This window comes from Megasphaera stantonii, from assembly GCF_025567065.1.
Lineage (GTDB): Bacteria > Bacillota > Negativicutes > Veillonellales > Megasphaeraceae > Megasphaera > Megasphaera stantonii.
This window is the reverse complement of the sequence record NZ_JAOQKD010000008.1, coordinates 1-98,872: the sequence shown is the minus strand read 5'-3', so window position 1 is coordinate 98,872 and position 98,872 is coordinate 1. Positions and strand designations below refer to the sequence as shown.

The following is a 98,872-nucleotide window of genomic DNA, read 5'->3' as shown; positions in this document are numbered from 1 at the left end:
CAAACGGTAACCGGTGGACAAACCGTTACTGGCGGCCAGGATGTGACCGGCGACCAGACGGTTACGGGCGACTCTACGATTAACGGCGACCAGCATGTCACCGGCACCACCACGACCGACGGTGACCAGAACGTCGGTGGCAGCCAGGATGTAACAGGTGACAGCCATGTCGGCGGCAATCAGACAGTCGACGGCTCGCAAACGGTAACCGGTGGACAAACCGTTACTGGCGGCCAGGATGTGACCGGCGACCAGACGGTTACGGGCGACTCCACGGTAAACGGTGACCAGCATGTCACCGGCTCCACCACGACCGACGGTGATCAAAATGTTGGCGGCAGCCAGGACGTTACAGGTGACAGCCATGTCGGCGGCGATCAGACCGTTGACGGTAATCAAGATATTGGTGGCAATTTGACTGTAGAAGGAAATAGCACTACTAATGGCAACTCCACTATCCATGGAAATGAAACGATTGACGGGAATTTAACAACGAATGGGAATTCTACCACGCATGGAAATTCTACTGTCGATGGTAACGAAAATATCATGGGAGATAGTCATATTTGGGGTTCCCAAACCATTGATAAAGACCAGACGGTCGGTGGAGATCAAGATGTCGAAGGTGATTCGTCTATTCAAGGAAATCAAGAAGTCGGCGGCAACCAGGATGTCGTCGGAGACTCCCATATCCAAGGCAACCAGACTGTTGATAAGAACCAGACGGTCGGCGGTAATCAGGATGTCGTCGGAGACTCCCATATCCAGGGCAGCCAGACCGTAGACCAGAATCAGACCATCGGCGGTAATCAGGATGTTGTCGGTGATTCCCACATCCAGGGCAGCCAGACGGTCGATCAGAATCAGACCATCGGCGGTAATCAGGATGTCGTTGGTGATTCCCACGTTCAGGGCAGCCAGACAGTCGATCAGAATCAGACCATCGGCGGCAACCAGGACGTCGTTGGAGATTCTCACATCCAAGGCAGCCAGACTGTAGACCAAAACCAGACGGTTGGCGGTAATCAGGATGTCGTCGGTGATTCCCACATCCAAGGGAACCAGACCGTAGACCAGAATCAGACGGTTGGCGGTAACCAGGATGTCGTCGGTGACTCCCATATCCAGGGCAGCCAGACCGTAGACCAGAATCAGACCATCGGCGGTAACCAGGACGTCGTCGGTGATTCCCACGTTCAGGGCAGCCAGACCGTAGACCAGAACCAGACCATCGGCGGCAATCAGGATGTTGTCGGTGATTCCCACATCCAGGGCAGCCAGACGGTCGATCAGAATCAGACCATCGGCGGTAATCAGGATGTCGTTGGTGATTCCCACGTTCAGGGCAGCCAGACAGTCGATCAGAATCAGACCATCGGCGGCAACCAGGACGTCGTTGGAGATTCTCACATCCAAGGCAGCCAGACTGTAGACCAAAACCAGACGGTTGGCGGTAATCAGGATGTCGTCGGTGATTCCCACATCCAAGGGAACCAGACCGTAGACCAGAATCAGACGGTTGGCGGTAACCAGGATGTCGTCGGTGACTCCCATATCCAGGGCAGCCAGACCGTAGACCAGAATCAGACCATCGGCGGTAACCAGGACGTCGTCGGTGATTCCCACGTTCAGGGCAGCCAGACCGTAGACCAGAACCAGACCATCGGCGGCAATCAGGATGTTGTCGGTGACTCCCACATCCAAGGCAGTCAGACGGTCGATCAGAACCAGACCATCGGCGGCAATCAGGATGTTGTCGGTGACTCCCACATCCAAGGCAGTCAGACGGTCGATCAGAACCAGACCATCGGCGGCAATCAGGACATTATTGGTGATTCCCACATTCAGGGCAGTCAGACGGTCGATCAGAACCAGACCATCGGCGGCAATCAGGATGTCGTCGGAGATTCCCACATCCAAGGGAACCAGACCGTAGACCAGAATCAGACGGTTGGCGGTAACCAGGATGTCGTCGGTGACTCCCATATCCAGGGCAGCCAGACCGTAGACCAGAATCAGACCATCGGCGGTAATCAGGATGTTGTCGGTGATTCCCACATCCAGGGCAGCCAGACGGTCGATCAGAATCAGACCATCGGCGGCAATCAGGATGTCATCGGAGATTCTCACATCCAGGGCAGCCAGACCGTAGACCAGAATCAGACCATCGGCGGTAATCAGGATGTTGTCGGTGATTCCCACATCCAGGGCAGCCAGACGGTCGATCAGAATCAGACGATTGGTGGTAATCAGGATGTCGTCGGAGATTCCCACATCCAAGGCAGCCAGACAGTTGATAAAGATCTTTCGGTAGGCGGCAACAGCCACATTAACGGAAATCAGGAAATTGATGGATGGCAGACGGTTCATGGTAATCAGGTAGTCAATGGGGATCAGGCCGTTGATGGACACTTGACAGTCAATGGCGGCGCGACTATCAGCGGCGACACCGTAATGAACGGCAACCAAGTTGTCAATGGAGACAGCACCATTACTGGCAATAGTTACGTAACCGGCAATCAGTCTGTCACGGGTAACAGCCATATCAGCGGCAGCCAGACCGTGGACGGGCAGCTGACCGTAAACGGCGGTGAAGTTATTAATGGAGATTCCACAATCAACGGAAATCAGACCGTCACCGGCGATTTCCAAGCATCCGGAAACGCTACAATCGGCGGTAATCTGGTAACCAGCGGTAACGCGGACATTTACGGCAACCAAACGGTATCCGGCAATTCTACTATTGGCGGAAATCAAACGGTAAACGGCCACTTCACTGCGAATAACGGAGAAACGATTTATGGCAGTTCGGAAATCATCGGCGATTCCCATATCGCTGGAAGCCAGACCATCGACGGCAACCAAACTGTCGCAGGCAACAGCCATGTTCAGGGCAGCCAGGTCATTGATAAAAACCTTACCGTCAACGGCGATGGATATGTCAAAGGCAACCAGACAGTCGACGGCGATCAGCTGGTTCAAGGCAACGCTGCCGTTCAGGGCAGCATAGCCGTTGGCAAAGACCTTATTGTTAAAGGCAATGCCGAAGTTGATGGAAATCAGCTTGTCAAAGGCGATTCCGCTATCCAGGGCAGCCAAGCTATCGGCAAAGACCTCATTGTTCATGGTACGTCATACGTCCATGACACAAACGTTGACGGCAAGCTTAATGTATCCGGCTCCACCTCTCTTGGCGGAACCTTGGAAGTTACCGGCCCTGTACTTATGCACAGTGATGTTGCAGTCGGCGGGAACCATTATGTCGCAGGAAGCCAGGAAGTCCTCGGAAACGGCATATATCATGGCAGCGTAGCGGTAGGCAAAGACGTTATGGTCGGCGGCAGCGTAGTAGCTAACGGTAACGTAAGCGGTAATAATCTGTACGCTGCAAACGATGTCTTTATCGGCGGACAAAGCCTCAGCAGCCGGTTTGGCTCTCTTGACAGCCGCATTAGCAAAGTCGGCGCAGGTGCAGCCGCATTGGCAGGCCTCCATCCGCTCGATTACGACCCGCTCAATAAGTGGGACTTCGCAGCAGGCTACGGCCATTACAGCGGCGCTGACGCCGTAGCAATCGGCGCTTACTATCGGCCGAACGAAAATACGATGTTTAGTCTGGCCGGTACGGTTGGAAGCGACGAAGACATGCTGAATGCAGGACTTAGCATTAAATTCGGTCCCGGCACGGCAGGAAAATCCCGCGCAGAGCTGACAAAACAAGTTGCAGAAATGCAGGAACAAAACGCCAAACTCGCGCAGGAAGTACAGACGATGAAACAAGCGCTGTATGCACTGGTCGGTATGGTCGACATGACGAAAGTCAAGGAAATGCCGGATGTACCGCAGGATCACTGGGCGAAGGATGCTGTGGATCATCTAGCCGGCAATGGGGTCATTGAAGGATATCCTGATGGAACCTTTAAAGGTGACAAGACCATGACGCGCTATGAAATCGCAGAAATGCTGTACAAAGCCTTGCAAAAAGGCGCTCAGGTAGATCCTCAAATGCTCAAAGAATACGCACCGGAGCTGGAAGCGCTTCAAGGCCAGCACAAATAGTGCCGGTTCATGCTTATGTGTATCAAATCATGCTGAATAGGCACAATTAAATACATTAAATATCTTTGGATATGAAGAAAGGCCGCTGCAAATGCGGCGGCCTCCTCCATATTCATTTAAACTTCTTGTGCCATACAGTCTTCCAAAAAGACTATTGCGATATATTTTTAACGGCTGTGGAGCACAGCGGCTAAAAATGTACCGCAACGGCGGTCTATATGTCTAGGAAAGGAGCTTGTACTATGGAAAACTTGTCTAAACGAGCTTTACGCATTGGGATTATTGCTGGCAGCATGTGTATATGCACAGCTGCCTATGCAGCGATCCCGGTTATCGACGACCAAAACATCCTGCAGCAGCTGAAAACTTACGAAGAAACAGTAAAAGTCGTCACCAATACAAAGGAACAAATCAGCCTGCAACTCAAAGAGCTGGAAAAACTTCCCTCCCATATTCTCAATGGATATAAGCAGACATTGGAAAACGGCCGGGAAAAAATTGCAAGTATCCTAAAAGAAGAAGGCACACTGCTCAGAGCAGACGCTGCCGAACAAGTGGATGTCACGCAGTATATCCAGAGCCATATCCCTGGTATTGTCGGCAACGATCTGCCCCAAACCTTGCAGTCCGCACGTTCCGCCAGGGCCGTAACGCTGGCAACACTCATGAATAACAACGAACAGACACTCAAATCCTTGCAGCAATTAATGAAGGAATTAGATGACGTCAACGATGCCCTAGAACAAGCCATGGAAGACAGCGCCAACGCGACCGGCGCCATGCAGGCCCAGCAGGCAGCGAATCAGATAGCGGCCTTACAGGCCCGTGCCCAACAGATCCGGATCACCATTCAAGGGCTGCAGGGGCAGCAGCAAGCTTTAAAACTGCAAGCGGAAGCCCAGGAAAAGAAAAATCAGCTTGACATGCAGGAAGCCCAGGGAAAAGCGGAAAAAGAAGTTATCGCCGAAATGCAGCGTAACACTGTAGAATACGCACCCGTTTCCAATCCATGGAAAACATATGGCAACCTTAAATTCTTCTAGCGAGGTGGCACAATGGACTTTTCAAATACCACAATATTCAACGATATTCTCGTCTTTTTCGAGCGAGCCAGTGTGACGGGCATGTTAAACCTTCAGCCCCATGCCAAATACTTGGTCGGCGTATTGGCGATTATTGACCTGTGCACGACTTGGACCTTATACGAAGGCGAACTTCGCATGAGCCAAATGGTCAGCAAAATTATGAAGCTTGGCGCATTTTTATTTATCATCATGAACTGGGCCGAAATCAACTACGCGATTATGGCCTCTTTCCAATATGCCGGCCTCACTGCCGCCAATATACCTACCGATTCCGTTATACAGCCTTCCAATATCATTGATAACGGCTTCAAAGTAGTTTCAAATCTCATGGACGGCTTGTCCAGCGTTGGCATGTTTAACTTTGGTAAAGCTCTCATGTACCTGATTACGATCGGCCTTGTTCTTGTCAGTTTTTTCTTCATGGCAGTTCAAATTCTCATTACAAAGATAGAATTTAACGTATTCGCCAGCCTAGCTGTTATTCTACTCCCCTTCGGTGCTGTCAGATACACCAATTTTCTCTGTCAGCGCTGCATATCTGCCGTCTTTGCCTTTGGTGTCAAGCTGATGGTCATGTACTTTATGATCGGCCTCATCCAGTCTATGGCCGGTACTGTAGAAGCCATCCCGGAAGATGCCGTAACCTTTGCGGACATGTTAAAACAGGCCGTCGGCTATGTTGTTCTCGGGTTCCTGACATGGAAAATCCCCAATCTTGCTGCCATGATGATCCAGGGCACGCCGGCCCTGGACGTTTCGCCGGCTGCCTTAAAGCAGTACAGCCAGCAAGCAGCCGGTATGCCCCGCAGCGCTGCCAGTAAAGCCTTCAGCGCTTACGGCAACCATCGGGCTACCTTGAATACAGCCCGGATACGGGCAGGCGTCGTTCCCGGCACGGTCGGCGGTACGCAAATCGAGCCCAAAGGCCGGTCTGTTGGTATGGAATATATGCGCGAATTGTTCCGGCAAAACATGGCTAACTCTATGGTCGGCAAATCCATCCTCCGCGGCGCCAACAATTCCTTGTATCGCTCTGAAGACTGGGTAAACTGGAAAACGGGCAAATATAAAGAGGATAAGCAGTCGAACCGCAACGATTACAAGGACCAGAACTGAGGTGTTGTACGTGAAACGTATCCTCGGTTTGCTTTTTATATTTACTATATGTTGGTCCGCAGCTTTTGCTTACCCGCCCGTCAGCTCCGGAACCGTTACCGGCCCTTGGATGGAAGACCGCGGTAGCTATAGCCATCATGGCCTCGACGTCGGTATCCCCGAAGGAACGCCCATACGAGCTCCCTTTGACGGTTATGCCGAAGGGGCTCCCGGCAGCGATTATGTGTACTGGGTATTAGTTACCAGTAAAAACGGCGATGCATGGCTGTTCGGGGACTGCGCCTTTGAATCGGAAAACTGCGCCCGCGGTGAAGTTAAGGCCGGCGACATCATCGGCTACGTAGGCGGCGCCTACGACGGCCCATATGGCTATTCCAGCGGCGCGCATATACACTTTGAATATCATCCCTTTGGCTATAATAACGGTATGGTAGATCCAACGCCATATCTGCAGGCGTTGGGCGTAAGCCTCGACGGCTACGTCGGCGGCGACGGGGATTTTTCCGGCGGCCTGTACGGAAAAGACGATAAAGGCGTCCCCTGGGGCGTGGAAGGGATGTATGAAATCGGCAACGACTTTAACAAAGTCATCAAAGATTTTTCCACGGCTGCCAATAAAGCGTTTACCTACCTGCAGCAGTCCATCTTCGCCTACCTGGCAGCTCTTTGCATCATTGACTTGGCGCTGCCTATTCTCATCGGCGGTATGGTCATTTCCCGCCAGCAGCTTATTACTAAAATCATGAAATATGCCGGCCTAATGGGTATCCTCTTATGCTGGCAGCAGTTTACGGACAATATCGTCTTGAATTTTATTACATCCGTCGCCGGCACATATAACGGCGGCCTCGATGAAATCTCGGCCAATATGTCGCAGCCCCAGCTTCTCCTGCAGCACGGCATCCGCATGATAGCGCCGGGCCTCAACAAAGCGGCAAGCTTCACGACCTATGAATTTGTCAATAATATTTCTACTGTTCTGACTTTGTACGTCTTTACGTTTTTAGTGATGGGCGCGTTTATCTTTCTCGCCCTGTACGTCACCATGGTCTATATCGAGTTTTACGTCTCAGCCTCTCTCTGCACGGTCACCGTCCCATTTGCAGCCTGGCGCATGACCCAGTTCTTGCCCGAAGGCAGCGTTGGCCATATGATTTCCTGCGGCCTCAAACTACTGTTGCTGTCTATCATGATTGGCTTTTGTGTGACATGCATTAAAGACGCGCAACCCCAGGAAATTTTCCAGGCAACGACAACGCAGGGCGTAACCAGCGGTACCGGCCAGACCATCGGCCCGGCAGATCTCGTCGCCATGGCTGACGAAAAGGCAGATAAGTACGGTATCCCGAAAAATCTGTTTGAGGCCATTATCCAAACGGAAAGCAGCTGGAACCCGCAGGCCGTCAGCCCTGTCGGCGCCCAAGGCTTAGGACAGCTCATGCCGGACACGGCGGCAGAACTCGGCTGCAGCGATCCCTTTGACCCAGAACAAAACTTAGAAGCTTCTGCAAAGTACGTCAAGCAGCTCTATGACATGTTTGGCGATTGGGACCTTGTCCTGGCGGCTTACAACGGCGGTCCCGGAGCCATTTCACCGGGCAGTCCTCTTCCGGACTGGGCTACGGATTATATTAACCATGTAAAGTCCAATCTGGACGGCACTTATGTATCCCACAGTCCAATCACAGCTGAACAACTTACTAAATATATCCGGTTGTGCCTGGCTATTTTCGGATTGATCTTTTTGACATGGAAAGTGCCGCGATCCATTATGCAGCACTTAGGAGGCCCCATTGAATTACCACGTACTTAAACACCTTTCTAAAGCCCAAATTTGTATGGCTGCCGTCCTCGCGGCGGCGGCAGCCATGCTCACGGCCAATACCTTTTTTGGCCCTATCTTTTATACCAACAGGACGGCATCGGCGCCCCGCGGCATCTACCTTGCCGTACCAGGCCAGTTAAGCTACGGCGATTATGCTATCGTCGCGTCGCCGACATCGATACCGGATATCCATATACAGCAAGGCGATTTACTGCTAAAAAAAGCGGCTGCCTTTCCAGGCGATACCTATGAAATGACAGCCAGCCGCCTGGCCGTAAATGGCCGCGTCTATCCCGTGTATCACCTGCCGTACCTGCCGACGCAGCCTGCGGGCAGTTATGCTGTCCCGGAAGGCACTATCTTATTTCTCAACGACCCGGTCATTTCACTGGATTCGAGATATTTCGGGCCAATTCCCCAGGCTAATATAAAAAAGAAAGTCATTTTGCTCGTCAATTACGATGCAATCCATTCATATTTTTAGGAAGTGATGTCATGAAACGCAAACTTGCAGTCCTGCTCAGCGCAACCCTCATCATTACCTTATCAGCCGGCCTGGTATCTGCCGATGCGAGGCGTATCCTCCGTCCAGGCGACCATGTCATTGACGTAAAGAGGCTGGCGGACAGCGTGAAAGAAACAGCCCAACGGGCCCAGGAATATCAGAACCAACTGGATAAGTACAAGGATATGCTGATCCTGTATTCAGGCCTGCCGGAACTCAATCAAAAAGCGAACGAAGCCGTACAAGCCATGCAGACGCAGCTCTCCGGAGCCAGCTTAGTCCTTAAGCAAAACCTGTCTCTTGACGACAGTATCCTGCGAAAACGCCCCACGGCTAATGAAACCTATCAGCCAACCCATATACGGGAATACCAGCAAAGCCTGCTCAACGAGCAGCAGCTTGCAAACAAAGAGGCCCTAACAGTGTATCAACGCACATTACAGCAGGCCCAGGAGAGGGAAGAAGCCATAGCAGACATTGCCGCCACGGATACGGACGGCATCGTCGGAACCCGGCAAAAAACAGCAGCCATGGCAGCGCTCCAATCCCTGCATGAAACAGACGAAGCCCGTGCCGCCGGCGCCGCACTTATCAACCAGATTGAAACAGACGAAGCGCAGTACGCAGACATGAGGCGGCAGCAGGAAGAAACCAAGCTGGGGCAATTTTATCTGTATGATCCCTATAACCCGTCAGACTACGACGAGGACCATGCGCCCCAGACAGATAATTTCGGATTCCTGTCTACCCGGGACACGGGAACATAAAAAAAATCGTCCATGCACGGCGCATGGACGATTGCCTATTATTGATCTTTGAACTTAGATACATCCTTCCAGGGATTCGACGGCGGCCCAGCCGGTACAGCCTGTTTCAGCATGTTGGCAATGGATTTCCGTTCCGCGATTCCCTGCTGCCACTGCTTTTCCCGCTGTTCCACAGCCGTCTTGATAGATTCCAGCTGCGGAGCCAAGGACGAATCGCTTTCAGCGTATTCTTCCATTTCCTTCAGCTTGGCGTTAACTTGATCCATAATTTCTTGATTCTTCTGCTCTGCCGCTGAAATAGCCTCATCCTGCTTCTGCAGGTCTTCGGCATTGTACGTAAAGTCCTTATTCGTCCGGACCTTAACGTTTTCTGCTTTTACAGCTACCGCCTGCTTCATGAGCTGCATGACTTCGGCATGGGCTTTATCGAATTTCTCTTTTTCCCCACATCCGCCCAGAATCAGCATACACAATACAAGCAATCCCACTAATACGCTTCTTTTTTTCATTTTCTCCACCTCTCTAACTAAGAAATCAACCTGCGCACGGCCAGCCGGACAGCCTCGGCTGAGGAAATCCCTTCTTTGTCACAATATGACATAAATTTATCATACTGTTCCTTATTTAAATAGGTCACTACCCGATACTTTTGTTTCCGGGACTCTTCTTTCCCCATATGCTCCGTCTTGGCCGTTGACCCATGCACAGGATCGCCATCGGCAAAAAAATCAGTAATCTTCTTTCTCTTCGGCAAGTCTTCAAACATATTATCCCTCCCAATCCGATGTTATTTCATGTACTAATGAGTTGATTTCTTCTGCGCTGCGCTGATATTTCCGTTTTAGTTTAGCGCTCTTGCTTTCTGCCAGGAGTTCACTCACCGATCGGCCTTGTTCATACGCTGTCTTAAATGCAATCCGGCTGCCAATAATCGTCTGACACAGTTTAAAATGGTTAGGTTTGCCATGGATATACGCCTGCATATCCCCTATCCGTTTCGTGCTCCGCGTATCGGCATTATTAATCACAACATGACTGACAAGATGCAGATCCGCGATTTCCTCTGCTTTTTCAAGAATTTCTTCAAACATCTGCAGCCCGTAGATTTCCACAGCCGACGGCGCGCATGGCGTCAATATGTAGTCCGCAAAAAACAGGGCTTTTCGGTTCAGCGGGCTGTCAAAACCGCCCACATCCACAACCAGATGTCCCGGTTTTTGTTTGAACCAGGCAAACAATTCCGGCAAATGCGCTTCCGGTACTGGTTGCTGATAGTCAAACTGGCACTGGCTTTCTGCTATAGAATAACACGATATCGCCGGCAATCCTTCCCGTATCCGCTTGCAGTTAAAAATAATGCTTGAATGCTGCTTATCTAAATCCAGCAGCTCCGCGCCCAGCTCGACCGCAAGATTTGTCGCGAGCGTGGATTTGCCAGTACCGCCTTTTTGATGTGCTACGGTTAGTATCATATTCCATCCCTCACTTATTTATGAGTACTATCAAATGCTTCCAGCCAGCCACGGATGAAGCTCACTTCATCATCTGTCATGGCATCCAATTTGTCTCTTATAAACGCCAGGTCCGCCTGCCGCTTTTTCAATGACTTCAGATTATCTGAAGACTTGCCGCTATAAATCCAGTCGATGGAAAATCCCATATCCGCTAAGGTCTTCATTACTCGGACCGATGGCTGCCGGGTTCCCCGCTCAATGGCAGATAAATAGGATTGACTGATTCCTAATTTCTCGGCAAACGTGATCTGGTCGTCCCCATAACTTAACCGAACCGCTTTAAACCGCTTGCCGATTTCCGTTTCTGTTGATGTCAGCATCAATTCCCGTTTCTTATCACTATCCATAGTTCCACCTGTGTTAAATATAATATTGTTTTTACACTATTTGTAATATTTATAGCTATATTTTATCACAAAACACATGCAATGAAAAGGGGGTTTTATAAAAATGTACACAGTATATATTGCCGAAAAACCAGATATTGCGCGGGCTATCGCAGCCCACATTTGGCCTGACGGCACGTATCAAAAAAATAAATATGATATTACAAAGGACGACACGGTTGTCTGCTGGTGCCACGGCCACATCTTGCGACCGAAAGAACCGGAGGAATACGACACTGCGTATAAATCCTGGTCAGAATATCAGGTATTTCCTCCCAAATGGGCGGTCGTACCCATGGCGAATGAAAAAGACTTGCTGACTGCTATAGCATCCCATCTCAAAAAAGCGGACGTCGTGATCCACGCCGGCGACCCCGATCGGGAAGGGCAGCTCCTTGTCGATGAGGTCCTGATATATTGCGGCTACAAAGGCCCGGTTAAACGCCTGTTAATCAACGCAAAAGACGACGTCAGCATGCAGCGGGGCTTCGCTTCCATGGAAGATAACCAAAAATATAAACCATTATATGAATCGGCTCTAGCCCGCCAGCAAGCAGACTGGCTGGTCGGCATGAACCTGACCCGCGCCTATACGACCAATGCACGAAAATATGGTTATGATACGGTCTGGCGAATCGGGCGGGTACAGATCCCAACACTGGCTCTTGTCGTTCGCCGGGAACGGGAAATCAATGCATTCAAGAGCAAAACATATTACGAGCTGCTAGGCACATTTGCAAAAGACAATATCCCATTCAAAGCAAAACTCGTACCAGATGAGGACTTGCCTATAGACGAAGAAAACCGTGTTCTCGACGAACATGTCTTAAAAGCAGTCAAGGAAAAAGTCAGCCAGGCAAATGCAACGGTAGAAACGGTAGAAGAAAAAGAAGGGACAAAGCAGCCGCCACTCCCTCATTCGCTCGACACGCTGCAGGTCCTGGCAAATAAAAAATTGGGTCTGTCACCGGGAGAAACCCTGGCAACAGTCCAAGCCCTTTATGAAAAAAAATACGTTACCTATCCCCGGTCGGACTGCAACTACATCCCATCATCGCAAAAAGATGATGCCCAGCGCATCTTGGTCATGCTGCAGAACTACGGCTTGCCGGCAGCCATCACCGCCAATCCAGCCATTACTTCCAAAGCTTTTAATGACGCTAAAGTCACGGCTCACCATGCTATCATACCGACAGGCGTTGAACCGCAGGATTTGAATGACAAAGAACTTAAAATTTATCAGCTGATCGCCGAATATTACTGCTACCAATTTTATGATCCCTACCGGTTCAAAAAGGTCTCATTTACGATAAAAGCTGCCGACTGCTTGTTTAAGGGTTCCGGCACACTGCCCATTACATTGGGATTTATGCAAATATACGGAGAAAAGGAAAAGCCAGAAGACAATGCTGTCCTGCCAACACTCAAACCAGGTGATGAAGTAACTGCGGACTATGCCATCGCGCAAAAAAAGACAACGCCTCCGAAACGGTTCACGGAAGGCACGCTTCTTGCAGCGATGACCAACATCTGGCGGTTCATCGCATCGGATAACCCAAACCGAGAAAAACTCAAAGAAGTGAAAGGCATCGGCACACCGGCAACCCGCGATCAAATCATTGCCAAGTTAGAAGCAACAAATGGAAAAGGCCATAAATTAGAACCGTACATCACCAAAAAGGGAAAATCTACAGAATTAATCCCGACGCCTATTGGCTGCGCGCTCATCGATACGATCGACCAGAGCCTTACCTATCCGGACACCACAGCAGTCATGGAGTACGAGCTGTCAAATATCGCATCCGGCAAGATATCCCGAGACGCCTATATTACAACAGTCATCGACCTGGTAAACCGAAACGTCACGCACGCTGAAACGGTGGTATACCCGGCGCCGCCAGGCAAAAAAATCTTTGCCTGCCCCATTTGCAAAACCGGGCAGCTCCTTCGCAAATATTCCGCCAAGCATACCATGCACTTCTGGATATGCAGCAATAAAGACTGCATATCGCCGGTCACCAAGCAGACCGTCTTTTACGAAGACCATGACGGCGAGCCAGTCCTGGCCTTCTGCCCTCACGACAATGCCCCTCTGTCCCGCTGGAAAGGGAAGTACGGGCATTTTTGGAAATGCAGGGTCTGCAATAGCACATATAACGATGCTAACGGTAAACCGGATTTCACTAAAAAGAAAAAATCAGCTAAATAACTAAAAAATATATTAAATCATGCCATATCGTGTCTATCTGTCACAAATAGGCACGATATGGCATAAATTAGCATATAAAATAAAAGAAAGGACATCCGTCATGAACGAATCCACAGGATACACAGAAAACAGGGAAGACGAAGATCCAGCTGTTTCTGCATTCGATAAACAACACGACAACGACATGCTGCCCAACGTACCTGAAGATGAGGATAGCCAAACGGAGACAGTACCGGACGCTACAAACTTGCCGGCTCATCCTATCCGCTCACCATCCCCCACTTTCCCTCCGGAAGATACTCCAGACGATACACTATACAATGACATATTCCGGGAACAACGGCAGCCAGAGGAACAAAAGCTTCCAGATCCTCTTATAGGAGAAGCTGAACATCAGGCTGCACCTGAAAAATTGCCATGGGACAGCCCGCAGTTACTGGACTCTATACAACAACTGGAAAAACTGTGTGCAAATTTACAGGATAGCCTGACAGCGTATCAAGCATTTACAACGACTTTAAACGAGACAGACGCAATCCTCGCCGAAACGCTGCATACCCTGTCAGCAGAAACCCAGGCCATGACAACCAACCGGCAGGCTTACGAAAAAATCATGACAGAAATGAGCAGGACGGCTCATTGGTTGGAACACACCAATAAACGGTATACGGAAATGATGGCTGCTATGCCGATACAGGCCGAAAAAGCCTATACCGGCATGATCCAAAAGCACGCTGCCAACTATCAAAATCTGATGATAAAATTAGGCAAACTCATTGAAACCAAGGTGTTAAAACCACCGAAAGCAACCAATTACTATGCTATTGCCGGCATACTGATTGCACAGACCATAGCTTTGTATGTGTTACTAAAATAGGAGGTGCTATGTATTGGAAACGCTCACTCCGGAAGACTACAAGCTCCGCATAGAGCATTTACAGCAAATTAAAACCGCAATGCCCGAAATCTGGCAGATGATTACCCAATCGCGCTGTTGCCCATCTTACATTGGCTTGACAGACTACTGCCGCTTTGAAGCCGGCTATCAGTGTGAAACATGCTGGCTTGCCAATCTGCCAAAAGATCCCGAAATAGTTCCCGAAGCATAGCGGTATTATGGCATGTTTATTATGGCTGTTTTGCGCGCAAAGAAAAGGACTTCCGCTTAGTTTTGCGGGAGTCCTTTTTCTTTTATACTTGCGTTTCAGCAATTTCTTGTATCTTTTCCATGGACAATTTTGTAATCCGTGCAATCATATCATAGGGCAGACCTTCTCGCAATAATCCTAATACGATTTCCTCCTGCGCAATTCGAGCTTTTTCTTGTTCTTTACGGAGTTTTTCTTGGGCGATTCGAGCTTCTTCCTGTGCAATCCTGATATTCTCCATCATGGAAATGTAATCCCGACGGGCTTTTTCCTGTATTTCATACTTTCTGCGCAATTTTTCGTCTTGTGTAAAATACATCTCGCTTTTCATCGCTTCTTTAATAGCCGGTTCGCTCATCGCCAACACCTCCCGTTCCTCATCGCTACATTGGTTAGAAAAATAGGCAATCCACTGTTCCGATTTCTTCAGGTTCCGTATATCGCCAATGCGGATTTTCTCCAATTCGATAAAATGCATTTCCAAGTCATCCAATAGCCGGTCATTCGTCTCGTCATTGCAAATATGATAGGAATGATGGCAGGACGTATATTCAGGAAACGCATTGAAATCCATCAGGTTAATGGAAATCGCCTGCATAAGTTTATTATATGGCTCGCCTTCATGCAGTTCTCCACTGTACATTTTTGACCAGTAATACAACGAACGTCTCGCCATATCCGGGTCTTTGCATACCTGCACTTCAATATTAACCTGCGTGCCGTCATTCATCCTTGCCCGTATATCCAGAACAGAAACTTTTCCATCCTGCTCAATCGGGGTTAATTCTTTATCCAGAAAATCTAAATCCGTAAATACATTATCTTCGGTTCGATTCAAAATACTGTTGATAAAGCTGAGAGTAAGCGTCTTTCGTTTCACGTCGCCCAATAAATATTTAAAGAATACGTCGTTCAGCCGGTTTAACTTCATGTCATCTTACCTCCCTATATGTATTGTACCATGCTTTCTCTACCAAAGACCATCATATATCTATATAGTACCGTATAAATTCTTCTCCTTGTTCGTCCCCTTTTGGCTTTCGGCAGGTATTAAGCCAATCCAATACATATTGTATCTGCCCGTCAGTAAGGCTTATCTGCGTCCCTTCCTCATAATCAACTCCTGTAAATAACACGTCGCCAAAAATTAAATCGGTATAGCCGTTTTGCGTGAAATAGAAATTCGGCTTATTTCCGTTCATTTTGCCTTCTTCATTGACAATCATGTCAATGCCATTGGCGACGGGTACGATTTCAATTCTCCCCTTTACAATCCGCTGGGACGTCTTCAAATCATCTTCTATAATCGTGACCCTTGGATTCCTACCAACTTTTTTGATAACTACTTTAATTTTTCCCATACATATGCCCCCAATCGCTACAATCCCATCGTTAAAGCTTTATACGTCACCTTTGCAATACAGTACAATAAAAATCCACCATTGATGAGCAGGATAGCTTTTAATATATTCTTGTCCTGTCTTCTGATTCTTTCTATCATTTTTTTATGCCGCCGTTTTCGCATAGCCTGCCGCAGTTCCTTCCGTTCTAAATCTATGGAGTGAAGCAACGCCGCAACCTCATAGCCGTTATTGTTTGTGTAATCATAAATACGTTTCATAGAGACCATCTCCTTGTCATATTCTAAGGCATTGCCTTCGGTGGCATAAAAAAAATACATTCTTCCGCCGATGCAAGGACGGCGCAGCCGCACCGTTTATCCTTGTATCGGCGGAAGAATGTATTATGATCTAGCCGCGAAGGCACTTTATTTATGTCTTTTTATTATGACTGTTTGGGCGATTTTTTCACAAAAAAAAGTGCTCCATGACTATGCATGGAGCATCTTCAGAATACATCACTATGGCTTCCAGTTCGCAATAAATCAAGAATTAATTCATCTTTTTGAATCGCATAAATCAACAGCCAATCTGGCTGTATATGACATTCTCTAACAGAATCCTTACCCATATAATGAATCAGCTCATGGTCATGATTCTTCGCAGGCAGGGGTTCTTCGTTCTGTAACTTGGTAATGACCTCCATCAGTAAATCCTTATTTAATCCCCTCTTTATAGCCCTTTTATAATCCTTCTTAAATTTCGTGTGGTATCTAAGCTTAAGCATCCAAATCCCTCATCAGCTCATCTACAGTATCAAATGAGTTTGACATATTTATCCCCTCATGCGCTTCTTTTATAATGCTCAATAACTCATCTGACAATGGATGTGAATTAGTCCGCAAGGTAGGTTTAAACGGTAATCCCTGTTCCCGAACAGCCTGCGATAAGAAAATTGTTATAGCAGAAGATAACGTAAGACCCATGGCAGCAAACAGTTTTTGGGAGTCTTTTTTTAAGGATTCATCAATTTTAATTGTTGCACTTACAGTTGCCATATATATCACCTCTTGTGGATATTATATCATATAATACGTCTATAGTACATATAAAATATGTACTATAGACGTATTATAGCTTTATATATTATATGTATCCTAACTCACATAAACTTGTAAAGGTACCGTCACCAATAATAATATGATCTAAAACAGGTATTTCCATGACTTGGCCAGCTTGGAAAATTTTTTGCGTTACGTTAATATCGTCACGGCTAGGCGCCGGATCGCCACTCGGGTGATTGTGTACTAAGATAACCGCAGCGGCATTGTACTGTAAGGCCATTTTAAATACTTCGCGGGACTTTGCTAAACTCGCATTAATTGTCCCCTTAGTCAGTGTCTTGACCGTAATCAGTTGATTTTTACAAGTCAGCAGGGCTGCTCTAAATTCTTCTTGTGTCAAACACCGCATGTCTTCCATGACATAATCTGCTACTGCACGGGGCGTACTAAAGTCCGGGGCATGTAATTTTACCCGTTCCTTGTGCAGTCTCCTTCCCAGTTCTACGGCGGCGTATAATATTTCGGCATTGCGCTTGCCAATACCGTCAATCTTGTTCAAATCCAGTACATCCAGTTCACTCAAATCGTATATATTTTTATGCGGCAAGCTGTCCATTACATTTTGCGCCACTTGATTAGTATTGACTCCGCCTAACAATACAGAAAGAAGTTCCCTATTGCTTAACGTTTCCGCTCCATACAGCGCCATTCTTTCCCGTACTTTCATTGGCCATCTTCTCCCTTCATGGATTTATGTTCTGGCATGTGCCTTCGCGCTTTTTTCTAAACGCCGCTTTTTCTGCTGGGCAAGGCCGGCAACGCCGTATATTTAGCCTTGCCCAGCAGGAAGAGCGGCGTTACCCTGCCAATGGAAGGCCTGCAAATTAATTCTATGTATTAGGGCTGTTTTATACTGATTCGGCACGAAACGTGCTTAAAAAGCATATTTCGTGCCGAATATGGTTAGTCCCTCATGAGGTCTTCCCAGTAAATAGACCTTGTCGTATCCGACAAGCCGTAAATCATTCTTTCAATTTCCGCTCTCATTTGCCGTACTTTTTGAGTTTTTTCTTCTACGTTTAGCAAATCATATTTCAGCCTTTCAATTTCCTCCTGCAAATTATTTTTACGTTTCTGTATCATTTGAATCCACCCATCGCTGACAATCCGAAATGATTTTTCCTTTCGTATCAGCAAGTTATCCTTCTCAGGGTCGGCGGATGAACTTAAGTATTTAGCATGATGAAGATATATGCTTTCAGCAACGACAATAGCATAGGTTGTCTTATCATATTGTATGAAGATTTTTCGATTTTTCCTCGTATATGCGTTTATCGAGCCTATAGCCTCAAAAAATTTTTTATTACAGACTTTGCCATCAAATATTTTGATAATTTCCGCTATTTTATCATATACAGGTAATGTATCTTCGTAAAACTCAATGATACTTTGCAGGATTTGTTCTTTTTCCGTCATTCCTGTCCCTTTCCTTTCTTTTCACAAAAATCAAAATCATTTAACAAAATACGCCAGTATGACTTATCCTTGCCGTCATCGCCAGTAAACTTTACATGCTCCATGTTGCCTTTTACATTGATTCGGCTACCTTTCCCGAAATGGTCAGCAATAATCTCCGCCTTTTTCCCGTACGCCACTATTCTGAAGTACTGCGTTTTTCTTTCCTTTGAAAAAAAATCATAATAGTTTTCGGCAATCGTAAACATCGCCATGGTCTTTTGTTTTGCCGTAATGCGTACATCGACTTCTTTAGTTAGATTCCCCAAAACTTCAATATGATTCATACTATCAGCTCCTTTAATATATACCCAGGCATTGCCTTCGTTGGACCAAAGAAAAATACATCCAGCGGCAAGTGCAAGGACGGCTTTGCCGTACAGTTTATCCTTGCACTTGCCGCTGGATGTATTATGATCCAATCGCGAAGGCGCTTTATTTGTGTCTATGTATTAGGACTGTTTTCGAGTCAAAAAAGGCGGCCTGTAAAAAGCCGCCTATATGGCAATCATCTTTAAATCCGTTCATAATGTGTCCACATGCTAATAATTTTAATTACTTTCTCATTCTCATAAACTTCATACACCAAGCGGTGTTGCAAATTAATTCTTCGTGAAAATAATCCTTGCAAATTTCCTATCAGTTTTTCGTAAGAAGGCGGGGTTTGATACGGGTTTTCTCGAATTAAGTCAATTAGTAGTTTGGCTTTGCTGTCCAGATGAGCCGCCTTTAATTTAGGAATATCTTTGACCGCCGCTTTTGTATACTTAATCGTGTACACCTACCATTGTACCTCGCTTTCGTCCATACATTCAGACAATGGCGTATCTTTGCCCTTCATCACCTTTTCTTTCATTGCTGGATTCGAAAGAATCTTTAACGTTTCCACCATACTATTATATTCGTCTTCACTAATAACAACGGCATTGCCTATCTTTGTATTGATATTGATGCATTCATTATATTTAACCGCATTTTCCAGTAAGGAAAATAAATTTTTTCTGAAAGAAGTAGCATTGGTATGTAACATATTTATCACTCCTTATATGTACATAATAACGTACATATTTTATTCTGTCAATCCATAGCTTCAATGTCGCACGTATTGCATGTTAATCCCGCACTTCGAGCATATGCAATACATGCTTTATTTACAGCTACATTTTTGTATACTTCATCATTTGCGAATAATTTGGCTTGGCAGATAGTATGTTCTCTCACTTCCAACATAGCAGTTAACTTTCCTTCTTTATTTACGACCACGACAATCTGCACATGACTGCCGATTCTCCGGGCATATCCGGCAGAACAGTTTTTTAATTCTATGGCCGCTTTTTTTAGTTCTGACTTTCGTTCAATGCACTTAAAATTATAGCCGTTAATATTCTTCCGCAAAGATTGTTTCAGCTTTTCCGATATACCAAATATAACTTCCCGGTCATCCTGTCTCGCTACGGCAACGGAAAGCCAATCATGCAAATGAGACAGCGGCACATCTGCTTTGCAAAACTCTCTTTTTGTAATTTTATCTGCACACTCCCATAACCGCAAGGTATCTATATACAAATCAATCTTACCTGCTATATGTTTCCATGTCATGACCGACATGTACTGTGCATAAAAGGTACGGATAAACTTACATATCTGCATGACTTTTTGTTTATATGTATCTATATTCCAGTATATATTTCTTCTATCCACAGGGGGTTCCATGGAAATAAAAGTTTTGCTGGCCTCATTTGCCATAGCAAGAGTAGGAAGGGAATAGGCATGCATAAACGCAAATATGTTTTCATAAGTGAGATTACGGCGAACAAACGACGTATTGGGCAATCCCAAAACCTGTAATACAGCTTGCTGATATGACATCCCTTCCTTTTTCATTATCTTCTCCACATGGATTTCCCAGTTCTCAGGCAAATGCTGTTCTTTTAACCGATATTCTTTCCATTCTTTAAAAGACAATCTCCCTATCCCATTATATGGCATCACTGGTGCATCCCAGAACCGCACTTTTCTGGCAATAGCCAAGATGCTTCCATACAGCCGACATGATTCATTTCCTTGTAAATAAAACGCTTTTCTGCTGTACCCTTTGTTGACCATATGCTGATTTATGCAAGCACGTAATTTTCGCAGTAATATAGTCAGATTTCCGCTTTTTATAATGCGGCGGTAGTGAAAGAAAGACAATGCGGTTTTCTGCCACATTTCTTTCACATCGGTGTAATATCCTATCGCCGTTTCGCCAACAACAAGACCCTCAACGATTTGTTTCCAATCTGCTCTTTCGTCCTTGATATTAAACGCAAACACTTCTTTGACATTCTTATACCATTCGATTTTTTCTTTTTCACAATCAAAGCGCATGCCATCATATGTAAGCCGTACTTCTATTTTATCTTTAAACTCAATGACCGTCATGTATAGTCGATACGGCAAAATACTTCTGTCATCGGTCGTGAACATGATTTCACGTCCTATGCCCGTATGCTTCCTGCCACAACACGGGCAAATAAGCGATGTTCTGTGATACCATCTATTAAATTTAAACATACCGCCGCATATATCGCAGTACGCATAATAGATACCGCTATATCCACTCGCTTTTTCAGCGACAAATACTGTCGGCGTCCCGTATCGCTGATAGTCTGGCACCCGTGCGCCGATGCAACATTCAGCAATTTTTCTCATCTGAATCACCGTCCATATCTACATCGGCAAACAGGCTGTCTGCATCTTCTTTCGCTTTCTTCAAATCTTGTGCAATGGCTTTGGTTTCAGCTTTCTTCTTATTTTCCGCCTTGATTTTCGCTTGCTCCGCTTTGCGCTTCTGTTCTTCTTCCTGTTTCCGAGACGCTTCATCCGCTAACAAAGCCTCCCTGTGCTTGTCTAACAGCCGCAAGGCTTCATCTAACGCTCGCTCTTGTGTATCGCAAAACGCCTGTAAATACTTTGTCTTCTCCGGCGTTTCTGCATGGTCTTTATCATATGCAATAAGATTATTAATTACATTGATAAACTCTAACTGCATCGAAAACGCGGTTTCCATCGCCTGTACTGTCGATAAATCTTGTTTTACAAGTCCCATAGCTAAGCCTCCTTTGCATTGCTTTCGCTGCCATTGATCCGGTACAGCGGCAGCGGGAAAGCAAGGGCGGCAGAGCCGTACCATTTACCCTTGTTTTCCCGCTGTTGCTGTGCCATACTTTCGCTGCGAAAGCACGCAGTTTAGGCCTGGGTATTAGGGCTTTTACATAAAAAAAGAGCTGCCGATATGACAGCTCCCTATACTTGTGTCTCACTTCAATGGTGTAAGCATACGTTAAAAACATTCTCTGCCCAACTACTAGTAGAAACTAATCCTGTAATGCCTTTTCTCATTTCACTAGTTCTGTATCTCCAATCACCCGAATACCTATCAAATGTCCAAAATACAATTTTTTCTAATTGTCCATCACGCATACATTTAACTGCACAAGTCATAGCCGTATATGATTTATTCCAGCGAATAGATTCTGTTACAACATAGGCCTCATACTTATCAGTTAAGTTACCAGTAGCATATGCCCAAACATCGGCAGCACCTACTTGTTGCGTAATAAAAAAAGAATTAAAAAAAAATAAGTAAAAACATTACAAATGCGCAGATATTTTTCATATTAATACCAACCTTTCAAGAATCAGTTGCTCAACGATGAGAATCTCTTATAATACTTCTACAAAATATCATAAAAGACCTTTTTGAGATTGATATATAAATTATTTCCTTTCCACAAACCAACGACCAATCACTGGCCCGGATAAATTAGTGCTCCTTTCAAAAAATAGCGACGTAATTCGGCCTTTTATGCGTATTGTATACCGATCTCCTTGTCCGCCTGCTTTTTGAGCTGCTGCCGGAACTACGCCTAAAACTCTGTCAATGGCAAACTTTGAGCCATCCTCCCACGCGATCTCCCGCGGCATCATCTTTCCATTCGCATCCATATCCACAGCTACTTGGACATAGACCTTTGCAGATTTTGTCATTTATATCCCTTCTTCCACTCTTTACTAACCCAAACAGATGTTTTATACTTATAATAACAGTATAGAACATCTGTTCCAATTTGTAAAGATTTCGAGGTATACTATGAAAACTATTCTGCATGCCGATCTAAATAGTTTTTATGCATCTGTTGAAATCATGCAACATCCAGAGCTAAAACATAAACCCGTCGCCGTCTGCGGCGCCACGGAAACCAGGCACGGCATTATCCTGGCAAAGTCACAGTTGGCCAAAGAAGCCGGCGTTAAAACAGCAATGACAAATGTCGAAGCCAAACGCCTTTGTCCTAACCTTATTATGGTCCCGCCTCACTATGACGAGTATCTGAAATATAGCCAGTTAACCCGTCAAATTTATGAACGATATACGGATCTCGTTGAGCCCTTCGGTCTGGATGAGTGCTGGCTTGACGTTACGCATAGCCGGATTTACGGCTCAGGCAAGGAAATTGCTGAAGAAATCCGTCAAGCAATCAAATCCGAACTGGGCCTTACGGTTTCCATCGGCATATCCTTTACTAAAATTTTTGCCAAACTCGGAAGCGATATGAAAAAACCAGACGCCATTACAGAGCTGCCGCCAAATGCTATCCCGAAAATAGTCTATCCTCTGCCCGTATCGGATTTGCTGTATGTCGGTCCGGCAACTGCCAATAAATTACGCAACTATGCCGGCATCTCTACAATAGGGCAATTAGCCCATGCCCGCCCAGATATGCTTAAAGATTTACTGGGCATCAACGGCATTAAGCTATGGGAGTTTGCAAACGGGATAGATAATGCCAGGGTAAAGCACAAAGATCATATAGTGCCAATAAAATCTATTGGCCGCGGCATCACCTGTACTGGCGATCTGCACACGGACGAAGCCGTCTGGAAGGTCATGCTGGCTTTGGCACAAGACGTTGGCCATAAGCTTCGCTTGCAGCACGTCATGGCAACAGGCGTGCAAATTTCCCTTCGGGAAAAATCTCTGCTGACCAGGCAATATCAGGCGCAGCTGTCCTTTCCCACGCAAAGCCCAAAATACCTTGCCCAGGCAGGGAAAAAGCTGCTTATCGAAAAATATCCTTGGGTCGCACCGATCCGCGCCGTCACGATCCGGGCCATCAACCTGATACCGGATACGACGCCGCAGCAACTGGATTTATTCACAGATTTTAAAAAAGTCGATAAACAAGAAAAAGCAGAGGCAACCGTCGAAGCAATCCGACGACGTTTTGGCAAACATGCCATTATGCCGGCTTGTCTTATGGGAGATTTAAAAATGCCTGACGACGGCCGCGATGAAGTGATTTTGCCAGGTATGCTGTACATATAACAATGTATAATTACCAACACTTTATAAAACAATAATCCCTCCGCAGCATGTAAACCGCAGAGGGATTGTTACATTTTTATTCCCTATAGAAAAAGAGCGCATGTAGTTGCAGCTACATACGCTAAATTGTAATGGTTTACCACCCTTTATGATACCCCATGTACTGTCTTCATTCTATCATGAAACAGGCAGTACATCAAGGGTATCTTATTCCCTTATTTTGGATTTGCAAAAATAAATTTGAAATAGGGAAATTAGATTACCAATCGCATTCCACCTTATCCAATTTTTCCTGCAAAGTCTTTTGCAATGCCGAAAAAGCCGGAATAAAGCTATCTCGAATCAACAGGATCATTTCGTCAATTTCATCTTCATTGTACATATGAACGGCTATATTGCGTTTTTTCAGCATCAATAACCATACTGCAGAATCATTTAAAAAACCAATCTTATAGGCAAGTTGCAAAATCTCTCTGGGCGATCCACTCTCTGCTCCTGACACGCCATGCAGTTTCATCACTTCTTGCAGTGCTTTCCAGGCAAGTTCAAACGTCAGATTAAATTGGCCTACAACACCCGTGCGATATATGTCATCACCGTCAGCCAGAACAAAATCCGCATGTCGCAATATATCCAAACAATTAGAAAAATTATCCAGTTTTTTCATACAGCACCACTCCATCTTTTTCGATTTCTCTTTTTAATTCCATTGAAATATTTTTATTCCCATCTATGATATCAAAAGTCAACAATGAATGAACACGTTCTTTTATATCCCAATAGAACGAATCAAAATCGCCGCCATATACGGCAATATCAACATCGCTTCGCTCGGTATGTGTACCCCTGGCCCGGGAACCAAAGAGGATAATTTTACCAATACCATGTTTTCTCGCCAAAGCGGTTATGTCTCTGAGCACTCTTTCCGGGAGGTTATGTCTCACTACCAATCGCCTCCAACATTAATATGTTATTATTTAGTTTATTATACTACGAAATATCAAAATATTGTATGCAAAAGCACTTACAAAACAATTAAACTGTCTGTCGGCAACTCATCCTTAGTTACTCCTTTTAAAATCATTTCTTTCTCTTCTTCGCAAAATTTTTCAGTGCTATGTTGCGGATAAGCTAAAATTTTTAACGTTACCGTTGTAATGCCACTCCAACTCAAATATATGTTTTTTACTCTATACCAACAGGGGAAGCCAGCACATTCCATAAAAAATGACAGGCTTGCATTTACTGCGTCCACTATATTGACATGTTTTGATCTGAACACAATTTTTTTCGGGTTATTGTGGAAAACAACAGCCCAGCGCCGGTATAGATGTAATTTCGGCCGAAAGGCTGACCGCTTGAACATATAAACCTCTGCTGCTTGTACAGTAGCAAATGACCGTATCACATGAGTTCGGTCAGATACAGTAATCCATTTCAACTATCAATCTCCTCCAATACATACACAGGTTCATTTGTCCTGAATATTTCTTTTAACTGCTCCAACCACGCTATTTTTCGCAGCTGTAATATTTCTTTTTTATTAGTTATACTAATAAGCTGCAGCAGCACCGCAATATTTGCGCGCGATGCCAAAGAGTATTCGCGGCGGATATCCATATAATTAGTTATATATAGCTCATACAAATCAAGAGCAGCAAATTCTTGATGTACGCGCGTATATTCTTCAATTCGGCGCCACGCGCTATACTCTGCTAAAACCACTGAGTCCTCAGTATATGCAACATAGGACCTTCCCAACAACCAATCCGTCGTAACTCCAAAAAAATCAGCCAGACTGGATAAATTTTTAGCCCCCGGTACCCCCTGCCCGGATTCCCAATATGTCAATGCAGTCCTTGACCGGTTGACTAAAAACGTATCTACGTCTTTCTGCGTCAACTCATATGCCTTTCGCAGCCTTTTGATCCGTTCTCCAAATGTTACAGACATAATTATTTCCTCGTCAAAACCATCTTTCTTTAGCCAAATCATAGTGCCACCACATACCGTCGGCATACCGTATACACGGAAATCCATCCCGGATAAAGACAGCCTTAGGCTGCCCATGCGTCCATTTTGCCGTTGTGATTTGATGATACGCAATCTCACACATGGCTGTAAAAATATCATCCGGAAGCTGCTGCATCGATACCTGCCGGCATGCGGCATGTAACATATCTCTCGTAAATTTCATATAATCTCCCACCCTTTCTTGCGTATGCATCCAGATCTGCCTGCGCTTCTTCCCGGGTAGTACGCCAAGGAAGTTTAGCTACGCATTTCCCACTCGTTTTACCTGGCTTACTATAGCGGGCTTTAAAAGCATCCGGCCCAATACCGCTTTGCACAGCATATATCCAGCCCCGGGAATCACGATATTTCCTCATGCGATTTCACCTCTTTGGCCAACTTACAAATCCTCGCTGACTCGTCAGCAATTAAATCCTGAAACGCCTGACGAAAATTTCTATAAGCCTGATTCAACTCCATGTAATATTCCTTTTCATCAAAGCGATCCTTCTCATCTGGAATATATATGCCTCGCAGGATTTTGCGTATTTCTATAAGCGTTTTCATGCGGTCCAGCGTATTCTCCAGTTTATACATGACAAGTCTCCTTCCACTTAGATAATAAAAGGGACAATCCCCATAACCCGGACGGCGCCAAGGATTGCCCCTTTTTCACTTTCATCTTAAAAGCCCTTATTTATGATAAAAATCATATTCTTCTTGGGGACTATCAAAAGCCGGCGCAATGACAAAGTAAACCGGATTTTCACGGGAGATGTTGTAATTCCCGTGGGCTTCTTCCCAAGCAGCCTGTTCCTTCTGCTGCGCCCAGAATGCAGCTTCTTTCTGGGGATTGTCAAACGGATTGGCCGTTACAAAATATACGGGATTTTCGCGAGTAATATTGTAATTGCCATGCGCTTCTTCCCAAGCCGCGGCCTGTTTCTGCTGCGCCCAAAACGTAGCTTCTTCCCTGTCAAATACCGGTTCCGCGGCAAATGCCGTCACGCTCATCGCACATACTGCCATTGCCATAACCATTTTTTTCATGTAATTTTTCATATATAAAACTCCTTTTCTGTGTAAATAAACTAATTATCCGATTACTTGCTATATAAAACTGCCTATTCGTTCTGGTATCACCTTCTTTCACGAGGTTACGCAATCTTTCCTTTCCAGGCCCCACCCCCTTTCATGACCAAACCTTCTATTGTTTATGGAAGCACATCCGGTACATCGTTATATGATTTATACCGGGTAATCACACTGGTACTGTCACCTACTATATGTGCAAATTCTTTTTTATCCCGATATACGTGGGCAAAACACTGTTGCCCTCTCGTATCAAAATATCGAAATATGGTTTCTGCAACTCGTATGGCAGAAGAAGGTGACAAATAATCACCAAAATCAAACCACGTAATCATTTCTTCTTGTCCAGTACCCTTAAAAATCCCAATTTGATATTGTGTCGTCATACTTGCATCCCCTTTCTATTTATTCGAACATCCGCAACTCATACGGTATTTTCTCCTTTCTGCACTGCGGCGTCTTTTTTTCGTTGGGCCACCAATAGCATGGTGGCCGCGCAGGTCAAGGGCAAGCCCGCCGGGCGCAGTACCATTTACCCTTGACCGGAGCGGCCGCTATGCTAGACTGGCACCGCGAAAAAAGCGGTCATTAGGTCTTTTTATTAGGTCACAGGGCGCAAGCCCGTCTTCCCTTCTTTATCCGTGCCAGTTTAGCACAGATTGTGCTAAACTGGCACAATTTCGCACTGTTTAGCCCGCTTTATGCCGTTTTGTCACCTGTTTACTACCTTCCCCAGCCTCATCGCGTTTCGTTCCCGATTTTCTTTTATCGTTTTTTGGATTTCCGGCCGTTCCAAGCTTTGGCGTACACAGTTTTTCAACTCTGGCAAATGTGTCTTTATGACGCGCTCAATCGTTTCTGCCTTATACTTCCGTGCCATATCGGCTACGATATAGTTCGTAATTTCCGTGTTCGTATGACAATAATTGACGAGTGCCTTGGCTTTGTACCACTGCATGGCAACAGACGCTTTCTGCCCTACGCGGGGCCGGCTGGATTCCATTCCTTCCGGCAGGAACTCTCTTTTTAAATCCTGATCGATTAACTCTTGTGGTACCTGTTGATAGGTTTGCACAATATCCAATAACTCCGGATTCATCGTATACTTTTCGCTGACATGCAGACCACCGTATAAGTCACGCAGTCTCTGCTTATCTTTGCAATGCGCCTCGAGCATGTCATATACGGACGTATAATTCCCCAGTTTCAGCTGGCCCAGATATACGTCTTCATCCATCAACACCTGGTCACCAAATCGCACCGTCACATGCTGCCGCTGCGACAGCTCTACCGGTTTCATCCCGCTTTTTTGACGTTCATACATGTCCCGGTCGTCCATCATCAGATATGACAGGCATTGCCGGGCAGTCTCGCCTTTATACCGTTCCTCACCAGTTGTATCCGTTATGGATAGTTCAAATTTAGATTCAAAGTCTTGCAACTTCCGCGCTTCGTTTTCCTTCAAAAATGGTCCCACTATTACTTCATTGTGGCCAGGCGATAAAAAATGTCCCTGTCCATCAGACATCAACGCCCCTCTAGTCTCAATGACGTATCCGTCCATTTCCTTACCATAGAAGTCTGGCCGGCGTATATTGACCACAAGGTCAGACCCAAACGCGCGCAGCACTTCTTTTTCGTCCTGGCAATACTTGCCGGGTACCTGATATAAATAAGTATCGGCCCGGTGCTTTCCCAGGGCAAGCTCCGGGTGATGCTGCATATACTGGCTTTCTTCGGCGGCAAATGATTCCATTTTCTTTAGTACAACCGCCTCTTTTACTATAAATTCTTTTTCAATCTCACTGATTGCCTGTTCTTCACAGAGTTTAGGATTTTCCTCATAGGTTTTCCTATATTCAGGACTATTGAACATTTGAAGACGGACGCGCTCTCCAACGGCTGTCTCCCTGCCGGCTTCGGTAAAAACCTTATCCCTGTCGGGTTTCAACAGCAATTCAGATATTGACTCGCTGACGGTGCCGCAGTTCCCGCCAGCAAGACGGCCCAACGGTAGGGAAATACGCCCTTTGATGCCATCATTTCGGAGTTTAATATATAGAGAAACCTCTCTGCCAAAAGCTGGAGCATCGCTGCGCCCAAAGAGCTTCATGTCTTCGCGAAAAATCGCTGTCAACGCTTTATAGGCCCGTTCCCCTTCCAGGGCCGCACCTTTGGGGATAAACCCATCTTCACCCGGCGCTTTAAAATCCGTAGCCATATAGACCCGAAGCTCCTTAAACGGCGCTTTTTCTGCAGCCTGAAAAGCTCTTGTTTGCTCCAAGGTATCGCGCAGCAACTGATCTGTATATTTCCCGGTAATACCCCGCACTGCCAAATCCATGCGATAGCCGCTTTTAAATAAATTCTGACTGCCTTTGCGTTCAAAATCCCGTTCGAGGTGTTCCAAGACCGGTTTTACATCGGCCAGCTTATACTGCGAGGCGCCGCACTGCTGCATCAGCTGCGTCATAACCAGCTCCCGTTCGAGCGTCCGCTGCCCCAATACTTTGGCTTCATGCCATGTAGATTCTGAGGCCAGTTCCCGTAACTGTCCCATTGGATCGTCAAACAAGACAGAATTATCATCTGTTATACCGTTACCGCGCAGCATGACCCGTATATTGTCCAATACGTCTTTTTCCGGCGTCATGGGCCGGGCTTTATACGGTGGCATACCGATTACGTCGGCGCCATTATATAACTGCCATCGCATCAAATGATACGGCGAGCTTTTTGTGTCAAGATACTCAAAGGTCACTGGTTTGGCGCCATCTCTAATGCGCCAACCTTCCTTTTTGGCATCGCGCTCCGAAATGTAGCGCGGATCATCCTGATTTAAAATCATAGCATGCATATAATTTGCACAGGTCATCTGATGATATACCAGCTCCCCTTTCCGGTCATGTCCCACCTGGCAAGGAATATGGTTCAAACTCCTGAACAGGCATCCGTTCTCTTTTAAATTTTGTATGACCTGGGCTTCTATCTTCCGGCGTTGTTCCCGGCATTTTGCATTTTCCAGGGCGATCTGTTCATTAGTCAGCTTAAATGTACTTTCTTTCTTTTTATACCGCATGGCCCGATTGCGTTTTCTGATGGCCTGTGTCCTCACCACATGCTTGGCTGGCCCAAACAAATCCTCACAGCGGTCATAGGCTTCCCAGCGCGTCTGGATATGCTCATTTTTCATGATCAGGGCATAAATATCGCCGGCTTTCCCCTGCGGATCAGACCAGTCTTTCCACATTGTGTACTGGTTTCCCTCGCGCGGATTACTCGGATCAAACAGCGTAATACTGCCGGTTCCGCGATTTACGTTTTCGCCCGGTGCAAAAAACTTTCGCTGATAATATGCTGCATGAGGAGGAATCTTATTGGAATACGATAAATTTCCCAGACAATATTCCTGCAGGAAGGGCTTATAATAATTCCAATCCCTTTCTTTTTTAGTCCGTGCCATCAGCCGTCATCCTCCTCATAGGCATACCCGCTTTCGAGCGTATCTGCCATAATATCCATAGATAGTGTCGGCTGCTCTTGCTGCAATCGCAGGCTTTCGGCAAAAGACAGTCCGGTCCGTTCTTCTGCCGCCAATACCGCCTCCAGCTCTTCCGGCGGTACGCCGAGAGCGAGCAATTCCGCCACATGTGCCGCGTTCAATTCTTCATATGTCATTCTATACACTCCCCTTATGCCAAACTGTCACTACTTAGCATGAATAGGCACTAAATAGCACATTTTGTGCTAATATATGCTTTAGTATGCCCTGCCGCCGGAAGCCCGGCCCGAATCTCTGCGTCTCTCATGACGATGGTAATTACGACTGCAAGTCACGGAACAAAACCGCTGCCGCTTGTCCTCCTTTTCCGTTACATACACAATCCGACCGCATTGACGGCAACGGAACGTGCGCAAAATCCGGTCTTCTGGCGGCTTTACCACATGCTGGATATGGTCATTGCCGATACGATTATGGAAATAATGGCAGCATCGCGCCGAACAAAACCGCTGTTTTTTCTCTGCAGGGATAAATATTGAGCCGCAAAAATCGCAAGTCCGTTCTTTCATGTCACCGCCCTCTTTCCGATTCTCGGCCGCCTGTATGGCGGCCAATAACCCTCTTTACCTGTTTTTCCCCAGATAATTCCTGCCTAAGCTTCGCCGTATGCCGTTCATATTCCGTCTGCGTCGCCCCGCCGAGCCCAAACCGCACGGAATCCACATCCAAAGCCTTGCCCTTATTACGCGTCATATACATGCTCTCAAACGAGGCGCCGGCGAGGCGCATGTCGTCAATCCGGCACCCGTCTATCCGCCCGTGATCCAGCTTGGCCAACGTCAAATCAGCGCTACGTAATTCGCAGTCACTAAAATACGAATTGCTGAAGACGGCCTCCTGCATCTTTGCGTTTTTAAAGTTGCAGCCTTCAAACTCGCAGCGGTTGAACTCCGTATGCGACATATCCGCTCTTTCAGCCTGCACGCCTTTAAATTTGCATTCCACATAATATTTCTTATCGCCCATCTCTGGAAGCGCATTGAAGGTCTTGCCTTCAATCACTTCCCGGCCGAAAAACATCTTTTTTTCCATAGTATTACCTCGTTTCATCTTCTATAAAATCCAGAATCTCAATTTTCGTAACCAGTTGATCCAATTCTCTATATTCAAGCTGCATATTTAAAGAGCCTTTGTGGTTCTGAAACGTGACGTCGAAAAAGAACTCCTCCTGGTCCGTAACCGGGATAATTTCGACGTCATTACTTTTCGAAAGCACCCGCTCCTCAATACAATCGGCCAACGCGGCAAAGGGTAACACGCCTCTGGCATTCCCCCGAAACCTTCGCTGCACATGCCCGGTAAATTCCGCACATTGCAGCGTATATTCCACAATATGTGTGCCCGTATCATGGGCCAGGGACGGATACTGTTTCATCTATATCACCCCATGTACGATGCAGTAGAATAAAAACAACCCGACCGTAAATAATATCGCCGTGTTGACCAGTTCCAGTTTAAGGCGCAGATGTTCCGATTTGATCAACTGGGTTACCGTCTCAACAAAGACTTCATACTGTTCCTCGTTTTTAATCTGTAGTTTCAAATTACGGCTCAATACATCTACTATATCGCGCTGCATTTCATTGACTTCTTTCAGCAGCTCTTCGACACGAACTTTTTGCCTCTGCTGCAAAATCTCTTTATCTGTGTCATCCATTGTTTCATCGCCCTTTCCTAATTTATAAAAACAGCACTTTCACAGCAATCAGCACTGCAGCTGACATCAACACTGTACTTTCAACCAGTTCTGGCGGCTGGAATACATATTCCGTTATTCCATACACGATAAAGAAAAGCATCAGTGCCGCTACAGCGTATATAATCCGTACAACCAGCTGTACCAATGCCTCTTTGATTTCACTATTCATTGCTCCCCTCCCTCTTTTTTGAAAATTTATATCGTTTTCACACGAATATGGTTTCGTTTTTGGTTTGAATTCAAACTTCAGGTGTCAATTCAGCACAAATTGGCACTTAAAAGTTATGCTTTTCACATAATGTTTATTGGAATATGCAAACGTAACCTCTCATCGGAGATTCGCTATCTCCCTTGGTTAATGCTTTTTTCAAGCGTTCTCTGTCCGTAAGTCTTGCCATTACTGAAATGAACGGTATCCCACTTGTCCCTCATACGCCCGGAATTGCGGAAAATTCGGTCAGTTTGGGCCAGATCGTTGCCGTTGATAAAATTGATCTGCCAGCAAAAATACAGGTCATCACGGCTCGTATCGCCGTACATGGCGTCTTCGCCGTTGTACAAGCGAATCATAAGCTCCTTGTTTTTCTGGGAAAAGAGCTTTTTGAGCACCTGTGCGTCGTCCAGCGTCAGCTTGGGTGCAGACGATGCAGGTGCAGTATCTACAGGGTCCGGCGCTGGCAGCACGACGTCCATCAAATAGTCAAGCACATCTTGCCCGTTGTTGATCGGAGCCCAAAGAATACAATTCCCAGTAATGGTAAAGAAACGATTTGCCGAATATATTTCGATTTTGTCGTTTCTAGCCCCTTTGCGGCCGTCCCGAATGGTTCCGGTCACGATGATATGCAAACCGCGCCCAGAGGGGCTAATTTCGCTATAGGAGCCTAAGGATTTCATGATACGGTATGCATCCTTTGTCAAAACCATATCCTCAACACAATGATCGATATCGATACCAACAAATGGGTCCTGTTCCGTAAAAACAAACCCCAGCCCGTCGTAGTCGCAGGCTGCCCGGCAGGATTCCTCGTATGTTCCCCATGTTAAAGGATCGTTGACCTTGGCAGGCTGCCCCGTCTTAGGATCAAAAGGCACCTTGATTTTTTTGACGCGCCCTTTTTCCTTTCGCTTAACAATTCGCCAGCACACCCATTGTGCATATTCCCGTAATTCTTCCGGTATCCGGTGTATCATTCCTATCGCATCCTTACTTTTCCAAAATTCGTTCCCGGCACCTGCCGTATTCTGGTTCCTTCCTGCTGTTCCTGCGTATTACAGCAGCCACCTTCTTATTCTTGTGCCAAGCGGCCCCCTGCTCCTTTCGGAAATCCTTGCAGGGCTCCAACCGATAAGGAATGCCCTGCCGCCGCATATAGTCTTCCAGCTCGTCCAATCTTCCGGCATATTGATTCTGCCAGAAAACCCGCGATGCTTCATGGCCGGTTTTCACAGCATCCTTCATCTGGATATCGATGTACCGCAATTGCCGTATTTTTTCCCAGATATGTTCCTGCTGCCGCTGGGTCATGCCGTTCGCTTCCAGTACGTCTACACTGCCTTCGCTGTCTCCGGCAATCCCCAAGGCTTCCCATACGGATTCACCTCCACATTCTTCTGGCGAATATTTTTCTTCGTCTTTATCTTTCATGGCTTATCATCACCTTACTACTAACATATACTGTGTACATATACTCTAATCTCTTACGTCACATTGTGACAAAAGTTTTGTCACATCCGCGTCACAATGTGACGCTCTTATAAATGGCTTATTTATACCGCATTTCACTCTTTTTGATACGTTTTATCATGCCGATGTTACGCCCCTTGTTACGCTGTCCAGGAATCGCCGTTACGCACCCCTGTGACAAGGGTGTGACAGTATGTGACGTCACATCTGCGTCACAATGTGACGCTCCCGTATTTGGCATTTCTATGCTATCCCATACCATATTTTGATAGAAATTATCATAGGTATGTTACGCCCCTTGTTACGCTCGCATTACGCATCTTGTTACGCTCATTTTACGCTTCGGTAAGCCTTATCGTTACGCTCGTTAATAAATTCACGTATTTTTTACAACATTCCCCGGTGGTAGAGCTTCTTTTTTTCGTGCCCTCATTTTCTGCATCCTTGTAGCAGCTTGCCGGTTCTGTCTCATTTTACGCATCCGAATGGCACTGTCCGTCTCGCTTCCGACCATCGACTCATAATGTGATATGTAAAACGCACCGGTCATCATCGCCTCCGTTGGCGGCAGAATTTCTACGAGCTGCGCCCGGATCAGCCGGTGCATACCGGCCTCAACCACAGAGGGGGGCATACCGGTCAACCGGCTCAATCCGTGCACATCATAGGGTATTTCATCGTTCCCTACCTGCTGTATCAGCTTGCCTTCATGCCGTAAAGAGCGTATGCACAAGGCTAAATATAGGCAGACATACTGCGGACCATCTGGCTCGCTCATGAGCCATTTGATATCGTCCCTGTCCAGGAAATCATCTTTTATTTTCATAAAATAATATTTTTTATTGTTGCTCATATTGCCCTCCTAACAATGATTGAGGTTGAGGAAGGCAATACTAGCGACGCATCGTTAACTTCCAGCAAACCAGCTTTTGCCAGTAGTTGTATACCTGAATCAATGACGTTATTATCGAGCAAAATAGGCGTATGCGCTTGAATCCATTGCACATTATAGGGTATTGCAGGCTCATGTAAGGATAAGCAACACAAGTGAAGGTATAACAGCACATATAAGCTGCCGTTGGGCTGGCTTAATATCCAGTTGATACAGTCCTGATCGAAAAAATCATTTCTAATTCGCAGCTCTTTTTTCATTCTACCCCTCCCGCCTTGCATTTTTGCCGGGAACGCATACGGCGCATCCTTCTTGCAGCATCACATTCAGAGCCCAGATGTTCCAACAGCGTCGGTATATAATATCGCCCGTCTTCCATCTTTTTAATCAATCCGACATGTTCAAGTTTTGGCAGCCCTTGCTTTACTATATGTACTGGCACCCGTGTTTTATGGGCGATATACTCCATGCTGCACGGAAGTTTCCGTTCTCCGACATTCCGCTGAATCAGTCCATCTTTGCGCAGAAACGCCAGGCACAACTTTAAATAGAAATAGGCGTATATCTGGCTTTTATCCTCTTCTTCCAGCCATTCAATGGTTTCGTCTAACATGAAATCCAATCCCAGCCGGTAAAAATATATCCGGCCGTTTCTATCTCTCATGCCACCTTCTTCAATGTCAGGAAATAAATTATCCGGCCAGTTTCTTTTTTCCATCTTCATTATCTCACCTCCTACCGGCTCAAAGCGCGTTCCCTGCCTCGTTCCTTAGCAGGACTGCGCCTTGCCACGACGCGTCGTCTCCGGGGCTTAAGCTCAATCGTCCGTTGGATATTATGCCGCTGCCGTTCTTGGGGAGTCGTTTTTAAAGCCTCCCGTTCAGCCGGCATCTGCACAGCGTGTTCCTTCGTTTCTTCCTTCTTCAAATCCCGCTCTATCATACGGGCCTTCATGTAATCAACGGCCTTCTCTGCGTCGCGGGCTGCCCGGTACAGCTCATTCGGGTCCCGTTTCAAAACCTGCGCCCAGCTGGTTAGGTAGGCCGCATGGTTTTTATAATGCTTTTCATCGAATCGGATATTATACTCCTGCTGAATAAACATAGAGGCCATTTCAGCCCGAAGCTCCTCTTTTGCATAGTCCTTGGTACCAAACACATTTTTTATATTCCGGTTCAGCCGATGTTCCGCCCCTGTACTGTGAGCAATTTCGTGACTAACCGTAGCATAATACTGATCAATGGAATTAAATTCATCCTGTGGTACAACGTGAATCGTATCGTCAGAAGGACTATAAAAATTGGCGCCAGTCTGGTCATGATAAATCGCAGCCTCGCTGTTTTTGATCAACAGCTCCAGCTCGGCGATCTGCTTTTTCCGTTCCGCGGCGATTTCTTCAGGTGTACGTTCCGGCAAAGCCGGAATGCCGTCTATCTGCTTGGCATTAAAAACGGTATAACCGGCAACCCGCCAATAGCGCGTTTCCTTTTCCGGCTCTTCGCTATCCGCCGCCCTTTCATCGCTTTTCTCTATCTCATAGGCCTTCCAAACTTCGATGGCCGTCCCTTTTTCGCCTTTTTTCACATGCCAGCCGTTTTCCTTGGCCTGATTAAAGGTACACCAGCGCGGATCATCATATCCCTTGGCTTCAGACGCAGCCATCAGGGATATGGCATTGCCGCCGCGGTAGGGTTTGCCAGTCACGGCATTGACCATCCGGTGTGCCGTATATCCCGGTTCCCAGAAAAAGGCCTTGCCGGCTTCCATATCAGCGACAATCTTATCTACCAGTTGCTTCCGCTGCTCTTCCAGCTTATTCGGCATCGCCATGACTGGTCACCTCCCCTTCATCTTCCCAAAAATCAGAAAGCAAATCTTCAAGCTCGCCAGGCATAAAAACGTCTTCATCATCTATGGCCCCATACGCACGGGCTTCAGTATCGTTCATCATATACATTCCTCCTTATAATTTACTGTCCGGGAAATCAAATTTGGATATCACCCGGATAGCGATTCCTTCTTTACCGGTAGCAATCTGGATCACATCGTTGTCGTTGTATCCCAGCAGTTGGCCATCGTGCCAGACAGCCTCCGTAAAAGTCAATGTCTTACCATTTATTTCAACTTTTATTCGCATTTCATCACCTATAAAACTTCCTGCTGTTCACGCTGTCTCTTTTCTTTTAGCCACTGCTGGTAATCTGCCTGGACCTCCGGGTCCCGGGCAGCGTTTATCATGCTTTTGCAAAAGAACTCAAACCGTACCTTCAGTTCATTCTCATTGACCGGCCGTGCCATCGCGGCTTCCAGTTCCGTCATACAAGCCACCTCATTTCATGTCGCTTTTTTAAGTATTGCAGCCAAACATAGTTTGACTTATACTTAAACTAAGGTTTATTTTTTAAACCTGCTATTTAGGCCAGATAGTTTCGATGTCCTCGCCGATAATATCGGCAATCTTTTGTTGAATACGCTTACTCTTAGTTTTTCCGTGGATAACCCGATTTATCAGTGTGACGGATACACTAAGCTCTGCTGCCAACAGAGTTTGTGTGTATCCATGACATCGTAACTGGCCTACAATATTGTCAATATCCATTTTGGCTATCTTCACCATTTGATTACTTTTCTTCTTTGAATAATATTTCAAGCGGCATATCAACTTCCAATAATTGCTTAATTTGAAGTGCTAATGCTAAACTTATGTCACTTTTTCCTGATAATTTTTCTACTACAGTGGATAAAGCTAAATTCAAGCTTTTAGCCAAATCTACCCTTCTTATTTTTCTACGTTTTAATTCTGCTTCTAAGTTCGGATACATTTTTTCATCTCCAATCTGCGAAAATTCATTAATTTAGCTTTATTATAAATGAATTTTCGTTAATGTCAATATTTATTTCTGAATTTTCAGTAATTTTTATTGATTTTTCGTAAATTAATGGATATACTAAATTTAAGGATGTGATTTAATGACTATTGAAGATGAATTAAAGGAATTAATTTTATCGCAATATAAAAGTATTCGCCAATTTAGTATAGCTGTTGGCATTCCTTATGGCACTGTAGTGAGTATTTTGAAACGTGGCATAGTAAATGCAAGTATAGGAAATATAATAACGATCTGTAAACATTTTGGAATTAGCGTAGATGGTCTTGCTAATGGAAAAATTATTTCCGCAGACCACCTAGCAAATAATAATGACGCTATTACGGAAAAAGAGTTTTCACTCATACAAAAATACCGTCTCATTTCCCCTGAAGGAAAAGAGACGGTAGATACAATTTTAGACATTCAATATAAAGCCGTGCAACCTAAAGTGAAAGAAAACGAGGCAATATAATTTTTGTCAATTTCAAAAATGAATGATAAGTTGGATGAATTACTAATCAAGAATAGCTTGACAAATGTATGACGAGGACTTATACTATTTACACAATCATATAAGTGTTAATAGTGTCCTTGGTAGTAAGCCGTCCAATTATAGGGAGTGCGCCGAATCCAAGGACTTTTTTTATTTTTAGGAGGTATCCTTTTATGAAAGTTGCCATAATGATTGATGGTGGATTTTATCGACGCCGAGCCCAGGCTTGTTTAGGCGAAAAAACAGCTCAGGATCGTGCTAATGAATTGATTCAGTATTGTTACCGGCATTTAAATCGTTTTTCTTCAGAAAGCAATGAATTATATAGAATTTTTTACTATGACTGCCCTCCAATGGAAAAGAAGGTTTATCATCCATTATTAAAGAAAACTATTGATTTCGGAAAAACAGATTTATTCACTTGGACTACTGATTTTTTTGAAGAATTACGTAAAAAACGCAAAGTTGCACTTCGCCTTGGCAAATTATCCGATGAACAAGCACATTTTAATATACGGCCACAAGTTTTTAGAAAAATCATTGCAGGCACCAAATCCATTGATGAATTAACAGAAAATGATTTTAGCATCAATGTTGACCAAAAAGGCGTCGATATAAAAATAGGAATTGATATTGCATCACTGGCTTATAAAAAACAAGTGGAACGGATCATCCTGATCTCCGGAGACAGCGATTTCGTTCCCGCTGCAAAATTGGCTCGACGCGAAGGAATAGATTTTATTCTGGACCCGTTATATAACCATATAAAACCAGATTTATATGAACATATCGATGGTCTCTATACCTGTGATTCGTCCTATAAGCCTCAAAAGTAGCAAAGTTTAAGAGAATCGCACTTATTATTTTGATATACAAATTTTATAAAACGTTTTTCTATGGAGGGGTCTTTTCATGAAAAAGATATTATTGTTTTTACTTTTTTTTATTATTCCTTGGAACATTTCATGGGCATCTTTTCTGAATAATAATCCTAATTATATCAAAATAGACGCATCAATGAAGGACAATATATATATCGAAAAAAATACGCCTGAATCAATACGTTATGAACCTCCCTACTATGTCATTAAGGGCAAGATATTCAGTGAAAATTTTGAATTACAAGCTATTGGAAGTATTACTGTTCTTTTTTATTACAATGACGAAAAGAAAGAAGCATATTATAAACCTATTGGTTTTTCAACTTATTCATCTGATGGTAAATTGTTACAGTACACAGATAAAGACGAAGTTATGAATAAGATTGAACCTGGCACAATAGTTGAATCAATAGCAGATTTATATTTTTTGATATGCTACCAAAAATGCTTTTTCCCTATATGCTAAATCTACTTAATAAATAGTCACAATATTAGATTAAGAAGGGAGAATTGTCATGAAAAAAATTTTAATTATATTGTTATTAAATATCATTGCTATAGCTCCCGTTTTAGCAACTAATTGGCAGCTTTTAGGGCACACAAGTGATAACTCATTAATATATATAGATCGCAGCTCTATCCAGGTATCTTCTGGTTTGGGTTTTATACGTTACAAACAAATAACAGGAGATAAGAGCTATTTAATTGCAGATGTAATTTTAAATGAGAAAAATAAAACTTCTACTGTTTATAATTTAGAAATTTATAGTGCAAAAGGAAAATTTTTGGAAGCATATGGATCACCTAATCGACCCCCGTTATATTCGTTAAAATGGCTTCCTATTTCTTCCTCCCCTATAAACGAAAAACTTTATTATGTTGTTTTTTCTTTAGAATAGATAGTCCAATAAAACTGCATATTGTCGGATGTATTGATAATAAAATTTAAGGACAACTCATACTATTGGAGGTGCTACTCGTATGAAAAAAATTATATTCAGTATTATAATTTTCTTTCTCTTGCAATGCTGCACAATTTTTGCGTCGTTTTTAAATAATTCGAATTATGTAAAAATTATGTCCGATATAGAAGCAAATATTTATGTTGACTCAAACTCAACTAAATCTATACGATATGAGCCTCCATATTACATTATTGAAGGTAAAATGTTTTACGAATTTTTTGGATCTCCAGAAATATTTGCTACAACAAATTTATTTTATTACGATTACAGTACTCGTAAAGTACGTGTAAAGGGATTAAATATTTCAGCCTATTCTCCCGACGGTACATTATTAAAAATAGAAAACAAACCATCAGCAATTATAGATGTCTCAGCTAAAACGCATATATCAACAACTGCTTATAGCGAAGCAGCAAATTTTTATTTCATAAAATGCTATAATAAACCCTTTTACAGATAAATTTTACAATTATTATATCTGATTGATGATATTTGATTGTTCAGAAAACGCATCGTACCCGATTTCATACTTTCTAAGGAACTCCTTGGTCGCTGACTCAATTTATCATCAATAATTTAATGGACATAATCAGTAAATAAAAAACGCATGCAGTTACACTACATGCATAATTCGCCTTGATTTCACCATTTTGACAACATCTAGGCTCTCCTATATAATGAAATCCTAGGTGTTGCCAGAATGGTAGGCGGTCAATCCTAGCCCCGGAAAGGGGCGATGCGTATGACACAGTTCGATTTTTTCGCGTTCTTAGTCTTACTAATAACGTTAATCCTCTGTATCAAAGCATAAGAAAAACCGCCTTCGGCTTCCAACGTTAGGCGGTTTTTCAAATCTCTTAATCATTGGGGCTGACCGTTACCGGCAACACCTTTTCTATATCTATTATACGGTTTTATATGGGCCTCGTCAATTAGCTTTTTAGCCAATATCATCATGTTGCATCAAAAAAGAGAGGTGAAAATCAATGACAAAAACAGCCGTCATTTACGCCAGATATTCGTCAAATAGACAGAGAGAAGAATCCATTGAAGGGCAAATTAGAGAGTGTAAAGCATTTGCTGCCCAAAATAATTTGTCAATTATCCACGAATATATAGACAGAGCTTTTTCTGCAAAAACGGTTAACCGGCCCGATTTTCTGAAAATGATTGAAGATAGCAGCAAGCATGCCTTTGATTATGTAATAGTTTATACGTTGGACCGGTTTTCGCGCAACAGGTACGATTCAGCTGTCTACAAGTACAAACTCAAAAAAAACGGAGTCCGAGTTTTATCCGCCAAGGAAAAAATCGCAGACGATCCGTCGGGCATCATATTAGAGTCGGTCATTGAAGGCTGCTCCGAATATTTTTTAGCAGATCTCGCTCAAAAAGTAAAACGAGGCATGTTGGAAAATGTAATAAATGGCAAATGGCCCGGCGGTAATATCCCTTATGGCTTTTACCTAGGACCTGATAAGCATCTGCACTTTAACCATGAACAAGTCTCTGGCGTTCGCCTCATTTTTTCTCTACTAGCCTCTGGGCAAAAATACTCATCAATCGTAAAGACCTTGAATGAAAAAGGCTATCGCACATCATTTAATAAACCATGGACACGAAATAGTTTGTCCCATATAGCCAGGAATCCTATTTATATCGGGACATTTAACTATCAGGGGCAAGTCTTTAAAAATTACGTTCCCCCAATGGTTTCCCTCGCTGATTTCGACGCTGTACAACGTATGTTTAATAAACGTAAGAGAACCGGCCTAGTTTCCCCTAAAAGCGCTAACTATGCGTTGGTAGGTAAAATATATTGCGGTCTCTGCGGATGCGCTTATACGGGCGTCAGCGGCACTTCTCGCAATGGCAACAAGTATTATTACTACACATGCTCATCCAAAAACAACGGTTCCGAGAAAAGCAAGCGTTTGGACAAAAAATGCAGTTCGAAAAACTTACGCCGGGACGAATTGGAAAAAGCTATATTAGACACGACCATTCAAATTCTCTCCGCACCCAACTCTATAAAATCAATTGCAAAACAGGTCGCAGCTTTCCAAGAAAAGAACAAAGATAGCGGCATAGTAGAGCGATTAGAAAAAGAGATGGAAGAAGTGCAGAAAAAGCTAACAAATTCCATCAAAGCCATTGAGCAAGGCATTTTTTCCGAAACAATAAAAAATAATATCGAACGATACGAACATGAAGTGTTAGAATTACAAGAAGCCATTTCTAAAGAAAAGCTAATCGCAAAAGCGTTTACTATAACGGAAGAATTCGTCGAATACTATCTCACATCATTTTTGAAGAAAATAAAAAAATACGACGAATGCAAGCTCGATATGTTCGAAACTTTCATTCGCCGTATCATAGTCTTTGATGATCATATTGAAATTCAATACAATTACAACAAAGATATTCCAATACTCGACAACCACGCGGTATTACCGTGTTCGAGTATGCATAATCTGGTGGGCCCACCTGGATTTGAACCAGGGACCAACCGGTTATGAGCCGGGGGCTCTACCGCTGAGCTATAGGCCCTAAAGGTAAGGTAAAACCCTTACCAAGTAATTATACGATAAGAAAGTAGACTCGTCAAGTTAAGGATTAAAGAAAATCTTTAATCTTTTCCCGCTTGCCCCAATTGCGCAGCTTGCTGAGGGCCTTGCCTTCAATCTGGCGGATTCGTTCGCGCGTGACGTTGAAATGCTGGCCTACTTCTTCCAGCGTTCTGGGGCGGCCGTCCTTCAAGCCGAAGCGCAGGTACAGGACCTTGCGTTCCCTGTCTGTCAGGCAGGAAAACACGTCTTCAATCTGCTCTTTCAGCAAAATAAAGGACGCAGCGTCGTCCGGGGCAATCGCTTCGGAGTCTTCGATAAAGTCTCCCAAATGGGAGTCTTCTTCTTCGCCAATAGGCGTTTCCAGCGATACCGGTTCCTGGGCAATCTTCATGATTTCCCGGACGCGTTCTACGGGAATATCCATCTTTTCGGCAATTTCTTCCGGCAGGGGCTCTCTGCCTTTATCCTGCAGGAGCTGCCGGGAAATGCGGATGAGCTTATTAATCGTTTCGACCATGTGGACGGGAATGCGTATCGTCCGGGCTTGGTCGGCAATAGCCCGGGTAATGGCCTGGCGAATCCACCATGTTGCATAGGTACTGAATTTATAGCCCTTGCTGTAATCGAATTTGTCGACGGCTTTCAAGAGGCCCAGATTGCCTTCCTGAATGAGGTCGAGGAACAGCATGCCTCGTCCTACGTACCGCTTGGCAATGCTGACTACGAGGCGCAAGTTCGCATCGGTCAGTTTTTTCTTGGCCATAGCTCCGGCTTTTAATTCTTCTTCCGTCGCGTCGGGCGAATTGCCTCGCTCGATAGCCTGGGCCAACGCGATTTCTTCCGTCGCCGACAGGAGGGGTACCCGGCCGATTTCCTTCAAATACATGCGGACAGGGTCGTCGATATTGATGCCCTCGGGAACGCTTAAATCGACGTTGTGCAGATCGGGAACAGGTTCGCCGTCGTCGTCGACGTTGAGGTCGTCGTTGTCGTTCAGGGAATCGTCTTCACCGATAATGTCGATGCCCTTATCGGCAAACAGCTCGTACATCTTATCGATTTGTTCCGGCGACAGGTCGTCCTCTTCCATGACGTTCATGATTTCCGTATACGTGAGACAGCCTTTTTTCTGGCCCGTTTGGAGAAGCTGCTTAATGTGCTGCAAGACGATTTCACGGCGTTCTTGTTCGCTCATCTGCTTTGCCGGTTCTTTTTTCTTGCTCGTTTTGCGTTTCGGCGCTTTCTTCGCTGTACTTTTCTTCGCGCCGGCCTTCTTTTCTATTGTATTTTCAACTGCATCTGTCGTTTTTACCATGACGTACAAGCTCCTTTCTCCTAAGACCACTTCTTGATTTCTTCGTTTATTCGCTTGCATGCTGCTAATTCTTCTATAACCCGCTGGTCGTTATTGCGGCTGTACGCAGTCGCTTTTTGGCTGTGCTCGATATACTGCTTCTGCAGCTCGGCTAAGCGGAACCGCCTGACATAATCCATCAGCACGGCTTCGTCCATAGGGACGTCCTGCAAAATCATAATCCGCGCTACTTCTTCCGCCTCTTCCGGCGTCAGGCGCTGCTGAATATCCGCTTTGGCATAGGCCCCCTGCGAGGCGTAGACGTCTAAAATGGTTTGATATATGCGGCGCCGGCGTTCATCCATAAAAAAGGCGATATCGATTTTCTGCCGGATGCGTTCGCATGCCGACGGTTTTTCCAACAAGAAGCGCAGAATATTTTCTTCCGCCACAGCCATGGAGCCTTGTCCACGGGCCGCCGCGTTTTCATGAAACACTGTCGGCGATATGACGACTTGCTGCTGGCCTAATTCCGGATGCTTGGCCACGTATTTATTAAATTCGCTGCGGACAGCTGTTTCATCAATTTGTATTTGCCTGGCCATTTTCTTTAAAAAGCCGTCTAAAACGACCCGGTTGTCTACGGTCGCCACGACGGGAAGAACCATGGCCGTAATAGAGGATTTTCCTTCCAGCGTCGTGCCATCGTATTGGCGCAGCGCCGTCTGGAGCATGTAGTCCAGAGCGTTGGGCGCGTTGGCAACGGCTTCTTTAAATTTTTCCGGCCCGGCTGAATTAATATATTCGTCCGGGTCCTTTCCCTGGGGCAGCGACACGACGCGTATCCGCAGGCCCATGCCGCGGACGATCTCCATCGCCCGCAGCGTCGCCTGCCGGCCGGCGCCGTCCATGTCGTAGGACAGTACCAGCTCGTCGGCCTGCCGCTGCAGCAGGCGGGCCTGCTCCGGCGTAAACGACGTGCCCAGAGAGGCTACGACGTTGCGTATGCCCTTGTCGTGAGCTGCTACGACGTCCATGTAGCCTTCGACGAGGACCGCCTTTCCCTCTTCATAAATGGCTTTGTGAGCCAGATCCATGGCAAATAATAAGCGGCGTTTATTAAATATAGGCGTTTCGGGAGAATTCAGGTATTTCGGCCGGCTGTCGTCCAGCACGCGGCCGCCGAATCCGACAATGCGGCTGCGGCCGTCCCGTATGGGAAAAATAACCCGATTGCGGAAGGCATCGTAAAAACGGCCGTTCTTTTCCTTTGCCAGTCCCAACAGCACCAAATCCTTTCCCGACACGCCTTTTTTCATGAAGGCATCGGTCAGCTTATTCCAGCTGTCCGGCGCGAAACCGAGCTTAAATTCCCGGATCGTCCCGTCGGATACGCGGCGCTTGTGAAAGTAGGCCAGTCCCGGTTCTCCGTAATGAGTTTTCGTCAGACAATTATGAAAAAAATTCCCGGCCATTTCATTGATTTGATACAAGCGGCCTGCCAGCCGTTCCCGTTCGATTTCCTCAGCCGACTTCTGGATTTCCGGCAGGGGGATATGAGCCCGCTCGGCCAGCATCGTCACGGCGTCGGAAAAAGAAACGTGCTCCTGCATCATAATGAATTTAAATACGTCGCCCGAGGCATGACAGCCGAAGCAATAAAAAAAACCTTTATCAGCGGCGACGCTGAAAGACGCTGTTTTTTCACTGTGAAAAGGACAGCAGGCCCAAAAATTCCGTCCCTGGCGCTTTAGGGACACATACCCTGATATGACGCCGACGATGTCGTTGGCTTGCCGCACCTGTTCAATGAATTCACTGGAAAATCTCCTCACGCCAATCACCTGTACCTTTAATTATTCCGACGATAATATATTCTCTATGGCCCGGCCAAAATCCTTCTTTTATTTCCAAACCGCGAAAAAAACAGGAGACCTGCAAAAAATCCGCAACGCTCCTATCATAATACATTCCCTGCCCATCGGTCAACGTTCTTTTCCATTTAATTTTATTTGCAAATTGACGGGGGAACCTAGAAATGTATAGATTTATTTTTTACCATTTTGTATAATATAGATGAATAATCTTAGATTTGTATTAAAGGATGGTATAATGATTCATTTTACAGTAGGCCCGCTATCCAGGCCCACGAGCCTTCTCGGAGCGCTGCGCCATTTCGGCGTATCGTCAACGCTGCGCCGCCGCATCAAACGCAACGGCGTCTGCACGGTCAACGGCCAGATTGCTTCGACAACGCAGTTTGTCTATGAGGGCGACGTAGTCCGCGTCGACCTGCCTCAGGTCAATTCGTTTTCGCCCGAGCCCATCCCTTTGTCTATCGCCTACGAGGACGACTACCTCCTCGTCGTCGACAAGCCCGCAGGCCTGCTCATGCATCCGACGGCAGCCGTGCGGCAGGGTACGCTGGCCAACGCCGTGGCGTACTACTACGAACAAAGCCGCCAGCATTGCTCGTACCACCCGATGCACCGCCTGGACAAGAATACGTCGGGCTTGTGCATGATTGCCAAAGAACCGCAGGTGCAGTCCCAATTCGACAAAAAAGAGACAGCTTATAAACGGCTGTACATGGCGTTGACGGAAGGCCGCTTTCCCAGCCCCTTCGCCACTGTCCGCAGCCCTATCGGCCGCTGCCCGGACAGCATCATTACCCGTCAGGTCATGGCCGGAGGAAAACCGGCCCATACGGATTTCACCTGCCTGGCCGCCGGCGACGCCTACAGCCTGGTCAGCGTCTGCCTGCACACGGGCCGGACCCACCAGATTCGCGTACACAGCGCCTACCTCGGGTATCCCTTGGTCGGCGACGACTTGTACGGCGGTTCACGGGCCCTCATGACGCGGCAGGCGCTGCACGCCTACGCCATGCAGTTCGTCCATCCCATGACGGGACAGCTTATTTCGGTCAATTCCCCCCTCCCTGCTGATATGGCGCGCCTTGTCAGCCAGGCCGGCTGGAATTACATATACGCAAGGCTTCATTAATTTCATTTATTTTTAGGAGGTATGCCAAATGCCATTAGTCGGAACCACAGAAATGTTTAAGAAAGCCTATGAAGGACACTACGCCATCGGAGCGTTCAACATCAACAACATGGAAATCGTTCAGGGCGTTACGGAAGCAGCTGCCGAACTGAAATCCCCTATTATTCTTCAGGCTTCGGCCGGCGCCAGAAAATATGCTAAACCGGCATATTTGAAACACCTCGTAGAAGCGGCTCTGGAAACGAACGACCTGCCCATCGCCCTTCACCTCGACCACGGCGCAGACTTTGAAACGTGCAAGGACTGCATCGACGGCGGCTTTACGTCGGTCATGATTGACGGCTCCAAGCATTCGTTTGAAGACAACATCGCCTTGACGAAAAAAGTCGTCGAATACGCTCACGCCCACGGCGTCGTCGTAGAAGGCGAATTAGGCCAGCTCGCCGGCATTGAAGACGACGTAAAAGTCGCCGCTCATGAAGCTTCGTATACCCGTCCGGAAGAAGTAGAAGAATTCGTAACCCGCACCGGCGTCGATTCCCTGGCTATCGCTATCGGCACCAGCCACGGCGCGTATAAATTCAAACCGGAACAGTGCACGCGCAACGAACAGGGCGTCCTCGTTCCGCCGACGCTGCGCTTCGACATCCTCGAAGAAGTTTCCAAACGCCTGCCCGGCTTCCCCATCGTACTGCACGGCGCTTCGTCCGTCGTTCCGGAATACGTTAAGATCATCAACTCCAACGGCGGCAACTTGGCCGACGCCATCGGCATTCCCGAAGACCAGCTCCGCAAAGCCGCTTCCATGGCAGTCTGCAAGATCAACATCGACTCCGACCTCCGCCTGGGCCTGACCGCCGGTATCCGCCAGCACATGGCGCAGCATCCCGATCATTTCGACCCGCGCCAGTACCTCACGGACGGCCGCCAGTTCGTCCATGACATCGTAGCGCATAAGATCAAATGCGTTCTCGGATCGGAAGGCAAAATCTAACTAAATTACAAAAATATATTGATTTTTAGCGCTCTATATGATAGAATACTTTCTAGTGTTCTTGTAATTTAGGGAGGTGAATCAATTGCCGCAAATTAAATCCAACATCAAATCCATGGAAAAGGACGCAGCTCGTCACGCAGCTAACTCCAGAGTAAAATCTTCCGTTCATACGGCTATCCGCCGCACGACTGAAGCAATTGCCGCTGGTGATGCCGACGCTGTAAAGAAAGCCTTTGATAAAGCAAGCAGTGTAATCGATAGCGCCGCTCAGAAAGGCGTTCTCCATAAAAACAACGCAGCTCGCAAAAAGTCCCGCCTGGCTGCTAAAGTCAACGCAATGGGAAAATAATGTAAATGCTGACAAGGCCCGCCGAATACGACGGGCCTTGTTTTTCTATTCTCAAGGAGGCCCTATGCAGTTCCCCCAGTTTTCACAGTTTAGACATTTTCTTATTTTATTTTTCCCCCTCCTATTCACGCAGGTAGCGCAAATAGGCACAAGCGTATTCAGCAGCATCTTCAGCGGCCAGGCCGGCACAGTCGATTTGGCCGGCGTCGCCGTCGCCGTCAACATCTGGGTGCCCATCTTCGCCGGCGTCTGCGGCCTCTTTTTCGGCGTGTCGCCGATTATTTCCCAGCTGCGGGGAGCCCGCAAGGACAGCCGCATTCCCATGTATATCGCCCAGAGCTTGTATATCGCCGTCTTCTTTACCGTCGTCGCCATCGCCCTGGGCAGCCTCGTCCTGCCGCCCTTTCTCGACTTTATGGGACTGGAACCGGCTGTCCGCTACATTGCCGGCGAGTACCTGTTTGCTCTGGCCTTGGGCATTCTGCCTATGTTTCTCATGGCGACGATGCGCTACGTCGTCGACGCCCACGGCATGACTCATATTTCTATGGCCATCATCGTATTTCATATGGTCGTCACGGTACTCCTGTTCCGCCTCCTCATCTTCGGCGGACTGGGCATCGCTCCCATGGGCGGCATCGGCACGGGCTACGCCTTGACAATCGCCTCGTGGATCGCCTTCTTCATCTTTGCCGCCGTATTCCAATGGAAGGAGCCCTTTCGCTCCTATGCCATCTGGACGAAGCCCCGCCCCGTCAGTTGGGCCCACTGCTATCACCAGCTGCAGCTGGGCATCCCCATCTTTATCGCCGTATTCTGCGAAACGAGCCTGTTCAGCATCGTCGGCCTCCTCATGGCCGAGTTTGGGACGCTGTATCTGGCAGCCAATCAGGCGGCTATCAGCTACGCCACGCTGACCTATACGATTCCCTGGAGCGTCAGCCTGACAGCGACTATCGTCATCGGCTACGAAGTAGGCGCTAAGAATTTTGCCGGCGCCCGCCAGTACGCCCTCCTCTGCCAGATGACGGCCTTTGCCATGGCGACGGTGACCGTTACGGCGACGTACCTGTTCCTGGACCCGATCAGCAGCCTGTTTACCCACGATGCGGATACCTTCGCGGCTATCCGCAAATTTCTCGTATACGCCATGGCCTTCGTCTTTCTTGACGCGGCCGGCACGCCCGTCCAGGGCATCCTGCGCGGCTATAAGGACGTCAAGGTCATTACGTACATCGCCTTCGTCACCTACTGGCTCATTAGCATTCCCTTAGGCTACGCCTGCGCCCATTTGACGCCGTACGGGCCGTACGGATACTGGCTGTGCTTCGTCATCAGCCTGATCATCAATTCCAGCGCCCTGAATTACCGCTTATGGCGTCACACAGCATTTCAACATTAAGGAGTGATTCTCATGCCAACAAATGAACAACTGGCCGTCTATGCCAATATCCTGCTGACCAAGGGCCTGAACCTGCAAAAGGGCCAAATCCTGGTCGTCAACGCCCCCGTCGAATCAAGCGCTTTCGTAACGATTTTGACCAAGGAAGCCTATATCTGCGGCGCGTCGCAAGTCGTATGCAACTGGCGCTGCGACGATACGGCCCGCCTGCGCTATGAATACGAAGGCCAGGAACAGTTTGAATCCTTTCCCGAATGGCGGCGCGAATTCAGCCTGTCCTACTACCGCCAAAACGCCGCTTTTTTAAGCCTCATTTCAGCCAATCCCTACCTCATGAGCGGCATCGACACAAAGAAGATCTTTGCCTGGCAGAAAGCGCAGAATGAAGCCTTAAAAGAATATATCGACGGCATGATGGCTTCCAAGACGACGTGGCTCGTCGCCGCCGTTCCCAGCAAGGTCTGGGCATCCATTTTATATCCCCAATTGGAAGACGATGCAGCTTATAACGCCTTGTGGAACCAGATTCTCCAGTCGTCCCGCGCCGACGGAGCCGATCCCCTGGCGGACTGGGACGCTCATCTCGCCAACCTGGCAGCCCGCCGTCAGTGGATGACGGAGCAGCATTTCTCTGCGCTGCGCTATACGAACTCCCTCGGCACAGACCTGACGATCCGCCTTCCGGAGAAGCATATCTGGCAGGGCGGCGCAGAAACATCTGCCAGCGGCATCTCCTTCAACGCCAATATCCCGACGGAAGAAATCTACACGGCTCCCTGCGCCGACGGCGTAGACGGCGTCGTATACAGCACAAAGCCCTTGGTTTATAACGGCAACGTCATCGACAAGTTCCGCCTCGTATTTAAAGACGGCAAGGTCGTCGAAGCCCATGCCGAAACAGGCGACGACGTCCTGCAGAAGCTCGTCGCCATCGACGAAGGAGCGGGCCGCCTCGGCGAAGTCGCCCTCATTCCCTACCATTCGCCCATTTCCCTATCGAATATCCTCTTTTATGAAACCTTATTCGATGAAAACGCGTCGTGCCACTTAGCGCTCGGCGCGTCCTATCCGACCTGCCTGGCCGGCGGAGCGGAAATGACGAAGGAAGAAACGGCGCAGGCCGGACTGAATGATTCCATGATTCACGTCGATTTCATGGTCGGCTCGCCGGATCTGTCCATTACAGGCATCAAAGCCGACGGCAGCGAAGTACCCGTCTTTCTGCACGGCGACTGGGCAGAATAACGGCTCACGCTGCCTGCATCAGCGTAAATCCCCTCGTTACCTGTCCCTATCGGTAACGAGGGGATTTGTATATTCCAATGCAAAAACGCTCCCTTACGGCAGACGACCGTGCCGTCCTCGCAAGGGAGCTATGGGAAATTCCCGGTATGTTCTTACCCTCTGTAGGAAAGATTATTCGATTCCACTTCGTCGGGAGCCGTCCTGACATGGCCTTTTACAACCGTTCCGTCACCTTTAATATACGGCCGGACCGTCACCGTAGGCTCGTCGGCATAGGGATTTATATAAGAGGAATGGTTGACGTGAGCCCCATGAACGGCGTCATAGGACACTCCGGCGCTGGGATATACGCCGGGATGCACGGTAATGCCGCTGTGAACGGTATCAGGATATATAGGAGGCCGTACGATAATACCATCGTGAACGACGTCAGGAGAAGCCGCAGTTCCCGGATATGCAGCAGGACGGACTGCAACGCCGCTGTGGACGACGTCGGGGGGCGGCGCAGCGTCAGGATATACGTCGGGACTTACGACTACGTCGCCGTGAACAACAGGGATTTTTAAGAAGGGCAAGACAAAAGCGACGACCAGCAGCGGCACCAAGCCCATAATGCCGAAGGCCTGCTTCGTCGTATAGCCCATTCGATACAGCCATTTTAATATGACATGCAGCACGAGGACTGCCGCCGCAGTCAAGGCATACGCCGCATAGCCGAGAAGACCTATATGGGACGCGCCAAAGGCGGCGAGAAGGCCGTACATGTAAGCCCCGGCCAAAATGGCGTATATATTTCGGATGATAAACCGTATGCGCAGCACAAAAAATACGACGGCCAGTATAAAGGCCACGGGAGCCAAAAAGGGAAAGAGGACGCACAGCCCGCCGATTATCACGGCCAGGACGACGATCATTTTCAGCACCTGAAAGGACGTGACTAAAAAGAACACCAGGGCGGCGCCTGCCGCAAACAGCGGCGACGTGCCGGACAGGACGAGGGCAATAAAATACAGCACTAAAAAGCCTGCGTGCATCGTCTTGTTCATAGTCGTTCCTCCTGACGGAATTACGCGTCTTCGTACAAATCAATCGTCCGCTCTACAAATCCCTTATACTGCTCGTACTTCTGCCGGATGTCCGTATACGCATAATGATGGTACATAGGCATCTGCTTCACTTGCCTGAAAAAGGTATGGAAGCATTCAACCAATTTTTTATTCGCTACGACGTAAAACGGGCATACCGATTCGCGAATATACTGAGGATTTTTCTTAAAAAAAGCGGCCGTATAATTGGAATAAAAGGATAAATTCGTCACCTGATATTCCGACATTTCCATGGAGGCCTGAATGACGCCTACGGTAATTTTCGGATTTTTTTCCATAATATCCAGCGCATGCTGCAGGTGCATCTTGCGATACGGAGCCTTCATCTTGAATTCCTTATCGGTAAAAAACATATATCCCGTTTCGATATAACGGATAATCGACGTCATCGGCAGCATAAATTCCACTTCGCCTGAGGCCATCATTTCATCCCACATGATCTGCAGCTGTCCGATCTGCCTCGTCACCTGCTTCGACGCCTTGATTTCCGTCAAAAATTCAGAAACGGCCTGCGGCGGCAGCAGGAAATCGACGCCGTTTGTCAGGAAAAAGAAATATTTGTCAGACGAATAAAAGGCCGTCCGAAACCCGATATCCTCGATTCCCAAGGTTTTCACCGGGGCCAGCGCTGCCTGCTGGTTGGCAAAGCCGACGTAAAATCGGTTATAAATATCCTGCACCAGGGCCGCGTCGGAAATATAGGTACAAATGCCGATACTGCGCTCTCCCTGCAGGGAATATTGAATAACGAACTCATTTTCCATGATGATCGTATTGCCCTGCTTTAAGACGTCGGAATGATACAGCTTAAACTCGTAATTCAGGTATTTTCCCAGAATAATGTACAGCTGCTCCGTATATTTCGTATCGCGGGACAATTTTTCCAAATCGATGCCGACGTGAATCGTAATGTGCGGCGCCGTCTCATTGGGAAATTCCAGAAATTTCCAGAAATCAATGTCCAGCAGCGTGCAGAAATCGCCTAAAATCAGCAGGTTGCTTCCCTCTTTGGCGTTCTGCACCTTTTCCTTAAATACTGTATTCATAAATAGAAAGACATCGTGATTCCCCGTAATGACCTTCGCCGGCACGGCAGCTTCCTGCCGGTGGCGGCCGTGATGCTTCATGGAAAACCGATAGGAGGCGCTTAACTGCTGCAATATTTCAAACTCCGCCGTTTCTCGCGTCACAGGGACAGCAAACAATGTACTCAGTTCGTCAATCTGCCCGTTGGTTATGACTGATTCGGCGAAGCACTTAGCCAGTTTTTCATTGATCTGCTCGATATATTTCGTCGCCGGCAATTTTACGCCGTTCACCCACTTGCTGATATAGGACACGTCGTATCCCGTTATGTTCGCCAAGACTAAATTCTTCGTTTCCGTTATCGTAATCAGTTTTTTCAATATCACTGCATATTCTTCAGATACCAAGCAAATACCCCCTCGTTATGGCATATTGCTATGCTACCATGTTTTTCATGGCATGACAAGAATGAAAGGCATGTCATGAGGAATAGTTATGCAATATTACTGAAAATAAAAATTGCCCGATATACGCAGCAAATTACAGCGTATATCGGGCAATTTTATCGTTCCATATTTATTTATTATGAAGAATCTTTATAAGAAATGAATTTTTTTCATACGGATTCTTACTGACACTTAGCCATCAGGTGTTTGGCCTTTATATACTGGTCGATGCCGACAGCCACTTTCTTCCCTTCGCGCATAGCCAATACGACGGTTGCCGGTTTATGGACGATGTCGCCGGCGGCGAATACACCGGTCTGGCTGGTCATGCCGTACGGTTCGTCCTTCGTGAAGATGTAACCGTCACCGTTCATGTCGACGCTGAACTGGCGCATGCAGTCCAATTCCGGCCGGTTGCCGATAGCGGCGATGATTTTATTAGCCGGCACGACGCCGAATTCTCCTGTCGGCACCATCGTGGCGTCTTCCAAAATCTGCTGTTTTTCGTACTGCAGGCCTTCTACATGGTCCTGACCTACGACGGCCTTCGGAGCCGAGTAGAATTTAAAGGCGACGCCGTCAGCCTTCGCAGCTTCATATTCCGAGGGCAGGCACTTCATGTTCTTTTCTGCGCGGCGGTATACGATAGTGACGTTGGCTTTCAGGCGCAGGGCCGTGCGGGCCGCGTCGATAGCCACGTTGCCGGCGCCTACGACGATGACGTCGTCTCCGGGCTGAATCGGCAAGTCTTCCTGCTTCGCCTGGCCGAGCTGTACCTGCTGAACCTGGGTCAGGAAATGCTGCGCGTCGACGACGCCGTCGACCGTATCGTTTTCAACGCCCAAATTCCAGCCTACAGGCGCGCCGGTAGCGATGAAGACGGCTTCATATCCTTCGGCAAACAAGTCGCTGATTTGTTTGTCCGCGCCGATTTTCGTATTGAATTGGAAGACGGCGCCCAGCTGCTGCAGGTATTCCATTTCCCGGTATACGTGCTTTTTATGCAAACGGAACGAAGGAATGCCGAACATGAGCATACCGCCCGGCTCGGAAGCGCTTTCAAAAATCGTTACGTCGTACTGCCGGCTAAGCAGCTCGTGGGCGGCAGCCAATCCGGCAGGGCCGCTGCCGATTACGGCGACCTTAGCAACGGCGTCGCCCTTTTTAGGAACGGGCAGCAATTCGCCTTCGAAGCATTTATCGGCTACAAAGCGTTCCAGCTTGCCGATTTCAACGTGTTTTCCCTTTTTGCCCAATACGCAGGCCCCTTCACACTGCTTTTCCCACGGGCAGACGCGGCCGCAGATGCCGGGCAGACAGCTGTTGTGCGCGATGTGTTCGGCAGCTTCGCCGATGTTGCCCTGAGCCAGCGCATGAATAAACTGGGGAATTTCATTGTTGATAGGACAACCCTTACGGCACTGCGGAACGGCGCAGTTCAGGCAGCGGCGCGCTTCTTCGACGGCTTCTTTCAAGCTGGCGAAATCGGCGCTTTCCAACGGTTCCTGTTCAAATCCCAAGACGTCTTTATACTCTACCATAGTTTCTCATCCTTTGCTTTTTAATAGTATACACCACGTATAGTATACAACATTTTGACAAAAAAAGTCATCCCGAAACAGCAGGACCTAGTTCCCCTGTTTCGGGATGACAGCTGCATCATCGCGTCAGCACATCCAACAGCTCAGATTGAACCTTAGAATTTCTGACCAGATGCGTCTTTTTTCAGCCATTCGATGAGGACTTCTTCTCTCGTCCGTTTGATTCTGTCAATATCTTCCGGAGTCCAGTTGTACAAGCCCGTGCCGGTCTTAGCGCCCAAGTTTCCTTCGTCGACGCATTTCTTCATAACATCGGAAGCTTCCTTGTCGTCAGCCAGGTCGGCATTCAAGTAAGCGGAGATGTTGTAGAAGATATCGAGACCGCCGAAGTCAGCCGTTTCGATCGGGCCCGTTACGCCTAAGCGGCGGCCGATGCTGTATTTGCAGATGGCGTCGACAGCTTCTGCCGTAGCGATGCCTTCTTTTACGCAGTGCAGGGCTTCACGAAGCAGAGCAAACTGGAGGCGGTTGCCGACGAAGCCCGGAGCTTCTTTCAGCAGCGCAACCGGTTTTTTGCCAATTTTTTCCATGAGCTTCCATGTAATGTCGACAGTTTCCTGGTTCGTCTTAGCGCCCGGAACGATTTCAACCAACGGAATCAGATGAGGAGGATTCCAGAAGTGAGCGACGACGAAGCGTTCGGGATGATCCAAAGCCGACGCGACTTCTGTCGGGGACAATCCGGAGGAGTCCGTAGCAAAGATAACGTCGGGTCCTAAGTAGGATTCCATTTCTTTGTAAACGGCTTTTTTGATATCCAGATCTTCTGCAACCGATTCGATGACGAAATCAGCGTTGGCAGCAGCGTCTTTCAGCGTCGTTACGCCGTGGATGCGGCTGAGGAGGCCTTTTTCTTCTTCTTCCGTCAAGAGGTCGTTCGCTTTCATAACGTCCAGCGTGAAGTGGATATTTTTCATAGCCCGTTCGATACTGGCATCCTTACGACCGAACATGTTGACTTCGTAACCGCTCTTTGCAAAAGCAATCGCTGTGCCGAAACCCATCGTTCCGCAACCGAGGTTGCAAATCGTCTTAATGTCTTCGAATTTTTTCATGTGTTTTTACCTTCCTTCTTTTATGTATTTTTAATTATTACTAACTCGTATTACACTATACTCTGCTCTCTATTATAATCTTAGACTGCAAACGGAACGAATGTCAAGCCGAAGATCATGATAAGAGCCAAAACGATGAAGGCTACAAAGCTGTAACCGACGAAGTCCTTGAATTCCAAGCCGCAGACTGCCATGAACGGTACGGCGAAGAACGGCTGAACCAATGCAGTCAAGTCGCCGCCAAACATGTAGGCGATAACGGTCTGCGCATCGGGAACGCCCAAGGCCTTGCCGGCAGGAATAAGGAACGGAGCTTCGATAACCCACTTGCTGCCGCCGGACGGAATGAAGTAGCTGATGATACTGCTCAGGATAGCAGCGATAGCCGGGAACGTCGTCGTCGTGCTGAAGGAAATAACCCAAGCGGCGATCGTATCGACGAGGCCCGTAAATTTCATGATACCGAAGATACCGGCATAGAACGGGAACTGGAGGATAACGCCCCAGGCTGCCGGCGTGGAAGCCTTAACAGCTTTCAGCATAGCTGCCGGAGAACCGTACAGCCAGATGATCAAGGTCAGGAACAGGAAGTTCAAGACGTTGATGTCCAAGGATTGACCGAGGATGAAGAAATGATAGAACAGGTACGCCAGGAACATGAGGCCGATGATGTAGGAGCACCACGGTTTATACGTAACCCATTCGCTCGGCGTCTTGATTTCCACTTTCGTATCTGCAGCAGGCGGATCGATCTGAGCCAGAGCCGGATTCCACTGAGAAATGGATACCATTTTTTCCTTGTTCTTAGGCTGAAGTACGAAGCCGAAGAGGACGAGGATAGCGATGATGGAAGCTGCTGTCAGAATCAGGTTGTACGGATGGAAGATAGTCATGGAAATAGGAATAACGCCCATTTCTTTGACCATGAAGTGGTCAGCCGTAGCGACGAGCAGCGGAGCCGAACCGGAAAGACCCATGTGCCAGATGAAGAACGGCGTCCAGCCGGCACCGCACAGATAGCGGTAGTCGATGGCAATGCCTTTGCGTTCAGCCTGGACAGCCAGGTTCTTACAAATCAGGGCGGCGAATACTAAGCCGAAGCCCCAGTTCAAATAGTAGCCAATCGTGGAAAGGATGACGCAGTATACATATACGCCAGTAGGAGAATTAGGTTTGCTGCAGGCCGAGGAAATGAGGCGCGTGCAGATAGGCGTCGTTGCCAATGCATAGCCCGTAATAACGATTAAGGACATCTGCATGGAGAATGCCAGCAAGGTCCAGAAACCTTTGCCCCAGGCGATAACCGTTTCGAAGGGGCTGGCCGGCGTGAAGATAAGTGCTAAAATAAATGCGACAATAGTAAGAATTAAAGCGATGACATACGAATCAGGTACCCATTTTTGGGCAAAGTCGGTAAAATAATCAGTAAATTGCTTCTTTTGAGTAGACATACTCATTTCTCCTTTCTTTGTTTTATTGTGACACCTTTCACCTAATACGGCGGTCTTCCGCCTTTCCTTCAGAAGACTGCCTTTTCTCCTAATATGCTACACTGTTATTATACCCTGTTTTATATTGAATAACAGTTAGAATTAATAGACTATATTGACCAAATAAACGAAAAATTGAATTCACTTGACTCATATTTAAATTTTAACGAATCATATTGGATACTCTTAAATATTCGTCAACTATTTTCTCGTTATATCATAAAACTGATATATTTTCCCTCCTATCTGCCGAAACAGCGCTGTGTACTGCGCCTTACTGCAAAAAAAATATCTCTATATATGGTGCCCTGCATACTCCTTGACTACGGAGATGGCATGCTGTGGAAAGGCAAGAATTTTTTTACTATACAGGAATATTTCGTTTTATAAATTATTTTTGTGCTGCATATTATTTTATACGACAAATATGCAATGCGACAGGCATACGCTTTGTTCCTAACGTAACAAACCGCCCCCTGCCGACAGACAGGAAGCGGTTCACTGGGAATGGACTATTTCTTCTCCATATTTCTCTTCAATTGTTCTAATACTTTCTTGGCCTTTTGACGGCGGTTCCAATACCACAGGCCGCCGTATACGATGACAACGATGACGATCAGGACCGTCAGGCGGCCGGCGTTGTCTTCCAGCATTACGACGTCGTGCCCGACGACGACTTCCACGGCAACGGAAGGCAGCTTGCCAATCAGCGTGCCCAGTATATAATCGCGGTAGCTGATGCTGCTCAGCGCCCCCAGGGCCGTAATCAGCCCGTTCGGCGAGTACGGCAGAGCTCTGGCGACGGCCATGGATTTCAGCGTGCTGTATTCGTCCAGCTTGCTGAGCATACGGCTCTTTTCAATGAGCTCCTTGGCCTTATGGCGAAACAGCGTCCGCATGAAAAAGAAGCTGATGACGACGCCGATCGTCTCGGCCAGCCAGGAAATGACCGTCCCGGCGGCGATGCCGAATAAGACGCCGTTAGCCGCCGAAATGAAGATAGACGGCAGAAATCCGACGATATTGATGACGATGTCGATGATCATGCTGACGACGACGGCCCACACGCCGAAGGAGCGCAGGTATTCAATCGTCCCGTCTAAATTGCCGCTGACGGACAATTCCCATACAGTGCGGTAAAAATCAGGTATCAGCAGGTGGATGCCGCCTAATACGCCGATCAGCAGGGCAAAGAATATAATTTTTATATGTGTTTCCGACAAGGTAGCAGCTTGTTTCATAGCTTATCCTTTACGTTCCCGTACGGTCACAATCGTACGGCTTCTAATCCGGTCGTGCTTTAATTTCGTCAAATACATGGAACCTCCGACAATACAAATACCGCCCATAATCGTCATGACTGTCAGCACTTCATCAAAGAACACAAATCCCCACAACGCATTGAAAACAACGGCAATATATGCTACGAAGCTGACGACGACAGGGTTTCCGTAAGCGTAGGCGTCAGTCATCCAAATCTGGGCGACGACGGTAATAATGCCTAACGCAATATACAAAAGCCATTCTCTGCCGTTCGGCATCTGAAAATCAAAGCCCATGAGAACCGCACCGGCTACGGCCGCACAAAAGAGAAAATAAAAGACGATTTCGTACTGATGATGCCGCCCTGACCCGGTCAGCTTGCTGATCGTCGTATAAGCCATAGCGGCAAACAAAGCCTGAGCCAGCACGAATAGGGAATATACGTTGAACGACGAAAAATTCCACGGCCGTACGACCAGACAAGCCCCGACGACAATGACTACCAAGGGCAGAGCCGCTCCCCTGGGCATGACTTCCTTTAAAAAGACAGCCGCAAATATCATGACGAAAAACGCCGACAGCTGGGATAAAATCGACACGTCAGCCAGAGGCATGCCCCGCAGGGCATAGAAAATGCAAATCATGCCCGCGCCGCCGACGACGCCGCGAAACCACAGCGTCGGACGGTCGTACTTGGAAAAATGAACATGCTGGGCCTTCATGAGCGCCAAAATGAGCAAGGCGCTCAAAAAGCCGCGGAAAAACGATATTTCTCCTGTACTCATCGTATACGACAATTCTTTAACGATGACATTTTGCAAGCTAAACGCCAGCGAAGACAATATCATGTAAATGACGCCTTTACTCATACGACTTCCTTTACCTCTTCCCTATCAAGGCTCACGCCCGGCCGTGAATCGCGTCGACGAAGGCAAGGACGGCCTGTTTCATATCTTCTTTCTCAATGGAGCTGCCGAAGCGGACGGGCTTATTCCGCAGTTCTGCCAGCGGCTTAGGCAGGGCCATGCCCGTTACGTCGGCGATTTCAAGAAGCTCGTCGAAGGCATCGTCGTGCTTAGGCAAGGCCAGCGCCTGGCAGATGACCGGCGGGAACTTATAGGGATGTGCCGTCGCCATGACGACGGTATGGCGGCCTTCGCACAGCCCCTGTCTGCGGCGGTTCATGTATACGCCGTAGGCTACGGCCGTATGGGGGTCCAAAAGATATCCGTAATCGTTGTACACGTGGTTGATGACGGCTTCCGTTTCGCCGTCGTCGATCCAACCGCCTTCAAATTCCCGGCGGAGCTGGGCCAATTCTTCTGCCGATACGGCTATTTTTCCCGTTTCAGACAAGTCCTTTTCCCACTCCGCAACCTTTTCCGCATCCTGCCCGGCGACATAAAACAGGAACCGTTCAAAGTTACTGGACAGGAGAATATCCATGGACGGGCTGTCTGTCGTAAAGAACTGGCGGTTCATATCGTACACGCCCGTTTCAAAGAAATCGGCCAGGACCTTATTCTTATTGGAAGCGCAAATCAGCTTGCCGATGGGAACGCCCATCTTTTTGGCAAAATATCCGGCCAGGATATTGCCGAAGTTGCCTGTCGGCACGACGACGTCGAAGATTTCCCCTTCGGAAATAGCGCCATTGTCGACGAGGGATACGTACGTCGAGACGTAATAGGCGACCTGCGGGAAGAGGCGGCCAATGTTGATGGAATTGGCGCTGGAAAGCAACACGCCCTTTTCGTCAGCATAGGCGTTGACGCCGGGGTCGACGAAAACCCGCTTCAAAAAGCTCTGGGCGTCGTCGAAGTTGCCGTAAATCGCCGACACGTTGACGTTATTCCCTTCCTGCTTCTGCATCTGCTGCTTCTGCATAGGGCTGACGCCTTCGCTGGGATAGAAGACCATGATATTCGTGCCTGCCACGTCCTTGAAGCCTTCCAGAGCCGCTTTCCCCGTATCGCCGCTCGTCGCCGTCAGAATCAGTATATCCCGGTCTTCCTTTTCCTGGGCCTTCGCCGCCGTCAGCAAGTACGGGAACAAGGACAGTGCCAGGTCTTTGAAGGCCAGCGTGCGGCCGTGGAACAGCTCGGAAATGCTGACGTCCGTATCGATGGAATGAAGGGGCACAATGCGTTCGTCCCGGAAGGTAGTTTCGTTATAGGCCGAGGCGATCATGGTATTGCGTTCTTCGTCCGTAAAATTCGTAAAGAAATATGACAAGACGACAGAGGCGATTTCCTGATACGATTTTCCCGCTAAGTCCTTGTACTGCAGCACCTGTTCCGGAAAGGTTTCCGGAACGTACAGGCCGCCGTCCGGCGCAAGGCCGTGAAGCAGGGCGTAGGACGGAGCTACGCAGGTATTGGAGCGTGTACTTCTGAATTTCATGTATATCTTCCCCCTTTTATCTAAGCAAAGCTGGTATCAGGCCAGTATATCATGAAGCAGGCTTATACGACCTGGAACAAATAAAATTTGAGATAATCCGTCTCCGGCACGTTCCACAAAATCGGATGGTCCGGCGACTGCTGGCGACCTTCAATCTGCCGCAGATGGACGCCGGCGTCCTTCGCCGCGTCGCGGAGCATGCGGCGGAACAGGTCGTCGCGCATGAAGTGGGAGCACGAGCACGTGGCGAGATATCCGCCCCGCGGCAGGAGCTTCATGGCTTTCAGATTGATTTCCTTATATCCCCGTATGGCGTTGTGCACCGTATGGCCCGACTTCGTAAAGGCCGGCGGGTCGAGGATGATGAAATCGTAATCGCGGCATTTCTGCTCGGCCATTTCCGTAAGCAAGTCGAATACGTTAGCCTGTTTAGCTGTCACAATCTGTTCCAGCCCGTTGCGGCGGATGTTTTCATTGGTCATGGCGACGGCTTCTTCCGATACGTCGACAGCTGTAACGGAGGCAGCGCCGCCCTTCGCCGCATTGAGGGCAAAGGCACCCGTATGGGTAAAGCAGTCTAACACATGGCGTCCGGCGGCGATTTTAGCCACGGCCAGGCGATTGTACTTCTGGTCGAGGAAGAACCCCGTCTTCTGGCCGTTTTCTATGTCTACGTCATACAAGACGCCGTTCTCGTTGATCGTCGTCACGGGACTGCCCGGCTGCGGCAGAAAGTCGGCTTCATACCAGCCCTTATACTGGATCATGCCGTCGAGCTCCCGCACCTTGACGTCGTTGCGCTCGTAAATGCCGCGGACGGATACGCCCATGGCGGCCAGCTCGTCGACGAGGGCCTTGAAGATCACCGGCTTGACCTGATCCATGCCGTAGCATAAGGTCTGCGCCACCAATATGTCGTTATACCGGTCGACGGTCAGGCCCGGCATTTGGTCGGCGTCGCCGAAAATCAAACGGCAGCAGGAAAAATCAGCCGGCCCCATGACGGTATAACGGTACTGGAGGGCATACTTGACGCGGCGCTGCCAAAAGGCGTCGTCGAAGCGGTCGTTGGCGTTGTCCGATACGATGCGGACGCGGATTTTCGATATGTCGTTGGCAAAGCCCGTCCCCAAATACCGGTCCTTCTGGCTGTAGACATCGACGATATCGCCCGTCGCATACACGCCGTCTACGCGGGTGACTTCCTCGCCGTAGACCCAGGGATGGCCGCTGCGGGCAGCCATTTCCCCCTTTCGGGTTATATATAGTTTAGCGTACGGTCTCACTAGAATCTCCTTTATAATCCTTTATAAAATGTAATGACTCAGGTCGACGTTCTGAACGACATCGTTCAGCTTACCGGCAACGAAATCGCTGTTGACGACAATATGGTGTTCGTCCACATCCGGTGCTTCAAAGGCGACGTCCTCCAGGATTTTTTCCAGCATAGTATGCAAACGGCGGGCACCGATGTTTTCCGTTTCCAAGTTGACGCGATGGGCGTATTCGGCAATAGCGTCGATGCCGTCGTCAGTGAATTCCAGTTCTACGCCGTCTGTCGACAGCAAGGACGTGTACTGTTTGACGAGGGATTGATTCGGCTCGGTCAAGATTTTGCGGAAATCGTCGACCGTCAGGGACTGGAGCTCTACGCGGATAGGAAAGCGGCCCTGCAGTTCCGGGATGAGGTCGCTGGGCTTCGATACGTGAAAGGCGCCGGCGGCGATAAACAAGATGTGATCCGTCTTTACCGGGCCGTATTTCGTATTGACTGTCGCCCCTTCGACGATGGGCAGGATATCGCGCTGCACCCCTTCACGGGATACGTCCGGTCCGCCGCCGCGGTTCTTTTCAGCGATCTTATCGAATTCGTCGATAAAGACGATGCCGGCCTGTTCCGTCGCTTCGATAGCCTTGTCGACGATGACGTCCATGTCGAGGCATTTTTCCAGTTCTTCATCCTTGAAAATTTCCCGAGCTTTAGCTACGGTCATCTTCTTTTTCTTCTTTTTTTTCGGCATGATGCTGCCCAGCATTTCCTGGAAGTTGCTGGTCAGCTCTTCCGTCGAATTGCCCGTCAAGATGCCCTGTATAGCCCGTTCCTGTTCACGGACCTCTACTTCGATTTCCCTGTCGTCCATCTTATGAGCGCAAATGTCTTCGTACATCTTCTGCCGGCGGTCCGACTTCGGCTCTTCGAGCTGCTTCGGCTGCTCTTCTTCGTCAGACGTATCGTCGCTGGAGAAAAAGATATCCATCGGATTGGCTGCCTTTTCTTTAATAGCCGTCTTCTTCGGCCAGAAAACCTGCAGGATGCGCTTATTGGCTTCTTCTTCGGCCTTGGCTTCATAGCGCAGGCTTTCCTGCTCCTGGACCATGCGGATGGCGTTGGCTACGAGATCGCGGATGATCTGTTCGACGTCGCGGCCTACGTATCCGACTTCCGTATATTTCGTCGCTTCGACTTTGATGAAGGGAGCGCCGACGAGCCGGGCCAGGCGGCGGGCAATTTCCGTCTTGCCTACGCCTGTCGGTCCGATGAGCAGGATATTTTTCGGAATAATTTCATCCTGCATTTCTTCGTTCAGCCGCTTGCGGCGCCAGCGGTTGCGCAGGGCGATGGCGACGGATTTTTTCGCTTCCTTCTGGCCTACGATGTATTTATCCAGCTCTGCGACAATTTGCTTCGGTGTCAATTCAATTTCGTTCATGTCATTCCCTCTTCTGTATAGTTTATTATATTTCTTCTACGATGACGTTGTGATTGGTATACACGCAGATATCAGCGGCGATGTGCAGTGATTTTTCTGCAATATCGCGGGCCGACAGGTCCGTATTCTGCATCAGGGCCCGGGCCGACGCCAAGGCGTAGTTGCCGCCGGAGCCGATGGCCGAAATGCCGTCGTCGGGCTCGATGACTTCGCCGTTTCCGGAAATCAGGAGGATGCGCTGGCTGTCCGCTACGAGGAGCAGCGCTTCCAGCTTGTGCAGTATTTTATCGGAACGCCAGTCCTTGGCCAGTTCTACGGCGCTGCGGACGAGATTTCCGTTGTATTCGTTCAGCTTTTCTTCAAAATGGTCAAACAAGGTAAAGGCGTCGGCGACAGAGCCGGCGAAGCCGCTGATGATCTTGCCGTGGTACAGGCGGCGCACCTTCTGGGCCGTGCCCTTCATAATGACGGCGTTGCCCATCGTCACCTGGCCGTCGCCGGCAATGGCCGTCTTGCCGTTGCGCTGTACGGCGACGATGGTCGTCGCGTGAAATTCTGTAGACATCATATCAGACATTCTCTATCTTCTCCTTCATCACTTCAATTTCTTCCAAAGCCCGCTGCGCCAGCATAGCGTTCTTTTCCTTCTTTTTCATGCGCTTCTTGATGCCCAGCGGCTCCATAATGCCGAAGTTGATATTCATGGGCTGGAAATTATCGTTCGGGCCGCTGGAGATATACTGGCTCAGGCCGCCGATAGCCGTGCGGCGCGAAAAGGTCAGGCAGTCCTTCCCTTCCAGCATGCGGGCGGCGTTGATGCCGGCCAGCAGGCCCATGGCAGCCGATTCCAGATACCCTTCGACGCCTGTCAGCTGACCGGCGAAAAAGATATTCCCATTGCGGCGGTACTGCAGCGTCGGTTCCAGAAGCTCCGGTGAATTGATATACGAGTTGCGGTGCATGACGCCGTAGCGGACGAATTCCGCCTGTTCCAATCCGGGAATCATGGAAAAGACCCGCTTCTGCTCGCCGAATTTGAGGTGCGTCTGGAAGCCGACGATGTTGTACAGCGTCGCGCTGCCGTTGTCCTGCCGCAGCTGGACGACGGCGTAAGGCATTTCGCCCGTGTCGGGCAGCTCCAGGCCGACGGGCTTCATGGGGCCGTAGCGCATCGTGTCGACGCCGCGGGAGGCCATGATTTCAATGGGCATGCAGCCTTCGAAGACGTTGTCGTTCTTTTCGAAATCGTGCAGCTCGGCGCATTCGGCCGTCGTCAGGGCCTGCCAGAAGGCTTCGTATTCTTCCTTCGTAAAGGGGCAGTTCAGATAATCGGCCCCGCCCTTGCCGTACCGCGCCGCCCGATAGACCTTGCTCATATCCAGCGAGTCGACGGTGACGATAGGAGCCGCAGCATCGTGAAAATGGAAGTAATCGGCGCCAGTCATAGCCCGTATCGTTTCGGCCATGGCGTCGCTGGTCAGCGGCCCCGTGGCGACGATACAGATCTGATCGTCCGGCAACTCCGTAATTTCTTCATTTCGTACCGTAATGAGAGGATGGTTCCGCAGCCGGTCCGTCACAAACTGGCTGAACGGCACGCGGTCTACGGCCAGGGCGCCGCCGGCAGGCACGCGGTGCGTATCGGCCGATTCCATAATAATGGAGCCGAGACGGCGCATTTCTTCTTTCAGCAGCCCGACGGCGTTTTCTATGTTGGCAGCGCGCAGCGAATTGCTGCACACCAATTCTGCAAATAATTCCGTATGATGAGCCGGCGACGATTTGACGGGCCGCATCTCTGCGAGCTCGACGGGAATGCCCCGCTTCACCAGCTGCCATGCCGCTTCGGAGCCGGCAAGTCCTGCCCCGATGACAAGTACGCTATTCTTCATTGATTGCTTCACCCTTCTTATGATTTTCACATTCTGCGTTGCTGCAGAAGATTTTATCCGGTCCTTTTTTATAATGCTTGACGACCATGATGCTGCCGCAGACGGGACATTTTTTATCGATAGGCTGGTTCCACAAGACGAAATCGCAGTTAGGATATTCGCTGCAGCCGTAGAACACGCGGCCCCGCTTCGATTTGCGCTTAATCAGGCTCCCCTGGCCGCATTTGGGACAGGTAATGCCCAAATCCTCGACGATAGCCTTCGTGTTGCGGCATTCGGGGAAGTTGGAACAGGCCAGGAACTTGCCGAAGCGTCCGAATTTATATACCATCGGCGCGCCACAGAGCTCGCAGACCTGACCGGAATCCTGACCGGCTACGGCTACCTTTTCCATCTGCTGCTCCGCCACATCCATTTCCGGCTTAAACACGTCGTAAAATTCCTGCAGGACGTGCGTATACGTGTCCTTCCCCTGTTCGATATCGTCCAGCTCTTCTTCCATATGGGCCGTAAAGCCGACATTGATGATGCGCTCGAAATACTTTTTCAGCAAGTCGACGATAATGACGCCCAATTCCGTCGGGATAAACTGCTTATCCTTCTTTTCCACATAGTTGCGGTTTTGAATCGTATCCATAATCGGCGCGTACGTACTCGGCCGGCCGATGCCCTTTTCTTCCAGCGTCTTGATGAGGCTGGCTTCGGTATAGCGGGCCGGCGGCTGCGTGAAGTGCTGCGCCGGTTCTACAGTCTGATTATGAACGACGGAACCTTCTTCGATGTGAGGCAGCTCCGATAACGTCTTATCCTTTTTCGCGTCTTCGTACAGCTCCGTAAAGCCTTTAAACAATACTTTATACCCGGCAGCCCGCAGCTCGTATATGCCGCTGGCGATGCTGATAGCCATGTGCTCCGTTTCCACGGCTTCCATCTGGCTGGCCAGGAAACGATTCCAAATGAGCGTGTACAACCGCAGCTGGTCCCGCGTCAGGAACGGCGAGACGACGTGCGGCGTCAGCTCCAGCGACGTCGGGCGGATTGCTTCATGGGCGTCCTGACTGGACTGCTTCGTCTTGTATACGCGGGCCTTTTCCGGCACGTATTCCTTCCCGTACGTCGACATGATGAAATCGCGGGCCGCCTGGACCATGTCGTCGTTGATGCGCGTCGAGTCCGTACGCATGTACGTAATCAGGCCTACGTGGCCCTGTTCGCCAATATCCAGGCCTTCGTACAGCTGCTGGGCCAGCATCATCGTCTTCTTAGCGCCGAAGTTCAGCTTGCTGACGCATTCCTGCTGCATCGTCGACGTCGTGAAAGGCGGCTGGGGCTGACGCTTGCGCTTTCTCTTCTCTACCTTGACGATTCGGTCCGGGTCATGACCTTCTTCGCCGCGCTGTTCCCACTGCAAATCGGCGGCAATCTTCTGAGCCATGTCTCCATCGCTGATCTTGGCCTTTTCACCGTCGATTTTCACCAGCTCCGTCGTAAGGACCAGGCCCTGTTCGGTCTTGTACGTCCCGCCGACAGTCCAGTATTCTTCCGGCACAAAGGCCTTGATTTCTTCTTCGCGCTCACAGATAAGCCGCACGGCTACGGACTGCACGCGGCCGGCGCTCAGCCCCTTACAGACCTTTTTCCACAGCAGGGGGCTCAACTTGTACCCTACGATGCGGTCCAGGACGCGGCGGGCCTGCTGGGCGTCGACCTTCTTCAAATCGATGGGCTTAGGGTCTTCCATGCCGGCCAGTACGGCCTTTTTCGTAATTTCGTGGAACATGACGCGGCAGGCGTCCTTCGGGTCGATTTCCAGCAAATGAGCTAAGTGCCAGGAAATCGCTTCGCCTTCGCGGTCCGGGTCAGTCGCCAGATATACTTTTTTAGAACGGATGAACTCGTCCTGCAGCTCTTCAATGAGCTTGCGCTTATCCCACATGTTCGTATACGACGGCGTAAACCCGTCTTCGATATTGACGCCGAACTGATTGCGCGGTAAATCGCGGAGATGGCCGCGGCTGGCCATTACCTTATACGAGCTGCCTAAAAAGCGTTCAATCGTCTTGGCCTTGGCCGGCGATTCCACGATAACCAGATTTTTGGCGTTTTTCGGCAAGGGGTCCATTTTTTTCAGCGGCTTCTTTTCCGGCAGATTTACAGTCCCATTAATAACCATCTTTTCGCCGTCGTCTTTCTTCTTGCGGCCCCGCTTCTTTTTCTTCGTATCGTCAATAATAATCGTTCGTTTAATCGGAAATTCCAGCATATATCTCCATCCTAACTTCCCTGCCGGCATTTAAGCCGGATTTTCTGTACAAGCTAACACTTAGCAACAAATCTATTTTAAAATAATACACTATTCCGACGGGCCTTTCAAGGTTTGACCTTAGGATATACCTATTCTGCAGGACAATACGTATTCCCATAAAGGGCTGGCAGCGACAAAATTTAAAGGGCGGATCCCTTGCGGACTTTTTAAAATTACCGTATACTAAAAGCATACAAAATTCGTATACAAAAGGAGACGATACGTATGAACCACTATGATGTCATCGTCATTGGCACCGGCGCTGCCAATATTATTACCGACGCGGCCCAGCGGCAGGGCCTGCGCATCGCCGTCATCGAACGGGACCGCTTCGGCGGCACCTGTCTGAACCGCGGCTGCATCCCCACGAAAATCATGGTCACGGCGGCCAACGTCGTCCGGGAAATGGAGGAAGCGCGCCGCATCGGCGTCTATGCCGACAACGTGCGCATGGACTGGGACGTCATCACCCGCCGCCTGTGGCATAAAATCAACGAAAACAGCGCGATCAAGGACTATTACGCCGCCTTCCCGAACGTCGACGTCTACGAAGGCACGGCGTCCTTTACGGGCAAAAAGAGCCTGCATATCGCCATGAACGACGGTACGGCCCAGGACATCAGCGGCGACAAGATTTTCATCGGCGTCGGCGCCCGTACCAATATCCCCGACCTGCCCGGCCTGGAAGAAACGGGCTACCTGACATCGGAAACGCTGTTCGGCAGCAAATATCCGAAACGGCCCTACGACAGCCTGCTCATCATCGGCGGCGGCCCTATCGGCTGCGAATTCGCCCATGTGTTCAACGCCGCCGGCACTAAGATTACCATCGTCCAGCGCAACGTTCGCCTGCTGCCGAAGGAAGACGAAGATATTTCCGCCTTTATTTTGAAGCAGCTCACCAACCACGGTATTTCCGTCCGCCTCAATCAGACGACCCTTTCCGCCTCGGTCAAGGACGGCAAAAAGTGCCTGACCGTACAGGATAAAACGACGGGAGAGACGACGGAATTGTACGCCGACGAAATCCTCGTTGCGCCGGGCATCCGCCCCATGACGGATTTGCTTCATTTGGAACATACAGCCGTCCGTACTGACAGCCGCGGCTTCATCATGACCAATGAATTCCTCGAAACCAGCGCCGAAGGCATCTGGGCCATCGGCGACGTAAACGGCCAGGCGTCGTTCCGCCACAAGGCCAATCACGAGGCGGAAATCTTATCGCACAATCTCTTCTCCGACGTACTGCCCGAACAGTGGCGCTGGGTTCATTACGACATCGTCCCTGCCGTCACCTTTACCTATCCCGAAGCAGCCCACGTCGGCCTCAGCGAAGCCGACGCCCGCAAGAAAGGCTATGACATCGAAATCGCTGTAAATCATTATTCCGCTTCGGCCAAAGGATACGCCATGGGCCTGGAACCGGGCGATGATGACGACGGATTCGTCAAGCTGGTGATCGACAAGAAAACGAAGTATATCCTGGGAGCTCATATTATCGGCCATGAAGCGTCTATCCTGATTCAGCCCTTCGTCAATCAGCTGACCTGCGGCTTCCATACCATCGCGCCGATTCATGAGGACATTGCCTCGCCGACGGCCCAAGCGCTGCGTGCCCTGCCGTTGACCAGGAATCTGGCCCCGAATCCCGTCTACACCCTCAGCGAAACGATGACGCCTCATCCGGCCTTGTCAGAAGTCACCATGTGGACGCGGTACTATTACGAAAAGAAATGACGATACCTGTATTGGTTCTTATTACAGCATATAGAAAAAGCAGAGGCATGGCGCTTCTGCTTTTTCTATATATACAATATTTATGCTTTTACGCCTGCTAACTTCGCCGGATCCATAGCGGCGTCGAACTGCTCGCCTGTAACCCAGCCGCTGGCAACGGCCGATTCGCGCAGCGTCAGCCCTTCCTTAGCCGCCGTCTTGGCGATCGTGCAAGCCTTGTCATAGCCGACGAGGGGTACGAGGCCCGTAACGAGGATCAGAGACTGATGCAGGTTGTAGTCGATTTTTTTGAGATTCGGCTGAATGCCGACGACGCAATGCTTGCAGAACGAATCCATGACGTCGCTCAGAATGCGGATAGACTGCACCATGTTGTAGGCGATTACCGGCATGAACACGTTGAGCTCAAAGTTGCCCTGGCTGGCAGCAATGCCGACGGTCGCGTCGTTGCCCATGACCTGTACAGCTACCATGGTCATAGCTTCGCACTGCGTCGGGTTTACCTTCGACGGCATGATGGAGCTGCCCGGTTCATTTTCCGGAATGGTGATTTCGCCGATGCCGCAGCGGGGGCCAGATGCCAGCCAGCGCACATCGTTGGCGATTTTCATCAAATCGCAGGCCAGTGCCTTCAGCATGCCGTGGACGACGACGAGCTCGTCCTTACTGGTCAGGGCATGGAATTTATTCGGCGCCGTATGGAACGTTTCACCCGTCAGCTTGCTGAGTGTTTCGGCAAACCTTACGTCGTATCCTTCCGGGCAGTTGATGCCCGTGCCGACAGCCGTGCCGCCCATGGCCAGATCGCGAAGGAAATCAATGCCCCGTTCCAGCATTTCCTTATTGCGTTCGATCATGCGGGCCCAGCCGCTGAACTCCTGTCCCAAGGTAAGGGGCGTAGCGTCCTGCAGGTGGGTGCGGCCAATCTTAACGATGCCGGCGTACTCTTCCGCCTTGGCGTGGAGCGCATGGTACAGCGTGTCCATGGCCGGGAACAGCTGACGCTTGATGAGCAGGAGCGACGCTACGTGGAGCGACGTAGGGAATATATCGTTGGAGCTCTGCGAATGGTTGACGTGGTCGTTCGGATGAACGTTGACGTCTTTTCCCTGTTCCTGCAGCAGCTGCATGGCCCGGTGCGCGATGACTTCGTTCATGTTCATGTTGAACTGCGTGCCGCTGCCGGTCATCCATACGGCCAAGGGGAAATTGCCGTCCAATTTGCCGGCTAGGACGTCGTCGCAGGCAGAGGCAATGGCGTCGGCCCTGTCGCCGTCTACGGCACCCAGCTCTTTATTGACTAAGGCGGCCGTTTTCTTTAAATAGGCAAATACCGTCACCAATTCAGCCGGAATCTTTTCCGTGCCGATTTGGAAATTTTCAAAGCTCCGCTGCGTCTGGGCCCCCCACAATTTATCGGCAGGCACCTTCACTTCTCCCATCGAGTCTCTCTCTATGCGATATTCCATGTTCGTATCCTCCTGTCTATCCCGTAAAAACGGGCATGATACATATCATATGTTTTTATGAAAAAGGCTCCCCGCAGGGAGCCTTGCTTCGTCTTACGCTCTGTCTCAACAGACTGCAGACGTTTCTTACTGTAAATGCTTCAAGCCCTTCGCGCCGATGTCGCTGCGGACCTGCTGGCCGTCGAAGTGGATAGCCGCGACGTGACGGTACGCTTCGTCAATAGATTCCTTCAGCGTCGGGGCTACAGCCGTCACGCCGAGGACGCGGCCGCCGTTCGTCACGTACTGGCCGTCCTTCTTAGCCGTGCCGGAATGGAATACCATAGCCGTATCGTCGAGGGCGTCCAAGCCGGAAATGACGTCGCCTTTATGGGAAGACGCCGGATAGCCAGCCGAGGCCATGATAACGCAGCACGCCGAAGCGTCTTTCCAGGCTACCATATCCTTCGTCAGCGTCCCCTGCGTGCAGGCGTACATGATTTCCGCCAAATCGCCGTCAAGGAGAGGCAGTACAGCCTGCGTTTCAGGATCGCCGAAACGGCAGTTGAATTCGACGACCTTCGGGCCGTCGGCCGTAATCATGAGGCCGGCGTATAAGCAGCCCTGATATACGATGCCTTCCTGAGCCAATCCGTCTACGACGGGGCGGAGGATTTTTTCTTCTACTTCCTTCACCAGTTCAGGCGTCATGACCGGAGCCGGAGCGTATGCGCCCATGCCGCCCGTGTTCGGGCCTTCGTCGTTGTCGAAGATGCGCTTGTGGTCCTGAGCCGAAATCATGGGAACGATAGTCTTGCCGTCGACAAAAGCCAGCAGGCTCGCTTCTTCGCCGACCATGCATTCTTCGACGACGATGCGGCCGCCTGACGCGCCGAAGATGTGGTCTTCCATCATGGCGTTAACCGCTTCTACGGCTTCTTCTTCCGTCTGGGCGACGACGACGCCCTTGCCGGCAGCTAAGCCGTCGGCCTTGACAACGATGGGAGCGCCCTGTTCATGAATATATTTCTTTGCCGCTTCCCCATCGGTAAAGGTTGCGTACGCCGCCGTCGGAACATGGTATTTTTTCATGATGTCCTTAGCAAAGGCCTTAGAGCCTTCCATCTGCGCGGCAGCCTTGTTCGGGCCGAATACGGCCAGCCCCTTAGCCTGACAAATATCTGCCAAGCCTTCCGTCAGGGGAACTTCCGGACCGACGACGAGCATGTCGATTCCTTCGCCGCAGCAGTATACGGCGATTTTTTCCAAATCCGATACGGGGATATCGATGCATTCGGCAATTTCCGCCATAGCGGCGCTACCGGGGATAGCGTATAATTTTTCAACGGTTTTGCTCTGCGCCAGCTTCCAGGCCAGGGCGTGTTCGCGGCCGCCGCTGCCGATCACTGCTACTTTCATTATTTCGCAGCTCCTTTCGCAACCTGGCCGGCCAGGTATTCGGCAATGGCCGTGTCGTATACGGCCGTATGATGGAACGCTTCCTGCGCCAGTTCCAAACGGTATTCGTCGCTGAATTCGCCGTCTTTGCGGAGGATGTCGATGATTTCGCCGTATTTAGCCGGATTCGTAACGATAGCTACGTACTTATTGTTCTTAGCCGACGCCCGGACCATGCAGGGGCCGCCGATATCGATGTTTTCAATGGCTTCGGCCAGCGTGACGTCCGGTTTGGCAATAGTCTGCTGGAAGGGGTACAAGTTGACGACAACCAGATCGATCGGCGTAATGTCGTGGTCTTTCATGGCCTGGACATGTTCCGGATTGTCGCGGACGGCCAAGATAGCGCCGTGGATTTTCGGATTCAGCGTCTTGACGCGGCCGTCCATCATTTCCGGGAAGCCCGTAACGTCCTGTACGGCCATGACCGGTACGCCGGCTTCTTTCAGAGCCCGCATCGTGCCGCCTGTAGAAATGATTTCAACGCCCATATCGGCCAGAGCCTTGCCTAATTCGACGACGCCCGTTTTATCGGATACGCTGATGAGCGCGCGTTTAACCTTCATGATAATTCCTCCTTATGCTTGCGTGCCTTTGACGACGCCGCCTTCAATGCGGAGCTTGTCGTCGCAGAACAGAGAAACGGCTTTGATAAATGTAGGATGTTCCTTCGTCAAGATACGGGCCGCCAGCGTATCTTCCGTGTCGTCGTCCATAACGGGGACAGACGACTGCAGAATAATCGGGCCGGCGTCCATATCGGGAACAACGAAGTGAACGGTGCAGCCGGCAATTTTTACGCCCGCTTCCAAAGCCTGGCGCTGGGCGTGCAGGCCGCGGAAGGACGGCAGCAATGCCGGATGGATATTGATGATTTTATGTTCGTAGCGGGAAATGAAATCGCCGCTGAGAAGCCGCATAAACCCGGCCAGGCAGATGACGTCGGCCTGATACGGCGCAATCTGGTCGAGGATAAACTGTTCAAACTCCGCCTTGGAGCCAAACTGCTTGCGGTCTGCCAGGATAACCGGCACACCCCATTCCCTGGCCCGGTCCATGACGGGCGCGCCGGGAATATCACAGACCAGCGCCTTGACTTCGGCATTAATGGCGCCGGCTTCCACGGCTTCATGCAGGGCAACGGCGTTGGAGCCGCGGCCCGAAGCAAAGATAACCATGCGCTTCTTAGTCATTGAATGCGCCTCCCTGCAGCGTGACCGGCACGTCCGAATCGACGACCTTGCCGATGACATAGGCCTTTTCGTCCTGTTCAGCCAGGTTGGCCATGACGGCGTCGGCGTCCTTCGCGTCGACGATCATGATCATGCCGATGCCCATGTTGAAGGTACGGTACATTTCGCGCTTGTCTACGCCGCCCCATTTCTGGAGAAGGCCGAAAATCGGCAGCTGCGGCCAGGACGTCACGTCGATTTCCACGCCTACGCCCTTCGGCAGCACGCGGGGAATATTTTCATAGAAGCCGCCGCCTGTAATGTGCACCATGCCCTTGACGTCGAAATTACGGATAATGGGCAGACACGGTCTCGGATAGAGGCGTGTCGGCGTGAGCAGGCATTCGCCGATGGTCATGCCCAATTCGTCGACGTACTGGTCGAGCTTCATGTTCATCCGTTCAAAGACGATTTTGCGGACCAGCGAAAAGCCGTTGGAATGAACGCCTGTCGACGGAAGGCCGATGAGAACGTCGCCGGCTTTGATCGTTTCACCCGTAATGACTTTTTCGCGGTCGACGATGCCGACGCCGAAGCCGGCTAAATCGTAATCGTCCTTCGCGTAGAAGCCGGCCATTTCAGCCGTTTCGCCGCCGAGGAGGGCGCAGCCCGATTCCTTGCAGGCATTGGCGACGCCTTTTACGATCGTCGCTACCTGTACGGGGTCCAGCTTGCCTACGGCGATGTAATCCAGGAAGAATAACGGTTCCGCCCCTTGGACGAGAATATCGTTAATGGACATGGCCACGCAGTCCTGGCCGACCGTATCATGCTTGTCCATCATGATGGCCAGGCGCAGCTTCGTGCCTACGCCGTCAGTACCGCTTACCAAAATCGGATTTTTTATCTCGCTGTTCATGAGCGAAAAGAGGCCGCCGAAGCCGCCGAGGTCGCCGAGGACTTCCGGGCGGTACGTCGCTTTGACTGAATCCTTCATGAGTTCTACTGCTTTGTTGCCGGCATCGATATCTACGCCGGCGTCTGCATAGGTTAATCCTTTATTTGTGTTCGAGAGCATATTTTTCTCCTTCCTCATTCGCCGTGGGAATGGCCGTCGGGTAGTCGTTGTTGAAGCAGGCCAGGCACATGTCTTCCCGCGGAATATTCGAAATGGCACGGCTCAGGCCTTCAATGGAAATGAAATGCAGCTTGTCTACGCCGATGTATTTCTGTATCTGTTCTACGTTGAGAGTCGACGCGATGAGTTCCTTGCGGACCGACGTGTCGATGCCGTAGAAACAGGGATACTTAATCGGCGGCGCCGATACGCACATATAGACTTCCTTCGCTCCGGCCTCGCGCAGGAGCTTGCAGATAATGCCGCTCGTCGTGCCGCGGACGATGGAGTCGTCGACCATAACGATGCGCTTGCCCTTTACGACGGATTTGACGACGTTCAGCTTCATACGCACGGCCAGTTCGCGCTGCTTCTGATTCGGTTTGATGAAGGTACGGCCCATGTAGCGGTTTTTGATAAGGCCGTGGCGGAACGGAATCCCCGAAGCCTGGGAATAGCCGATAGCCGCCGTGTTGCCGCTGTCCGGTACGGAAATGACCAAATCGGCATCATACTGCGTTTCATTCCACATTTCCTTGCCCATGTTCAGGCGGGCCTGGTATACGTCCTGTCCGTCAATAGTGCTGTCCGGACGGGCAAAATAAATATATTCAAAGGAACAGATTTGTTTGCGGTCTACTGTTGCAAAGATTCTCGATTTTACGCCTTGTTCCGTAATTTCTACGAATTCGCCGGGTTGTACGTCGCGGACAAAGGTCGCGCCGATAGCGTCGAGAGCGCACGTTTCCGACGCCAATACCCAGCCGCCGCCGTCGGTCCGGCCGATGCACAGCGGACGGAAGCCGTAAGGATCGCGGGCGCCGTACAATTTATCCTTGGTCATCAGCACGAGGGAATAGGCTCCGCCGAGACGGTTCATGCTTTCCATGATGCGTTCTTCCATCGTTTCCTTCTGGCTGCGGCTGATCAGGTTGACGATGATTTCGCTGTCCATGGTCGTCTGGAAGATGGCGCCGTTTTTATCCAGTTCTTCCCTCAGGGCGCGCGTATTGGTCAGGTTGCCGTTGTGAGCCAGCGCCAGCTGTCCCATAGGCGTATACACGGCCAACGGCTGGATATTGCGGGGATTATTGGAGCCCGTCGTCGAATAGCGGACGTGGCCGATGCCGATGGGGCCGCCTTCTTCGTCGGGAACACCTTTTTCAAATACCGAGCTGATAAGGCCCATGCCGCGGTAGGTGTGAATATCTACGCCGTCGGTCAAGGCCATGCCGCCGCTTTCCTGTCCGCGGTGCTGCAGGGCGAACAGCCCCCAGTAAATGTAGCGGGGAATATCCAGAGTTTTGTCAAAAATACCTAATACGCCGCATTCTTCATGCTGCTTATCCCAAATCGGATCGTAAAACATGAAAACCTCCTGTTTGCTAAATGCTGAAATTTTGGATTACAACGCCTGTACGGCTTCTTGAATCTTTTTGTTCTTTTCCATGACCTGGTTCGCCATGTCTTCGCGGTAGGCTTTGTATTTCGCAGCCAGCGCCGGGTCGCTGACCGCGCCGATCTGCAGAGCCAGCAGGGCCGCGTTTTTCGCGCCGTTTACAGCCATCGTCGCAACGGGCATGCCCGAAGGCATCTGCACGATAGCCAGCAGGGCGTCCATGCCCTTCAGGCTGCCGCTTTCCAAAGGAACGCCGATAACCGGCAGCGTCGTAAAGCTGGCGACGACGCCGGGCAGATGAGCCGCCATGCCGGCGCCGGCGATGATGACGCTGATGCCCCGTTCTTCCGCGCCAGAGGCGAAGTCCCGCACGGCAGCCGGCGTCCGGTGCGCCGAAGCCAATAATACTTCGTACTCTACGCCAAATTCTTTCAACACTTCAACCGCTTTTTTCATGATCGGAAAATCTGAATCGCTTCCCATAATAATGCCGACCTTCAAAAAAAATCCCTCCTTAGAATAAGTAAAACCCAAAAGTGAGGCAATCACCTTTGGGTTTATTCACTTAGACGCACTGCTGCATTGCCCGTTTACAAACCGCTTCACTATCAGTCCATAACGCAATGTCCATAGCGCATCTCCTTATTGAATCATAACTTATCAAAATACACCTAGATTTTACCAAAAACGCCTATACGTGTCAATCGTTTATCTTGCCGATAATCTCGCTAATATGGGAAATTCCCATCATTTCACAATAAGCGTCCATGCCTTCGGCAATTTCTTCTACGGCGCGGGGATTGACGAAGTTATATGCCCCTACGGCAACGGCGCTGGCGCCGGCCAGCATAAACTCGACGGCGTCCTGCCACGACGCGATGCCGCCTAAGCCCAGAACGGGAATCTTCACGGCGTTGGCAACCTGCCATACCATGCGCAGGGCCACGGGCTTCACGGCGGGGCCGGACAAACCGCCCGTAATATTTCCTAACAACGGCTTCTGCGCATAGATGTCGATAGCCATACCTGTCAGCGTATTAATGAGCGATACGGCGTCGGCTCCGGCGTCTTCCACGGCTTTGGCCATGACGGTAATATCCGTAACGTTCGGCGACAGCTTCATGATGACCGGCTTGCTCGTGTGATCCTTGACGCTGCGGGCTACCGACGCGGCGGCCTTCGGGTCGGTGCCGAAGACGATGCCTCCCTCTTTGACGTTCGGACAGGAAATGTTGACTTCCAGGGCCGCGACGCCGTCTACGTCGAGCTTTGCAGCCAATTCGCCGTATTCTTCCGCCGTACCGGCCGAGATATTGACGATGAGCGGCGTACTGTGACGGCTTACTTCCGGCAGGATATCCCGCTTAAAAGCGTCTACGCCGGGATTTTCCAGGCCGATGCAGTTCAGCATGCCTGCCGGCGTTTCGGCGACGCGCACGCCCGGATTGCCCGGCCGCGGCAAAGGCGTAATGCCCTTGGATATAATAGCGCCGATGTTGTCAATGTCGAGGAAGTCGGCGTATTCCAGGCCGAAGCCGAAGGTTCCCGACGCCCCCATGACCGGCGTTTTCATGGAAATGCCGGCAAAGTTCACAGCTATGCGTTCCTTGTTCATCAGAAGACCTCCTTCGCCGGGAATACAGGACCGTCGGCGCAGACCTTATAGCGTTTGCCGCTTATCTTGCTTTCAAAGGTACAGCCGAGACATACGCCGATGCCGCAGGCCATCCGTTTTTCCATGGAAACCTCGCAGGCAACGCCGGCCGCGTCGGACGCTTCGGCAATGGTCTGCATCATGACCGTCGGGCCGCACACCGACACGCGGTCGATTGGATTTTCAGCAAAAATCGTCGGCAAGGCATGGACGGCAAAGCCCTTGATGCCCAGCGAGCCGTCGTCGGTCGTCACGTAAATCTTTTCCGCATAGGGCTCAAAAAACTTCGTCCAGAACGTTTCTGCCGCAGTCTTACCGGCTACGAGCACGACGGGCTTATCCAGCTTCTTGGCCAGGAAAATAAGCGGAGCCAGGCCGACGCCGCCGCCGACGAGGAGCGCTTTGCCCGGCGTCGTCGTGAACACGCCTTCACCCAGAGGGCCTTCAGCGCTGATGACTTCGCCTGCTTTCATAGCCGCCATCTCCTGCGTCCCCGTGCCTACGAGGCGGTAAATGATCGTAACGGCTCCCGTCTCCGTATCGGCGTCGACGATGCCGAAGGGACGGCGCAGGAACGTCTTCCCTCCCTGCTTCTGCATATTGACGAACTGGCCGGGCTTTGCTTCGGCAGCAATCTTCGGCGCATGAAATACCATTTTCCAAACGTCGGGAATAATCGCTTCATTTTGCAAAATTTCCGCGTTTTCCAAAAACTTTTTCACTTGTCCCCATCCTTCCACTATCATAGTTATTAGTATTGTATCATAGAACGGCATCCAGATAAATACACGAAACGCCGCCTCTTCCGCCTCCTGCGGCAATATATACGAAAACCCGGCCGCAGGGACGCAGCCGGGCTCATTGCAGTTTTCTATCCTTTTTGAATGGTAAACCAGAAGGTCACGCCGTCCTCTTCGTTGCGCACGCCGTACTGCTGTCCGTGAAGCTTGACCAGGGCGGCGACGATGCCCAGTCCCAGGCCGTGACCGCCGAAGGTCCGCCGAATGCTGCGGCTTCGCGCCGTGTCGACCTTGTAAAAGGGCTCCCAAATGCGGGGCTGATACTCTTCGGGAATTTGAATCCCCTGGTTATATATGCTTACGACGTAGTTCGTTTCCTGCTCTTTACAGCCGACGGCAATCCTGCCTCCGTCCGGCGTATAATCGATGGCGTTGCTCAGAAAATTGCTCAGAACGATGTCGATTTGCTCCGGATCGCCGTACACCGTCATTTCGTCGGGCACGCTCCATTCCATGCAGATGCCCTTCTTGTGAATGGCGTTGGCGAAGCGTTCCTTCGCCTCGTCCGTCAGGGCGGCGAAATCAAAGGCTGTCTTCTCTAATTTGAAAGACCCCGTTTCCAGCCGCGACAGGTTCAGAAGGCTCTTGACGAGGTTGTCCATCTTGACCGTCTCGCTTTGGATGACATGACAGTACTTCTGCCGCGTCGCCTCGTCAATGTGCAGGCTGTCCAATCCTTCGGCGTAGCCCTGAATAATCGCCAGAGGCGTCTTCAATTCGTGAGACACGGCGAAGATAAAGGACTGGCGCATGTGTTCGACTTCTTTGGCCTTGTCGAGCTGCTTCTGCAGCTCTTCGTTCGACTGCTTCAGCGCCGTCAGGGCTTCGTTCAGCTGATCCGACAGGATATTGAGACTCGTGCCCAGCTCGCCGATTTCATCAGTCCGCTTCCCCTGCCATTTCTTGGTAAAATCCAGATGTGTCATAGCCGCCGACAAGCTCTTGAGCTCCAATAGGGGCCGGGTCATCTTGTTCGTCAGAAGAACGGTGCCGACGGCGGCGATGATGAGCCAGATAATGCCGCAGGTGACGATGAACTTCTGGACGAGGTAGATGCTTTCCTGCATAGGCGCCAGCGGGCAGATCATCAGCAGGTACGCACCGTCGTCCATACGGGTCACGAGGTCGAAATAACGGAAATTATTATCGCGCTCATAAAAACGAACCTTACCGATCGTCGCCGCGTCGGGCTCCCGGCCGTGCAGTAAATCCGTCAGCTCCCGTATATGCTGCGGCATCTGGGTGTTGGCGTCGTGCTTTTGCGCTTCTGTTTCCTTGCCGACGACGACTACGACGTCGTTTTCATCCATCTTCGGCGGGCTGACCCAGACGCGGCGGCTCGGCCGCGACGAATATACAAGCTGACTGTCGTCGACGATGAGCACGTCTACGCCGGTATTTTGACTGACCATATCGATGGCTTCTTCTCCATTCCGGCCTTGCTCGGCGTAAATGCGGCCGATTTCGCGGCTTGCCTCCATCATGGCGTCTTTTTTGCTTTCGTAAAAATAATGGTTAAACCCGAAACCAATCGCTCCGATAAGGGTCAGGATAAAAAATAGGGTAAAGCTGAGAACGTACATGCCCGACTGTACCCGCAGGGACAGGCGCGTCATTTGGCATCATAGCGGTATCCGTAGCCGCGGACGGTTTGAATGTATTTGCCCTTATCGCCCAGCTTGATGCGCAGGCGGTTGATGTGCGTGTCGACGGTGCGCAAATCGCCGTAATAATCGTAATTCCACACCTTGTTGAGAATCTGACGGCGGCTCAGCGCCTTGCCGGCGTTGCTGACCAGATAAGTCAGCAGCTTGTATTCCGTCGGGCTCAAATCGATGTTCTTGCCGTCGAGGACAACCTGGCGCGCTTCCTGGTCGATCGACACGCCGTCCTCAATCTTCTGCACTTCCTGCTCCTTCTGAACGCGGCGCAGGAGGGCCTTAATCTTTGCCACCAGGATTTTCGGGCTGAAGGGCTTAGTAATATATTCGTCGACGCCCAAATCGTAGGCGAAGAGCTGGTCGATTTCCTCGCCCTTGGCCGTGAGCATCATGATGGGCACGGCCGATTCGCGGCGGATTTCGCGGCATACAGTCCAGCCGTCGTAGCCCGGCATCATGACGTCGAGAAGGACCAAGTCGGGATGCTCCTTCTGATACAGCTCCAGCGCTTCCTTGCCGTCGGCCGCTTCGATGAGCTCGTAGCCTTCGGGCTGAAGAAAATCTACGACGAGCTGGCGCATGAGTTGCTCGTCGTCGGCAATCAATATTTTTTCCACTACGCTCTCCCCCTTTTTATACGTATACCTTGACCTGCCCGGCGTCGGGCAAATCGTCTATCCACTGGTCAATGGTCTTTCCTTCCAGCACCAAATCCGGCGCAATATCCCGCAGCGGCACGAGTACAAAGGCCCGTTCCAGCATATAAGGATGGGGCAGCTTCAGCGTCTCCGTACAGCTCCTCTCGTCCGGGCTGTACACGAGATCGATGTCGATGACCCGGGCTCCCCATTTTTCATGGCGCACCCGGCCCAGCTCTTTCTCGATGGATAAGCAAATATCCAGCAGATCTTGCCCGCTCATGTCCGTATCGACGGCCGCCGCACCGTTGAGAAAGGGCGGCTGATCCGTTTTCCCCCATGGCGGCGTTTCATACCATGGCGACACCGCCGCAACATCTACGCCCTCCGTCCGGCGCAAGCAGTCGATGGCCTTGCGCAGGCTCTGCTCCCTGTCGCCCAGATTGGCGCCGACACTGATATAAAATCTAGCCATGGCGTCTCCTTTCCACCGTCACCGCCACGTCGTCAAAGGGGCCGCCAATAGGGGCCTGCGGCTTGTGTACGGCGACGCGCACGGCGTCGACGGGAAAGCCGGCCAGCACCTCGTCGGCAATGACCGCCGCCAGCCGCTCGATGAGTCGGTATGTCCGGCCTTCTACGATAGACTGTACGAGCTGATACACCCTGCTGTAATCAATCGTATCGTTCAACTCATCGCTGGCCCCGGCCTTTGACAAATCGGCGTACAACACGGCGTCGACGTGAAAGGGCTGTCCCGTCCGCTGTTCTTCCGGCAGACAGCCGTGATAGCCGTAAAAATGCATTCCCTTTATGGTTATGGTGTCCATGATTCTTCCTCTTTCATCAGTATAGTACCGGCTCCGGCATCGCCCATGAGAAGCTTCCAGGCCTGATCGTATTCCTTCGTGCCGGCCTGAAGGCAGCCGCTGGTCGCCGCCGTGACGATGTCGGCGTCGGCAGCCATGCCCTCGCGCATCGTCAGGCACAGATGAGTCGCCTTGACGACGACGAGCACGCCTTTCGGCTGGAGCCCCCGGCACAGCGATTGGCATAAATCCTCGGTCAGCCGTTCCTGCAGCTGCGGGCGGCGGGCCAGGACGCCGACGGCCCGGGCAAAATGGCCGAAGCCGGCAATGCGCCCGTCTTGGGGATAATACGCGATATGGGCCGTCCCGAAGAACGGCAGGAGATGGTGCTCGCACATGGACTGGAAGCGGATGTTGCGGACGGCCACCAGGCCGTTCGTCTGCGATAGAATCGGAGCGGCCCACTCGTCGTCCGGATTTTCCCACAGACCGGAAAAAAACTGGCCGAAGGCCTCGGCGACGCGGTACGGCGTCTTTTCCATGCCCAAGGCCGTCAAATCCAGTCCCAAGGCTTCCAAAAATCGTTTCATAGCCTGTACGGCTTCAGGATTGACCGGATAGGATGATGTCGTTGTCGTCATAATCTCCTCCTTTTCCGTCCTCATCTATTACAAAAGATAGTAGTAAGCGAAAATAAAAATCAGCCCTCCGACGATCACGAAAAACGGGCTGGCATACTGCTGCCGCAGGCTCTGCTTGTGATACAAATAAATTTCTTCCGGATTATCCGGGTTGTAGCGCAAATCCACTTCGTCGCCGGCGACGATATCCCATTCGGGCGAGCCGAAGCCATACCGGGCCCGATAGGTCCGTTCGCCATCACTGAACTCGACGACGGGGAAATACCGGTCGCCGCTCTTCGATTTCTGCTGCTCAAAGCCCAGCAGCGTCCCCGTAGCGGCGGCCTTGCAGCGGCCGACAAGGCGGCGGAGCTTCCAGCCGTGATAGGTCCCGACGATGATAAACACTATGCCGATGAGAGCCGGCAGGTAATAAAATATGCTCATGAATGCGTTCCTCCTAAAACGACAGGTATCAGCGCGGCCCCTCCAGACGGGGCAGGCGTTTGGCAATGACATAGGCTAACACGCCGCCGGCTGCGGCCGTCACGATTTGAGGCCAGCTCATGACCAGCAGTATCATGTGCCGTACGGCAACGGGAAATTCCACATAGCTGAACAAGACATAAAAAGAGCCGTACACGACGGCGGCCTTGCACAGCGCCGCGCCAGCTAAACCGGCCGCACGAAACCGCCGCAGCCCATCGACGGCGAAGACAAAGGCGCAGTTTCCGGCCGCAACGGGAAATATGAAGGGCAAAAAAGGCAGCATCCCTTCCAGCCAAGCAAAGACAGGCGTCACACAGGCCACGACCAGGCCGGATTTCCGCTCGACGCTCCACACTGCCAGCACCAGGCAAGCGTTGACCAGAGAGCCGATGACAAACATGCTGACCTGCGGAGGGATAGGAATAAACAGGCGCAGCCCCTGCAAGATCAGCGTCGCCGCCAGCAGCAGGCCCGTCCGGGTAATGCGTTTCGTCATAGATTGATTCATACTGATACCTGCTTAATGCGTCAAAATTTGATATAATAAATACGTCTTTTTATTATACCATACTACACACATCTTATTGTATCTTTCGAGGTGCCTAATGTCAAAGCGATTTATTCATTCCATCAATTATATGCGCGGCCTGTGCATGCTCGGCGTCATCGGCATTCACGTCGGCTCCGTAGCCATTGCCAATCCGACGCCTAATCTGTGGCTCGTCGCCGTATTGGAAATCCTGTCGCGGTTTTCCGTACCGGCCTTCTTCTTCCTGTCGGCCTTCGGCATGTTCTGCAGCCAGCCCCTGAACCAGCCCTTTTCCTACAAAGACTACCTGCGCCGCCGCCTGCGGACAGTCTTTGTCCCTTATATCGCCTGGTCCCTGTTTTATATGGTGTACGTATCCGTTCTCAGTCACAATTTCAACCTGTTTCAGCCGTTGGCCTTCGTGAAAACCCTGTGGTATGGCCTAGCCATGTATCATATCTACTTTCTCGTCATCCTGCTGTGGTTTTACCTTCTCATGCCGCTTTGGCGCGGTCTGCTCCGGCAGATGGAAAAGGCGCCTCTCGCGTCGTTTTCTCTGCTGTTTGCGACCAACGTCGTCTTCAATTTTTATTCCAGCTATATCTGGACGGCGCCGACAAACTCGCCGTTCCTGCACGACGCCTTCGTATACCGGCTGAACTACGTCGTCTTCCATTACCTGTTCATTTTCATGTTCGGCGCCTTTATAGCCGAGCATTTCCAACAAGCCGTAGACTGGATCAGCCGACGCGGAGTCTTCATCAATGTCCTGCAGCTTGCCGCTACGGCAGGCATGCTGGCCGCCTACTACGGCGTCATGGATTACCTCCATTACGACGTCCTGTCCGCCGTCTTTACGGTCCATCAGCTCAGCCCTGTCGGCATGGTCTATACGGTCACGACGATCGTCTTCTTCCTGTACTGGCTCGAATGCCATTCCGTTCCGCCAGTCATGCACCGCCTCTTATCCATGCTGGGAAACTACTCCTATCCCATTTACCTGGTCCATCCCGTCTTCCTCAGCGCCTGCACCGGCCTGGCAGCCCATTTCCACCTGTACCTGCGGGCCGTCCACATCCTCGCCATCTATCTCATCGTAGCCGGCCTGGCCGCGGCCTACTCCGCCGTCGTCATGAACCTTCCCCTGCCCCGCTGGCTGTCGGTGTGCCTGAAAGGCAAATAAACCTGTCCTAAACACAGCAAAAAACAAAACTCCCCGCCGCGAATGCGCCTGCATTCCGTGACGGGGAGTTTTTATGCGTATGTAAGAAGGAGAGCCGAATTATTTCCGGCGTTCCTGACGTACCTTTTCCAATACGTCGTTGGCCATGCGGGCCCGCGCTTTGATGACGCTGTTGCCGTCTTTGATATCTTCGGGATAGAAGCTGCTCTTGTATTTGCTCTTCTTCGTCTTGGTAACCATTTCCTTGAGCTGGATCGTCTGGTCGTCTACGTTGTAGACGTACGTGCAGTAGTCCGTCGTATCGCCGGCGACTTCGATAGTTTCAAAGGTCAATACTTCACGGCCCATATCGTAGGAAATCTTTGCCGAATCCATATCGATCGTCGTGTATTTATTGTATTGCCACATATTATCTTTCGCTGCGAATGCCGTCGCTGAAATTGCCAAGGTCATAGCCAGAGCCAGTACGATTTTTTTTGTTTTCACCTGTATGCACCATCCTTTATTGCAGTATACTAATAAGATGATTATACCATGAACGCCGAAAAAAAAGAAGACACGGCCCGGCAGCTTTACCGATTATCTACCTTTTCCGGATACAAATCATGCTGGGACAGGCGCTGCCAAGCTACCTGCTCCCACGGTGTGCCTTTGCGGCCGTAATTGCAGTACGGATCGATGCTGATGCCGCCGCGGGGCAGAAATTTGCCCCACACCTCAATATATTTCGGGTTCATGAGGGCGATTAAATCGTCCATGATGATATTGACGCAGTCTTCATGGAAATCGCCGCGGTTGCGGAAGCTGAACAGGTACAGCTTCAGCGACTTGCTTTCGACCATCTTTTGGTCCGGCACATAGGAAATATAAATCGTCGCGTAGTCAGGCTGGCCTGTCTTGGGGCACAGGCTGGTAAATTCCGGACAGTTGAATTTGACAAAATAATCCCGGCCGGGATGCTTGTTGTCAAAGGTTTCCAGCAGTCCCGGGTCATAATCCTGACGATACGTCGTATGCTGACTCCCCAACGAAGCCAGCTGGCTTAATTCTTCACTTGTTCTGTTCATATATGCTCCTTATTGACACGATATGCCTTGGTCAAGGCGTGGATGAGAAATACGCCGCAGAGAGCCGGCAGAAATTGTCCTGCCGACAACGACGCGACGAGCATGCCGTAGGGAAGGCCAAATAAGTAGGACAGCCACAGGCTGACGCCCAGCGACGGAACCCACCAGATCGGCAGAGCCGCAAGCCAGACATTCCAGTCCCGCAGGCGGACCTGCACGATGAGCCACGTCGTCAGCCAGCCGACCAAACAGCCGCCGGCCATATCCAGCAGTCCCAGGCCGCCAAACAAGAAATTAGCGGCAAAGTTTGCAATCCCCATAGGCACGACCAGGAAGGGGTACACGAAAGCCAATGCATACAAGGCTGTGGCGATTCGGATTTGATAGGGACCAAAGGAAACGCCCTGCGTCACATACAGCAGGACGACATACAAGGCAATGACCATACTGGAAATAGTCATGCGTTTCGTATTTGCCAGGAAATTATACATCAGCGCCGCCTCCCTTCATTTCATTACAATTAAAAAACGGGCTCGTCCAAAGGCAAACCCGTCGGCATACATACATAAAAATTCATGTCATGTACAGCTTCCTAGTTTTGTTTACCGACAGGATGGATTGCGAACTGTCTTGTGAAATTATGGTACTACCAAATTACCTTGCCCAATACGTGATCCACAGGAACGGGGCCGATAAAGCGGCTGTCGCTGCTGTGGTTGCGGTTGTCCCCCATGCAGAATACATAGCCTTCGGGAATCTTGATTTCGTCCTTGCGGCTGTAATTCATGGGCTCGTTGATATACGGCTCGTCCAAGGGCTCGCCGTTGCGCCATACCTTGCCGTCGCGGAAGGCCAGCGTATCGCCGGGCCGGCCGATAACCCGCTTGACCCAGACGTTTTTCGTCTGCAAATCATGATTGAAAAAGGCCAGGTAATTGTTCATAGGCTCCGTCACATCGTCCTTCCAGGTCCGCTCGTACAGCACGCGGCTGTCGATAATGACGATATCACCGTAATCCGGCACATCGCCCATGACGTGCCCCAGCTTGGACACAATGAGGTATTCGCCGTTATGAAGCGTCGGTACCATCGATTCGCCGGACACGCGCGTCGGCTGGAAAAAGAAAATGTGAATGACCATCGCGATGGCCAACGCTATGATAATGGAATATACCCACTCATATACTTCATGCAAAATTGTATTCACAGCAAACCCTCCTTATGCACTGCATTTATTGTAACAAAGGGAGGCAGCAAAAGCAAGATGAGACGGCATACATTTCCACGCCGGGCCGACCAGGGATGATTCCTTTTCATCTTCAACGCCGCGCACCGCTCACGCCATCTGCTCCCACCACGCCGAAAAGGTCTGCCTGTCGTCGCCGATGCGGACGGCTTCGCCGATTTTGGGCGTGAGAAGCCGGTACGGTTTTCCTATGCTGGCAGCCGACAGGCGCTGGTACGGCTCAGCCCAAGGATGACGGCTCAGGGCGAATTTGCCGTTGTGCATTGACAGGACAGCCTTCGCGCCGACATCGACGGCTGCCTGGGCCGCTTCCTCCGGCATGAGATGGATACGGGCCCAGCGTTCGTTGTACTGTCCGTTTTCCATGACGGCCAGATCAAAGGGCCCTAAGGTTTCGCCGATACGACGGAAATGGCTTCCATAGCCGCCATCGCCGCTGACATAGACGCGCCGACCCGGCGTGACGAAGGCAAAGCCGGCCCACTGTGTCTGATTGCGCTTGAGCAGACGGCCGGAAAAGTGCTGGCTCGGCAGGACGTGCACCGCGAGAGCATCGGCCAGGGGAACAGCCGTATACCAGTCTTCCTCGTGGACGCGGGCCATGTCGAATCCCCACTGCTCAAAATACTCGCCGACGCCCAAGGGACAGATGATGTGCTTCGCCTTGTCCTTCAATGCCATGACGCTGGGATAATCGAGATGATCCCAATGGTCGTGGGAAAGAACCAGCACGTCCACAGGAGGAATGTCGGCAGCTGCATAGATATTGCTGCCGTCGAAGGCCCGGTTGATGAAAAAGGCCGGCGAAGCATAGCTGCTGAACACCGGGTCGACAAGGATGCGATAGCCGCCGAGGTGCAGGTACAGCGACGAGTGGCCCATCCAGACGACACAGTCCTCGTCGAGAGGCAGGGAATGCAGGTCCGTTTTCTGGGAAATCATCCGTCCTTTCGGCTTTAATCCTTCGGAGCTGCCGAAGAGAAACTCGGCCATGGCCTTGGCTTCTCCCCCTTTGACAGTCTGGTCGATAGGCTCCAAATTCTGAAACTGCCCGTCGTAATAATGAGGCGAGGCCAAGATGCGCTCCCGCCGCATCCCCGTCGGCAGGCGGCCGAATTCCGGCCGGTTTACATAATACGTACCGCCGAGGGCCAGGCCGGCTGCGCCGATTCCCATAGCTTTCAAAAACTGTCGTCTGTTCATCGTCTATACTCCATTTCTGCGTTTTTATTTCATTATACTCGTTAGAGTGAAGTTTAAGTCAAGCTGTTTCACTTTTCACTGCACATACAATTTTGACGAAACAACACAAGGAACGCTTCTCGAAATTCATAACCTATGTTGCCGACAGCATCATACCGGAAATTGCCGTCGTACACTACAATCCGGCAGCATACTAAAATAAAAACAACACACGCTGACGCCGCAAGGGACTCATTCTCTGCAACGTCAGCGTGTTCTCTGAAGTTTCTGAAAAAACAGACGCCTGCATTGCAGGCGTCCAGTTGTATTGCCATATACCATTAGAGTTCCATGCCGCCGTCGACGAAGCGGATTTCCGCTTTTCGTTCGCGGAAGTCCTCCTTTCGGCCGAAGGGCGCGTCGTAGATATCGGGCACGATGCGGTCGGTGACGGTAAGATCGCCCGGTTCCAGGCGGATGTCGTAGTTGCCGACGAAGAGGCCGGACAAGTCCGATCCTTGGCCGTAGAAGGCGCCGCCGTATTGGAAGCCGATGACGCCGGCGTACCACCCCGGCCGATATTCCTTAGAGGTATCGCTGGCAGACAAGCCGAAGACGACAGGGCCGAAGACGTCGCCGTTGACAAAGGGTGATACGCTGCCGGTATACAGTGCCGGCATACCGACAGGAATGGTCAGGTCATCGGCGCGGATCGTGAGAGCTGCCGGCGCGACGTGCGATTTGCCTATCGCCGTTACGGTCAGGGACGACGCATCCTTCAGTTTGTAATTGCCTAGAACCGAAGCGTCGAAGGTGACGCTCCAATCGTAGCTGCCGGTGTCGTTCGTCTGCCGCAGGCTGCCGATACCATCTGCCGCGCCGTCGGCGACGGCAAGACGGTCCCGAATACGCCGCATATCGTCGTCAAAGCCCTGCACGTCCAAGGTTCTCCCCTTGCCGTTCGTCGCCGTAAGGTGAAGGAAATCCTGGTAGTCCGGCACGATGCGGCCGCCGGCTCCGCCTCCATGCATCTGACTGTTTCCGTATATACGGTAAATATCATCGAGGGCCACGTCCAGCGTCGCCTTGTCTACAGAAATCTTGCCGCTGTCCGACGCCCAGGCGACATCATAGCCTAAGTTATTGGGAGCAAAGGATTCGCCATGGCCGCGGCTGATTTGAGCCGAAGCCAGCCATTCCGTGTAGTCCCTGGCATCGACCTGTCCCTTCGTATTGTACAGCAGGCTGCCGTTTCCATTGGCGGCAGTGGAAGCCGTCGTATGGTCGTAAGCCGCAAAGGGCGCATCCATGCCGTCGGGGCCGGTAAGGAAGCCCTTGGCGATAAGATCCTGAATGTCCAAATCCTGCTCCCGGCCAGTATAGGTCAGGCCAAGGTATTCGTCAATAGATATGGCCTTGCCGTCCATGACAGCCTTGTCCTTCATGGTCAAGGTCGTCAGGAATACCTTCAGGAGGGGCGTGCTGCTGCCGTCGTAGATCCGCCAGGTATAGGCAAAATCATAGCCGCCATAGGAGGATTTCTTCGTCTGCTGGAACGAAGGATCCGACAGGTCGTAGCCATTTCCGGCGGCCGTTCCCGCTCCGACGAGCGTCCCTGTGCCGTAGACATTAGCCAAGGTACCCGTATTGTCGCCGGCCACAGCACCGACTGCTCCATCTCCCCTTGCCTCGCCTGCGCTGTAAGCGTTCGACACGGTGCCGCTATTCGCCCCGACGATACCGCCGACATTCGTCTTACCTTGTACCGCTTCATTTGTACCGTCAGCCGTCATAATATGGCTGAATACCTGATTGATCTTGCCCGTGCCGCTGTTGCTGCCGGCAATGCCGCCGACATTGACGCTTCCTGCCGCATCGACAGCGCCGGTATTGTAGGCTGCCGTTATGACGCCGCGGTTCATCCCGACGAGGCCGCCGATATTTTCTCCGGCAGCGCCCGTATGGATTTCGCCTGCGTCAACGAGTTTATCCCCATCGGCATCCGTCCACGTGCCGACACTGACGACGCCGTTGTTGTAGACCTGATACTTGTAATAGCCGCCTTTGTCGTCGCAGCCGCCGGAAATCGACCCCTGGTTGTCGCCAATAAGTCCGCCGACAGTATGCTGGCCTGCGACCTGGGCCCCAGCGGTATTCACTGCCTGGGAGCGGGAAACCGTACCAGTATGGGTGCCGATAAGGCCGCCCACCGCACCCGTCGTCCCTACGACGGTGCCGCTATTGATCAAGCTGGAATCCGTCATAGCGCCGCCGTTTTGGCCGAAGAGGCCGCCGGCTCCGCCCTTCGTCGCCTTCACTTCGCCCGTATTGGACGCCGTAAGGCCGTTGAAGTCCGCCTGATTTTCCCCGGCTACGCCGCCGACGAAATCACTGCCTATGACGTTGCTGACATTGCCGACCTCTCCGGCCAGTGCGCCCTCATTCAAGCCGACAATTCCGCCGACGTACGTCGCGCCGTCAGCGTACACCTCGGCCTCAGTCATGGCGTTGGTAATGGTCGCGCCACGTTGATTGATTCCGGCCACGCCGCCGAAGTACCGGGCGTCGCCGCTTCCCGGCTTGACGTGCAGTTCGACGGTATTTTTGATATTTTCCAGCGTGCCGTCGATGCGGGTATTTTCGATGACGCCGCCGTCTTCGTTGCTTCCGGCTACGCCGCCGACATATTCGCGGCCGGTGATCTTGCCGCGGTTGACCAGCAGCGGCCCGTCGGCGCTGTGCTCGTCGCCGGTTGCGGAAATCACGCCGGTGTTGCTGCCGGCGATGCCGCCGACATAGCTGTCGCCCGTAATGGCCGCCGAGCTGTCGTTGACAATGCGTTCCATCTTGGCTTCGGCCTCATTTTTCCCTACTAAGCCGCCGATGTACTGATTTCCCATGATTTCGCCGTTGTTGCGGCCATTTTTTACGATGCCGCTGTTGTCGCCGATGAGGCCGCCTACGAATTGGCTGTCTGCCGTTCCCGTAATATGGGCGGCGTTGACGACGTTGGATACGGTCTTCCCTTCTTGATTGATACCGACAATACCGCCGACAGCGTCCTTGCCGCTGACGACGCTTTCGTTGTAAGCATTGTACATCGTCCCAGCGTTGATGCCGACAGCGCCGCCGACGTGGCTGCTGCCGGAATCGCCGCCGTTGGTCACGCCCAGGGAATCAATGCGATACACGCCGCCCTGATTATAGCCGACGACGCCGCCCAATCCGCCGTTCGTCGCCGTACCGTCTGTGGCGACAGCGCTGTTGCTGTAGCTGAAATCGACGACGCCATCGGCTTCATTCGTACCGGCAATACCACCGGCGACAGCCCCGCCGCCCTTGGCGATGACGCTGCCAACAGACTCTACGTCATAAATCCCTCGCTTGAAGCCGACCGTTCCGGCAGCTTCATTAAACTCAGCCTCGCCGTTCCTATTGATGCCGGCGACGCCTCCGGCGCTGCCCTGGGAGCTGACAGTGTTGCCGAACGTACGGACCTGCGTAATCGTACCCTTATTTACGCCAGCCACAGCCCCGGCCGTCTGGCTGCCGTCAAAGGTACTGCTGTAAATATGAACGTTTTTCACCGTGCCGGATTGGCCGATTTGGGAGAATACGCCGGCGTGTTCCAACGACTGCCTGTTGCCGTTATCTCCCTTCGCCGCGTCCAGACCGATGACGGCATGGCCCCGGCCATCGAAGATGCCCATGTAGCCGTCGCTGTCCGTTCCGATTGCCGTATAGCCCTTCAGGTTGCTGGCATTGATATCCCCTTTCAGGGCGTAGTTGTAGTTGAGCGCGTCCGTATCGCTTTCATTGCCGCTGCGGCCATTTTCATAATAGTCCTGAATGCCTTGCAGCTGCTCCGCATTGCGTACCCAAAGGTACATAAACGAATTGGTATGAACTCCTTCTTGCGAGGCAATCGATTGTCCGTTTACTAAAGCGTTCATGCGATTAAATGTATCTTTTAACTCCAATTGGTTGCCAAATTTCTTGAAGGTATAGCCGCCAGCCCCTCCATTGGCCGTTTCGTCCCATAAATCGACGGCAAATTTCGCGTCGCCTGACGCGGCGTTCAGGGCGATAGCCGGCCCATTGATATCGCTGAAATGCTTCATAAACTGGCTAAGGCCTGTGACCGAATCCGGAACCATTCCCTGCCGGGCCTGTACTTGGCCAATATGGGTAATGTCGAGGACGACTTCGCCATTAGGCCCTGTACTTTTCAGCAGCAGGTCGCCGCCGAGAGCCAGGTCGCTGTCGACGAATACGTCGCCCCGGCCCGTTACGGTCAGGCTGCCCTGCGTCGTAATCAGGCCATCCTGCTTATTGCCGAAATAGAGATGAGCATGGCCCTGACCGATAGATACAGGCTGCCCATTGACGGATTTCGTACCAGCTGTAATCGTAATATCACCGTTTTCTGCCGCCTGTTGATCCGTCGTGTAGGAAAACCAATTCCCTATGGCATTCATATCCTGCCCCGGATCGGATACAGCACCTTCTCCTGCGGCCTTCCACTGGGCATTGCTTTCTGCCGCGATGCCGGGAATCGCAACGGTCTCGCCCCCCGTTGCCGAGATCAGCGTACCGTATATGTCCACATCACCGGCTGTAATGGCAATATCACCTTTGCCGCCATTGCCCGTCGCCGTCACATCGCCATATACCGTAACCGTTCCGTCAGCATGTAGGGAAACAGATGAGCCGTACAAGGCCGCGCCAGTACCCAGCCCCAGGCCGGCCCCGTCCTTGGCATTCAGCGTCAGCGCACCGTCGCTGTACAGCAAGCCGCCGTAATATGCTGCATCAGCCGCCGTATCAACGCCATTTAAGGTCAGGCCGCCGCCGTATACAGCCAGCCGTCCTTCTCCAGACAGACCTAACTCACTCCAGTTAAACGTTACGTCCTGCTTAGCCTTGACGATGGTCAGCAGGGGATCGTAGGCTGTACCGTATTGTACCTCGTCTATTCCGTGTATCCCATCGGGATGAGCCGCCGTATCGCCGAAATACTCCGCCGACTTCGGCATAAAAGTATTTAGAATCGGCGTAGTCTGGTCTTCGTAGATACGCCAGTCTGTCGAAAAGTTTAAGTTTTTATAGAAATCCTTCGATTGCCGATCTGTATACGCAATTCTGGTACCCTGCTTATCATTCAGATCGGTAAATATGGATGTATCCTGCGGCGCAATGTAATATCCATTAGTTACAGTTGCCTTATCCTTATCATTAGCAGTTCCTATGCCATACAAACTTCCTAATCCTATTGTAGTGGAATTGCCATCAGCGTCAGCAGCATATAAATTTCCTGTCGTATATACATTGGTCAACGTGGCGGGACCGCGACCGATAATACCGCCAACAGAATTATTGCCTATCGTACGATTCTTTCCCTGATAGCTGCGAATCGTGCCTAAATTATATGCACTCTCTATGACTCTTGAAGTTTTGTTAGAACGAGAACCCGCTCCGACTATGCCGCCAACCGAGCTGGTGCCGCTACGATTGCCGCTAGGATCATTGTTCACTACGGTTATATTACCCGTATTAAAGGAGTTGCTGATTGTCCCACCATAAAAAAATCCAGCAATGCCGCCGACTACGTTATATCCGTTATATATATCGCCAGCATTATACGATGTATCTACTATGCCATTCAGGCGGCCGACAACGCCGCCGACATGGCGAGCATAATAGGTATAGGTCTTGTCGCCGATTTCACCTTTGTTATACACATTATACAGCAGGGCCTTGGCCACATTACCACTTTCCGTCGTATCGCCGACAACGCCGCCGATATTAGCAGCAGGCAAATTATCATCACGGCCAGCTGTTCTTGTCATATTGACGGTGCCTAAGTTATAAGAATCAGCGACTTCACCATAAAACATCATGCCGACAACGCCGCCGATGTTGATAAAGCCGCAGATATTCCCACTATTATAGCTTTCGCTGACAGCTGCCGCTGCCGTATCGCGCTTTATGTCATCCAGTTGTTTGGTACTGTCCCGATTCAGTTTGCCGATAATGCCGCCGGTATTGCCGGCTTTACTGGCCTTACTGACAGCCTCCTTCGAAGCAATCGGCAGCGAATGAACCGAGCCGCTATTGGCACTTTGGGTCACATATACATTGCCGCCGTTCAAATACCCGGCTATGCCTCCCATATTGCCGATAATAGTTGTTTCTGTACCCTCCGAGGTATTATCGCGCACCAATTCAGTGACAAACCCAGCTGCATTGCGCGCCCCCGTCGCCATGATATCGCCGCCGTCATTCAATCCAGACGCAATGGTATACGTCCCGCTGGCTGAACTGCTGCCGAAGTACCCAGCAACGCCGCCGACGTTATGAGCGCCGCGGACGGCATTTTCCCGGTTTCTCACAGCGGTAATATCCGTATTCACCGCTTTGCCAACAATGCCGCCGACATTTCCGGCAGCAAAGAAATCCTGACCCTCTTGGATATGACTGCTGATATTTCCATCATTCAGGACCTGACGAAGCCGGCTGTCCTGCGGTATCCCATCGCCGTCATAGGTACTGCTGGTTCCGGCGATGCCGCCGACATTTGCAGCCTGCACTGCTACTGTTTTTCCCTTAGATGGGGAATTATAGGAATGATATGTATAGTCTTCTGTCGCATAGCCTTCTGCATGTACATCGCCATGGTTTTCTGCATGCTGTACCGTCGTACCTTCCATATTCCCCACGATGCCGCCGACGTTATAGGCCCCGGTCACGTCCAGTCCGTTGTAGACACGGCCATCTGCGGCATGGTCATTGCCGATCTCAGAAAAGACAGCATGGCCGACTAAGCCGCCGACGTTGTACCCTTCGCTGGATACGTCGCCGATATTATAGCTCGTCCCTTTGATATCGCCGTGGTACAAATAGCCGATCAAGCCGCCGGCATTGCTGACGTTACTGCCGCTGCCGTCTGGGCTGCCCTTGCTGATGATAGTCCCCATGTTGACGAGATGGTCAAACGCCGCGTCGGTCTTGACGTCTGCCGAGCGGTTTGCTTCACCGGCATTCTTCACGGTGCCGCCGCTGTAGCCGACGATGCCGCCGACGTCGCTATGGCCCGTAACGGCTGCGCTGTTTGTTCCATAGCGGATATGCGTGTTGCCTACGGCTGCGCCGGCGACGCTGCCGACGAAATGACGGCCCGTAATGCTGCCGCCGACTAAGGTAACGCGGCTGATATCGGCCTCATGGGCTACGCCGAACAAGCCGACGTTATCCGTATCGCCCCGGTTGATCGTCAGGCCGAAAATGTTGTAGTCCAAGCCGTCGAAGGCGCCGTAGAAGCCATATTTGGCCGCGCCGTCTGCAGTGCTGACGGATACCTTTCCATCTGCGCCGACGCCGACAGGCTTAAAGCCCTCACGTGCTGTATCGCCGTCATCGTCGTGCCAGGCCGCCGTCCCCGTAGCGTCAATGCTGTTGCGCAGGGCATATTTCCCGCCGAGATTGGTGTCCATGGCCTGAAGCTGCCTGGCGTCTTCCACCCACATGTAGCCGCTGACACCTTGTACTTCGCCGTTTACCTGGACATTTGCAAAGGTCTTGTCCTTGCCTGCATAGGTGTGATTTGCCTCATCGTAGGCGTCGTAGCCTAAAAGCACGCGGCTGGCGTCGCTGGCCCTGACGACGAAACCTTCGTTCTTTTTATTGTCTTCGCTGCGCACCCGTTCCGTATCGATGACAATGCGCCCGTTGCTTTCAAAGGAGACGCTGCCGGCGTTGATGTTACCGAGGCTCATGAGCTCGGCGTCGGTACGGCAGTCCTGGGCGGCGTTCATGAACTCTTCCATATTCGTATCGGCCTGTATACGGCTCAGCATCTCATCTGTCAGACCGGCAGCAGACACATGCAGGCCGCCGGCATTGATCTGGGCGCTCGGGCCGATTTGCACGCCAGCCGGATTGACGACGTAGATATTGCCGCCGGCAGCGTTAATCGTACCGTAAATCTGCGACGCCTCTATACTGCCCTTGACGTAGTTCAGCGTATTGAAATTCGCCGCGTCGGCTGAGAAGTTGACGACGGCGTTGGCCCCGATGTTGAAGCTGTCCCAGGTAATGACGCCGGTTTTCCCGTTCTGACGGATATTCATGACCGGATTCGTCGCCGTACCGGCATTCTGATTTAATCCCGTATGGCCGCCCAAGACAGACGCCCCGCCGGCAGGCAGTTCGTTATTAGGTACGACAGCCGCGGCCCCATAGGCTTCGGGCGCTGCGTACAGTGCCGTCGCGCCGGCCAACAGGCACAGGACTATGCGGCGCTTTAAGTAATAATATTTCGTATAGGTATTCATATGGTACTTCCTCCACCATACAGCGTATCTGAAACAAAAAAAAATAAACTAAAACATTTTGTAGACCTGGAACCACCAGCGGTCGTCGTGGTCTGTCGGCTCCGACCAGTCGCGGCGGCCGTCGATCTTACGAGCCCAATCGAGCTGTACGTACCAGTCATTGGGCTTGCTGTAGCGCAGGCCCAGGCCCCAGCCGGACAGATGCTCGCTGTATCCCGCCGCCTTGTTATTGCCGTAGCCTTCATCGATAAAGGCCGCCGCTTCCAGACCTTCGACGCCTGTCTGCCGGCGGATTTCCACGCTGCCCAGCCAGCCGGCGTCGCCGTAGCCGTCGTTGTTTCCGTAGGCCCGGACGCCGTTCATGCCGCCGAGGTAAAACTGCTCGCTGCCATCCAGCGCCCGGTTTGCCAACTGCCCCTGAAAGCGGACGCGATAATTCCACAGGCCGTCATACCATATTTTCAGCAGGCTTCCCGTCAATTTATGGTACGCACCGTCATAGTATGCGCCGCCGTCCGTATCCATGTCGCCGTACCAATAGATCAGGTCGTATTGGGTAAACTCGTTCGGATAGTATTGGCTGCCGCTGAGCCCGGCATGCCAGACGTCGGCCCGCTTGCCGACCTTGAGCTCCGGCCAGGACGCAGCCCGGAAGCGGTAGCTGTCTTCCATATCCCGGCGGTCGTAGCCGTACATAGCCGTCAAGCGGTTCATGCGGTCCCGGTACAAGGGCGTCATGCCATAGAGGCTGATGCCCCGCGATCTTCCCAGGGAAGTATACAGGCTGTTCGTATGAAGCTCGTATTCGCTCTGGCTGAACGCCGCGCCGAGACGCGTGCCGCCGCGGCCTGCCGGCGTTTCGTAGCGGACGCTGTAATTCTTGACGTCGTGACTGGACATCATGCCGCTCAAGGTCACCTTGTCGCCGTCGCCGCCGGGATTGTTGATTTCCGTATGAAAGCCGTAGCGGTACCGGCCGGAGTAATAGCCGCCGCCATTGTCGGTAAAGACGTAGTTATTCCACACGGGCCGCCGCTCGACCTCCACGTCGACAGACGTCGTTCCCTCTTCCCTGCCGGGACGGAGGACGGCGCGGGCTGTCACGCCGGGCAGGTCGTTGAGATTATTCATCGCCAGCTCCAATTCCCTGTCGGTCATGACTTCCCCCTGTTTCAGCCTGTACAGATACCCCTGCAGGACCGAGTCGGCCACGTCTGACGTGTTCTGCGTAATGCGCACTTCATCATACGCTGCGACGTAAACCTTGATTTCCAGCTGCCCGCCGGCGATTTCCTGCGGCGGTACGACAGCCTGGGCTACGGTGTAGCCGCTGCTCTTAGCATACTTCGTAATGGCATCGGTCAGCTCTTTCAGCTCCGATACCTTGACGCTGCGGCCGCTGTAAGCGTTCACTATCTCTTTCAGCCTTCCTTGTTCGTCGGGAAGAGGAAATCCCGTCAAAGTAATCTGGCGGACAAAAAAAGCCGGTTCCCTATCCGTCCCCGTATTGCCGGGCAAATAGGCCTCAGACGTCGCCTCGTCGACTATGACATCCTGCCGGCCCGTCCGATTGTACGGATGAACCGTCACGGCTTCTTTATCAAACGTCGGTATAGGCGACTGGGCCAACGCCGGACAAGCCAAAGCCAGGCTAAACATCATCGTTGCATACATGATTTTTGTCATAAAGCATCCCTTTCTATGAGCTGAACCCACCGCTGCGCATATACTCGCAGCGGCTATTAAATAAAACAATTTATATATATAAGTATATATTATTCTAGATTTTTATTATCTAATATTGGTGCAAAAAAAATAATACTTTCATCATTCCCCAGCGACAAACCACTGTATTACTTATAATTATATATTATTCTATCATTGTATATTATTATTTTTTTACTATTTTTATATACATTTTATCATATATCATTTTCCCCTGTTTGCCAATAGCTTTTCTATGTAAATAATGAAAATGGTAAATTGCAAGTTGAATTTGAACAACCATAATCAGGAAACACACTCACTAGCATAAACTTCATCGAGGAATGCATCAAATAGCTCTGACGGCGTATGGTAGCCCAAAACACGCCGTGGGCGCTGGTTCAGCG

General features: G+C 50.2%; 100 protein-coding genes and 1 tRNA gene. 23 read left to right on the top strand and 78 right to left on the bottom strand.

The features are described from left to right. The 6 genes from OCV58_RS06435 to OCV58_RS06410 form a co-directional block, all read left to right on the top strand. Positions 1 to 4,059: S-layer homology domain-containing protein (locus OCV58_RS06435; protein ID WP_154877315.1), on the top strand; the 4,059-nt coding region annotated here is incomplete at its 5' end. A gap of 242 nt (positions 4,060 to 4,301) precedes the next feature. Further along, complete coding sequence (locus OCV58_RS06430) at positions 4,302 to 5,102, top strand: hypothetical protein (protein ID WP_107195995.1); 801 nt, start codon at positions 4,302 to 4,304, stop codon at positions 5,100 to 5,102. A 12-nt stretch (positions 5,103 to 5,114) separates the two neighbouring features. Beyond that, positions 5,115 to 6,260: a P-type conjugative transfer protein TrbL gene (gene trbL, locus OCV58_RS06425; RefSeq protein ID WP_154877314.1), complete on the top strand. Its 1,146-nt coding sequence runs from the start codon at positions 5,115 to 5,117 to the stop codon at positions 6,258 to 6,260. A 109-nt stretch (positions 6,261 to 6,369) separates the two neighbouring features. After that, on the top strand, positions 6,370 to 8,073 hold the full coding sequence (locus tag OCV58_RS06420) for a transglycosylase SLT domain-containing protein (RefSeq protein WP_154877313.1): 1,704 nt from the start codon (positions 6,370 to 6,372) through the stop codon (positions 8,071 to 8,073). Continuing rightward, on the top strand, positions 8,054 to 8,569 hold the full coding sequence (locus tag OCV58_RS06415) for a S26 family signal peptidase (protein ID WP_154877312.1): 516 nt from the start codon (positions 8,054 to 8,056) through the stop codon (positions 8,567 to 8,569). Before OCV58_RS06420 ends, OCV58_RS06415 begins: the two co-directional genes overlap by 20 nt. 11 nt (positions 8,570 to 8,580) lie before the next feature. Next, the gene (locus OCV58_RS06410) at positions 8,581 to 9,357 is read left to right on the top strand and encodes a hypothetical protein (protein ID WP_154877311.1); all 777 of its coding nucleotides are present in this window, start codon (positions 8,581 to 8,583) and stop codon (positions 9,355 to 9,357) included. A gap of 38 nt (positions 9,358 to 9,395) precedes the next feature. Here OCV58_RS06410 and OCV58_RS06405 read toward each other — a convergent pair whose 3' ends face one another. Genes OCV58_RS06405 through OCV58_RS06390 form a run of 4 tightly spaced genes read right to left on the bottom strand, consistent with a single transcriptional unit; the run spans position 9,396 to position 11,218 of the window. Continuing rightward, the gene (locus OCV58_RS06405; RefSeq protein WP_107195990.1) at positions 9,396 to 9,866 is read right to left on the bottom strand and encodes a hypothetical protein; all 471 of its coding nucleotides are present in this window, start codon (positions 9,864 to 9,866) and stop codon (positions 9,396 to 9,398) included. 17 nt (positions 9,867 to 9,883) lie between these two features. Beyond that, complete coding sequence (locus tag OCV58_RS06400; RefSeq protein WP_107195989.1) at positions 9,884 to 10,123, bottom strand: hypothetical protein; 240 nt, start codon at positions 10,121 to 10,123, stop codon at positions 9,884 to 9,886. Between the two features lies 1 nt (position 10,124). Further along, entirely contained in the window at positions 10,125 to 10,829 is a 705-nt protein-coding gene (locus tag OCV58_RS06395) for a division plane positioning ATPase MipZ (protein WP_154877310.1), read from the bottom strand. A 14-nt stretch (positions 10,830 to 10,843) separates the two neighbouring features. Beyond that, entirely contained in the window at positions 10,844 to 11,218 is a 375-nt protein-coding gene (locus OCV58_RS06390; protein WP_107195987.1) for a helix-turn-helix domain-containing protein, read from the bottom strand. Positions 11,219 to 11,321: 103 nt separating this feature from the next. On the opposite strand from OCV58_RS06390, the gene OCV58_RS06385 reads away from it, so the two are divergent. From OCV58_RS06385 to OCV58_RS06375, 3 genes are all read left to right on the top strand, one after another. Beyond that, positions 11,322 to 13,466: a DNA topoisomerase 3 gene (locus OCV58_RS06385; protein ID WP_154877309.1), complete on the top strand. Its 2,145-nt coding sequence runs from the start codon at positions 11,322 to 11,324 to the stop codon at positions 13,464 to 13,466. 100 nt (positions 13,467 to 13,566) lie between these two features. After that, positions 13,567 to 14,343, top strand: a complete 777-nt coding sequence (locus OCV58_RS06380; RefSeq protein WP_107195985.1) for a hypothetical protein — start codon at positions 13,567 to 13,569, stop codon at positions 14,341 to 14,343. 13 nt (positions 14,344 to 14,356) lie between these two features. Beyond that, positions 14,357 to 14,575 (top strand): hypothetical protein, encoded by a 219-nt coding sequence (locus tag OCV58_RS06375; RefSeq protein WP_107195984.1) that lies wholly within the window; start codon positions 14,357 to 14,359, stop codon positions 14,573 to 14,575. Between the two features lie 82 nt (positions 14,576 to 14,657). On the opposite strand, the gene OCV58_RS06370 is transcribed toward OCV58_RS06375, so the two are convergent. The 13 genes from OCV58_RS06370 to OCV58_RS06310 all read right to left on the bottom strand — a co-directional run bounded on the left by OCV58_RS06370 (position 14,658) and on the right by OCV58_RS06310 (position 22,565). After that, a complete protein-coding gene (locus tag OCV58_RS06370; protein ID WP_154877308.1) occupies positions 14,658 to 15,545 on the bottom strand; it encodes an Rpn family recombination-promoting nuclease/putative transposase in 888 nt (295 codons plus the stop codon). 52 nt (positions 15,546 to 15,597) lie between these two features. Further along, complete coding sequence (locus tag OCV58_RS06365) at positions 15,598 to 15,975, bottom strand: DUF3846 domain-containing protein (protein ID WP_154877307.1); 378 nt, start codon at positions 15,973 to 15,975, stop codon at positions 15,598 to 15,600. Positions 15,976 to 15,992: 17 nt separating this feature from the next. Then, a complete protein-coding gene (locus OCV58_RS06360; RefSeq protein ID WP_154877306.1) occupies positions 15,993 to 16,235 on the bottom strand; it encodes a hypothetical protein in 243 nt (80 codons plus the stop codon). Between the two features lie 227 nt (positions 16,236 to 16,462). Continuing rightward, complete coding sequence (locus OCV58_RS06355) at positions 16,463 to 16,741, bottom strand: type II toxin-antitoxin system YafQ family toxin (protein ID WP_107195980.1); 279 nt, start codon at positions 16,739 to 16,741, stop codon at positions 16,463 to 16,465. Next, the gene (locus OCV58_RS06350; protein WP_107195979.1) at positions 16,734 to 17,012 is read right to left on the bottom strand and encodes a type II toxin-antitoxin system RelB/DinJ family antitoxin; all 279 of its coding nucleotides are present in this window, start codon (positions 17,010 to 17,012) and stop codon (positions 16,734 to 16,736) included. Before OCV58_RS06350 ends, OCV58_RS06355 begins: the two co-directional genes overlap by 8 nt. Positions 17,013 to 17,100: 88 nt before the next feature. After that, a complete protein-coding gene (radC, locus tag OCV58_RS06345) occupies positions 17,101 to 17,745 on the bottom strand; it encodes a RadC family protein (RefSeq protein WP_154877305.1) in 645 nt (214 codons plus the stop codon). Between the two features lie 236 nt (positions 17,746 to 17,981). Next, the gene (locus tag OCV58_RS06340; RefSeq protein ID WP_154877304.1) at positions 17,982 to 18,494 is read right to left on the bottom strand and encodes a hypothetical protein; all 513 of its coding nucleotides are present in this window, start codon (positions 18,492 to 18,494) and stop codon (positions 17,982 to 17,984) included. Then, positions 18,491 to 18,820 carry a single-stranded DNA-binding protein gene (locus tag OCV58_RS06335; protein WP_154877303.1) on the bottom strand — a complete coding sequence of 110 codons (330 nt, stop codon included), beginning with the start codon at positions 18,818 to 18,820 and terminating at the stop codon, positions 18,491 to 18,493. Before OCV58_RS06335 ends, OCV58_RS06340 begins: the two co-directional genes overlap by 4 nt. A 227-nt stretch (positions 18,821 to 19,047) precedes the next feature. Then, positions 19,048 to 19,314, bottom strand: a complete 267-nt coding sequence (locus tag OCV58_RS06330) for a Txe/YoeB family addiction module toxin (RefSeq protein WP_107195975.1) — start codon at positions 19,312 to 19,314, stop codon at positions 19,048 to 19,050. Continuing rightward, positions 19,315 to 19,563: a type II toxin-antitoxin system Phd/YefM family antitoxin gene (locus OCV58_RS06325; protein WP_154877302.1), complete on the bottom strand. Its 249-nt coding sequence runs from the start codon at positions 19,561 to 19,563 to the stop codon at positions 19,315 to 19,317. A gap of 47 nt (positions 19,564 to 19,610) precedes the next feature. Then, on the bottom strand, positions 19,611 to 21,002 hold the full coding sequence (locus tag OCV58_RS06320) for a PcfJ domain-containing protein (RefSeq protein WP_267312823.1): 1,392 nt from the start codon (positions 21,000 to 21,002) through the stop codon (positions 19,611 to 19,613). A 208-nt stretch (positions 21,003 to 21,210) separates the two neighbouring features. Further along, positions 21,211 to 21,624, bottom strand: coding sequence for a hypothetical protein (locus OCV58_RS06315; RefSeq protein WP_107195972.1), 414 nt, complete (start codon positions 21,622 to 21,624; stop codon positions 21,211 to 21,213). A 671-nt stretch (positions 21,625 to 22,295) separates the two neighbouring features. Beyond that, a complete protein-coding gene (locus tag OCV58_RS06310) occupies positions 22,296 to 22,565 on the bottom strand; it encodes a hypothetical protein (protein WP_154877300.1) in 270 nt (89 codons plus the stop codon). A 103-nt stretch (positions 22,566 to 22,668) separates the two neighbouring features. Between OCV58_RS06310 and OCV58_RS06305 the strand changes: the two genes are divergently transcribed. Continuing rightward, positions 22,669 to 23,904, top strand: a complete 1,236-nt coding sequence (locus tag OCV58_RS06305) for a DNA polymerase Y family protein (RefSeq protein WP_154877299.1) — start codon at positions 22,669 to 22,671, stop codon at positions 23,902 to 23,904. 259 nt (positions 23,905 to 24,163) lie between these two features. Here OCV58_RS06305 and OCV58_RS06300 read toward each other — a convergent pair whose 3' ends face one another. The 22 genes from OCV58_RS06300 to OCV58_RS06195 all read right to left on the bottom strand — a co-directional run bounded on the left by OCV58_RS06300 (position 24,164) and on the right by OCV58_RS06195 (position 37,671). Then, positions 24,164 to 24,571 carry an HI0074 family nucleotidyltransferase substrate-binding subunit gene (locus OCV58_RS06300; RefSeq protein WP_154877298.1) on the bottom strand — a complete coding sequence of 136 codons (408 nt, stop codon included), beginning with the start codon at positions 24,569 to 24,571 and terminating at the stop codon, positions 24,164 to 24,166. Continuing rightward, the gene (locus OCV58_RS06295; RefSeq protein WP_154877297.1) at positions 24,555 to 24,848 is read right to left on the bottom strand and encodes a nucleotidyltransferase family protein; all 294 of its coding nucleotides are present in this window, start codon (positions 24,846 to 24,848) and stop codon (positions 24,555 to 24,557) included. The genes OCV58_RS06300 and OCV58_RS06295 overlap by 17 nt, the downstream gene beginning before the upstream one ends. Before the next feature lie 80 nt (positions 24,849 to 24,928). Then, on the bottom strand, positions 24,929 to 25,345 hold the full coding sequence (locus OCV58_RS06290; RefSeq protein ID WP_154877296.1) for a hypothetical protein: 417 nt from the start codon (positions 25,343 to 25,345) through the stop codon (positions 24,929 to 24,931). Beyond that, a complete protein-coding gene (locus tag OCV58_RS06285; RefSeq protein WP_267312822.1) occupies positions 25,342 to 25,899 on the bottom strand; it encodes a helix-turn-helix domain-containing protein in 558 nt (185 codons plus the stop codon). Before OCV58_RS06285 ends, OCV58_RS06290 begins: the two co-directional genes overlap by 4 nt. 378 nt (positions 25,900 to 26,277) lie before the next feature. After that, on the bottom strand, positions 26,278 to 26,514 hold the full coding sequence (locus OCV58_RS06280) for a hypothetical protein (RefSeq protein WP_154877293.1): 237 nt from the start codon (positions 26,512 to 26,514) through the stop codon (positions 26,278 to 26,280). Positions 26,515 to 26,610: 96 nt separating this feature from the next. Further along, a complete protein-coding gene (locus OCV58_RS06275; RefSeq protein WP_267312821.1) occupies positions 26,611 to 26,979 on the bottom strand; it encodes a hypothetical protein in 369 nt (122 codons plus the stop codon). A gap of 152 nt (positions 26,980 to 27,131) precedes the next feature. Continuing rightward, positions 27,132 to 27,395 carry a hypothetical protein gene (locus OCV58_RS06270; protein ID WP_154877291.1) on the bottom strand — a complete coding sequence of 88 codons (264 nt, stop codon included), beginning with the start codon at positions 27,393 to 27,395 and terminating at the stop codon, positions 27,132 to 27,134. A 326-nt stretch (positions 27,396 to 27,721) separates the two neighbouring features. Next, positions 27,722 to 30,472, bottom strand: a complete 2,751-nt coding sequence (locus OCV58_RS06265) for a hypothetical protein (RefSeq protein ID WP_154877290.1) — start codon at positions 30,470 to 30,472, stop codon at positions 27,722 to 27,724. Beyond that, positions 30,472 to 30,687, bottom strand: a complete 216-nt coding sequence (locus tag OCV58_RS06260) for a hypothetical protein (protein WP_154877289.1) — start codon at positions 30,685 to 30,687, stop codon at positions 30,472 to 30,474. Before OCV58_RS06260 ends, OCV58_RS06265 begins: the two co-directional genes overlap by 1 nt. Positions 30,688 to 31,081: 394 nt before the next feature. After that, positions 31,082 to 31,603: a pentapeptide repeat-containing protein gene (locus OCV58_RS06255; protein WP_157949687.1), complete on the bottom strand. Its 522-nt coding sequence runs from the start codon at positions 31,601 to 31,603 to the stop codon at positions 31,082 to 31,084. Positions 31,604 to 31,607: 4 nt separating this feature from the next. Beyond that, complete coding sequence (locus OCV58_RS06250) at positions 31,608 to 31,946, bottom strand: DUF5406 family protein (protein ID WP_107195959.1); 339 nt, start codon at positions 31,944 to 31,946, stop codon at positions 31,608 to 31,610. Then, positions 31,947 to 32,228 carry a hypothetical protein gene (locus OCV58_RS06245; RefSeq protein WP_154877287.1) on the bottom strand — a complete coding sequence of 94 codons (282 nt, stop codon included), beginning with the start codon at positions 32,226 to 32,228 and terminating at the stop codon, positions 31,947 to 31,949. It abuts the gene before it with no gap. 22 nt (positions 32,229 to 32,250) lie between these two features. After that, the gene (locus OCV58_RS06240) at positions 32,251 to 32,439 is read right to left on the bottom strand and encodes a hypothetical protein (protein ID WP_107195957.1); all 189 of its coding nucleotides are present in this window, start codon (positions 32,437 to 32,439) and stop codon (positions 32,251 to 32,253) included. Positions 32,440 to 32,612: 173 nt separating this feature from the next. Continuing rightward, a complete protein-coding gene (locus tag OCV58_RS06235) occupies positions 32,613 to 33,464 on the bottom strand; it encodes a phage NrS-1 polymerase family protein (protein WP_154877286.1) in 852 nt (283 codons plus the stop codon). 13 nt (positions 33,465 to 33,477) lie between these two features. After that, positions 33,478 to 33,918: a hypothetical protein gene (locus tag OCV58_RS06230; RefSeq protein WP_154877285.1), complete on the bottom strand. Its 441-nt coding sequence runs from the start codon at positions 33,916 to 33,918 to the stop codon at positions 33,478 to 33,480. A 415-nt stretch (positions 33,919 to 34,333) separates the two neighbouring features. Beyond that, the gene (locus OCV58_RS06225; protein ID WP_154877284.1) at positions 34,334 to 34,810 is read right to left on the bottom strand and encodes a phage replisome organizer N-terminal domain-containing protein; all 477 of its coding nucleotides are present in this window, start codon (positions 34,808 to 34,810) and stop codon (positions 34,334 to 34,336) included. After that, positions 34,807 to 35,109 (bottom strand): hypothetical protein, encoded by a 303-nt coding sequence (locus tag OCV58_RS06220; protein ID WP_154877283.1) that lies wholly within the window; start codon positions 35,107 to 35,109, stop codon positions 34,807 to 34,809. Before OCV58_RS06220 ends, OCV58_RS06225 begins: the two co-directional genes overlap by 4 nt. After that, positions 35,106 to 35,573, bottom strand: coding sequence for a phage replisome organizer N-terminal domain-containing protein (locus OCV58_RS06215; RefSeq protein ID WP_154877282.1), 468 nt, complete (start codon positions 35,571 to 35,573; stop codon positions 35,106 to 35,108). Before OCV58_RS06215 ends, OCV58_RS06220 begins: the two co-directional genes overlap by 4 nt. Before the next feature lie 11 nt (positions 35,574 to 35,584). After that, the gene (locus tag OCV58_RS06210; protein WP_154877281.1) at positions 35,585 to 36,679 is read right to left on the bottom strand and encodes an ArdC family protein; all 1,095 of its coding nucleotides are present in this window, start codon (positions 36,677 to 36,679) and stop codon (positions 35,585 to 35,587) included. Next, entirely contained in the window at positions 36,663 to 36,800 is a 138-nt protein-coding gene (locus tag OCV58_RS06205; protein WP_267312820.1) for a hypothetical protein, read from the bottom strand. Before OCV58_RS06205 ends, OCV58_RS06210 begins: the two co-directional genes overlap by 17 nt. Before the next feature lie 194 nt (positions 36,801 to 36,994). Then, positions 36,995 to 37,168, bottom strand: coding sequence for a hypothetical protein (locus OCV58_RS06200; protein WP_267312819.1), 174 nt, complete (start codon positions 37,166 to 37,168; stop codon positions 36,995 to 36,997). A 302-nt stretch (positions 37,169 to 37,470) separates the two neighbouring features. Continuing rightward, on the bottom strand, positions 37,471 to 37,671 hold the full coding sequence (locus tag OCV58_RS06195; RefSeq protein WP_154877280.1) for a hypothetical protein: 201 nt from the start codon (positions 37,669 to 37,671) through the stop codon (positions 37,471 to 37,473). A 148-nt stretch (positions 37,672 to 37,819) separates the two neighbouring features. On the opposite strand from OCV58_RS06195, the gene OCV58_RS06190 reads away from it, so the two are divergent. The 6 genes from OCV58_RS06190 (at position 37,820) to OCV58_RS12215 (ending at position 42,577) form a co-directional block, all read left to right on the top strand. After that, positions 37,820 to 38,191 (top strand): helix-turn-helix domain-containing protein, encoded by a 372-nt coding sequence (locus OCV58_RS06190; protein ID WP_154877279.1) that lies wholly within the window; start codon positions 37,820 to 37,822, stop codon positions 38,189 to 38,191. Positions 38,192 to 38,385: 194 nt separating this feature from the next. Further along, complete coding sequence (locus OCV58_RS06185; protein ID WP_107195949.1) at positions 38,386 to 39,048, top strand: NYN domain-containing protein; 663 nt, start codon at positions 38,386 to 38,388, stop codon at positions 39,046 to 39,048. Between the two features lie 76 nt (positions 39,049 to 39,124). Further along, positions 39,125 to 39,559 (top strand): hypothetical protein, encoded by a 435-nt coding sequence (locus tag OCV58_RS06180; RefSeq protein WP_107195948.1) that lies wholly within the window; start codon positions 39,125 to 39,127, stop codon positions 39,557 to 39,559. Between the two features lie 49 nt (positions 39,560 to 39,608). Then, positions 39,609 to 39,992 (top strand): hypothetical protein, encoded by a 384-nt coding sequence (locus OCV58_RS06175; RefSeq protein ID WP_154877278.1) that lies wholly within the window; start codon positions 39,609 to 39,611, stop codon positions 39,990 to 39,992. A gap of 82 nt (positions 39,993 to 40,074) precedes the next feature. Beyond that, positions 40,075 to 40,518 carry a hypothetical protein gene (locus OCV58_RS06170; RefSeq protein ID WP_162860278.1) on the top strand — a complete coding sequence of 148 codons (444 nt, stop codon included), beginning with the start codon at positions 40,075 to 40,077 and terminating at the stop codon, positions 40,516 to 40,518. A gap of 526 nt (positions 40,519 to 41,044) precedes the next feature. After that, the gene (locus tag OCV58_RS12215; protein ID WP_353866909.1) at positions 41,045 to 42,577 is read left to right on the top strand and encodes a recombinase family protein; all 1,533 of its coding nucleotides are present in this window, start codon (positions 41,045 to 41,047) and stop codon (positions 42,575 to 42,577) included. Here OCV58_RS12215 and OCV58_RS06165 read toward each other — a convergent pair. From OCV58_RS06165 to dnaG, 3 genes are all read right to left on the bottom strand, one after another. Next, positions 42,534 to 42,608, bottom strand: a tRNA-Ile gene (locus OCV58_RS06165). The two genes, OCV58_RS12215 and OCV58_RS06165, sit on opposite strands and share 44 nt — an antisense overlap. A gap of 66 nt (positions 42,609 to 42,674) precedes the next feature. Then, a complete protein-coding gene (gene rpoD, locus OCV58_RS06160; protein WP_087477174.1) occupies positions 42,675 to 43,943 on the bottom strand; it encodes an RNA polymerase sigma factor RpoD in 1,269 nt (422 codons plus the stop codon). 20 nt (positions 43,944 to 43,963) lie between these two features. Beyond that, positions 43,964 to 45,757, bottom strand: a complete 1,794-nt coding sequence (dnaG, locus tag OCV58_RS06155; protein WP_154877276.1) for a DNA primase — start codon at positions 45,755 to 45,757, stop codon at positions 43,964 to 43,966. A 277-nt stretch (positions 45,758 to 46,034) separates the two neighbouring features. Here dnaG and OCV58_RS06150 point away from each other — a divergent pair, with 277 nt between their 5' ends. The 5 genes from OCV58_RS06150 to OCV58_RS06130 all read left to right on the top strand — a co-directional run bounded on the left by OCV58_RS06150 (position 46,035) and on the right by OCV58_RS06130 (position 50,921). Then, the gene (locus OCV58_RS06150) at positions 46,035 to 46,928 is read left to right on the top strand and encodes an RluA family pseudouridine synthase (RefSeq protein WP_204246313.1); all 894 of its coding nucleotides are present in this window, start codon (positions 46,035 to 46,037) and stop codon (positions 46,926 to 46,928) included. A gap of 28 nt (positions 46,929 to 46,956) precedes the next feature. Then, positions 46,957 to 47,922: a class II fructose-1,6-bisphosphate aldolase gene (fba, locus tag OCV58_RS06145; protein ID WP_087477027.1), complete on the top strand. Its 966-nt coding sequence runs from the start codon at positions 46,957 to 46,959 to the stop codon at positions 47,920 to 47,922. 85 nt (positions 47,923 to 48,007) lie between these two features. Continuing rightward, on the top strand, positions 48,008 to 48,274 hold the full coding sequence (rpsT, locus tag OCV58_RS06140) for a 30S ribosomal protein S20 (protein WP_087477028.1): 267 nt from the start codon (positions 48,008 to 48,010) through the stop codon (positions 48,272 to 48,274). A gap of 64 nt (positions 48,275 to 48,338) precedes the next feature. Continuing rightward, positions 48,339 to 49,676, top strand: a complete 1,338-nt coding sequence (locus OCV58_RS06135; RefSeq protein ID WP_154877275.1) for an MATE family efflux transporter — start codon at positions 48,339 to 48,341, stop codon at positions 49,674 to 49,676. A 12-nt stretch (positions 49,677 to 49,688) separates the two neighbouring features. Further along, the gene (locus OCV58_RS06130) at positions 49,689 to 50,921 is read left to right on the top strand and encodes an aminopeptidase (RefSeq protein WP_154877274.1); all 1,233 of its coding nucleotides are present in this window, start codon (positions 49,689 to 49,691) and stop codon (positions 50,919 to 50,921) included. Positions 50,922 to 51,073: 152 nt separating this feature from the next. On the opposite strand, the gene OCV58_RS06125 is transcribed toward OCV58_RS06130, so the two are convergent. The 13 genes from OCV58_RS06125 to topA form a co-directional block, all read right to left on the bottom strand. Next, a complete protein-coding gene (locus tag OCV58_RS06125; protein WP_154877273.1) occupies positions 51,074 to 51,967 on the bottom strand; it encodes a hypothetical protein in 894 nt (297 codons plus the stop codon). A 20-nt stretch (positions 51,968 to 51,987) separates the two neighbouring features. Beyond that, on the bottom strand, positions 51,988 to 53,460 hold the full coding sequence (locus OCV58_RS06120) for a hypothetical protein (protein ID WP_087477032.1): 1,473 nt from the start codon (positions 53,458 to 53,460) through the stop codon (positions 51,988 to 51,990). 221 nt (positions 53,461 to 53,681) lie between these two features. After that, on the bottom strand, positions 53,682 to 55,040 hold the full coding sequence (locus OCV58_RS06115) for an FAD-dependent oxidoreductase (protein WP_087477033.1): 1,359 nt from the start codon (positions 55,038 to 55,040) through the stop codon (positions 53,682 to 53,684). A gap of 155 nt (positions 55,041 to 55,195) precedes the next feature. Then, the gene (locus OCV58_RS06110) at positions 55,196 to 56,155 is read right to left on the bottom strand and encodes a 3-hydroxyacyl-CoA dehydrogenase family protein (RefSeq protein WP_087477034.1); all 960 of its coding nucleotides are present in this window, start codon (positions 56,153 to 56,155) and stop codon (positions 55,196 to 55,198) included. An 80-nt stretch (positions 56,156 to 56,235) separates the two neighbouring features. After that, positions 56,236 to 57,606 carry a short-chain fatty acid transporter gene (locus OCV58_RS06105; RefSeq protein WP_233127957.1) on the bottom strand — a complete coding sequence of 457 codons (1,371 nt, stop codon included), beginning with the start codon at positions 57,604 to 57,606 and terminating at the stop codon, positions 56,236 to 56,238. Between the two features lie 551 nt (positions 57,607 to 58,157). Beyond that, a complete protein-coding gene (locus OCV58_RS06100; protein WP_154877271.1) occupies positions 58,158 to 58,886 on the bottom strand; it encodes a TVP38/TMEM64 family protein in 729 nt (242 codons plus the stop codon). Positions 58,887 to 58,889: 3 nt separating this feature from the next. Then, positions 58,890 to 59,777, bottom strand: a complete 888-nt coding sequence (locus OCV58_RS06095; protein ID WP_154877270.1) for a DMT family transporter — start codon at positions 59,775 to 59,777, stop codon at positions 58,890 to 58,892. Between the two features lie 31 nt (positions 59,778 to 59,808). Next, positions 59,809 to 61,311 carry a threonine synthase gene (thrC, locus tag OCV58_RS06090; RefSeq protein ID WP_154877269.1) on the bottom strand — a complete coding sequence of 501 codons (1,503 nt, stop codon included), beginning with the start codon at positions 61,309 to 61,311 and terminating at the stop codon, positions 59,809 to 59,811. Positions 61,312 to 61,373: 62 nt separating this feature from the next. Then, complete coding sequence (locus OCV58_RS06085; protein WP_267312818.1) at positions 61,374 to 62,597, bottom strand: class I SAM-dependent rRNA methyltransferase; 1,224 nt, start codon at positions 62,595 to 62,597, stop codon at positions 61,374 to 61,376. A 21-nt stretch (positions 62,598 to 62,618) separates the two neighbouring features. Further along, a complete protein-coding gene (hslU, locus tag OCV58_RS06080) occupies positions 62,619 to 64,022 on the bottom strand; it encodes an ATP-dependent protease ATPase subunit HslU (RefSeq protein ID WP_154877267.1) in 1,404 nt (467 codons plus the stop codon). A gap of 25 nt (positions 64,023 to 64,047) precedes the next feature. After that, a complete protein-coding gene (gene hslV, locus OCV58_RS06075; RefSeq protein ID WP_198643487.1) occupies positions 64,048 to 64,587 on the bottom strand; it encodes an ATP-dependent protease subunit HslV in 540 nt (179 codons plus the stop codon). Positions 64,588 to 64,591: 4 nt separating this feature from the next. Further along, a complete protein-coding gene (gene trmFO / locus OCV58_RS06070; protein WP_154877266.1) occupies positions 64,592 to 65,914 on the bottom strand; it encodes a methylenetetrahydrofolate--tRNA-(uracil(54)-C(5))-methyltransferase (FADH(2)-oxidizing) TrmFO in 1,323 nt (440 codons plus the stop codon). Then, positions 65,904 to 68,177: a type I DNA topoisomerase gene (gene topA / locus OCV58_RS06065; protein WP_154877265.1), complete on the bottom strand. Its 2,274-nt coding sequence runs from the start codon at positions 68,175 to 68,177 to the stop codon at positions 65,904 to 65,906. The genes trmFO and topA overlap by 11 nt, the downstream gene beginning before the upstream one ends. A gap of 267 nt (positions 68,178 to 68,444) precedes the next feature. Between topA and OCV58_RS06060 the strand changes: the two genes are divergently transcribed. Continuing rightward, a complete protein-coding gene (locus tag OCV58_RS06060) occupies positions 68,445 to 69,956 on the top strand; it encodes a dihydrolipoyl dehydrogenase family protein (RefSeq protein ID WP_154877264.1) in 1,512 nt (503 codons plus the stop codon). Between the two features lie 80 nt (positions 69,957 to 70,036). Here the strand turns inward: OCV58_RS06060 and fumC are convergent, their stop codons facing one another. The 16 genes from fumC to OCV58_RS05980 all read right to left on the bottom strand — a co-directional run bounded on the left by fumC (position 70,037) and on the right by OCV58_RS05980 (position 83,729). Then, complete coding sequence (fumC, locus tag OCV58_RS06055) at positions 70,037 to 71,425, bottom strand: class II fumarate hydratase (RefSeq protein ID WP_154877263.1); 1,389 nt, start codon at positions 71,423 to 71,425, stop codon at positions 70,037 to 70,039. A gap of 126 nt (positions 71,426 to 71,551) precedes the next feature. Next, positions 71,552 to 72,823 carry a phosphoribosylamine--glycine ligase gene (gene purD, locus OCV58_RS06050; protein WP_087477046.1) on the bottom strand — a complete coding sequence of 424 codons (1,272 nt, stop codon included), beginning with the start codon at positions 72,821 to 72,823 and terminating at the stop codon, positions 71,552 to 71,554. After that, the gene (locus tag OCV58_RS06045) at positions 72,823 to 73,428 is read right to left on the bottom strand and encodes an IMP cyclohydrolase (RefSeq protein WP_087477047.1); all 606 of its coding nucleotides are present in this window, start codon (positions 73,426 to 73,428) and stop codon (positions 72,823 to 72,825) included. Before OCV58_RS06045 ends, purD begins: the two co-directional genes overlap by 1 nt. A 12-nt stretch (positions 73,429 to 73,440) precedes the next feature. Then, entirely contained in the window at positions 73,441 to 74,055 is a 615-nt protein-coding gene (purN, locus tag OCV58_RS06040) for a phosphoribosylglycinamide formyltransferase (RefSeq protein WP_154877262.1), read from the bottom strand. Beyond that, positions 74,048 to 75,112, bottom strand: a complete 1,065-nt coding sequence (purM, locus tag OCV58_RS06035) for a phosphoribosylformylglycinamidine cyclo-ligase (RefSeq protein ID WP_154877261.1) — start codon at positions 75,110 to 75,112, stop codon at positions 74,048 to 74,050. Before purM ends, purN begins: the two co-directional genes overlap by 8 nt. Beyond that, positions 75,093 to 76,520, bottom strand: coding sequence for an amidophosphoribosyltransferase (gene purF, locus OCV58_RS06030; protein WP_087477050.1), 1,428 nt, complete (start codon positions 76,518 to 76,520; stop codon positions 75,093 to 75,095). Before purF ends, purM begins: the two co-directional genes overlap by 20 nt. A 36-nt stretch (positions 76,521 to 76,556) precedes the next feature. Continuing rightward, positions 76,557 to 77,051, bottom strand: coding sequence for a 5-(carboxyamino)imidazole ribonucleotide mutase (gene purE, locus OCV58_RS06025; protein WP_267312817.1), 495 nt, complete (start codon positions 77,049 to 77,051; stop codon positions 76,557 to 76,559). Positions 77,052 to 77,250: 199 nt separating this feature from the next. Then, on the bottom strand, positions 77,251 to 78,165 hold the full coding sequence (locus OCV58_RS06020) for a dihydroorotate dehydrogenase (protein ID WP_154877260.1): 915 nt from the start codon (positions 78,163 to 78,165) through the stop codon (positions 77,251 to 77,253). Continuing rightward, complete coding sequence (locus OCV58_RS06015; protein ID WP_095630062.1) at positions 78,165 to 78,926, bottom strand: dihydroorotate dehydrogenase electron transfer subunit; 762 nt, start codon at positions 78,924 to 78,926, stop codon at positions 78,165 to 78,167. The genes OCV58_RS06020 and OCV58_RS06015 overlap by 1 nt, the downstream gene beginning before the upstream one ends. 149 nt (positions 78,927 to 79,075) lie before the next feature. Further along, the gene (locus tag OCV58_RS06010) at positions 79,076 to 80,620 is read right to left on the bottom strand and encodes a HAMP domain-containing sensor histidine kinase (RefSeq protein WP_154877259.1); all 1,545 of its coding nucleotides are present in this window, start codon (positions 80,618 to 80,620) and stop codon (positions 79,076 to 79,078) included. Continuing rightward, on the bottom strand, positions 80,617 to 81,282 hold the full coding sequence (locus OCV58_RS06005; RefSeq protein ID WP_095630060.1) for a response regulator transcription factor: 666 nt from the start codon (positions 81,280 to 81,282) through the stop codon (positions 80,617 to 80,619). Before OCV58_RS06005 ends, OCV58_RS06010 begins: the two co-directional genes overlap by 4 nt. A 16-nt stretch (positions 81,283 to 81,298) precedes the next feature. After that, positions 81,299 to 81,778, bottom strand: coding sequence for a 2-amino-4-hydroxy-6-hydroxymethyldihydropteridine diphosphokinase (gene folK, locus OCV58_RS06000; protein ID WP_154877258.1), 480 nt, complete (start codon positions 81,776 to 81,778; stop codon positions 81,299 to 81,301). After that, complete coding sequence (folB, locus tag OCV58_RS05995; protein WP_095630058.1) at positions 81,771 to 82,133, bottom strand: dihydroneopterin aldolase; 363 nt, start codon at positions 82,131 to 82,133, stop codon at positions 81,771 to 81,773. Before folB ends, folK begins: the two co-directional genes overlap by 8 nt. Beyond that, positions 82,121 to 82,753: a GTP cyclohydrolase I gene (folE, locus tag OCV58_RS05990; RefSeq protein ID WP_154877257.1), complete on the bottom strand. Its 633-nt coding sequence runs from the start codon at positions 82,751 to 82,753 to the stop codon at positions 82,121 to 82,123. The genes folB and folE overlap by 13 nt, the downstream gene beginning before the upstream one ends. A 27-nt stretch (positions 82,754 to 82,780) precedes the next feature. Further along, positions 82,781 to 83,179 (bottom strand): DUF3592 domain-containing protein, encoded by a 399-nt coding sequence (locus OCV58_RS05985; protein WP_154877256.1) that lies wholly within the window; start codon positions 83,177 to 83,179, stop codon positions 82,781 to 82,783. 28 nt (positions 83,180 to 83,207) lie between these two features. Beyond that, positions 83,208 to 83,729: an ECF transporter S component gene (locus OCV58_RS05980; protein ID WP_154877255.1), complete on the bottom strand. Its 522-nt coding sequence runs from the start codon at positions 83,727 to 83,729 to the stop codon at positions 83,208 to 83,210. A gap of 97 nt (positions 83,730 to 83,826) precedes the next feature. Here OCV58_RS05980 and OCV58_RS05975 point away from each other — a divergent pair, with 97 nt between their 5' ends. Further along, positions 83,827 to 84,933 (top strand): acyltransferase, encoded by a 1,107-nt coding sequence (locus OCV58_RS05975; RefSeq protein WP_154877254.1) that lies wholly within the window; start codon positions 83,827 to 83,829, stop codon positions 84,931 to 84,933. 99 nt (positions 84,934 to 85,032) lie between these two features. Here the strand turns inward: OCV58_RS05975 and OCV58_RS05970 are convergent, their stop codons facing one another. The 7 genes from OCV58_RS05970 to OCV58_RS05940 all read right to left on the bottom strand — a co-directional run bounded on the left by OCV58_RS05970 (position 85,033) and on the right by OCV58_RS05940 (position 98,447). Beyond that, positions 85,033 to 85,419: a hypothetical protein gene (locus tag OCV58_RS05970; protein WP_087477062.1), complete on the bottom strand. Its 387-nt coding sequence runs from the start codon at positions 85,417 to 85,419 to the stop codon at positions 85,033 to 85,035. Between the two features lie 86 nt (positions 85,420 to 85,505). After that, positions 85,506 to 86,000, bottom strand: coding sequence for a preQ(1) synthase (queF, locus tag OCV58_RS05965; protein WP_095630427.1), 495 nt, complete (start codon positions 85,998 to 86,000; stop codon positions 85,506 to 85,508). After that, positions 85,997 to 86,491, bottom strand: a complete 495-nt coding sequence (locus tag OCV58_RS05960) for a QueT transporter family protein (protein ID WP_154877253.1) — start codon at positions 86,489 to 86,491, stop codon at positions 85,997 to 85,999. Before OCV58_RS05960 ends, queF begins: the two co-directional genes overlap by 4 nt. A gap of 155 nt (positions 86,492 to 86,646) precedes the next feature. Beyond that, positions 86,647 to 87,207: a signal peptidase I gene (gene lepB / locus OCV58_RS05955; RefSeq protein WP_087477065.1), complete on the bottom strand. Its 561-nt coding sequence runs from the start codon at positions 87,205 to 87,207 to the stop codon at positions 86,647 to 86,649. Between the two features lie 129 nt (positions 87,208 to 87,336). Beyond that, the gene (locus tag OCV58_RS05950; RefSeq protein ID WP_154877252.1) at positions 87,337 to 88,449 is read right to left on the bottom strand and encodes an MBL fold metallo-hydrolase; all 1,113 of its coding nucleotides are present in this window, start codon (positions 88,447 to 88,449) and stop codon (positions 87,337 to 87,339) included. 320 nt (positions 88,450 to 88,769) lie between these two features. Further along, positions 88,770 to 96,761, bottom strand: a complete 7,992-nt coding sequence (locus tag OCV58_RS05945) for a filamentous hemagglutinin N-terminal domain-containing protein (RefSeq protein ID WP_154877251.1) — start codon at positions 96,759 to 96,761, stop codon at positions 88,770 to 88,772. A gap of 48 nt (positions 96,762 to 96,809) precedes the next feature. Then, on the bottom strand, positions 96,810 to 98,447 hold the full coding sequence (locus tag OCV58_RS05940; protein WP_154877250.1) for a ShlB/FhaC/HecB family hemolysin secretion/activation protein: 1,638 nt from the start codon (positions 98,445 to 98,447) through the stop codon (positions 96,810 to 96,812). Positions 98,448 to 98,872 lie beyond the last annotated feature (425 nt).

Coding starts and splice junctions, on each gene's coding strand:
- OCV58_RS06380 (WP_107195985.1), top strand. CDS start 13,567: ATGAACGAATCCACAGGATACACAGAAAACAGGGAAGACGAAGATCCA.
- OCV58_RS06315 (WP_107195972.1), bottom strand. CDS start 21,624: ATGGGACTTGTAAAACAAGATTTATCGACAGTACAGGCGATGGAAACC.
- OCV58_RS06350 (WP_107195979.1), bottom strand. CDS start 17,012: ATGGCAACTGTAAGTGCAACAATTAAAATTGATGAATCCTTAAAAAAA.
- purF (WP_087477050.1), bottom strand. CDS start 76,520: ATGTTTTACGATCCGATTTGGGATAAGCAGCATGAAGAATGCGGCGTA.
- OCV58_RS06045 (WP_087477047.1), bottom strand. CDS start 73,428: ATGAAGGTTAAACGCGCGCTCATCAGCGTATCCGATAAAACGGGCGTC.
- OCV58_RS06260 (WP_154877289.1), bottom strand. CDS start 30,687: ATGACATATGAAGAATTGAACGCGGCACATGTGGCGGAATTGCTCGCT.
- topA (WP_154877265.1), bottom strand. CDS start 68,177: ATGCTGGAATTTCCGATTAAACGAACGATTATTATTGACGATACGAAG.
- OCV58_RS06105 (WP_233127957.1), bottom strand. CDS start 57,606: ATGTCTACTCAAAAGAAGCAATTTACTGATTATTTTACCGACTTTGCC.
- hslV (WP_198643487.1), bottom strand. CDS start 64,587: ATGTCTACAGAATTTCACGCGACGACCATCGTCGCCGTACAGCGCAAC.
- trmFO (WP_154877266.1), bottom strand. CDS start 65,914: ATGAAGAATAGCGTACTTGTCATCGGGGCAGGACTTGCCGGCTCCGAA.
- OCV58_RS06200 (WP_267312819.1), bottom strand. CDS start 37,168: ATGACGGAACTGGAAGCCGCGATGGCACGGCCGGTCAATGAGAATGAA.
- OCV58_RS06225 (WP_154877284.1), bottom strand. CDS start 34,810: ATGAGCAACAATAAAAAATATTATTTTATGAAAATAAAAGATGATTTC.
- OCV58_RS06430 (WP_107195995.1), top strand. CDS start 4,302: ATGGAAAACTTGTCTAAACGAGCTTTACGCATTGGGATTATTGCTGGC.
- OCV58_RS06215 (WP_154877282.1), bottom strand. CDS start 35,573: ATGAAGATGGAAAAAAGAAACTGGCCGGATAATTTATTTCCTGACATT.
- purN (WP_154877262.1), bottom strand. CDS start 74,055: ATGACTAAGAAGCGCATGGTTATCTTTGCTTCGGGCCGCGGCTCCAAC.
- folE (WP_154877257.1), bottom strand. CDS start 82,753: ATGACGACAACGACATCATCCTATCCGGTCAATCCTGAAGCCGTACAG.
- folK (WP_154877258.1), bottom strand. CDS start 81,778: ATGGCTAGATTTTATATCAGTGTCGGCGCCAATCTGGGCGACAGGGAG.
- OCV58_RS06400 (WP_107195989.1), bottom strand. CDS start 10,123: ATGTTTGAAGACTTGCCGAAGAGAAAGAAGATTACTGATTTTTTTGCC.
- OCV58_RS06205 (WP_267312820.1), bottom strand. CDS start 36,800: ATGATGAACGATACTGAAGCCCGTGCGTATGGGGCCATAGATGATGAA.
- purM (WP_154877261.1), bottom strand. CDS start 75,112: ATGCTCTCGAACACAAATAAAGGATTAACCTATGCAGACGCCGGCGTA.
- purD (WP_087477046.1), bottom strand. CDS start 72,823: ATGAAAGTAGCAGTGATCGGCAGCGGCGGCCGCGAACACGCCCTGGCC.
- OCV58_RS06355 (WP_107195980.1), bottom strand. CDS start 16,741: ATGCTTAAGCTTAGATACCACACGAAATTTAAGAAGGATTATAAAAGG.
- OCV58_RS06210 (WP_154877281.1), bottom strand. CDS start 36,679: ATGGCGATGCCGAATAAGCTGGAAGAGCAGCGGAAGCAACTGGTAGAT.
- OCV58_RS06405 (WP_107195990.1), bottom strand. CDS start 9,866: ATGAAAAAAAGAAGCGTATTAGTGGGATTGCTTGTATTGTGTATGCTG.
- OCV58_RS06220 (WP_154877283.1), bottom strand. CDS start 35,109: ATGAAAAAAGAGCTGCGAATTAGAAATGATTTTTTCGATCAGGACTGT.
- folB (WP_095630058.1), bottom strand. CDS start 82,133: ATGGACACCATAACCATAAAGGGAATGCATTTTTACGGCTATCACGGC.
- OCV58_RS06130 (WP_154877274.1), top strand. CDS start 49,689: ATGCCAACAAATGAACAACTGGCCGTCTATGCCAATATCCTGCTGACC.
- OCV58_RS05985 (WP_154877256.1), bottom strand. CDS start 83,179: ATGAGCATATTTTATTACCTGCCGGCTCTCATCGGCATAGTGTTTATC.
- fba (WP_087477027.1), top strand. CDS start 46,957: ATGCCATTAGTCGGAACCACAGAAATGTTTAAGAAAGCCTATGAAGGA.
- OCV58_RS06060 (WP_154877264.1), top strand. CDS start 68,445: ATGAACCACTATGATGTCATCGTCATTGGCACCGGCGCTGCCAATATT.
- rpoD (WP_087477174.1), bottom strand. CDS start 43,943: ATGGTAAAAACGACAGATGCAGTTGAAAATACAATAGAAAAGAAGGCC.
- OCV58_RS06340 (WP_154877304.1), bottom strand. CDS start 18,494: ATGACGGAAAAAGAACAAATCCTGCAAAGTATCATTGAGTTTTACGAA.
- OCV58_RS05940 (WP_154877250.1), bottom strand. CDS start 98,447: ATGACAAAAATCATGTATGCAACGATGATGTTTAGCCTGGCTTTGGCT.
- OCV58_RS06300 (WP_154877298.1), bottom strand. CDS start 24,571: ATGAAAAAACTGGATAATTTTTCTAATTGTTTGGATATATTGCGACAT.
- OCV58_RS06335 (WP_154877303.1), bottom strand. CDS start 18,820: ATGAATCATATTGAAGTTTTGGGGAATCTAACTAAAGAAGTCGATGTA.
- OCV58_RS06235 (WP_154877286.1), bottom strand. CDS start 33,464: ATGATACACCGGATACCGGAAGAATTACGGGAATATGCACAATGGGTG.
- hslU (WP_154877267.1), bottom strand. CDS start 64,022: ATGAACGAAATTGAATTGACACCGAAGCAAATTGTCGCAGAGCTGGAT.
- OCV58_RS05980 (WP_154877255.1), bottom strand. CDS start 83,729: ATGAATCAATCTATGACGAAACGCATTACCCGGACGGGCCTGCTGCTG.
- OCV58_RS06150 (WP_204246313.1), top strand. CDS start 46,035: ATGATTCATTTTACAGTAGGCCCGCTATCCAGGCCCACGAGCCTTCTC.
- OCV58_RS05960 (WP_154877253.1), bottom strand. CDS start 86,491: ATGTATAATTTCCTGGCAAATACGAAACGCATGACTATTTCCAGTATG.
- OCV58_RS06010 (WP_154877259.1), bottom strand. CDS start 80,620: ATGACGCGCCTGTCCCTGCGGGTACAGTCGGGCATGTACGTTCTCAGC.
- OCV58_RS06360 (WP_154877306.1), bottom strand. CDS start 16,235: ATGAAACGTATTTATGATTACACAAACAATAACGGCTATGAGGTTGCG.
- OCV58_RS06325 (WP_154877302.1), bottom strand. CDS start 19,563: ATGTTACATACCAATGCTACTTCTTTCAGAAAAAATTTATTTTCCTTA.
- OCV58_RS05950 (WP_154877252.1), bottom strand. CDS start 88,449: ATGAACAGACGACAGTTTTTGAAAGCTATGGGAATCGGCGCAGCCGGC.
- OCV58_RS06190 (WP_154877279.1), top strand. CDS start 37,820: ATGACTATTGAAGATGAATTAAAGGAATTAATTTTATCGCAATATAAA.
- OCV58_RS06320 (WP_267312823.1), bottom strand. CDS start 21,002: ATGTTCACGACCGATGACAGAAGTATTTTGCCGTATCGACTATACATG.
- OCV58_RS06245 (WP_154877287.1), bottom strand. CDS start 32,228: ATGGATGACACAGATAAAGAGATTTTGCAGCAGAGGCAAAAAGTTCGT.
- OCV58_RS06230 (WP_154877285.1), bottom strand. CDS start 33,918: ATGAAAGATAAAGACGAAGAAAAATATTCGCCAGAAGAATGTGGAGGT.
- OCV58_RS06305 (WP_154877299.1), top strand. CDS start 22,669: ATGAAAACTATTCTGCATGCCGATCTAAATAGTTTTTATGCATCTGTT.
- OCV58_RS06125 (WP_154877273.1), bottom strand. CDS start 51,967: ATGAACAAGACGATGCACGCAGGCTTTTTAGTGCTGTATTTTATTGCC.
- OCV58_RS06285 (WP_267312822.1), bottom strand. CDS start 25,899: ATGATTTGGCTAAAGAAAGATGGTTTTGACGAGGAAATAATTATGTCT.
- OCV58_RS06110 (WP_087477034.1), bottom strand. CDS start 56,155: ATGAAAAAATTCGAAGACATTAAGACGATTTGCAACCTCGGTTGCGGA.
- OCV58_RS06240 (WP_107195957.1), bottom strand. CDS start 32,439: ATGAATAGTGAAATCAAAGAGGCATTGGTACAGCTGGTTGTACGGATT.
- OCV58_RS06255 (WP_157949687.1), bottom strand. CDS start 31,603: ATGGAAAAAAAGATGTTTTTCGGCCGGGAAGTGATTGAAGGCAAGACC.
- OCV58_RS06135 (WP_154877275.1), top strand. CDS start 48,339: ATGCAGTTCCCCCAGTTTTCACAGTTTAGACATTTTCTTATTTTATTT.
- OCV58_RS06250 (WP_107195959.1), bottom strand. CDS start 31,946: ATGAAACAGTATCCGTCCCTGGCCCATGATACGGGCACACATATTGTG.
- OCV58_RS06115 (WP_087477033.1), bottom strand. CDS start 55,040: ATGGTAGAGTATAAAGACGTCTTGGGATTTGAACAGGAACCGTTGGAA.
- OCV58_RS06170 (WP_162860278.1), top strand. CDS start 40,075: ATGAAAAAAATTATATTCAGTATTATAATTTTCTTTCTCTTGCAATGC.
- OCV58_RS06175 (WP_154877278.1), top strand. CDS start 39,609: ATGAAAAAAATTTTAATTATATTGTTATTAAATATCATTGCTATAGCT.
- radC (WP_154877305.1), bottom strand. CDS start 17,745: ATGAAAGTACGGGAAAGAATGGCGCTGTATGGAGCGGAAACGTTAAGC.
- OCV58_RS12215 (WP_353866909.1), top strand. CDS start 41,045: ATGACAAAAACAGCCGTCATTTACGCCAGATATTCGTCAAATAGACAG.
- OCV58_RS06020 (WP_154877260.1), bottom strand. CDS start 78,165: ATGAACAAGGAACGCATAGCTGTGAACTTTGCCGGCATTTCCATGAAA.
- OCV58_RS06275 (WP_267312821.1), bottom strand. CDS start 26,979: ATGAAAAATTACATGAAAAAAATGGTTATGGCAATGGCAGTATGTGCG.
- queF (WP_095630427.1), bottom strand. CDS start 86,000: ATGAACAGAACAAGTGAAGAATTAAGCCAGCTGGCTTCGTTGGGGAGT.
- OCV58_RS06390 (WP_107195987.1), bottom strand. CDS start 11,218: ATGGATAGTGATAAGAAACGGGAATTGATGCTGACATCAACAGAAACG.
- OCV58_RS06410 (WP_154877311.1), top strand. CDS start 8,581: ATGAAACGCAAACTTGCAGTCCTGCTCAGCGCAACCCTCATCATTACC.
- OCV58_RS06280 (WP_154877293.1), bottom strand. CDS start 26,514: ATGTATAAACTGGAGAATACGCTGGACCGCATGAAAACGCTTATAGAA.
- fumC (WP_154877263.1), bottom strand. CDS start 71,425: ATGGAATATCGCATAGAGAGAGACTCGATGGGAGAAGTGAAGGTGCCT.
- OCV58_RS06310 (WP_154877300.1), bottom strand. CDS start 22,565: ATGACAAAATCTGCAAAGGTCTATGTCCAAGTAGCTGTGGATATGGAT.
- OCV58_RS06180 (WP_107195948.1), top strand. CDS start 39,125: ATGAAAAAGATATTATTGTTTTTACTTTTTTTTATTATTCCTTGGAAC.
- OCV58_RS06100 (WP_154877271.1), bottom strand. CDS start 58,886: ATGAAACAAGCTGCTACCTTGTCGGAAACACATATAAAAATTATATTC.
- OCV58_RS06385 (WP_154877309.1), top strand. CDS start 11,322: ATGTACACAGTATATATTGCCGAAAAACCAGATATTGCGCGGGCTATC.
- OCV58_RS05975 (WP_154877254.1), top strand. CDS start 83,827: ATGTCAAAGCGATTTATTCATTCCATCAATTATATGCGCGGCCTGTGC.
- OCV58_RS06420 (WP_154877313.1), top strand. CDS start 6,370: ATGGAAGACCGCGGTAGCTATAGCCATCATGGCCTCGACGTCGGTATC.
- OCV58_RS06270 (WP_154877291.1), bottom strand. CDS start 27,395: ATGACGACACAATATCAAATTGGGATTTTTAAGGGTACTGGACAAGAA.
- OCV58_RS06370 (WP_154877308.1), bottom strand. CDS start 15,545: ATGAAGTTAAACCGGCTGAACGACGTATTCTTTAAATATTTATTGGGC.
- thrC (WP_154877269.1), bottom strand. CDS start 61,311: ATGAAATTCAGAAGTACACGCTCCAATACCTGCGTAGCTCCGTCCTAC.
- trbL (WP_154877314.1), top strand. CDS start 5,115: ATGGACTTTTCAAATACCACAATATTCAACGATATTCTCGTCTTTTTC.
- OCV58_RS06095 (WP_154877270.1), bottom strand. CDS start 59,777: ATGAGTAAAGGCGTCATTTACATGATATTGTCTTCGCTGGCGTTTAGC.
- OCV58_RS06265 (WP_154877290.1), bottom strand. CDS start 30,472: ATGGCACGGACTAAAAAAGAAAGGGATTGGAATTATTATAAGCCCTTC.
- OCV58_RS06395 (WP_154877310.1), bottom strand. CDS start 10,829: ATGATACTAACCGTAGCACATCAAAAAGGCGGTACTGGCAAATCCACG.
- OCV58_RS06365 (WP_154877307.1), bottom strand. CDS start 15,975: ATGGGAAAAATTAAAGTAGTTATCAAAAAAGTTGGTAGGAATCCAAGG.
- OCV58_RS06185 (WP_107195949.1), top strand. CDS start 38,386: ATGAAAGTTGCCATAATGATTGATGGTGGATTTTATCGACGCCGAGCC.
- OCV58_RS06195 (WP_154877280.1), bottom strand. CDS start 37,671: ATGTATCCGAACTTAGAAGCAGAATTAAAACGTAGAAAAATAAGAAGG.
- OCV58_RS05945 (WP_154877251.1), bottom strand. CDS start 96,761: ATGAATACCTATACGAAATATTATTACTTAAAGCGCCGCATAGTCCTG.